This is a genomic window from Arthrobacter sp. zg-Y1116, assembly GCF_024385485.1.
In the GTDB taxonomy this organism is placed as follows: domain Bacteria; phylum Actinomycetota; class Actinomycetes; order Actinomycetales; family Micrococcaceae; genus Arthrobacter_B.
The window spans coordinates 1-115,343 of record NZ_JANFLR010000001.1 but is presented as its reverse complement, the minus strand read 5'-3'; the positions used below and the strand labels follow the sequence as shown (position 1 = coordinate 115,343).

102 protein-coding genes and 3 tRNA genes (1 of these 105 running past the window's edge) are annotated in these 115,343 nt (G+C 66.4%); 65 read left to right on the top strand and 40 right to left on the bottom strand.

Annotated elements, in window-relative coordinates:
- Positions 1–514 carry the final stretch of an HNH endonuclease signature motif containing protein gene (locus NNX34_RS00525; RefSeq protein ID WP_255764651.1) on the top strand. It extends 1,235 nt beyond the left edge of the window, so 514 of the gene's 1,749 nt are visible here — the last part of the coding sequence; its start codon lies beyond the left edge, outside the window; it ends in the stop codon at positions 512–514.
- 155 nt (positions 515–669) lie between these two features.
- Here the strand turns inward: NNX34_RS00525 and NNX34_RS00520 are convergent, their stop codons facing one another.
- The 3 genes from NNX34_RS00520 to NNX34_RS00510 are packed head-to-tail and all read right to left on the bottom strand — an operon-like array spanning position 670 to position 3,564.
- Positions 670–2,187 carry an FAD-dependent oxidoreductase gene (locus NNX34_RS00520; RefSeq protein ID WP_255764650.1) on the bottom strand — a complete coding sequence of 506 codons (1,518 nt, stop codon included), beginning with the start codon at positions 2,185–2,187 and terminating at the stop codon, positions 670–672.
- Positions 2,184–3,053, bottom strand: coding sequence for an FAD:protein FMN transferase (locus NNX34_RS00515; protein ID WP_255764649.1), 870 nt, complete (start codon positions 3,051–3,053; stop codon positions 2,184–2,186). The genes NNX34_RS00520 and NNX34_RS00515 overlap by 4 nt, the downstream gene beginning before the upstream one ends.
- 10 nt (positions 3,054–3,063) lie before the next feature.
- Positions 3,064–3,564, bottom strand: a complete 501-nt coding sequence (locus NNX34_RS00510) for a hypothetical protein (RefSeq protein ID WP_255764648.1) — start codon at positions 3,562–3,564, stop codon at positions 3,064–3,066.
- A gap of 187 nt (positions 3,565–3,751) precedes the next feature.
- Between NNX34_RS00510 and argS the strand changes: the two genes are divergently transcribed.
- From argS to NNX34_RS00465, 9 genes are all read left to right on the top strand, one after another.
- Positions 3,752–5,401, top strand: a complete 1,650-nt coding sequence (gene argS / locus NNX34_RS00505) for an arginine--tRNA ligase (protein WP_255764647.1) — start codon at positions 3,752–3,754, stop codon at positions 5,399–5,401.
- A gap of 3 nt (positions 5,402–5,404) precedes the next feature.
- Positions 5,405–6,829: a diaminopimelate decarboxylase gene (gene lysA, locus NNX34_RS00500; RefSeq protein WP_255764646.1), complete on the top strand. Its 1,425-nt coding sequence runs from the start codon at positions 5,405–5,407 to the stop codon at positions 6,827–6,829.
- A gap of 24 nt (positions 6,830–6,853) precedes the next feature.
- Complete coding sequence (locus NNX34_RS00495; RefSeq protein ID WP_255764645.1) at positions 6,854–8,149, top strand: homoserine dehydrogenase; 1,296 nt, start codon at positions 6,854–6,856, stop codon at positions 8,147–8,149.
- A 3-nt stretch (positions 8,150–8,152) separates the two neighbouring features.
- Positions 8,153–9,280 carry a threonine synthase gene (thrC, locus tag NNX34_RS00490; RefSeq protein WP_255764644.1) on the top strand — a complete coding sequence of 376 codons (1,128 nt, stop codon included), beginning with the start codon at positions 8,153–8,155 and terminating at the stop codon, positions 9,278–9,280.
- A 9-nt stretch (positions 9,281–9,289) separates the two neighbouring features.
- Positions 9,290–10,282 carry a homoserine kinase gene (thrB, locus tag NNX34_RS00485; RefSeq protein ID WP_255764643.1) on the top strand — a complete coding sequence of 331 codons (993 nt, stop codon included), beginning with the start codon at positions 9,290–9,292 and terminating at the stop codon, positions 10,280–10,282.
- Between the two features lie 394 nt (positions 10,283–10,676).
- Entirely contained in the window at positions 10,677–12,935 is a 2,259-nt protein-coding gene (rho, locus tag NNX34_RS00480) for a transcription termination factor Rho (RefSeq protein WP_255764642.1), read from the top strand.
- A gap of 144 nt (positions 12,936–13,079) precedes the next feature.
- A complete protein-coding gene (gene prfA, locus NNX34_RS00475) occupies positions 13,080–14,159 on the top strand; it encodes a peptide chain release factor 1 (protein ID WP_229949524.1) in 1,080 nt (359 codons plus the stop codon).
- Entirely contained in the window at positions 14,146–15,066 is a 921-nt protein-coding gene (prmC, locus tag NNX34_RS00470; protein WP_255764641.1) for a peptide chain release factor N(5)-glutamine methyltransferase, read from the top strand. Before prfA ends, prmC begins: the two co-directional genes overlap by 14 nt.
- Complete coding sequence (locus NNX34_RS00465; protein WP_255764640.1) at positions 15,063–15,779, top strand: L-threonylcarbamoyladenylate synthase; 717 nt, start codon at positions 15,063–15,065, stop codon at positions 15,777–15,779. The genes prmC and NNX34_RS00465 overlap by 4 nt, the downstream gene beginning before the upstream one ends.
- Here the strand turns inward: NNX34_RS00465 and NNX34_RS00460 are convergent.
- Genes NNX34_RS00460 through NNX34_RS00450 form a run of 3 tightly spaced genes read right to left on the bottom strand, consistent with a single transcriptional unit; the run spans position 15,776 to position 18,640 of the window.
- Positions 15,776–16,750, bottom strand: a complete 975-nt coding sequence (locus NNX34_RS00460; protein ID WP_255764639.1) for an NAD(P)-dependent oxidoreductase — start codon at positions 16,748–16,750, stop codon at positions 15,776–15,778. The two genes, NNX34_RS00465 and NNX34_RS00460, sit on opposite strands and share 4 nt — an antisense overlap.
- On the bottom strand, positions 16,747–17,739 hold the full coding sequence (locus NNX34_RS00455; protein ID WP_255764638.1) for a glycosyltransferase: 993 nt from the start codon (positions 17,737–17,739) through the stop codon (positions 16,747–16,749). The genes NNX34_RS00460 and NNX34_RS00455 overlap by 4 nt, the downstream gene beginning before the upstream one ends.
- A 1-nt stretch (position 17,740) precedes the next feature.
- Positions 17,741–18,640, bottom strand: a complete 900-nt coding sequence (locus NNX34_RS00450) for a glycosyltransferase (protein ID WP_255764637.1) — start codon at positions 18,638–18,640, stop codon at positions 17,741–17,743.
- Between the two features lie 157 nt (positions 18,641–18,797).
- On the opposite strand from NNX34_RS00450, the gene NNX34_RS00445 reads away from it, so the two are divergent.
- The 14 genes from NNX34_RS00445 to murA all read left to right on the top strand — a co-directional run bounded on the left by NNX34_RS00445 (position 18,798) and on the right by murA (position 31,568).
- A complete protein-coding gene (locus NNX34_RS00445; protein ID WP_255764636.1) occupies positions 18,798–20,729 on the top strand; it encodes a nucleoside-diphosphate sugar epimerase/dehydratase in 1,932 nt (643 codons plus the stop codon).
- A complete protein-coding gene (locus NNX34_RS00440; protein WP_255764635.1) occupies positions 20,729–21,724 on the top strand; it encodes a glycosyltransferase family 4 protein in 996 nt (331 codons plus the stop codon). Before NNX34_RS00445 ends, NNX34_RS00440 begins: the two co-directional genes overlap by 1 nt.
- A gap of 123 nt (positions 21,725–21,847) precedes the next feature.
- Positions 21,848–22,330, top strand: a complete 483-nt coding sequence (locus NNX34_RS00435) for a hypothetical protein (protein ID WP_255764634.1) — start codon at positions 21,848–21,850, stop codon at positions 22,328–22,330.
- Complete coding sequence (locus NNX34_RS00430) at positions 22,323–22,598, top strand: AtpZ/AtpI family protein (protein ID WP_255764633.1); 276 nt, start codon at positions 22,323–22,325, stop codon at positions 22,596–22,598. The genes NNX34_RS00435 and NNX34_RS00430 overlap by 8 nt, the downstream gene beginning before the upstream one ends.
- Positions 22,599–22,683: 85 nt before the next feature.
- Positions 22,684–23,487, top strand: coding sequence for a F0F1 ATP synthase subunit A (gene atpB, locus NNX34_RS00425; RefSeq protein ID WP_255764632.1), 804 nt, complete (start codon positions 22,684–22,686; stop codon positions 23,485–23,487).
- A gap of 72 nt (positions 23,488–23,559) precedes the next feature.
- Positions 23,560–23,781: an ATP synthase F0 subunit C gene (gene atpE, locus NNX34_RS00420; protein ID WP_227918267.1), complete on the top strand. Its 222-nt coding sequence runs from the start codon at positions 23,560–23,562 to the stop codon at positions 23,779–23,781.
- 42 nt (positions 23,782–23,823) lie between these two features.
- Positions 23,824–24,372, top strand: coding sequence for a F0F1 ATP synthase subunit B (locus NNX34_RS00415; protein WP_229949507.1), 549 nt, complete (start codon positions 23,824–23,826; stop codon positions 24,370–24,372).
- On the top strand, positions 24,372–25,187 hold the full coding sequence (locus NNX34_RS00410; RefSeq protein ID WP_255764631.1) for a F0F1 ATP synthase subunit delta: 816 nt from the start codon (positions 24,372–24,374) through the stop codon (positions 25,185–25,187). Before NNX34_RS00415 ends, NNX34_RS00410 begins: the two co-directional genes overlap by 1 nt.
- A gap of 100 nt (positions 25,188–25,287) precedes the next feature.
- On the top strand, positions 25,288–26,925 hold the full coding sequence (gene atpA, locus NNX34_RS00405; protein WP_255764630.1) for a F0F1 ATP synthase subunit alpha: 1,638 nt from the start codon (positions 25,288–25,290) through the stop codon (positions 26,923–26,925).
- 99 nt (positions 26,926–27,024) lie between these two features.
- Complete coding sequence (locus NNX34_RS00400; protein ID WP_255764629.1) at positions 27,025–27,918, top strand: F0F1 ATP synthase subunit gamma; 894 nt, start codon at positions 27,025–27,027, stop codon at positions 27,916–27,918.
- A gap of 77 nt (positions 27,919–27,995) precedes the next feature.
- Entirely contained in the window at positions 27,996–29,459 is a 1,464-nt protein-coding gene (gene atpD / locus NNX34_RS00395) for a F0F1 ATP synthase subunit beta (RefSeq protein WP_255764627.1), read from the top strand.
- 5 nt (positions 29,460–29,464) lie between these two features.
- Positions 29,465–29,758 (top strand): F0F1 ATP synthase subunit epsilon, encoded by a 294-nt coding sequence (locus NNX34_RS00390; RefSeq protein WP_227918261.1) that lies wholly within the window; start codon positions 29,465–29,467, stop codon positions 29,756–29,758.
- 9 nt (positions 29,759–29,767) lie between these two features.
- The gene (locus tag NNX34_RS00385) at positions 29,768–30,196 is read left to right on the top strand and encodes a DUF2550 domain-containing protein (protein ID WP_255764626.1); all 429 of its coding nucleotides are present in this window, start codon (positions 29,768–29,770) and stop codon (positions 30,194–30,196) included.
- A gap of 106 nt (positions 30,197–30,302) precedes the next feature.
- Positions 30,303–31,568 carry a UDP-N-acetylglucosamine 1-carboxyvinyltransferase gene (gene murA / locus NNX34_RS00380; protein ID WP_255764625.1) on the top strand — a complete coding sequence of 422 codons (1,266 nt, stop codon included), beginning with the start codon at positions 30,303–30,305 and terminating at the stop codon, positions 31,566–31,568.
- A 94-nt stretch (positions 31,569–31,662) separates the two neighbouring features.
- On the opposite strand, the gene NNX34_RS00375 is transcribed toward murA, so the two are convergent.
- The 3 genes from NNX34_RS00375 to nucS all read right to left on the bottom strand — a co-directional run bounded on the left by NNX34_RS00375 (position 31,663) and on the right by nucS (position 34,061).
- Positions 31,663–31,866 carry a cold-shock protein gene (locus NNX34_RS00375; RefSeq protein WP_146361532.1) on the bottom strand — a complete coding sequence of 68 codons (204 nt, stop codon included), beginning with the start codon at positions 31,864–31,866 and terminating at the stop codon, positions 31,663–31,665.
- A 232-nt stretch (positions 31,867–32,098) separates the two neighbouring features.
- Complete coding sequence (locus tag NNX34_RS00370) at positions 32,099–33,316, bottom strand: N-acetylglucosamine-6-phosphate deacetylase (RefSeq protein WP_255764624.1); 1,218 nt, start codon at positions 33,314–33,316, stop codon at positions 32,099–32,101.
- Positions 33,317–33,365: 49 nt separating this feature from the next.
- Positions 33,366–34,061 carry an endonuclease NucS gene (nucS, locus tag NNX34_RS00365; RefSeq protein ID WP_227918257.1) on the bottom strand — a complete coding sequence of 232 codons (696 nt, stop codon included), beginning with the start codon at positions 34,059–34,061 and terminating at the stop codon, positions 33,366–33,368.
- A gap of 40 nt (positions 34,062–34,101) precedes the next feature.
- Here nucS and NNX34_RS00360 point away from each other — a divergent pair, with 40 nt between their 5' ends.
- Positions 34,102–34,446 (top strand): hypothetical protein, encoded by a 345-nt coding sequence (locus NNX34_RS00360; protein ID WP_255764623.1) that lies wholly within the window; start codon positions 34,102–34,104, stop codon positions 34,444–34,446.
- Between the two features lie 4 nt (positions 34,447–34,450).
- Here the strand turns inward: NNX34_RS00360 and NNX34_RS00355 are convergent, their stop codons facing one another.
- Positions 34,451–35,797, bottom strand: a complete 1,347-nt coding sequence (locus tag NNX34_RS00355; protein ID WP_255764622.1) for an AI-2E family transporter — start codon at positions 35,795–35,797, stop codon at positions 34,451–34,453.
- Positions 35,798–36,090: 293 nt separating this feature from the next.
- Here NNX34_RS00355 and NNX34_RS00350 point away from each other — a divergent pair, with 293 nt between their 5' ends.
- The 7 genes from NNX34_RS00350 to NNX34_RS00320 all read left to right on the top strand — a co-directional run bounded on the left by NNX34_RS00350 (position 36,091) and on the right by NNX34_RS00320 (position 44,731).
- A complete protein-coding gene (locus NNX34_RS00350; protein WP_255764621.1) occupies positions 36,091–37,806 on the top strand; it encodes a hypothetical protein in 1,716 nt (571 codons plus the stop codon).
- A 52-nt stretch (positions 37,807–37,858) separates the two neighbouring features.
- The gene (locus NNX34_RS00345; RefSeq protein WP_255764620.1) at positions 37,859–38,845 is read left to right on the top strand and encodes a co-chaperone YbbN; all 987 of its coding nucleotides are present in this window, start codon (positions 37,859–37,861) and stop codon (positions 38,843–38,845) included.
- A 16-nt stretch (positions 38,846–38,861) separates the two neighbouring features.
- Positions 38,862–39,983 (top strand): NADH:flavin oxidoreductase/NADH oxidase, encoded by a 1,122-nt coding sequence (locus NNX34_RS00340; RefSeq protein WP_255764619.1) that lies wholly within the window; start codon positions 38,862–38,864, stop codon positions 39,981–39,983.
- Between the two features lie 100 nt (positions 39,984–40,083).
- On the top strand, positions 40,084–40,857 hold the full coding sequence (locus tag NNX34_RS00335; RefSeq protein WP_255764618.1) for an ABC transporter ATP-binding protein: 774 nt from the start codon (positions 40,084–40,086) through the stop codon (positions 40,855–40,857).
- Positions 40,839–42,413, top strand: a complete 1,575-nt coding sequence (locus NNX34_RS00330; RefSeq protein ID WP_255764617.1) for a transporter — start codon at positions 40,839–40,841, stop codon at positions 42,411–42,413. The genes NNX34_RS00335 and NNX34_RS00330 overlap by 19 nt, the downstream gene beginning before the upstream one ends.
- A 24-nt stretch (positions 42,414–42,437) precedes the next feature.
- On the top strand, positions 42,438–42,746 hold the full coding sequence (locus NNX34_RS00325; protein ID WP_227918249.1) for a DUF3039 domain-containing protein: 309 nt from the start codon (positions 42,438–42,440) through the stop codon (positions 42,744–42,746).
- Positions 42,747–42,934: 188 nt separating this feature from the next.
- The gene (locus NNX34_RS00320) at positions 42,935–44,731 is read left to right on the top strand and encodes a DEAD/DEAH box helicase (protein WP_255764616.1); all 1,797 of its coding nucleotides are present in this window, start codon (positions 42,935–42,937) and stop codon (positions 44,729–44,731) included.
- Positions 44,732–44,808: 77 nt separating this feature from the next.
- On the opposite strand, the gene NNX34_RS00315 is transcribed toward NNX34_RS00320, so the two are convergent.
- The gene (locus NNX34_RS00315; RefSeq protein WP_255764615.1) at positions 44,809–45,426 is read right to left on the bottom strand and encodes an isochorismatase family protein; all 618 of its coding nucleotides are present in this window, start codon (positions 45,424–45,426) and stop codon (positions 44,809–44,811) included.
- A 4-nt stretch (positions 45,427–45,430) separates the two neighbouring features.
- Entirely contained in the window at positions 45,431–46,756 is a 1,326-nt protein-coding gene (locus NNX34_RS00310; protein WP_255764614.1) for a nicotinate phosphoribosyltransferase, read from the bottom strand.
- An 86-nt stretch (positions 46,757–46,842) separates the two neighbouring features.
- On the opposite strand from NNX34_RS00310, the gene clpS reads away from it, so the two are divergent.
- From clpS to NNX34_RS00290, 4 genes are all read left to right on the top strand, one after another.
- Positions 46,843–47,151: an ATP-dependent Clp protease adapter ClpS gene (clpS, locus tag NNX34_RS00305; RefSeq protein WP_227918245.1), complete on the top strand. Its 309-nt coding sequence runs from the start codon at positions 46,843–46,845 to the stop codon at positions 47,149–47,151.
- Between the two features lie 67 nt (positions 47,152–47,218).
- Positions 47,219–47,776, top strand: a complete 558-nt coding sequence (locus NNX34_RS00300; protein WP_255764613.1) for a DUF2017 domain-containing protein — start codon at positions 47,219–47,221, stop codon at positions 47,774–47,776.
- A 94-nt stretch (positions 47,777–47,870) separates the two neighbouring features.
- A complete protein-coding gene (murI, locus tag NNX34_RS00295; protein WP_255764612.1) occupies positions 47,871–48,872 on the top strand; it encodes a glutamate racemase in 1,002 nt (333 codons plus the stop codon).
- On the top strand, positions 48,869–49,720 hold the full coding sequence (locus NNX34_RS00290) for an MBL fold metallo-hydrolase (RefSeq protein ID WP_255764611.1): 852 nt from the start codon (positions 48,869–48,871) through the stop codon (positions 49,718–49,720). The genes murI and NNX34_RS00290 overlap by 4 nt, the downstream gene beginning before the upstream one ends.
- A gap of 8 nt (positions 49,721–49,728) precedes the next feature.
- On the opposite strand, the gene NNX34_RS00285 is transcribed toward NNX34_RS00290, so the two are convergent.
- Entirely contained in the window at positions 49,729–51,141 is a 1,413-nt protein-coding gene (locus NNX34_RS00285) for a S9 family peptidase (RefSeq protein WP_255764610.1), read from the bottom strand.
- A 205-nt stretch (positions 51,142–51,346) separates the two neighbouring features.
- Here NNX34_RS00285 and rph point away from each other — a divergent pair, with 205 nt between their 5' ends.
- The 4 genes from rph (at position 51,347) to NNX34_RS00265 (ending at position 54,568) form a co-directional block, all read left to right on the top strand.
- A complete protein-coding gene (gene rph / locus NNX34_RS00280; RefSeq protein ID WP_227933194.1) occupies positions 51,347–52,120 on the top strand; it encodes a ribonuclease PH in 774 nt (257 codons plus the stop codon).
- A complete protein-coding gene (rdgB, locus tag NNX34_RS00275) occupies positions 52,121–52,765 on the top strand; it encodes an RdgB/HAM1 family non-canonical purine NTP pyrophosphatase (protein WP_255764609.1) in 645 nt (214 codons plus the stop codon).
- 95 nt (positions 52,766–52,860) lie between these two features.
- The gene (locus tag NNX34_RS00270; protein ID WP_255764608.1) at positions 52,861–53,559 is read left to right on the top strand and encodes a DedA family protein; all 699 of its coding nucleotides are present in this window, start codon (positions 52,861–52,863) and stop codon (positions 53,557–53,559) included.
- Positions 53,552–54,568 (top strand): exonuclease domain-containing protein, encoded by a 1,017-nt coding sequence (locus NNX34_RS00265; RefSeq protein ID WP_255764607.1) that lies wholly within the window; start codon positions 53,552–53,554, stop codon positions 54,566–54,568. The genes NNX34_RS00270 and NNX34_RS00265 overlap by 8 nt, the downstream gene beginning before the upstream one ends.
- Positions 54,569–54,593: 25 nt before the next feature.
- Here NNX34_RS00265 and NNX34_RS00260 read toward each other — a convergent pair whose 3' ends face one another.
- Positions 54,594–55,628, bottom strand: a complete 1,035-nt coding sequence (locus NNX34_RS00260; protein ID WP_255764606.1) for an ADP-ribosylglycohydrolase family protein — start codon at positions 55,626–55,628, stop codon at positions 54,594–54,596.
- Between the two features lie 366 nt (positions 55,629–55,994).
- Here NNX34_RS00260 and NNX34_RS00255 point away from each other — a divergent pair, with 366 nt between their 5' ends.
- The 5 genes from NNX34_RS00255 (at position 55,995) to NNX34_RS00235 (ending at position 63,084) form a co-directional block, all read left to right on the top strand.
- Positions 55,995–57,014 carry an MIP/aquaporin family protein gene (locus NNX34_RS00255; protein WP_255764605.1) on the top strand — a complete coding sequence of 340 codons (1,020 nt, stop codon included), beginning with the start codon at positions 55,995–55,997 and terminating at the stop codon, positions 57,012–57,014.
- 98 nt (positions 57,015–57,112) lie between these two features.
- Positions 57,113–58,276 carry an exonuclease SbcCD subunit D gene (locus NNX34_RS00250; RefSeq protein WP_255764604.1) on the top strand — a complete coding sequence of 388 codons (1,164 nt, stop codon included), beginning with the start codon at positions 57,113–57,115 and terminating at the stop codon, positions 58,274–58,276.
- Positions 58,273–61,332: an AAA family ATPase gene (locus NNX34_RS00245; RefSeq protein WP_255764603.1), complete on the top strand. Its 3,060-nt coding sequence runs from the start codon at positions 58,273–58,275 to the stop codon at positions 61,330–61,332. The genes NNX34_RS00250 and NNX34_RS00245 overlap by 4 nt, the downstream gene beginning before the upstream one ends.
- Before the next feature lie 130 nt (positions 61,333–61,462).
- Entirely contained in the window at positions 61,463–62,815 is a 1,353-nt protein-coding gene (locus NNX34_RS00240) for an MFS transporter (RefSeq protein WP_255764602.1), read from the top strand.
- 98 nt (positions 62,816–62,913) lie between these two features.
- On the top strand, positions 62,914–63,084 hold the full coding sequence (locus NNX34_RS00235; RefSeq protein WP_227918232.1) for a hypothetical protein: 171 nt from the start codon (positions 62,914–62,916) through the stop codon (positions 63,082–63,084).
- A 79-nt stretch (positions 63,085–63,163) separates the two neighbouring features.
- On the opposite strand, the gene NNX34_RS00230 is transcribed toward NNX34_RS00235, so the two are convergent.
- The 6 genes from NNX34_RS00230 to NNX34_RS00205 form a co-directional block, all read right to left on the bottom strand.
- Entirely contained in the window at positions 63,164–64,132 is a 969-nt protein-coding gene (locus NNX34_RS00230) for a serine/threonine-protein kinase (RefSeq protein WP_255764601.1), read from the bottom strand.
- A 155-nt stretch (positions 64,133–64,287) separates the two neighbouring features.
- Entirely contained in the window at positions 64,288–65,097 is an 810-nt protein-coding gene (locus tag NNX34_RS00225) for an alpha/beta fold hydrolase (RefSeq protein WP_255764600.1), read from the bottom strand.
- Positions 65,098–65,100: 3 nt separating this feature from the next.
- Entirely contained in the window at positions 65,101–65,430 is a 330-nt protein-coding gene (locus tag NNX34_RS00220; protein WP_227918229.1) for a biotin/lipoyl-containing protein, read from the bottom strand.
- Positions 65,423–66,388 carry an alpha-ketoacid dehydrogenase subunit beta gene (locus tag NNX34_RS00215; protein ID WP_255765686.1) on the bottom strand — a complete coding sequence of 322 codons (966 nt, stop codon included), beginning with the start codon at positions 66,386–66,388 and terminating at the stop codon, positions 65,423–65,425. Before NNX34_RS00215 ends, NNX34_RS00220 begins: the two co-directional genes overlap by 8 nt.
- Positions 66,389–66,521: 133 nt before the next feature.
- On the bottom strand, positions 66,522–67,541 hold the full coding sequence (locus NNX34_RS00210) for a thiamine pyrophosphate-dependent enzyme (protein WP_255764599.1): 1,020 nt from the start codon (positions 67,539–67,541) through the stop codon (positions 66,522–66,524).
- Positions 67,542–67,650: 109 nt separating this feature from the next.
- Positions 67,651–68,988, bottom strand: a complete 1,338-nt coding sequence (locus tag NNX34_RS00205) for an amino acid permease (RefSeq protein WP_370647202.1) — start codon at positions 68,986–68,988, stop codon at positions 67,651–67,653.
- A 282-nt stretch (positions 68,989–69,270) separates the two neighbouring features.
- Between NNX34_RS00205 and NNX34_RS00200 the strand changes: the two genes are divergently transcribed.
- The 3 genes from NNX34_RS00200 to NNX34_RS00190 all read left to right on the top strand — a co-directional run bounded on the left by NNX34_RS00200 (position 69,271) and on the right by NNX34_RS00190 (position 72,698).
- Positions 69,271–69,747, top strand: coding sequence for an Lrp/AsnC family transcriptional regulator (locus NNX34_RS00200; protein WP_255764598.1), 477 nt, complete (start codon positions 69,271–69,273; stop codon positions 69,745–69,747).
- Positions 69,748–69,831: 84 nt separating this feature from the next.
- Positions 69,832–71,235, top strand: coding sequence for a M20/M25/M40 family metallo-hydrolase (locus tag NNX34_RS00195; protein WP_255764597.1), 1,404 nt, complete (start codon positions 69,832–69,834; stop codon positions 71,233–71,235).
- A complete protein-coding gene (locus NNX34_RS00190) occupies positions 71,235–72,698 on the top strand; it encodes an MFS transporter (RefSeq protein ID WP_255764596.1) in 1,464 nt (487 codons plus the stop codon). The genes NNX34_RS00195 and NNX34_RS00190 overlap by 1 nt, the downstream gene beginning before the upstream one ends.
- Here the strand turns inward: NNX34_RS00190 and NNX34_RS00185 are convergent.
- The gene (locus NNX34_RS00185) at positions 72,695–73,150 is read right to left on the bottom strand and encodes a MarR family winged helix-turn-helix transcriptional regulator (RefSeq protein WP_255764595.1); all 456 of its coding nucleotides are present in this window, start codon (positions 73,148–73,150) and stop codon (positions 72,695–72,697) included. The genes NNX34_RS00190 and NNX34_RS00185 overlap by 4 nt on opposite strands.
- A 9-nt stretch (positions 73,151–73,159) precedes the next feature.
- Complete coding sequence (locus NNX34_RS00180; protein ID WP_255765684.1) at positions 73,160–74,284, bottom strand: LLM class flavin-dependent oxidoreductase; 1,125 nt, start codon at positions 74,282–74,284, stop codon at positions 73,160–73,162.
- 556 nt (positions 74,285–74,840) lie between these two features.
- Here NNX34_RS00180 and NNX34_RS00175 point away from each other — a divergent pair.
- On the top strand, positions 74,841–76,328 hold the full coding sequence (locus NNX34_RS00175) for an HNH endonuclease signature motif containing protein (protein ID WP_255764594.1): 1,488 nt from the start codon (positions 74,841–74,843) through the stop codon (positions 76,326–76,328).
- Between the two features lie 76 nt (positions 76,329–76,404).
- Here NNX34_RS00175 and NNX34_RS00170 read toward each other — a convergent pair whose 3' ends face one another.
- From NNX34_RS00170 to NNX34_RS00160, 3 genes are all read right to left on the bottom strand, one after another.
- Positions 76,405–79,533, bottom strand: coding sequence for an efflux RND transporter permease subunit (locus NNX34_RS00170; RefSeq protein ID WP_255764593.1), 3,129 nt, complete (start codon positions 79,531–79,533; stop codon positions 76,405–76,407).
- Between the two features lie 118 nt (positions 79,534–79,651).
- The gene (locus NNX34_RS00165; RefSeq protein ID WP_227918220.1) at positions 79,652–81,142 is read right to left on the bottom strand and encodes a malate:quinone oxidoreductase; all 1,491 of its coding nucleotides are present in this window, start codon (positions 81,140–81,142) and stop codon (positions 79,652–79,654) included.
- A gap of 104 nt (positions 81,143–81,246) precedes the next feature.
- Entirely contained in the window at positions 81,247–82,971 is a 1,725-nt protein-coding gene (locus tag NNX34_RS00160) for an ABC transporter substrate-binding protein (RefSeq protein ID WP_255764592.1), read from the bottom strand.
- 125 nt (positions 82,972–83,096) lie between these two features.
- Here NNX34_RS00160 and NNX34_RS00155 point away from each other — a divergent pair, with 125 nt between their 5' ends.
- A complete protein-coding gene (locus tag NNX34_RS00155; RefSeq protein ID WP_255764591.1) occupies positions 83,097–84,818 on the top strand; it encodes an ABC transporter ATP-binding protein in 1,722 nt (573 codons plus the stop codon).
- A gap of 2 nt (positions 84,819–84,820) precedes the next feature.
- On the top strand, positions 84,821–85,357 hold the full coding sequence (locus tag NNX34_RS00150; protein ID WP_255764590.1) for a tetratricopeptide repeat protein: 537 nt from the start codon (positions 84,821–84,823) through the stop codon (positions 85,355–85,357).
- Positions 85,358–85,490: 133 nt separating this feature from the next.
- Here NNX34_RS00150 and NNX34_RS00145 read toward each other — a convergent pair whose 3' ends face one another.
- From NNX34_RS00145 to bcp, 5 genes are all read right to left on the bottom strand, one after another.
- Positions 85,491–86,435, bottom strand: coding sequence for an ABC transporter permease (locus tag NNX34_RS00145; protein WP_370646904.1), 945 nt, complete (start codon positions 86,433–86,435; stop codon positions 85,491–85,493).
- The gene (locus NNX34_RS00140) at positions 86,432–87,436 is read right to left on the bottom strand and encodes an ABC transporter permease (RefSeq protein WP_227918216.1); all 1,005 of its coding nucleotides are present in this window, start codon (positions 87,434–87,436) and stop codon (positions 86,432–86,434) included. Before NNX34_RS00140 ends, NNX34_RS00145 begins: the two co-directional genes overlap by 4 nt.
- A 102-nt stretch (positions 87,437–87,538) precedes the next feature.
- The gene (locus NNX34_RS00135; protein WP_255764588.1) at positions 87,539–89,233 is read right to left on the bottom strand and encodes an ABC transporter substrate-binding protein; all 1,695 of its coding nucleotides are present in this window, start codon (positions 89,231–89,233) and stop codon (positions 87,539–87,541) included.
- Between the two features lie 238 nt (positions 89,234–89,471).
- Positions 89,472–89,553, bottom strand: a tRNA-Leu gene (locus NNX34_RS00130).
- Positions 89,554–89,611: 58 nt separating this feature from the next.
- Positions 89,612–90,079, bottom strand: coding sequence for a thioredoxin-dependent thiol peroxidase (gene bcp / locus NNX34_RS00125; protein WP_227918214.1), 468 nt, complete (start codon positions 90,077–90,079; stop codon positions 89,612–89,614).
- A gap of 151 nt (positions 90,080–90,230) precedes the next feature.
- Here bcp and NNX34_RS00120 point away from each other — a divergent pair, with 151 nt between their 5' ends.
- From NNX34_RS00120 to NNX34_RS00110, 3 genes are all read left to right on the top strand, one after another.
- Positions 90,231–90,764: a MarR family winged helix-turn-helix transcriptional regulator gene (locus NNX34_RS00120; RefSeq protein ID WP_255764587.1), complete on the top strand. Its 534-nt coding sequence runs from the start codon at positions 90,231–90,233 to the stop codon at positions 90,762–90,764.
- Positions 90,765–90,873: 109 nt separating this feature from the next.
- Positions 90,874–92,046 carry an RtcB family protein gene (locus tag NNX34_RS00115; RefSeq protein ID WP_255764586.1) on the top strand — a complete coding sequence of 391 codons (1,173 nt, stop codon included), beginning with the start codon at positions 90,874–90,876 and terminating at the stop codon, positions 92,044–92,046.
- Between the two features lie 46 nt (positions 92,047–92,092).
- Positions 92,093–92,887: a GNAT family N-acetyltransferase gene (locus NNX34_RS00110; RefSeq protein ID WP_255764585.1), complete on the top strand. Its 795-nt coding sequence runs from the start codon at positions 92,093–92,095 to the stop codon at positions 92,885–92,887.
- A 126-nt stretch (positions 92,888–93,013) separates the two neighbouring features.
- On the opposite strand, the gene NNX34_RS00105 is transcribed toward NNX34_RS00110, so the two are convergent.
- The 3 genes from NNX34_RS00105 to NNX34_RS00095 all read right to left on the bottom strand — a co-directional run bounded on the left by NNX34_RS00105 (position 93,014) and on the right by NNX34_RS00095 (position 93,785).
- Positions 93,014–93,089, bottom strand: a tRNA-Lys gene (locus NNX34_RS00105).
- Between the two features lie 180 nt (positions 93,090–93,269).
- Positions 93,270–93,345: transfer RNA gene (locus NNX34_RS00100), tRNA-Lys, on the bottom strand.
- A gap of 116 nt (positions 93,346–93,461) precedes the next feature.
- Entirely contained in the window at positions 93,462–93,785 is a 324-nt protein-coding gene (locus NNX34_RS00095; protein ID WP_255764584.1) for a hypothetical protein, read from the bottom strand.
- 94 nt (positions 93,786–93,879) lie between these two features.
- On the opposite strand from NNX34_RS00095, the gene NNX34_RS00090 reads away from it, so the two are divergent.
- Positions 93,880–94,845 (top strand): 2-hydroxyacid dehydrogenase, encoded by a 966-nt coding sequence (locus tag NNX34_RS00090; protein ID WP_255764583.1) that lies wholly within the window; start codon positions 93,880–93,882, stop codon positions 94,843–94,845.
- A 16-nt stretch (positions 94,846–94,861) separates the two neighbouring features.
- Here the strand turns inward: NNX34_RS00090 and NNX34_RS00085 are convergent, their stop codons facing one another.
- A complete protein-coding gene (locus NNX34_RS00085; RefSeq protein ID WP_255764582.1) occupies positions 94,862–95,347 on the bottom strand; it encodes a hypothetical protein in 486 nt (161 codons plus the stop codon).
- 149 nt (positions 95,348–95,496) lie between these two features.
- Here NNX34_RS00085 and ilvD point away from each other — a divergent pair, with 149 nt between their 5' ends.
- From ilvD to metG, 7 genes are all read left to right on the top strand, one after another.
- Positions 95,497–97,200, top strand: coding sequence for a dihydroxy-acid dehydratase (gene ilvD, locus NNX34_RS00080; protein ID WP_255764581.1), 1,704 nt, complete (start codon positions 95,497–95,499; stop codon positions 97,198–97,200).
- A gap of 491 nt (positions 97,201–97,691) precedes the next feature.
- Positions 97,692–99,599, top strand: a complete 1,908-nt coding sequence (locus NNX34_RS00075; protein ID WP_255764580.1) for an acetolactate synthase large subunit — start codon at positions 97,692–97,694, stop codon at positions 99,597–99,599.
- 3 nt (positions 99,600–99,602) lie between these two features.
- Positions 99,603–100,115 (top strand): acetolactate synthase small subunit, encoded by a 513-nt coding sequence (gene ilvN / locus NNX34_RS00070; RefSeq protein ID WP_227918205.1) that lies wholly within the window; start codon positions 99,603–99,605, stop codon positions 100,113–100,115.
- Between the two features lie 48 nt (positions 100,116–100,163).
- Positions 100,164–101,189, top strand: coding sequence for a ketol-acid reductoisomerase (gene ilvC / locus NNX34_RS00065; protein WP_255764579.1), 1,026 nt, complete (start codon positions 100,164–100,166; stop codon positions 101,187–101,189).
- A 173-nt stretch (positions 101,190–101,362) separates the two neighbouring features.
- Complete coding sequence (serA, locus tag NNX34_RS00060) at positions 101,363–102,958, top strand: phosphoglycerate dehydrogenase (protein WP_255764578.1); 1,596 nt, start codon at positions 101,363–101,365, stop codon at positions 102,956–102,958.
- A gap of 86 nt (positions 102,959–103,044) precedes the next feature.
- Positions 103,045–103,779: a hypothetical protein gene (locus tag NNX34_RS00055; RefSeq protein WP_255764577.1), complete on the top strand. Its 735-nt coding sequence runs from the start codon at positions 103,045–103,047 to the stop codon at positions 103,777–103,779.
- A gap of 9 nt (positions 103,780–103,788) precedes the next feature.
- Positions 103,789–105,354, top strand: coding sequence for a methionine--tRNA ligase (gene metG, locus NNX34_RS00050; RefSeq protein WP_255764576.1), 1,566 nt, complete (start codon positions 103,789–103,791; stop codon positions 105,352–105,354).
- Between the two features lie 54 nt (positions 105,355–105,408).
- On the opposite strand, the gene NNX34_RS00045 is transcribed toward metG, so the two are convergent.
- From NNX34_RS00045 to NNX34_RS00020, 6 genes are all read right to left on the bottom strand, one after another.
- Positions 105,409–105,921, bottom strand: a complete 513-nt coding sequence (locus tag NNX34_RS00045) for a hypothetical protein (RefSeq protein ID WP_255764575.1) — start codon at positions 105,919–105,921, stop codon at positions 105,409–105,411.
- Between the two features lie 111 nt (positions 105,922–106,032).
- Positions 106,033–108,534: an ABC transporter permease gene (locus NNX34_RS00040; protein WP_255764574.1), complete on the bottom strand. Its 2,502-nt coding sequence runs from the start codon at positions 108,532–108,534 to the stop codon at positions 106,033–106,035.
- 2 nt (positions 108,535–108,536) lie between these two features.
- On the bottom strand, positions 108,537–109,307 hold the full coding sequence (locus tag NNX34_RS00035; RefSeq protein ID WP_255764573.1) for an ABC transporter ATP-binding protein: 771 nt from the start codon (positions 109,305–109,307) through the stop codon (positions 108,537–108,539).
- A gap of 67 nt (positions 109,308–109,374) precedes the next feature.
- Entirely contained in the window at positions 109,375–109,689 is a 315-nt protein-coding gene (locus NNX34_RS00030) for an MmcQ/YjbR family DNA-binding protein (RefSeq protein WP_255764572.1), read from the bottom strand.
- A 4-nt stretch (positions 109,690–109,693) separates the two neighbouring features.
- The gene (locus NNX34_RS00025) at positions 109,694–110,416 is read right to left on the bottom strand and encodes a response regulator transcription factor (RefSeq protein WP_255764571.1); all 723 of its coding nucleotides are present in this window, start codon (positions 110,414–110,416) and stop codon (positions 109,694–109,696) included.
- A 5-nt stretch (positions 110,417–110,421) separates the two neighbouring features.
- Positions 110,422–111,612, bottom strand: coding sequence for a sensor histidine kinase (locus NNX34_RS00020; RefSeq protein WP_255764570.1), 1,191 nt, complete (start codon positions 111,610–111,612; stop codon positions 110,422–110,424).
- A 146-nt stretch (positions 111,613–111,758) separates the two neighbouring features.
- Here NNX34_RS00020 and NNX34_RS00015 point away from each other — a divergent pair, with 146 nt between their 5' ends.
- The 3 genes from NNX34_RS00015 to NNX34_RS00005 all read left to right on the top strand — a co-directional run bounded on the left by NNX34_RS00015 (position 111,759) and on the right by NNX34_RS00005 (position 114,787).
- On the top strand, positions 111,759–112,823 hold the full coding sequence (locus tag NNX34_RS00015; RefSeq protein WP_255764569.1) for a 3-isopropylmalate dehydrogenase: 1,065 nt from the start codon (positions 111,759–111,761) through the stop codon (positions 112,821–112,823).
- Positions 112,824–112,884: 61 nt separating this feature from the next.
- Positions 112,885–113,991 (top strand): branched-chain amino acid aminotransferase, encoded by a 1,107-nt coding sequence (locus NNX34_RS00010; protein WP_255764568.1) that lies wholly within the window; start codon positions 112,885–112,887, stop codon positions 113,989–113,991.
- Between the two features lie 7 nt (positions 113,992–113,998).
- Positions 113,999–114,787 (top strand): MBL fold metallo-hydrolase, encoded by a 789-nt coding sequence (locus tag NNX34_RS00005; protein ID WP_370646903.1) that lies wholly within the window; start codon positions 113,999–114,001, stop codon positions 114,785–114,787.
- The last annotated feature ends 556 nt before the right edge of the window (positions 114,788–115,343 follow it).

Below are 115,343 nucleotides of genomic sequence, written 5' to 3'. Positions count from 1 at the left end.
AGAAGCCCGCCGACTGGCCCGCAACGCCGCAGGCTGGACCGGACTGGCCCAAAATCCGCACACCGGAGAGATCCTGGGCGTAGGAAGGCGCAGGAAAGTCCCGGCCGGGCTCCGACGCTGGCTCCGCGCAAGGGACGGAACCTGCAGGTTCCCCGGCTGTCGGGTCAGCACCGCAAACGCGGACATCGACCACACCATCGACTGGGCTCACGGCGGCCCCACAGACCACGGGAACCTGGAACACCTCTGCCGCCGGCACCACCGGTTCAAGACCTTGGGTTTCTGGAAGGCCTGCCAGCCAACACCCGGGGTGATCGAGTGGACCTCGCCGACCGGCCGGATTTATCGGACCGAGCCGTTTCTGGAACTCGGACCCCCGGACACGGCATCTTCGCGGAAAGACCCGCGACAGGAACATGGCCAGGCCGATCACAGGCAGACGGAGCATATGCAGAAGGATCACGCGCGAACGAACCCCGAGCAGAAGGAACCGGAACAGGCGCCTCCGTTCTGAGCGGCCCGCTCAGGAGAATCGCGGAACCCCGGGCAGCAGGGGTGCAAGCCCGGACTTGCGTCTGGAGGAGCCTGCTTCCAGCGGGCCTGCCGTCTTCCCGGGTCCGCTTTAGGGAGTCTCAGAGCTTTAGGGAGTCCCGGAACTGGAACGGATCCTTAGTAGCCGAGGAACGGGTCGGTATGGATCCGCCTGCCGCCGGCACCGCGGACGGCCTTGCGGGCAGCAGCCACCGCCTGCGGCGAACCCGAAACATAGATCATCCGAGCAGCCAGGTCGGGAACCTCCCCACGCAGGACCGCAGCATCGGGAAGCCTCGGACCCAACCAGGTCCAGCCCGGGATCGCCGGATCCGACGGCGTGCAGACCAGCACCCGAACCCCCAGTTCCTGCAGCTCCCCGGCATAGGCAAGCTCGTCAACAGAGGATGCCGCGTAGACCAGCACAATGTCCCGGTCCTCGCCGCGGACCTGCCGCAGCTGGCTGATGAAAGGAGTGATGCCGATACCCGAAGCGATCATCAGCACCGGTGTCCGTGCGTCCCGCGGCAAGAGGAAGTCACCGGCAACGGTTGTGGCGGTCAGCTCCGCTCCGGGGCGCATCTTCAACAGAGCGGTCTTAAAAGTGCTGCCCGGTTCGGCCACGCGCAGCCCCACCGCCACCGTGCCGGGTTCCGACGGGGCAGTAGTGATGCTGAAAATACGCCGTGACCCCCGCGAGTCCGGCTCAAAATGCGGCACGGCAAGCTCCACGTACTGGCCGGCACGGAAGCGGACAGGACGTGCCGGCTCGAACACCAGCTCACGGGACGTAGGGGTCAGCTCCCGGGTTTCACGCAGCCGCAGCCGGACAGCTCCGCGCTGGCCCATCACGAACGCAAGGACGTTCCCGACCAGGAGCGCCAGCTCCGGGGACATCATCACCGGACCAAAGGACAGCGGCACGGCGAAGAGAACCCCAACGACGACGGCCTCCGCCAGGCGCTGGGCGCGCAGCGGCGGCAGGGTCAGCGGTTCGGTGAGCATAAAGCCGGCCAGGAACACCAGCGGATAGCTTCCGACGATGGTGGCCAGGGCGTAGGGGACGGACTCACCGCCGGCGAGGAAGCGGGCCAGGACAACAACCCCGGCAGTAAGGGCGAAAACCCCGGCCATTGGCAGCAGACGGTTCCGGTACAGGACCAGGACGGCGGCCGGAAGGACAGCGATCAGCATGCCCGGAGTCGCCACCCACCAGACAGCACCGCCCAGCCCGGTCACCGCCACCGCAAACGCCCCCGCCGCAGCCGGGTTGAAGATGTGCCGCCGCCGGAACACCAGGAGATATTTGGAAGCCGTCGCCACTGCTCCGGCAAGGGCCACGCAACCCAGCTGCGCGCCGTCGGTGCTGGGCCAGAAGAGGAAAAACAGGAGCAGGCCGGTGATCAGCGAGGAGTCGGTCTGCGGACGGGTGCGAAGCAGCAGCCCGGCCACACGGCTGGTGACCAGGGTGGAGGCCACCGCCGTCACCGCCGTCGCCCCCAGCTCTGCCGGCGTGTAGAAAAGCACCCCGGCGAAGGAAAGGACAAAGGACCAGGCAGCAATTGCCAGCAGCACCCAGACGGTGAACCGGTACATGGTCCAGCGCCCGAGGAAGGTGTTCAGGGTGCGGGGAGCGGCGGGGGCGGAAACGCTCATGGGAATAGGACTCCAGCCATTGCAGGGGAATAGTCGGCCCGGCCGTCGGTGAACATCCGGACATAGTCAAAGGTGAACGCACCGGCCAGCTCCTGCGGCTCGGCGAAGAACAGGGCGGTGGCCAGGCCGTCCGCCGTCATGGCGTCCGCGGCCAGCACCCAGGTGGCCGCCACGGTATCCACCGGGAAACCGGTGCGGGCGTCGAGCACGTGGTGCAGACCGTCTCCCCACTGCCGGCGGTTGACGGCCGAGGCGCACAATGCACGGTCCGAGAGGGTCAGCACCCCGATGGCCCGCTTCGCGTCATACGGATGCTCCAACGCAATCCGCAGGGGAGCGGCGCCGGCATGGCGAAGGTCCGAACCGGCGTCCACCACGTATTCCCGGTGACCTGCGGTTTCCAGGACCCCGCTGACCAGGTCCACCAGCTGGCCCTTTCCGGCGGCACCGATATCGAAGGTCACCGGCACGGCAGTGGTCATCAGGGTTCCCCGGCCGTCGGTGGTCCAGGACACGGTCTCCGTCCAAGCCGCTGCGGGAGCGGGTGGTCCGGAAGGCAGGAAGCTGTATCCGGCGTCGTACCCCAACACCTCCAGCGAGCGCCCCACCAGCGGGTTAACCGCGCCACGGGTGATCTGCTGCAGCGAATCGAAGAGCCGCAGCAGCGGTGCGGCCGAAGCGGGCAGGGCAAAGCTGCCCGCAGCCTCGGCCATCCGCGCAACCGTGGAATCGGAGCGGAAGCGCGAATAGGTGCGGTCATAACGGTCGACCACGTCCGCGACAGCAGCCCGGGTGGCGGAATCCAAAGGCGCGGCAGTGGAGAGGGACCACTGCGTGCCGATCGCCTCGAACCCCAGGGTATGCACGGGTGCTGTCCTAGGAGGCAGCTTCGGACCGGATGGCGTCCAGGGCGCGGTTGAAGCCCTCGCTGGTCAGCGAGGATCCGGCCACCTTGTCCACGTCCAGCTCGTCGAGGTTCCTGCCGACTACCTGCTCCTTCACATTGGAAGTGAATTCACGCTGGTACTGCTTGGACGTCGGGTTCTTCTGCGAGGTCTCCACCTCCAGCTCCGTCACCACGCTGCCCTCGAGCCGCAGCGTCACGTCCACGTCCTCGGAAGTGCCCGACGGCGGGATGTAGCTTCCGGTGCCGGAGTACTCGCCGTCGGCGTAGCTGCCCGAACCGGCTGCAGCGTCGGGGGAGGATGCTGCGGAAGACTCGGGGGAGGAAGCAGGGGAGGAAGCAGGGGAAGATGCGGGGGACTTCGCCGGGGCCTCGCCGGCGTCGACGGTTTCCTCGCCCGCGGCACAGCCGGCGGCAGACAGCAGGGACAGGCCGGCGGCGGCACACAGCAGGGACTTGCTCGCTCGGTTCACGGTTCTCCTTGGAATGGGGCGCTTTGATCCCGGACGGCACACACGACAGGCACACGCGTGGAAACCGGCCCGGGGCTCAACGGTTCCCTTTCATTACATCGCATCATTGGTGCCGGTGCCGGATCCGCACAGCGTAAGGCCTGTCATACAAAACGGGACCCGTGCTGCACCCGGCTATGCTTAACCGGTGACTCCTGAAGAACTTTCCTCCGCCGTAACTGCCTGCCTCCAAGACGCCATCGATGCCGGTGACTTCAGCGTCGAGCTGCCGGGGGAGGTGCGCGTGGAGCGTCCGAAGAACCGGGACCACGGTGACTGGGCCACCAACATCGCCCTGCAGCTCTCCAAGCAGGCCGGTATGAACCCCCGCCAGTTCGCCGAGATCCTCAAGGGCCGGCTGGAAAAGATTGCCGGTGTTGCGAAGGTCGACATTGCCGGTCCAGGCTTCCTGAATATCACCCTCGACGCCGGTGCCGCCGGAGAACTCGTCAAGACAATCGTTGACGCCGGACCGGCCTACGGCACCTCGGAAATCCTCAAGGGCACCCGGATCAACCTGGAGTTCGTCTCCGCCAACCCCACCGGCCCCATCCACCTGGGCGGCACCCGCTGGGCCGCCGTCGGCGATGCCCTGGCCCGGGTCTTCCAGTCCCAGGGCGCGGAGGTCACCCGCGAGTACTACTTCAATGACCACGGCGCGCAGATTGACCGCTTCGCCCGCTCCCTGCTCGCCTCCGCCAAGGGCGAACCCGCGCCGGAGGACGGTTACGCCGGCGAATACATCGTGGACATTGCCAACCGCGTGCTGGCCGCAGAGCCGAACATCACCGAGCTGCCCGACGCCGAGGCGCAGGAACGTTTCCGCGCCGTGGGCGTGGACTTCATGTTCGGCGACATCAAGGAATCCCTGCACAACTTCGGCGTGGACTTCGATGTGTTCTTCCACGAGGATTCGCTGCACGAAAACGGCCAGGTTGCCAAGCTGCTGGAGCAGCTCAAGGGCTCCGAGAACCTGTACGAGAAGGACGGCGCCTGGTGGCTGAACTCCACCGCGTTCGGCGACGACAAGGACCGCGTGGTCATCAAGTCGGACGGCAACGCCGCCTACATTGCCGGTGACATTGCCTACATCCACAACAAGCGCGAGCGCGGCTTCGACCTGAACGTCTACATGCTGGGTGCGGACCACCACGGCTACGTAGCGCGACTGAAGGCTGCCGCAGCCGCCCTGGGCCACGACCCGGAGTGCGTCGAGGTACTCATCGGCCAGATGGTGAACCTCGTCAAGGACGGCAAGCCCGTGCGCATGTCCAAGCGCGCCGGCACCGTGGTCACCCTTGAGGACCTGGTCGACGCCGTAGGCGTGGATGCCGCCCGCTACACGCTGGCCCGCTTCTCCGCCGATTCCAACATCGACGTTGACCTGGACCTGCTGACCAAGCGCAGCAACGAGAACCCCGTGTTCTACGTCCAGTACGCCCACGCCCGCACCCATGCCCTGGCACGCAACGCCGAGGCTGCCGGCGTCGACGATTCCGCATTTGACGCGTCGCTGCTGACCCACCCCACCGAGAGCGCACTGCTGGCCGCGCTGGGGCAGTACCCCGGCGTCGTCGCGCAGGCCAGTGCCTTCCGCGAACCGCACCGCGTGGCCCGCCACCTCGAGGTCATTGCCGGCACCTACCACCGCTGGTACGACGCCTGCCGCATTGCACCGCAGGGCGACGAGGAAATCACCGACACCAACCGCACCCGCCTGTGGCTGAACCTTGCCGCACGCCAGGTCCTGGCCAACGGCCTGGGCCTGTTGGGAGTCTCCGCACCCGAACGGATGTAATTCATGACTGCTTCACCCCTGGCTCCCGCATGGCTGAGCCACCCGGAAGACAACAACGCCCTCCGCCCGCAGATGTGGGCGCAGGACGTGGTGCGCGGCGACAGCGGTGAGCTGGAGATCTCCGGCATCCCCGTCTCCCGGATCGCCGAGGAATTCGGCACCCCCGTGTTCGTGATGTCGGAAGCGGATTTCCGTGCCCGTGCCCGGGACTTCAAGGACTCCTTCGACGCTGCGTTCGCGGGGCTCTGCGGGGGAGTGGATGTCTACTACGCCGGCAAATCCTTCCTCTGCACCGAGGTGGCCCGCTGGGTCTCCTCCGAGGGGCTGCGCCTGGACACCTGCTCCGGCGGTGAGCTGGCCGTGGCCCGGCGTGCGGGGCTCCACGGCAGCCAGCTCGGACTGCACGGCAACAACAAGTCCCTGGCCGAGCTGACCCGTGCCCTGGACATGGAGCTGGGCCGGATTGTGGTGGACAGCCTGGGCGAGCTGGAAATGCTCGGGAACCTGGCCGCCTCCCGCGGTGAACGCGCCAACGTCATGCTGCGCCTGACCCCCGGCGTGCATGCCTCCACGCACGAGTTCATTGCCACCGCCCACGAGGACCAGAAGTTCGGCCTGTCCATGGTGGCGGACCCGGAGCTGGACGGGATGTCCCCGGCCATGGCCGGCGTGGAAACCGCGCTCAAGCACGACGGCGTGAACCTGGTGGGCGTGCACTGCCACATTGGTTCGCAGATCTTTGAATCCGCCGGGTTTGAACTCGCCGCCCGCCGGCTGCTCGGTTTCCTCGCCGAGGTGAAGCAGGGCTACGGCGTCGAACTGGCCGAACTGGATCTGGGCGGCGGCTACGGCATCGCCTACACGGAGGCAGACGCCCCGCGTCCGCCGGCCGAGATCGCCAACGCGATGGCCGCCGTCGTCGGCAGCACCTGCACCGAGCTGGGACTGGCGGTTCCCCGGATCTCCATCGAGCCCGGACGCGCCATCGTGGGCCCGACCACCTTCACGCTCTACCGGGCAGGCACCACCAAGACGGTCCGGGTGGACACGCCCGACGGCGGCACCTCGCCGCGGCGGTATGTTTCCGTGGACGGCGGGATGAGCGACAACGCCCGGCCCGTGCTCTACGGGGCGGACTACTCCGCCGTGCTGGCTTCGCGGACCTCCGAAGATGACGCGGTTATTTCGCGCGTGGTTGGCAAACACTGCGAAAGCGGCGACATAGTGGTGAGGGACGCCTACCTGCCCGGCGACGTCACAGCGTCGGACCTGCTTGCCGTTCCGGGCACCGGCGCCTACTGCTGGGTCCTGTCCAGCAACTACAACTACCTGACCCGGCCGCCCGTGGTGGCCGTGCGGGACGGCGCCGCGCGGCTGATAGTCCGCGGCGAAACCGAAGACGACCTGCTGGCCCGGGACGTTTCCTAATTCTTAGAGGAGTTGGCACAACATATGAAGACCCTGAAAGTAGCCCTGCTGGGGTGCGGAAACGTGGGTTCGCAGGTTGCCCGGATCCTCATTGACGACGCCGCGGACCTCACCTCACGCCTCGGCGCGCGGCTGGAGCTCTCCGGCATTGCAGTGCGCAACGTCGATGCTCCCCGCGACGTGGATCTGCCTGCGGAACTGTTCACCACTGATGCCGGGACCCTGGTCCGCGGCGCGGACATTGTCATTGAGCTGATGGGCGGCATCGAGCCGGCCCGCACCCTGATCCTGCAGGCGCTGGAGTCCGGCGCCGCCGTCGTGACCGGCAACAAGGCCCTGCTCGCCGCAGACGGCGCCGCCCTCTACGAGAAGGCCGACGCCGCCGGTGTCCAGCTCTCCTATGAGGCCGCCGTAGCCGGGGCCATCCCGATCCTCCGCCCCATCCGGGACAGCCTCTCCGGAGACCGGATCACCAAGGTCATGGGCATCGTCAACGGCACCACCAACTACATCCTCGATGCCATGGATTCCACCGGAGCCCAGTTCGCAGATGCCCTGGGCGAGGCCCAGCGGCTTGGCTACGCCGAGGCGGATCCCACCGCAGATGTGGAGGGGCACGACGCCGCCGCGAAGGGCGCCATCCTCGCCTCGCTGGCCTTCCACACCGGTTTCGACCTCTCCGCCGTTTCCTGCGAAGGCATCAGCTCGGTGACGGCTGAGGACATCAGCGCCGCCAAGGAAGCCGGGTTCGTCATCAAGCTGCTCGCCATCGCCGAGAAGTTTACGGACACGGACGGCACCGAAGGCGTCAGCGTACGCGTGCACCCCACCCTGCTGCCCCGCCTGCATCCGCTGGCCGCCGTGCACGGCGCGTTCAACGCCGTGTTCGTCGAAGCGGAAAACGCCGGTGAACTGATGTTCTACGGCCAGGGCGCCGGCGGTGCGCCCACCGCGTCCGCCGTGATGGGCGACGTCGTCACCGCCGCCCGCAGGCTCGTCCTGGGCGGTCCCGTTCCCGCCGGCCGTCCGAGCGGCTCGCTGCCGGCGCTGCCGCTGGCAAAGGTCACCACCAGCTACTCGATCGGCTTGGAAGTGGCCGATCAGCCCGGCGTCCTGGCCGCCGTCGCCCGGGTGTTCTCCGAGCACGGTGTCTCCATCGAAACCATGCGCCAGACCATCCACGGTGAAGGGGCCAGCGCCGAGCTGCGCTTCGTCACGCACCGTGCTTCCGAGGCCGCCCTCGCGGCCACCGTCGAGGCCATCAAGGGCCTGGACGTCATCAAGAACGTCAAATCCGTCCTGCGGGTAGAAGGAGTCTGAGCCGTGGCTCACCAATGGCGCGGCGTTATCCGCGAATACGCCGACCGTCTTCCGGTCACCGAGAGCACCGAGGTCATTACCCTCGGCGAGGGCGGTACGCCGCTGGTCCGCGCGAAGGCGCTGTCCGAACTGACCGGCTCGGAGGTGTACCTCAAGGTCGAAGGCATGAACCCCACCGGGTCCTTCAAGGACCGCGGAATGACCATGGCCATGACCGCAGCCGTGGAATCCGGCGCCAAGGCAGTGGTGTGCGCGTCGACCGGCAACACCAGCGCATCGGCCGCCGCCTATGCGACGCAGGCGGGCATTACCTGCGCCGTGCTGGTGCCGGACGGCAAGATCTCCATGGGCAAGCTCAGCCAGGCCATTGCGCACGGCGCCCAGCTGCTCCAGGTCCGCGGCAATTTCGACAACTGCCTGGAGGTGGCCCGCAAGCTTGCCGAGGCCTACCCGGTGTTCCTGGTGAACTCCGTGAATCCGGCGCGCATTGAGGGCCAGAAAACCGCGTCCTTCGAAGTGGTGGACTACCTCGGCGATGCCCCCGACTACCACCTGCTGCCCGTCGGCAATGCCGGAAACATCACCGCCTACTGGAAGGGCTACTCCGAATACGCGAAGCCCTGGACCAACGTGGCCGGCGAGGAACTGGCGCCGGTGGCCACCAAGACGCCGCACATGTGGGGCTTCCAGGCCGAAGGCGCCTCGCCCCTGGTGAAGGGACATCCGATCACCGATCCGGACACCATTGCCACCGCCATCCGGATCGGCAACCCGGCCTCCTGGGACCAGGCGATTGCCGCCCGCGACGAATCCGGCGGCCTGATCGAAGCCGTTACGGACACCGAAATCCTCGACGCGCACCGCTGGCTGTCTTCCCGCGAAGGCGTGTTCGTGGAACCGGCCTCCGCCGCCGGTGTGGCCGGGCTGCTCAAGAAGCATGCCGCAGGGGAAGTTCCCGCCGGCAAGACCATCGTCATTACGGTCACCGGACACGGCTTGAAGGACCCGCAGTGGGCACTGCGCACCGCCGACGGATCCGACGTCGAACCCACCAAGGTGGACTTCGACGTTGTGAGCGTGGCGGCAGCGCTGGGCCTGGAAGCGGCACAGCCCGCCGGATCCGGCAAGTAGGGCTGAAGCATGCAGGTGGATCTGCCCGGCGGGCCGCGCTCCGTTTCCCGCACCGGTTCCCGAACCCTGGCGCCGGGGCAGGACGTGACCGTGACCGTGCCCGCAACGAGCGCCAACCTGGGCCCGGGGTTCGACTCCCTGGGGCTGGCGCTCACGCTGTATGACACGGTGCGGGTGCGCACCTCCGCGGAGGAAGGCGTTTTCGTCGAGGTTGCGGGGGAGGGTGCCGGAAACGTTCCCCTGGACTCCTCCCACCTGGTGGTCCGCACCCTGCTGTCCACCCTGGCTGCCGCCGGATACAGCGCCCGGGGGCTTCATTTGAGCGCAGAGAACGCTATTCCGCACGGCCGCGGACTGGGCTCTTCGGCGTCGGCTATTGTGTCCGGCGTCCTGGCCGCGAATTCCCTGCTGCCGGCCGAATCCCGGCTCGATGCCGCAGGCCTGCTGCACAGTTGCTCGGCGCTGGAGGGCCACCCGGACAATGTTGCTCCCGCACTCGTCGGCGACCTCGCGATTTCCTGGGAGGACGACGGTGTTTTCCGCTCCGTTCGGGCCTCGGTCCATCCCGATGTGGTTCCCGTAGTCGCCGTACCGGCCGTGGAACTCTCCACCGAGAGTGCCCGCGGCCTGCTGCCGGCCACCGTGGCCCACCGGACCGCAGCGGCCAACGCGGGCCGTGCCGCGCTGTTGATCCACGCCCTGACCGTGGATCCGTCGCTGCTGCTCGAGGGAACGCAGGACGCGCTGCACCAGGAGTTCCGGGCTCCCGCGATGCTGCCCAGTGCCCGGCTGCTGCAGTCACTGCGCTCAGCGGGATTCGCCGCCGTGATTTCCGGTGCCGGTCCCACAGTGATGTGCCTTGCCGACGGCGAGGAGGCCGCCCTGGAAGCGGAGCAGGCAATGACCAAACATTTGCAGGCAGCGGAATACGGCGAAAATTGGCGTGTTCTGCGGCTTGGTGTCGAGCGAGATGGTGCTAGAGTGGAAGGGCACCAGCGGTAATTTTTCCGTCCTGTGCTCCCGCAGGTAGCCGTCCATTTCGGGCCGCCCCGGGCTTTAGTTGAAAACACTTTGCCGCCGTCAGGTGTGATTGCACCCGTCCTGCGGTGATTTCCGTTGATTCAAATGCCCACCCGCGGAGGCACAGTCTCCGGTGCAGCCTTCAAAGGAACCGCCAAGAAGCGGCGTGTCCCGCTTGAATGCCGCGTGTTCGGCAGCGAAGCTGACCAGACTCTGCGTGGATTCTTCTTTACAAAAGGCACCCAGCAGATTCGCCTTTCTCCGGCCATCGGGCCGGTAGTAGGCGAACCCTGACCCAATGTCTGATTTTGGGACCAGGGCCAATCACCGCGGCCGGCATTGCGCCGGACCGCCCGACGAGGGGGAAGGATCCTTCGTGACAGATACCACTAGCCTGACTGCAGGCGTGGATTCAGCATCCGCCGGTTCAACCGGCGAGAACGCATCAAAGAGCGCCGGCCTTGCAGGCCTTAAGCTCGCGCAGCTCCAGGCGCTTGCCGGCCAGCTCGGCATCACCGGGGGTTCCCGCATGCGTAAGGGAGATCTGGTTACGGCCATCTCCAACCACCAGCGCGGCGGCGCAGTAGCCGACCGGCCGGTCCGCGGTTCCCGCGGCGAGGCCGGCGACGACGCAGCCAAGGGTGCTTCGGCGCCCGAGAAGGCGGCAGCAGCACCCGCGGAGCAGTCCGCAGAGGCCGAGACGACCCGCCCGACGCGTACCCGTAACCGCAACCGGCGTGCAGCCAGTGACGGCGTCGTCACTTCCGCCCCCGCGGAAACTGCACCGGCCGAGGCACCGGCACCCGCCGCCTCGCCGGAAGCAGAAGCGGCTCCGGCACGGAACCGCGAGGCACGCGAAGACAACGGACGCGAAGAGGGCCAGCGCGAGCGCGGCAACCGCCGCAGCCGCAACCGCCGCAGCGATTCCAACGAGTCCAACGGAACCGTCAGCAACGCTTCCGCCGAGGCACCTGCAGAGGACGCTTCCAGCAACGGCGCTTCCAGCAACGGCGCTGCCAACAAGGATGCTGCCAACAGCAACGGCGCTGCCAACAACAACGGCGCTGAGGCCCGGACCCAGGGCGACGACGAGCGCGGCGAACGCCGTGAGCGCCGTGACCGCAACCGTTCGGACCGCGACAACAACCGTGACAACGGTGGCAACCGCGAGGGCAACCGCGACCGCGACAACAACCGTGACCGCGACAATAACCGCGACAACGGTGGCAACCGCGAGAACAACCGCGACCGCGACAACAACCGCGACAACGGTGGCAACCGCGAGAACAACCGCGACCGCGACAACAACCGCGACGACAGTGACGAGAACGGGCGCGGGCGTAACCGCCGCAACCGGAACCGCAACGAGCGCAATGACCGCAATGACCGCGGCGACCGGAACGATCGTTTCCGCGACCGCAACGAGCGCCGCCGCAACCGCAACCAGAACCCTGAGGTCGACGACGTCGAGGTCACTGAAGACGACGTCCTGCTGCCCGTGGCCGGCATCCTCGACGTCCTGGAGAACTACGCATTCGTACGGACCTCCGGTTACCTGCCGGGCCCGAACGATGTCTACGTTTCCCTCGCCCAGGTGAAGAAGTACAACCTGCGCAAGGGCGACGCCGTCGTCGGCGCCATCCGCGCCCCGCGTGAAGGCGAAAACCAGGGCGGAAACCAGCGCCAGAAGTTCAACGCACTGGTCCGCCTCACGTCCGTCAACGGCAAGCAGGCCGAGGACAACAAGGACCGCGTGGAGTTCTCCAAGCTGGTCCCGCTGTACCCCTCCGAGCGTCTGCGCCTGGAAACCAATGCCAAGGTGATCGGCCCGCGTGTCATCGACCTCGTGGCTCCGATCGGCAAGGGCCAGCGCGGCCTCATCGTTTCCCCGCCGAAGGCCGGAAAGACGCTGATCCTGCAGGCAATTGCCAACGCAATCACGATCAACAATCCTGAGGTCCACCTCATGATGGTCCTCGTGGACGAGCGTCCCGAAGAAGTCACGGACATGCAGCGCACGGTCAAGGGCGAGGTCATTGCCTCCACCTTCGACCGCCCCGCCGATGACCACACCACTGTTGCCGAACTCGCCATCGAGCGCGCCAAGCGCCTGGTGGAAATGGGCAACGACGTCGTGGTGCTGCTTGACTCCATGACCCGCCTGGGACGTGCCTACAACCTGGCCGCTCCGGCGTCGGGCCGTATCCTCTCCGGCGGTGTGGATTCGTCCGCACTGTACCCGCCCAAGCGTTTCTTCGGTGCTGCCCGCAACATCGAAAACGGCGGCTCGCTGACCATCCTGGCCACGGCCCTGGTGGAGACCGGGTCCAAGATGGACGAGGTCATCTTCGAGGAATTCAAGGGCACCGGCAACATGGAGCTGCGCCTGTCCCGCAACCTTGCGGACAAGCGCATCTTCCCGGCCGTGGATGTCAACGCGTCGGGTACCCGCCGCGAAGAGAACCTGCTCTCCCCGGATGAAGTCAAGATCATGTGGAAGCTGCGCCGGGTCCTGTCCGGACTGGACACCCAGCAGGCGCTGGAACTGCTCACCGGCAAGATCCGGGAGACGCAGTCCAACGTCGAGTTCCTGATGCAGGTCCAGCAGACCACCCTGGGCACCAAGGACAACTAGCTGCCTTACGAGCCGCTCATGCCCCCTCCCGCTGCACGCGGGCAGGGGGCCTGGGCGGCTCGTTCGTTAACGCCCGGGGACCGACGGGCGCGCGAACCGATAAACTTCCATGTGGGAAACCCAGCTGAAAGAGGAATCTAGAACATGTTTGAGTCCATACAGGGCCTGTTGGATGAGCACGCTGAACTCCAGCTGCGCCTGTCCGACCCGGCAGTGCACGCGGACCAGGGCCTGGCCCGCCGGCTGGGACGGCGCTACGCCGAACTCAGCCGGATTGTGGATGCCTACAACCGTTGGCACGGACTTGAGGATGACCTGGCCGCCGCCGCCGAAATGGCGGATGAGGACCCGGAATTCGCCGCCGAGGTACCCGTGCTTAAGGAGCAGCTGGAGGACGCGCAGGAGAAGCTGCGCCGCCTGCTGATTCCGAGGGACCCCAATGACGGACGCGACGTCATCATCGAGGTCAAGGGCGGCGAAGGCGGCGACGAAGCCGCCCTGTTCGCCGGCGACCTGCTGCGCATGTACACCCGCTACGCCGAGCACCGCGGCTGGCGTACGGAAATCATCTCGGCCACCGAGTCGGACCTGGGCGGCTACAAGGACGTTGCCATGGCCATCAAGGGCAACTCCAACGATCCGGCCGAAGGCGTTTACGCACGCCTGAAGTATGAAGGCGGCGTGCACCGCGTGCAGCGCGTTCCCGTCACGGAGTCCCAGGGCCGGATCCACACTTCGGCTGCCGGCGTCCTGGTGCTGCCCGAAGTGGACGAGCCGGAAGAAGTCGCGATCAGCCAGAACGACCTGAAGATCGACGTCTACCGCTCCTCCGGTCCCGGCGGACAGTCGGTGAACACCACCGACTCGGCCGTGCGCATCACCCACCTGCCCACCGGCATTGTGGTGGCCATGCAGAACGAAAAGTCGCAGCTGCAGAACCGCGAAGCAGCCATGCGCGTGCTGCGCTCACGTATCCTCGCGCACGAGCAGGAAAAGATCGACGCCGCGAACTCGGACATCCGGAAGTCGCAGATCCGGACCATGGACCGCTCGGAGCGGATCCGGACGTACAACTACCCGGAAAACCGGATCGTGGACCACCGCACCGGCTACAAGGCCTACAACCTGGACACCGTGCTGAACGGCGAGCTTGAGGCAGTGGTGCAGGCAGCCATTGAAATGGATGAGCAGGCACGGCTGGACGCCATCGGTGACGAAAGCTAATAGCCCCACCGGTTCCGCGACCGGTGCCGGCGGCACCCTGGCCGACGCGCTGCGCCGTGCGACGGCGGAACTCGCCGCCGCCGGAGTACCGTCACCGCGGGTGGACGCCGAGCTGCTCGCCGCGCACCTGCTGGGCGAAAGCCCCGGACGGATCCGGGCGCTGGCCTTCACCGACGTGCCGGCACCCCGGGGATACGCCGCACTGGTGTCCGAACGGGCCGCCCGGGTGCCGTTGCAGCACCTGACGGGAAAGGCCCATTTCCGGTACCTGGAACTGGCCGTCGGCCCCGGAGTCTTCGTGCCGCGGCCGGAAACCGAAACGGTGGCGCAGCTGGCGATCGATGCTGCGCGCCGGGCCGGCTCGGCCAAGGTCGTGGACCTCGGCACCGGCTCCGGCGCCATCGCGGCTGCGGTGGCCTCGGAGGTTCCCGCAGCCGAAGTGCATGCCGTGGAGCTGAGCCCCCTCGCCTTCGCCTGGGCGGAACGGAACCTGGCTCCGCTGGGCGTCCACCTGGTCCTGGAAGACCTGCGGACCGCCCTGGCCGGCCACGAAGCCAGCTTCGACGTGGTGGTGTCCAACCCTCCGTACATCCCTGCCGAAGCCGTCCCGAACGAGCCGGAAGCCGCCGAGCATGATCCGGCCATGGCGCTGTACGGCGGGGGAGCGGACGGCCTGGAACTGCCGATGGCCGCAGCACGGACCGCGGCGCGGCTGCTTGCCGGAGGCGGCTACTTCGTGATGGAACATGCCGAAGTGCAGGCGCCGGCCATCGCCCGGCTGCTGGCCGGCGATCCGGCCTGGACCGATGTCCAATCCCACCGGGACCTCAATGACCGCCCGCGGGCGACGTCGGCTGTCCGACGCTCCGCATCGGTGGCATCCACTAGTGAAAGAATATTGCCGTGAGCACCAGTTATGACTGCAGTAACCCCGAAGAACTCAGTGAGGGCCTGGCGGCAGCCCAGCGCGCCATAGCCGCCAAATCCTGCGTGGTGCTTCCCACCGACACCGTGTACGGAATCGGTGCCGACGCTTTCTCCCCGCAGGGAGTGGCTACGCTGCTCGCGGCCAAGGGACGCGGCCGGAGCATGCCCCCGCCCGTGCTGATCCCGCGCCTGGAGACCATGGACGGCCTGGCCACGGACATTTCCGAAGACGCCCGCAGCCTGGCACGTACGTTCTGGCCGGGCGGGTTGACACTGATCTTCCACGCCCAGCCGTCCCTGAGCTGGGACCTGGGCGACACCATGGGAACCGTGGCGCTGCGGATGCCCGACGACAGCGTGGCCTTGGACCTGCTGGCCGCCACCGGGCCGCTGGCTGTGTCCTCGGCCAACCGCACGGGATCCCCGGCCGGACAGACCGCGGCGCAGGCACGCGAACAACTGGGCGAATCCGTGGAGGTCTATCTGGAAGCCGGACACCGTCCGGTGGCCGGCAGCGACGGAGTGCCGTCCACCATTGTGGACGCCACCAGCGAGCCGATGCGGGTGGTGCGCAGCGGTGCGATCAGCACCGCCGCCCTGCGCGAAGTGGTTCCGGGAATCCTGGATCTGGGTGAAGAACCCGCAGCGGGCGGCACTGCGCCCTCCCTGGCCAAAGACCAGAAACCGGTTTAGTTCCGGGAGGCTGCCAGGACCTCGCGGACGCGGGGTTCCGGGACGTTGCCCGTGGCCTCGGCCCAGCCGGGCTCCTGGCGCTGCCCGAACCACATCATCTCCACGCGGCGCAGTGCTCCGTGCAGCCGCTCCCCGGCCAGCGAGGAGACCGCATAGCCGGACCGCAGCGCGAGACGGCAGGCCCAGACCGGCAGATGCGCCGGCCGCCGGCCGCCTGCTGCTTCAAGCACGGAGGACACCGATGCCTGTTCCCAGGGCTGCAGCACCACTGCAGGAACCGGGCCCGTGTGGGAGCCTACCCGCAGGACGAAGTCGACCAGGGAATCTACTGAACTTACCGGGCTGGGTGCGGTTCCGGGCCCGGCAACGGATGCCAGTGGCGAGGCCGCGAGCCGGCTTAGCTTAGCTGTGGTCGCCCGGCCCGGTCCCTGGACCGAGGTGGCGCGGACCGTGGCAACGCTGCAGGACCCGCCGTGCCGGGCGGAAAGGACCTGTTCGCCGAGTGCCTTGGAACGGGAGTAGGCCGAAAACGGTTCCACATGCGGGCTTTCGTCCAGGAACGGACGGTGCCCCTGCACCGCGGCGCTGCTCAGGTGTACGAACCGGCGGACACCGGCGGCGTCAGCGGCATCGGCGACCAACGCAGGCAGCAGCGAGTTCGCACCCCGGAGCTCGGGGGAGTCCGCGGCTCCCGGCGTCGCCAGTCCGGCAGCATTCACCACGACGTCGACCCCCGCGAAGGCGTCGGCCAGCCGGCGGCGTTCCGTGTCCAGCACTGCGGCCTCCGCAAGCAAACCCGCTACGTCCGAAGCATCGGTACGCAGCCGGGGAGCGGAAACGGCCCGGACCTCGACCCCGCGTGCAGCCAGTGCGGAGCGGACGGCCGAACCGATGAAGCCGGTGCCGCCGAGGACCGCCCACACCGAGGGTGTGCCGGAGGAAGGGACGGGTTCGGGAGAAGGAGTGCTCAAACCTGCTGCTTTCGTGTTTCCGGTGATGGCTGCCCGGGCGCGGACAGCGGGGCCATCGGGGACCAGGACCGGTCCCGGAGGATGCGTCGGGCACCGCGCCAGCCGGCCCAGAGGCGCCCGGCGCCCCGCAGCGAATGCTCCACGGCAACCAGCCTGAGCAGTTCCTTCCCTGCGGTCAGGAAGGTCCCCAGGGCGAATCCGAACCGGTGATACCGGCCGTGGACCTGGAGGTACCGGGCGGTATGGCCGCGGTTGCGCATGGCAGTGAAGCGGCCAAGGTCGCTGGAATCGTTGAGGTGGCGGATGCCGAGGTCGATCTGTCTCTGCACCCGGACCTTGCGGAGCACGAAATCGTTGACGTAGGCCACCGGCCGGTCCAGGGAGGCGAGCCAGCCGTAAACCACATCGTCGCCGTTGATGAAGTAGCGGGCATCCGGCAGGCCTATCCGGCGCACCTGGCCGGCGCTGATCAGCATTCCCTCGAAGCAGCCCACATTGGTGTCGAAGACGGGGGAGTCGCGGAAAACGTTGCCCGGCACCGGCAGGTGCACGCCCAGGAACGGGACGAATCGGTGCTGCCAGAAGAACGGTTCCCCGCCGGCGTCGAACCGCCGGCCGTGGATGCAGTCGTAGGTCCCGGTCCACTTGCTCAGCGCAGCCACGGCACCCGGGAGGACCTCGACGTCGTCGTCCATCAGCCACAGCCACTGCGCGCCGGAGTCCAGGGCGGCCTCGACACCGGCTGCGAACCCGCCGGCCCCGCCGGTGTTGGTCTCCAGCCGCAGGACGGACAGCGGGACGGGGAAGCCGGCACGGGCTGCTTCCAGGACCCGGGGCGTCTCATCGGTGCTGGCATTGTCCACCACGACAACCGCCGCAGGTGCGGGGTCGAGCCTTTTGATGCTCTCCAGCAGGCCGGTGAGGTAGCCGGAGCGGTTGAACGTCGTGATGACGATCGTCAGCGGGGCCGGTTCCTGGACGACGTCCACGTTAGAACCCGAAGTCCGACGGCGGCCCGAAGCGGCGACCGCCCATGCCGGCCGCGTAGGCGCGCAGCCAGTTGGCGAAACCGCGGGGATCCCGGGTCCTGGCGAAGTGGATGGGGTAGCCCACGGCATCGGCCACGAAGGACTTCACCCTTGTGTAGCGGCGGGTAAGGTAGCCCCGGTTGCGGTAGAAGTAGAACTGCTTGAACGGCGTCTCGGGGACCAGGACGTGCATCCGGTCGCCCAGGACGGGCTGCACTTCGGCCCAGGCCGCCGGGTGCGTCAGGGCCACCGTGGTGACGGTGCCGAAGTCGATGCCCGCCCGACGCAGCCGGATCATGAAGTCCGTCTCGTCGCCGCGGATAAACAGGCGAAGGTCCGGCAGTCCCACCCGGTAGAAGACGTCGGCGCGGATCAGGGCGCCGTTGAAGAAGTGCCCCACATTGGGCAGGAACCCGCGGGCGGCAACTTCGGCCCGGTCATGGGTCAGCTTCCCGTCGAGGCGGAAATGGAAGGACAGCGTGTCCGGCGCCCCCGGGGCAACCACGAGCGGCAGGACGACGTCGAGGCCGCGTTCCTTCGCTGCAGCCAACAGGGTGGCGACGCATTCGGGATCTTCGGGATGGGCGTCGTCGTCCATGATCCAGATCCATTCGGCGCCGGAGGCCATGGCTGAAAGGATGGCGAGCGAAAAACCGCCGGCTCCGCCCAGGTTGGTGTTTGACCGGATGTAATTAACCGGCGCCGCTGAAGCTTCGGCGATCTCCGAAACCGGGGTCTTGCCGGAGTCCACGAGGGCCACGGACGTGATGTTGCCGCTCTGCGCGGCCAGTGCCTCCAGGAGGATCTTCACATCGTCCGGACGGTCGAAGGTCACTGCTGCTACGGCCACGGAGTCCGGCAAGATGGTCCTTTCAGGCAACCCGGGGGATCGGCCAAGACCGAAACCGGAGAGGGTGTGCAGTTAGTATGCTGAATAGATTCCAGTCTATTACACCGGATTCTTCCGCCAGCTCTTCGCATCACCGAGAAGAAAGCCGGGTACCTACCCGTTGAGGACCATGAGGCAAAAACCTACGGACAACAGTCACCTTCCCAGGGAGGAAAAGCCCGTCCTGTGGCTCTGGTCGCAGTATGTGCTGGACTCCCTGGCCTGGATCGTGTCCATCGGCCTCGCGCTGGTGCTCCGCTACGAACTCACTGTCGAGCAGATCAACCCGGGCGGACTGGCCGTCTTCTGCGGCGTCGCCGTCCTGACCCAGCTGATAGTCGGCTATTCGTTTGCCCTCTACCGCGGCCGCTACAGCTTCGGCAGTTTCCACGAGATGCGGCTGCTGGCGGTGGTGACGCTCATTGTCTCCGCCATCCTGGTCCTCGCAAGCGCCTTGTTCGGCCTCGTGATCGATATCCCGCGCAGCACCGGAATGATCGCCTTCCCCTTTGCCTGCCTGTTCATGGCGGCAATCAGGTACGTCAAGCGGATGTACGTGGAGAGCAAGGCCCGGCCGGGGGAAGAAGCCCAGCGTGCCCTTGTGTACGGCGCGGGATTCCTGGGCGGTTCCCTGGTGTCACGGATGATGAAGGACCCGGAGTCGCCGTACTACCCGGTTGGCCTGGTCGACGACGACCCGTCCAAGAAGCACCTGAGGCTGGCCACTGTTCCGGTGCTCGGCAAACTCGTAGACCTTCCCGAACTGGTGCAGCGGACCCGCGCCACGGTGCTGGTGGTGGCCATCGCCGATGTGGAAGCGAAGCAGGTCCGTGAGATTTCCGATCTCGCCGAAGGCCTGGACCTGCGCGTCCTGGTGCTTCCGCCGCTCAAGGACATGCTCTCGAAGGGCGACGGCGCCGGCCTGGGCGACTTCCGCGACGTGGCGGTCGAAGACCTCATCGGGCGCCGGCCGGTCGACATCCATGTGGACGAAGTTGCCGGCTACCTGTCCGGGAAGAAGGTCCTCGTTACGGGAGCCGGCGGTTCCATCGGCTCCGAACTCTGCCGCCAGATCACCGCCTTCAATCCCGGCGAACTGATCATGGTGGACCGGGACGAGACCGGCCTGCAGCTGACCCAGCTCTCCATCACCGGCCGCGGCCTGCTGGACGGCCCGGATACGGTCCTGGCGGACATCCGCGACCCCGAAGCGCTGGAGCGCATCTTCCGCGAACGCCGCCCCGACGTCGTTTTCCACGCCGCCGCCCTGAAGCATGTCTCCCTCCTGGAGCAGTACCCGCAGGAAGCCTGGAAGACCAATATCATCGGCACCGCCAACGTGCTGGCTGCGGCCCGCAAAGCGAACGTGCGCCATTTCGTGAACATCTCCACCGACAAGGCGGCGAACCCCACCACGGTCCTCGGCCATTCCAAGCGCGTAGCCGAAAAACTGACGGCCTGGATGGCGCGCGCCACCGGGGAGCGGTACGTCTCCGTGCGGTTCGGCAACGTGATCGGCAGCCGGGGCTCCATGTTGCCGCTGTTCAGCGAACAGATCCGGCAGGGCGGACCCGTCACCGTGACCGACCCGGAGGTGACCCGCTTCTTCATGACGATCCCAGAGGCCTGCCAGCTGGTGATCCAGGCCGGCGCGATCGGCCGCGGGGGAGAGGTGATGATCCTGGACATGGGCGAGCCCGTGAAGATCCTGGACGTCGCCCGCCGCATGATCGCGATGTCCGGCAAGGACATCGAAATTGTCTTCACCGGGCTGCGCCAGGGCGAAAAGCTGCACGAGATCCTCGTCGGCACCGGGGAAGAGGATTCCCGTCCCCTGCATCCGAAGATCTCCCACGCTGCGGTTGCCGTGCTGGATCCCGATGAGCTGGACCTGGCTGACTGGCTGCGGCGCTGCGGGATCGAACCCGGGAGCGTGCCGACGGACGGGGCAGCAACCGATGCCGGCGAGATAGTGCGCATTCCGGGTGCCCGCCATCCCGGCGCCCCGGGTGACGCCGCAAATGAGCCCGGAGAACCCTACAGCGAACGGCGGACCGGCTGATGCTGCTGGTGCTGTGCGCCGCTGCGGCTTTCCTGGCGAGCCTGCTGCTGCCCTTCCTTTTTATCCCCCTGCTGCGCCGGCTGGGTGTCCTCGACGTCCCCAATGAGCGGTCCTCGCACACCAAGGCAGTCATCCGCGGGGTGGGTGCAACCACTGCCGCCGGCGTCCTGGCCGGCCTCCTGCTGGCGCTGCTGACAGGGCTGGTGGCCGTTGACCGTTCGGTGCTTGCCATTCTGATCGCCGTGATCGGCGCGGCATCGCTGCTGGGCTGGATCGAGGACTGGCGCGGCGTCTCCGTCCGGACCCGGGCGGCCACCCAGCTCGCCATCGGCCTGCTTGGAACGGCCGGACTGGCATGGACCATGGAGCAAAGCTGGTGGTGGGTTCCCGTGGGCGGCCTTGCAATAGCGGCCTACATCAACGTCGCCAACTTCATGGACGGCATCAACGGAATCTCCGGGCTGCATGGACTGGTGGTGGGTACCCTGTACTCCATCAGCGGCGTGCTGTCGGACCACGTCTGGCTGACTGTTACGGGAGCAGTGGTGGCCGCGGCTTTTGCCGCCTTCCTGCCCTGGAACCTCGGCAGGGGGCAGGTTTTCCTGGGCGACGTCGGCAGTTACCTGCTCGGGTCATCCATCGCCGGTGTTGCAGTAGCTGCCTTCCTCGCAGGCGTGTATGTGGAATACCTGCTGTTTCCGATCCTCGTCTATTTGGCCGACACCTTCTCCACGCTGCTGCGCCGCATGGGCCGGGGGGAGCGGTGGTACACGGCACACCGCCAGCACGCCTACCAGCGGCTGACCGACGCAGGACTGAGCCACGTACAAGTGTCGCTGATCGTCACCGGCTGTACCGTAGCCGTCGGCGTCACCGGGCTGCTCACTGCGGGTGCGGGTGCCGGCGCGACGGCTGCCGGGGTCCTCTTCGCCGTCGCAGTGCTGGCTTTCTACCTGGCCTCGCCGCGCCTGTTCGCCCGGCGCATGGTGGCCTGATCCGCGGCTGCGCGGGCCCTGCCAGAGGCGTCTTCTATGTACTGTAGAATTCAAGGGTCGCGGTAGCCCGGCACCCACGAAGCGTCCGGCTCCAAAAAACCAGCAAGGAAGACTGCCTCCACCATGAGATCCGCAGATGGTTCCCGCCCCGGCGGGTTCCTGACCCCCTCGGGGCCAACGAAGGCCCCCTGGTTGGCGATTCTCGGGAAGGCCCTTGCCGTGACCGGCGCCGCCGCCGTCCTGGCCGCAGTCGTGGCTGCTCTCACGGCGGATCTGTCTGCAGCGGCGAGCTCCCTTCTGGGGTGGTTCGTTATTGCCGCATTCTTCGGAATCAGCCTCCTGGTCGGCCACGTCGTCGGACGCAGCAATCCCTCCGGAGCCATCGGAATGTTTGTCGTTACCTATGCCATAAAGGTTGTCGGTTTCGCCGTCATTCTTTTCGGACTGGGAACTCCTGATTGGCTGCACCGTGAATGGTTTGCCCTGACCGCAGTCGGCGCAGTGGTCCTCTGGCAGGCGGCGGAAATCCGCGCCTTTTCGACGACCCGTCACCTGATTTACAACGATGCTGACGATTCCAGTCCCCAAGGAGGCGCAAATGCCTAAAAAACAGCCCTCCACCGGCCCGGGTGCTTTCGAGCCGCCTGCCGCCGGCCGCCGCGCAACCGTGCAGTATCTGCTTGCGGGAATCATCGCCCTGGGTTTGATAGGGTGGAGCCTGGATAGTCTCCTGGGAACTCGCTGGATTTTACCGGCCGGTATCGTCCTGGGTGCGGTCTGCGGCTACTATGTCGCCTTCGCACACAGGCGCACCTTGGGTGCGGACCGACCCGTCACGGGCGGAAAACAGCCGGATACGGATAAATCGAATTGATTTCACAAAACCGAACTAATGGGCGCACATCATGCGTGCCCACCAATGATATGCCCAACGATGGACACAGCAGAGAGGAAACGCGTTGATCGCGCTTGCGCTTCCCGCCTCCAATGACGAGGGATTCGTCGCACCTACCCTCGAAGACATGCACCTCCCTGAGATCCTTCCCTGGGGCGCCGAAAGCGGTGAAGGATTCGGAAAGCAGATGCTGCTTATCCTTATCTCCGTCATCCTTATCGGGTGGTTCTTCGTAGCCGCAGCCCGCAAGGGCCAGATGGTCCCGGGCCGGCTGCAGTTCCTGGGCGAATGGAGCTATAACTTCGTCCGCAACTCGATCGGCCGGGACATCATCGGTGAAAAGGACTTCCGGTCCTTCACTCCGCTGCTGTTCGCGCTGTTCTTCTTCATCCTGATCAACAACCTGTGGGGCACCATCCCGCTGGCCCAGCTGCCGACCACGTCGCACGTGGGCACGGCCTATGCACTGGCCGCGATTGTCTACTTCACGTGGATCATTGTCGGCATCCGGAAGCACGGCCTGGGTTACTTCAAGTTCGCCACCGTCCCGTCCGGCGTGCCGATGGCCATCCTGCCCCTCGTGGTGCTGATCGAAATCATCTCCACCTTCCTGGTCCGTCCGATCACGCACAGCCTGCGACTCTTCGCAACCATGCTGTCGGGCCACCTCATCATCATGCTTGCCGGCAGCGGAACCGCGTTCCTGCTGCTCGAGGCTGAAGGACTGTTGAAGCCGCTGGGTGCGCTCACCCTGGTAGGCGGCGTCGCCATGTTCCTGTTCGAAGTTTTGATCCAGGTCCTGCAGGCCTACGTCTTTACCCTGCTGACCGCGATCTACATCCAAGGCTCCCTGGCCGAGGAACACTAAACCTCCCCTCACCGGGGAACCCCCTGAACCATGCAACCTGCCCAACGGGCATCTTGAAAGGAACAAAACCAAATGACTGGTGTTTTGGATATCGAAGGCAACATCAACCTCGTCGGCTACGGCCTGTCCGCTATCGGCGGCGCCATCGGCGTGGGCCTGGTCTTCGCGGCCTACATCAACGGCGTTGCCCGCCAGCCGGAAGCCCAGCGCGTCCTGCAGCCCATCGCCTTCCTGGGCCTGGCTCTGACCGAAGCACTGGCTATCCTTGGTCTGGTTTTCGCGTTCGTTCTCTAACGTCAGCGCGTATTTCCAACCAAGTAGATAGGACGGATTGAAATGAACGAGGCACTAATCCTCGCCGCCGAAGAAGGCGCGAATCCTCTGATCCCAAACATCTGGGAGATCCTCGTAACACTGCTTGGCTTCGCCGTGCTGATGTACATCGTCGTCAAGTTCGTCGTCCCGATGTTCGAGAAGACGTATGCAGAGCGTACCGAGGCCATCGAAGGCGGACTCAAGAAGGCCGAAGCCGCACAGGCTGAAGCCAGCGCGGCCCTGGATGAATACAAGCAGCAGCTCATCGACGCCCGTACCGAGGCCAACCGGATCCGCGAAGAAGCACGCGCCGAAGGCGCCCAGATCCTCGCTGACCTGAAGGCCAAGGCAGGCGCCGAATCCGCCCGCATCATGGAACAGTCCCACGTCGCCATCGAAGCGGAACGCCAGGCAGCTGTCGTTTCCCTCCGCAGCGAAGTGGGCACGCTCGCCACCGAGCTGGCCGGCAAGATTGTCGGCGAGTCCCTCGCAGACGATGCGCGTGCCGCCCGTGTGGTTGACCGCTTCCTTGACGACCTGGAAACCCAGAACGCAGGTGCGGTTAAGTAATGGCAGGTATATCGAGCGAGTCACTGGCCGCGGCGCAGGAGAAGCTGGAAGCCAAGCTTCCCGGCGCAACCCTGTCCCTGGCCGAGGAACTCTTTGGAATTCTGGGCCTGCTGGACAGCGATGCTGGCCTGCTGCGTGCCCTGACGGATCCGGCTCGTGAAGCCTCGGCCAAGGCAGCCCTGGTCTCCAAGCTGGTCGGCGGCAAGGTTTCGGCCGACGCCGAGCAGCTGGCTGCTTCTCTGGTGGAGTCCCGGTGGCGCACAGCGCGTGACCTGGGCGATGCCCTGGAAACCCTGGGTGCAACCGTTGTTTCAGCTGTAGCGGAAAACAAGGGTCCCGGCCTGGCCGGCCTTGAAGCCCTGGAAAACGATTTGTTCCGCTTCAACCAGGCCGTTGCAGCCAACCACGAGGTGCAGCGTGCGCTGCAGGAACCGCAGGCATCGGCCTCGGCCAAGGCCACGCTGGCACAGAAGCTCGTGCCGGGCATGGGAGCCGAAGCCAAGGTGCTGGTCACGCAGGCAGTAACCGCCCCGCGCGGACTGCGTCCGGCAGCACTGGTAGCGCGCTTCGCGGAACTGGTAGCCGGCCGCCAGCAGCGGTGGATTGCAGAAGTGCAGTCCAGCCGTCCGCTGACGCAGGAACAGCAAAAGCGTCTGCAGTCCTCTCTCAACGGACTGTATGGCCGCGAGCTGAAGATCAACGTCAATGTGGACCCGGCGATTCTCGGCGGCATTCGTGTCACAGTGGGGGATGAAGTAGTTGATTCCACCGTTACGACGCGCCTGACTGAACTTCGCCGAAAGCTCGCTGTCTAGTCACCTTGACGGCCCTAAACGGCCTTCAGAACATTTGAGAACCAATCACGGTCATCGGCTGTTAAGCGATGATCACAACATAGGAGAGCAGGGACTGCAGATGGCCGAATTGACCATCAACGCCGACGACGTCCGTAATGCGTTGAATGAATTCGCGGCGTCCTACGAACCCGGAAACGCAGAGCGCGTTGAAGTTGGCCGCGTAACAACCGCCAGCGACGGCATTGCCCGTGTGGAGGGCCTGCCCTCCGTTATGGCGAATGAGCTGCTTCGGTTTGAGGACGGCACGCTGGGCCTCGCCCAGAACCTTGACACCCGTGAAATCGGTGTCGTTGTACTTGGCGATTTCGCCGGTATCGAAGAAGGCCAGGAAGTCCACCGCACCGGTGAAGTCCTGTCCGTACCCGTAGGCGACGCCTTCCTGGGCCGCGTTGTCGACCCGCTGGGCGAGCCGATGGATGACATGGGCCCGATCGCCGCTGAGGCACGCCGTGCACTGGAACTCCAGGCGCCGGGCGTTACCCAGCGCAAGTCGGTCCACGAGCCGCTTCAGACCGGCCTCAAGGCAATCGACGCCATGATCCCGATCGGCCGCGGCCAGCGCCAGCTGATCATCGGTGACCGCAAGACGGGTAAGACCGCCATTGCCGTTGACACCATCCTGAACCAGAAGGCCAACTGGGATTCCGGTGACGTCCAGAAGCAGGTTCGCTGCATCTACGTAGCCATCGGCCAGAAGGCTTCCACGATCGCTGAAATCAAGCGGACGCTGGAAGACAAGGGCGCCATGGAGTACACCACGATCGTGGCCTCCCCGGCATCCGACCCCGCCGGCTTCAAATACCTGGCACCGTACGCCGGCTCGGCCATCGGCCAGCACTGGATGTACGGCGGCAAGCACGTCCTGATCATCTTTGATGATCTGTCGAAGCAGGCTGAAGCCTACCGCGCCGTGTCGCTGCTGCTGCGCCGTCCGCCGGGACGCGAAGCCTACCCCGGCGACGTCTTCTACTTGCACTCCCGCCTGCTGGAGCGTTGCGCCAAGCTCTCCGACGAGCTCGGTGCCGGCTCGATGACCGGCCTGCCGATCATCGAAACCAAGGCAAATGACGTCTCGGCCTACATCCCGACCAACGTTATTTCCATCACCGACGGACAGATCTTCCTCCAGTCGGACCTCTTCAACGCCAACCAGCGCCCCGCCGTCGACGTCGGTATCTCCGTCTCGCGCGTCGGTGGTGCTGCACAGCAGAAGGCCATGAAGAAGGTCTCCGGTACGTTGAAGCTGGAACTGGCCCAGTACCGCGACATGCAGGCATTCGCCATGTTTGCCTCGGACCTGGATGCGGCTTCCCGCCAGCAGCTGACCCGCGGTGCACGCCTGATGGAACTGCTCAAGCAGGGCCAGTACGCCCCGTACCCGGTGGAAGACCAGGTTGTCTCCATCTGGATGGGCACCAACGGCTACCTGGATGACGTCCCCGTTGAGGACGTCCGCCGCTTCGAGTCCGAGTTCCTGGAACACGTACGCCACTCCTCGTCCGTCATGACCGTCCTGGCCGAGACGAACAAGCTCGAGGATTCCACGGTTGATGAGATGAAGAGCCTCATCACCAAGTTCAAGCAGGGTTTCTTCGGCGAAGGTGACGACCGCATGGTCGCCGCCGGCAACGAAGCTACCTCGGCCTTGGACGAGGATGCCGTAGACCAGGAAAAGATCGTCAAGCAGAAGCGCTAGCGGTTTTGGAGTTCCGCTGCCGGGCCGTGTGCCCGGCAGCGGAACCCATGGCCATTGCCTTAGCCCCTGGCTTCAACGCCAGGAACTGAAAGGAAGAGTATGGGAGCCCAAATTCGGGTCTACCGCCAGAAGATCGCGTCGACAACGTCGATGCAGAAGATCTTCAAGGCGATGGAGCTGATTGCTGCCTCTCGCATTGGAAAGGCGCGCACCCGTGTGGCTGCGTCACTGCCTTACTCCAATGCGATCACCCGTGCCGTTTCTGCTGTGGCATCCCAGTCGGAGATCGATCATCCGCTGACCACCGAACCGGAGCAGATCCGGCGCGCAGCCGTGGTCATCATGACCTCCGACCGCGGTCTTGCCGGATCGTACTCCGCCGGTGTCCTCAAGCAGGGCGAAGCACTCAATGAATTGCTCCGTGACGAGGGCAAGGAAGTTAAGACCTACCTTGTTGGACGCAAGGCGCAGGCGTACTACGAATTCCGGAACCGTTCAGTGGAACGGGTCTGGACCGGCGGTACCGACGCACCCGAGTTCGAAACAGCCCGAGAAATCGGCAAGGCACTCCTCGATGACTTCAACACGGCCTACGAAGACGGCGGCGTGGACGAAATCCACATCGTCTACACGCGCTTCAAGTCCATGGTTATTCAGGAACCTGCGGTCATCCGACTGCTGCCGCTGGAGGTAGTGGAGGAAGAAGCCCAGTCTGACGCTGAGTTCCTGCCTCTCTACGAATACGAGCCCGAGCCGGAAAAGGTCCTGGACGCACTGCTGCCGCGCTACATCGAGTCGCGCATCTTCGCAGCCATGCTCCAGGCCGCCGCTTCCGAGCTTGCTGCCCGCCAGCGCGCCATGAAGGCCGCAGGGGACAACGCCACGGACCTGATCAAGAAGTACACGCGACTTCGCAACAACGCCCGTCAGGCCGAAATCACCCAGGAACTTTCCGAGATCGTAGCCGGTGCGGACGCGCTCAGCGCCTCTTAGCCTGCCCCGCTCGAAGATAAGTTCCAACGCATAAAAAACTTAGTCCACACGCCATCTAACTGAGTGAAGTGAGAGAGATGACTGCCCAAACTGTCGAGCACGGATCTGATTCCGTAGCCTCGGGTGCCACCGGCCGTATCGCCCGTGTCATCGGCCCGGTTGTCGACGTCGAATTCCCGGCTGACGCAATCCCCACCATCTACAACGCACTGACCACCGAGCTGACGCTCGACGGCCAGACCCGCACCATCACGTTCGAGACCTCCCAGCACCTGGGTGACAACCTCGTCCGTGCCATCTCCCTGCAGGCCACCGACGGCCTGGTCCGCGGAGCTGCCGTTTACGACACGGGTGCTCCCATCTCCGTGCCGGTAGGCGACGGCGTCAAGGGCCACATCTTCAACGTCCTGGGCGAGCCCCTCGACGTCACCGAAGACCAGCTGGAGATCACCGAGCGCTGGCCGATCCACCGTTCGGCTCCGAACTTCGCTGACCTTGAGGGCTCCACCGAGATGCTGGAAACCGGCATCAAGGTGATCGACCTTCTCACCCCGTACATCAAGGGCGGCAAGATCGGCCTGTTCGGCGGTGCCGGTGTCGGCAAGACCGTGCTGATCCAGGAAATGATCACCCGTGTTGCCCGCAACTTCGGCGGTACCTCGGTATTCGCCGGCGTCGGCGAGCGTACCCGTGAAGGCAACGACCTCTGGGTTGAAATGGAAGAGGCGAACGTCCTGAAGGACACCGCCCTTGTATTCGGCCAGATGGATGAGCCGCCGGGAACGCGCCTCCGCGTGGCACTGTCGGCTCTGACCATGGCGGAATACTTCCGCGATGTGCAGAACCAGGACGTGCTGCTCTTCATCGACAACATCTTCCGCTTCACGCAGGCAGGCTCCGAGGTTTCCACCCTTCTCGGCCGCATGCCTTCCGCTGTGGGCTACCAGCCGAACCTGGCTGACGAGATGGGTCTGCTGCAGGAGCGCATCACGTCCACCAAGGGCCACTCGATCACGTCCATGCAGGCCATTTACGTGCCTGCAGATGACTACACCGACCCGGCCCCGGCAACCACGTTCGCCCACCTGGACGCGACCACGGAACTTTCCCGTGAAATCGCTTCCCGTGGCCTGTACCCGGCCGTGGATCCGCTGACCTCGACGTCGCGTATCCTCGACCCGCAGTACGTGGGCCAGGAGCACTACGACACGGCCATCCGCGTCAAGCAGATCCTCCAGAAGAACAAGGAACTGCAGGACATCATCGCCATCCTCGGCATCGACGAGCTCGGCGAAGAGGACAAGATTGTCGTGTCGCGTGCACGCCGCATCCAGCAGTTCCTCTCCCAGAACACCTACACCGCCAAGCAGTTCACCGGCGTTGAGGGTTCGACGGTTTCCATCAAGGACACCATCGAAGGCTTCCGGGCCATCTGCGACGGCGACGTTGACCACATTGCCGAGCAGGCGTTCTTCAACGTCGGCGGCATGGATGACGTTGAGCGTCAGTGGGCGAAGATCCAAGAGCAGACCGGGAAGTGAGCCCCATGGCGGACGCTGCTGAACTCGAAGTTGAGATTGTTGCTGCCGACCACTTCGTGTGGTCGGGAGCGGCAAAGATGGTCAAGGCCCGCACCAGCGACGGCGAGATCGGGATCCTTCCCGGGCACTCACCGGTGCTGGCCATCCTGGCAGAGGGCGGACTGGCCATCGAACCGGTGTCCGGTTCCCGCATTGAGGTAAGCGTTGACGGAGGATTCTTCTCCGTGGACAACAACCGGGTGGTCATCGTGGCCGACAATGCCAAGGTGACCAACGAAGCAACCGCCGGGACCCGCTGACTCCTTCCGATGGACAGCTCCTATGTGTTCATTGCGTTGGCCGCCCTCTTTGGGCTGCTTGTCCTTGCAGTAGTGCTCTTCGGGGTGCGCCGCAGCCAGCTGCGGCGCGCCCTGGGGACCTTCGATGCCTCCATCTGCCTTCCCCCTGCGGGGTGGCGGATGGGGGTTTGCCGTTATACGGACACCCATCTGGAATGGCTGCGCCTGGTCTCGCTGAGTCCGCGTCCGCCGTACCGTTTCCTGCGCAGTTCACTGGAAATGGCCGGCTGGCGGGAGCCCACTGAAGCCGAGCGTGCCCGTATCCAGCCCGGCGCCGTCGTCGTCAGCTTGAACTACCAGGGCAGTACCATCCTGGTGGCCATGAAGTACGAGGCCTATACGGGCCTGTCTTCATGGGTGGAAGCCGGCCCCGTGGTCGGCATCGGTACCTGGCGCTAGGCGCCGGGCCGGACAGTAAACAAGCTCTGCTTAGAAGGCACAGGGAATTCCCCCTGTGCCTTTTTTGCTGCCCTTTGGAGCCTGCCCCGGCCCCTACTATGGAGTAATGGAAGACGTCATTGTTGTTACCGGCCCGTCCACCCTTCGCGGAGCCGTTACTGTCCCGGGTGCCAAGAACAGCGTCCTGAAGCTGATGGCGGCAACGCTGCTTGCGCAGGGCCGGTCCGTTATCACGAATGTCCCCAACATCCAGGATGTCTGGATCATGGCGGAGCTGCTGCGCCGGCTGGGATGTTCGGTGGATTACGACGTCGACGCCGCCTCGGTGGCCGTGGACGTCCCGCAGGAGCTGGGCCACCAGGCGGACTATGACCTCGTCCGCGCCATGCGGGCCTCCATCTCCGTGCTGGGACCGCTGGTGGCCCGTTGCCGGCGGGCAGAGGTGGCGCTGCCGGGCGGAGACGCCATCGGCTCCCGCGGCCTGGACATGCACCGCGCCGGACTGGAACTTATGGGCGCCGAGATCGGCATCGATCACGGGTACCTGGTTGCCTCCGTCCCGGAAGGCCTGCACGGAGCGGACCATATCCTGGACTTTCCCTCCGTGGGCGCCACCGAAAACCTCATGATGGCCGCCACTCTGGCCCGCGGACGCACGGTGATCGATAACGCCGCACGGGAGCCGGAAATCACCGACATTGCCCGCATGCTCAACAGCATGGGGGCCCAGATCAGCGGCGTGGGCACCAACACGCTCATCATCGACGGGGTCCGGGAACTGCACCCGGTGGAACACCGTGTGGTGCCGGACCGGATTGTCGCCGGCACCTGGGCCTTCGCGGCAGCGATCACCGGCGGCGAGATCGAGGTGCGCTCGGCGGATGCATCAGCCCTGGCAGTGGTACTGGACAAACTCACCCAGGCGGGCTGCGAAGTCAGCACGGGGGAGGACGGCTTCACGGTGAAGGGACCGGCCCGCCCGGAGCCCATCAACGTGTCCACCCTGCCGTATCCCGGATTCCCCACCGATCTGCAGCCCTTCGTGGTGGCCCTCAACGCCGTCGCGAACGGTTCGGGCATGGTCACCGAGAATGTTTTCGAGGCCCGCTGGGGCTTCACGTCCGAACTGGCGCGGCTCGGAGCCGTGGTCCGGCTCGACGGACACCACGCCCTGATCCAGGGTGTCGAGCTGCTGTCCGGCGCACCGGTGGTGGCCAATGACATCCGGGCCGGCGCTGCCCTTGTCATAGCAGGCCTGGCTGCCGACGGAACCACGGAAGTGCGGGGCGTGGACCATATTGACCGCGGGTATGAAAGATTCATGGAGAATCTGCGGAGCCTTGGTGCGAACGTAGTCCGCCGCCGCGGGTAAGTAAGCGGTGGGTAAATAAACCAATGGAAAACAAGGAAAGCCCCCGGCATGTGCCGGGGGCTTTCCTTGTTTCCCTGCGGAAAAGTGTTAAACCCTAGAGGGCGGTAACGCCGGTGGCCTGGGGGCCCTTGGCGCCCTGGCCGATCTCGAAGGAAACACGCTGGTTTTCGTCGAGGGTCTTGAATCCGTTGGTCTGGATTTCGGAGTAGTGGACGAAGACATCGCCGTCTGAGTCGTCCGGAGTGATGAAGCCGAAGCCCTTTTCGGCGTTAAACCATTTGACGGTACCCTGAGCCATTTGTTTCTCCTCATAATGTGGAACTTACCTGCACGGTCCGTGCCGGATATGTTACTGAAGCAAGAAAGCCCAAGTTCTTGCCGTTCAGCAGTTCCTTGAGGAGCTTCTCACTCGCAACGGTCTTGCGAGCATGAAAAAACACCTACACAAAGACTTGGTAACAGCGTGGCATAACCGAAATGCCTGGTCAATGCTCAAAACGAAATATTTAGAACTTTTTTCGGGTGCTTTTTTACCGCGGCAGCCACGTTCCGCAGCGCAGGACCGCGTGCAGCTCCAGGTCCGCTGAAACCACCAGGGCATCGGCCCGCAGGCCGCGGCGCAGGGCACCGACTTCATCGGCGAGCCGAAGCACGTCCGCGGGCACCGCAGTGGCCGCGCCCACCGCGTCCGCGAGCGGCACACCGGCAGCGACAGCCGTGCGTACGCACTGGAGCAGGGTGGCCGTGCCGCCGGCCAGCGTGCCGCCGGGCAGGCGGGCCGTCCCGTTCTCCACCACGACGTCGGCAGGCCCCAACCGGTAGGTACCGTCGCCCAGGCCGGTGGCCGCCATGGAGTCACTGACGAGGGCTACGTTGGCGCCTCCTGCGAGCTCGAAGACGGTGCGTACCAGCGCGGGGTCCAGATGCGCCCCGTCGGCGATCAGCTCCACCACAGCCGCTCCGCTGCGTGCGGCCCGCAGGCTCGCGGCAACGGCGCCGGGGGAGCGGTGGTGCAGCGGGTCCATGCCGTTGAACAGGTGAGTCACTGTGGGCCGGGGAGCATAGCCTCCGAAGCCGGCCTCTTCCATTTCGTCCCGGGCGGACTCCAGCGACTCGGCAGCAACGGGGTCCGCAGCGGCGGTATGCCCCAGCGACGGCGTCACGCCGTGCAGGACCAGACGGTCCACCAGGTCATCCGCTCCGGGCAGTTCAGGCGCATAGGTCATGGTGACCAGTTCGCTGTCCGCGGCTGCAAGCAGCTCATCCACGAAGCCGGGGTCCGGCGGGACCAGGAACTTCGGGTCCTGCGCACCGCAGCGCTCCCGTGCCAGGAACGGCCCTTCGGCATGGATTCCGGCAATGAGCCCTTCCCTCGCAAGGGCGGCGAGCCGGGCGGCGGCAGCGAGCATGTCCTGGCGGGACGCGGAAGCCGTGCTGGCGAGCAGCGTGGTGGTTCCCGCCGAATGCAGGAAGGCGGCTGCCCGCCGGATTCCCTCGGCGTCGGAGGTGGTGAAATCGCTTCCCGCAGCGCCATGGCAGTGCAGGTCCACGAGTCCGGGAAGGATGAGCGAACCGGCCGGCAGGTGCGCGGGCTCCGGCCACCCGGCGTCGTCAAAACCGCCGGCCGGGCCGGCGTAGGTGATCCGGTCCCCGACAAACGCGAGTGCGCCGTCGGGAACCAGCTCGTCCGGAGTCAGCAGGCTGCCTCGGAGGTAGCCGCGGTCCCGGCTGCGCGCTGTGGGGTTCATGCACCGATTCTAGGCATGTTGCCCGGCGGCCGGGAGCGGGGCGGGGGACTCAGAAGAGGCGGGAATCCCTGTCATCCACGCCGCGCATCGCGTCGTAGTCGAGCGTCAGGCAGGTGATCCCGCGGTCCTCGGCCAGCACGCGGGCCTGGGGCTTGATCTGCTGCGCGGCGAAAATGCCGCGGACCGGAGCCAGCAGCGGGTCCCGGTTGAGCAGTTCCAGGTAGCGGGTCAGCTGCTCCACGCCGTCGATGTCTCCGCGGCGCTTCAACTCCACGGCCACGGTGGCGCCCGTGGCGTCGCGCGCCAGGATGTCCACGGGGCCGATGGCCGTCATGTATTCGCGGCGGATCAGCGTGTGGCCTTCGCCCAACCGGTTGATCTGTTCGGCCAGCAGGCGCTGCAGGTCCGCTTCCACGCCGTCCTTGATGAGGCCGGGGTCGGTCCCGAGGTCATGGGAGACATCGGAGAACCGCTCGTGGATGCTGATGATCAGGCGGTCGTCGGTCTTCGCGCTTTGGACGTTCCAGACTTCGGTGACGCCGGCTTCGGCGTCCGTCTCGTCCGGTTCCACGCTGCGCATGGTGGCCGGAGGGCTCATCCAGTTCAGCGGTTTGTAGGATCCGCCGTCGGAATGGATCAGGACGGAACCGTCGGCCTTCACCATGAGCAGCCTTACGGCCAGGGGCAGATGGGCACGGAGGCGGCCGACGTAGTCAACGGAGCAGCGGGCTATTACTAAACGCACAGTTGCACTTTACCGGCTCATCTGCGGCAAAATGACTTCTATGCCCCGTTCGAACCATCCCCGCCGCACGCCTGCCGCCGGCAGCGCAGCCGGCCGGAACGCCCGCCGCAAGTGGGCGTCCACCCCGCCGGAGGGGGATTTGGAACGCACGCGTGCCGGTATTCCACGCCGTGAAAGCGGTCCCGACGGCGAATGGTCGGTGCGGCAGATCACGGCCGGCAACGCCGCAAAGGACTACCGGTGCCCCGGCTGCGGGCAGGTCATCCCGCCCGGAACCGCGCACCTGGTGGTGTGGCAGGAAGACTCGCTGCTGGGCCGCCAGACCGCCGTCGAGGGCCGCCGGCACTGGCACAACCACTGCTGGCGGATCCGCCGCAGGTACTGACGGGCTATTGCCGGTCCTGCCGGGCGATGAAGACTTCCTTGAGCAGCAGCAGGGTGGCGGCCGCCGTCGGGATGGCTATCAGTGCCCCCAGCACGCCGAGCAGGCTGCCGCCGGCAATCACGGCGATGACGGCGACGGCGCCGGGCACTGCCACGGCCCGCTGCATCACGCGCGGGGAGACAAAATACGCCTCGAACTGCAGGTAGGCCATGTAGAGGATGGCGAAGACCACAGCCGTCTGCCAGCCCTCGGTCAGGGCCACCAGGGAGACCAGCACCAGCGCTATGGGCGGGCCCACCAGCGGGATGAAGGCCAGCAGCGCCACCAGGAAGGCCAGCAGCACCGAGAACGGCACGCCGGTGATGGTCATCACGATGAAGGCGTAGGTGGCGTCCAGCAATGCGACCAGGCCCTGGCCGATCACGTAGTTGCCGACGCTGCCGGTGATTTCCTCTGAGAGGGCCTCCACCCGGCGGCGGCGGCTGCGCGGGGCAAGCCGGTAGGCCCACTTCTTCATCGACGGCAGCGAAGCCAGGAAGTAGAGGGTCAGGACCAGGATGATCAGGGCACCGAACAGGCCATTGGCAATTACCGTGCCCACGCTGAGGACCCCGCCGAAAATGCCGCCCACGGCGGAGCTGTTGGAGAAGAAGCTGCCGACTTCCTGCTCGATGCGGTCACGGATCTGGAACTGCTTGTCGATGTTGACGAAGAAATCCGAGGCAAGGAAGTTGTTGATGTAGCCCGGAGCCTTGGCGATGATTTCCGTCGACTGGCTGACGATGGTGGGGATCAGCGTCGCAAAGAAGGCCGTGACGACGCCGGCGAGCACCAGCACGGTGAGGGCGATGCCTGCGGGGCGGGGGATCCGCCGCGCGGCCAGCCAGCGGACCACCGGATCCAGTCCCAGGGCAATGAACAGGGCAGCGCCGATCCAGACCAGCAGCTCGCCGACATTGGTGATGACGAAGAACAGCAGCAGGGCCAGGCCAACGCCGACCGTGAGCATAAAACCAAAGTAGATGGGGTGGGCGCGCAGGCTCCCGCCCTCCGGGTCATGCCCCTGTCCGCCGCCGCTGACGCTGAGCCGTTCATCGGGAAGCCGCACGTCGTCGTCGACCGTAATCTCCGGACCGGCTGCGTCCTCGGGCGGGAATTCGAAGCGCGGCCGCGGCCGGGCACCGGGAACGCCGTGGCGCAGGCTGTAGCGCACTCGGTCCGCAGCCGTGGAAAGGAATCCGGGCAGAGGGGTGCGGGGCGTATTTCCGCCGGAGGCATTCCCGCCCGCCGGTTTTTTGTCCGCAGGGCCGGGGAGCGGCGCGTGGACGGGCACGTCCTCGTTTTCGCTCATTTCGCGCGTTTCTCCTCTGCCTGGTCGGGCTGCTGATACGAACCGAAACCTTACCAGCCGACGCGCCGCCGAAACCGCTTTTCCCCTTAGGCACATGCGGCGGTTACCGCTCCGGGCCATCGCCCGAATGGGTGCTCTGATGGGATTTCGTTACCATTGGGTTATCAAGTGCCAGGACATCAATGACCAGCTGCGAATTAGCCGCCGCATTCCGGAGCCCGCGTTGGGGCCTGCCGGCCCGGAAAATCCGCCGCCCTGCCATGTCATTTGCCCAGACTGAAGATAGGTAAGTTGTGCGAAACAAATTTGCAGTTCCGCTGATCGTCCTTGGGGTGCTGCTGATGCTGATAGGCATTGGCCAGCGCACGTTCTGGGCGCCCCCCGAGACCCAGTCGGTTTCCATGGACGCCGAGGGCGCCGAGGATGCCGTGGTCACCTTGCTGGAACCGGAACTGCTGGCCGAATACTCCGACGGCGTGGACATCACCGTCCGTTCGGATGCTCCCTTCACACTGGCGGTCGGCCGGGCCAACGATGTCCAGGCATGGGTGGCAGACGCCGCCGCCGCCCGGCTCAGCCCGGGAGAGGACAGCTCGTCCCTGGCCGTCGGCACCGACAAGACCGGGAAGACCGCCCCGAATCCTGCCGGTTCCGATCTCTGGGTCATTGAAGAGTCCGGCGAAGGCGAACTGTCCCACGACTGGAAAGCGCCGGGCGAAGGCGACTGGCGGATCCTGCTCGCCACGGACGGCACCGCTCCCGCACCCACCGACGTGACCCTGACCTGGGAGAACGACGCCACCCGCCCGTTCGCCGTGCCGTTGATCGTCATCGGTGCCCTGCTCGCCGTCCTGGGCCTGGCCCTTGCCTTCCTGCGCAGCGGCTCCGACGGTCCGCGGCGCAGCGGCCGCCGCAGCGCCGGTCCGGACAGCGCCGGTCGGGACAGCGGGGCAGCTGACAAGCAGCCCAGCGTCTCGGGTACGACGTCGGCCTTCACCGCCGCCGCCCCCCGCCCCCGCCGCCGCCGTCGTCCGGCCTACCTGGCCGCTGCTGCCGCCGCCGTACTGGCAGCGGGCTCTGCCCCCGCAGCGGCACTGGCCGGCGAATCCGCCGCCGGAAGCCAGCCGGTAATCGTGGACTCCCAGCTGACCCGCATCCTGGATTCCGTGGCCGGCACGGTTGAGGCGGGCGACGCGGCCAAGGATGCGTCGATGCTGACGCCGCGCGTCGGCGGGGCTGCCTACGCCATGCGTGCAGCGAACTACGCCGTGGCTGCGAAGTCCGCCGACCATGAAGCCCCGGTGCCGGTGGCCGCCGAAACGCTGCGGACCCAGTCAATCGGCACCGCCGCAGACTGGCCGCGCACCGTCGTCGCCGTGACCCAGGGCGAGGGGAACCCGGTGCCCCAGGCGCTGCTCCTGGTCCAGGACTCGGCCAGGGACAATTACAAGCTGGTTTCCGCTGTCCAGATGCTGCCCGCCAGCACCTTCCCGCAGCCGCCCGCCGCCACCGACGGCTCGGCCCAGATTCCCGCCGACTCGGACAACGGGCTGGCCATGTCGCCGCAGGGCGCCGTCGCTGCGCTGGCCGACTCCCTGACTAATCCCGAGGGCGAGAAGAAGGAAACCTTCGGCGCCAACCGCTTCAGCGAGGACGTGGTCAAGTTCCAGCAGCAGGTGCAGAGCGACCCGAAGAATGAGTTCGCCACCAACACGTTCCTGCATGCCGCGGATCCGAAGGAAACCTACGCACTGCGGACCGCCGACGGCGGGGCCATCGTGTTCGGCTACCTGTCCAACACGTTCTCCAGCACGCCCAAGGAAGCCGGCGACTCGGTCAACCTTGAAGGTACCGTCTACCAGGCACTGACCGGCGAGACGAACACCGACAAGGGCATCGACGTCACCCACGGCGAAGCCGTAATGCTCTACGTTCCGGCTTCCGGCGGCACCGGCCAGGCCCTGGTAGTGGGTGCAGCGCAGGAACTGCTGTCCGCCAACCTCAAGTAGGCGGAAGCGCGGGGCTTGCCGGTGGACGGGCACGGCGTAATAAGGTGAAGAAATGAGCACACCGAACCATCGCCCGTCCCCGGCTGCCCCCTCCTCCATGAACCTGCGGGGTGCAGTTGACCTCTCCGCACTCAAGGCACGTTCCACGGCCCCGGCGGCACCCGCGGCCCCGGCAGCCCCGGGTGGAGCCGCTCCGGGTGGCGCCGCCCCCGGAACCGCTCCGGCGCCGTCACCGTTCGTGGTGCAGGTCTCGGAACAGACCTTCCCCCAGATTGTCCAGCTTTCCGCCGAAGTTCCGGTGGTCATTGACCTGTATTCGGATGCGAGCCCCGACTCGCAGCAGGTGTCCGCAATCCTGGCGTCCATCGCCGTGGAACAGAACGGGCGGATGCTGCTGGCCCGGGTGGACGCGGCAGCCTACCCGCAGATTGCGCAGGCCTTCTCCGCCGTCGCCGTTCCCACCGTGGCCGCGGTGATCAAGGGCCAGCCGGTGCCGCTCCTGGACCGGCTGATGCCGGAGGACCAGATCCGCGCCCTGGTCGGCGAGCTGATGCAGGTGGCCGCCGCCAACGGCGTCAACGGGACCCTCGAAGGCGGTACCCAGGAAGAGGCGCCGGAAGCGCCGCTGTCTCCGCTCCACCAGGAAGCCTTTGACGCCATCAATGCCGAGGACTACGACGCCGCGGCTGCCGCCTACCGCCGTGCCCTTGCCGAGCAGCCGGCCGACGCGGATGCGAAAGCGGGCCTTGCCCAGGTGGAACTCATGGCCCGGCTGCGTGATGCCGATGCGGAGGCCGTCCGCCGGGCAGGCGCCGAAGAGCCCGACAACGTCCAGGCGCAGCTGGCCGTCGCGGACCTGGACATTGCCGGCGGGCACGTCGAGGACGCCTTCCGCCGGATTACCGGCCTGATCGGCAGGGTGCGCGGCGAAGACCGCGAAACCGCCAGGCTGCGGCTGCTGGACCTGTTCGAAGTGGTCGGCATCGCCGATCCCCGGGTCACCAAGGCCCGTTCTGCCCTCGCCCGGGCACTGTTCTAGGCGGCGCGGCTTTTCCATGGAGACGTCATCCCTATTTGACCCCGTCACCCTGCGCGGATTGGAGCTGGCCCACCGCGGATGGGTAGCCGCAATGTGCCAGTACTCCGCGGACTCCGTAGATCCCGCGGATCCCGCCAACGCGCCCGGCGTACCCAATGACTGGCACCTGATGCATCTGGGGTCCTTCGCCGCCGGCGGCGCGGCCCTGATCATCACCGAGGCCGCGGCAGTCCAGCCGGAAGGACGGATCAGCCCGCAGGACGCCGGGATCTGGAACGAGGAGCAGGCCGCCGGCTGGCAGCGCATCACGGATTTTGTCCACCGGCACGGCGCCGTCCAGGCGCGTATCGGCATCCAGCTGGCCCATGCCGGACGCAAGGCCTCCACCTATGCTCCGTTCGCCCCCGGGACCGGCAGTGTGCCGCTGTCCGACGGCGGCTGGCAGACCGTCGGCCCGACGGCGGACCCGTTCGGCAGCTACGCAGCTCCTGCCGCGCTGGATGAAGCGGGTATCCGGCAGGTCATCCGGGACTTCGCCGACGCGGCTGTCCGCTCGGTTGACGCGGGCTTCGACACCATCGAGATCCACGGCGCACACGGCTACCTGCTGCACCAGTTCCTCAGCCCGCTGGTCAATACCCGCACCGATGCGTGGGGCGGGGACGAGGCGGGACGGAACCGGCTGACCCTTGAGGTCATCGACGCGGTACGCGCTGTCATCCCCGATTCCATGCCGCTCCTGCTGCGGATCTCCGCCACGGACTGGATGCCCGGGGGAGTGGACGCCCGGTCCTCGGTGGTCCTGGCACGAGCTGCGCGGGAACGCGGAGTGGACCTGGTGGACGTTTCCACCGGCGGAGCCGTTCCCGGGGCCGTGATCCCCGTGGCACCGAATTACCAGGTGGAGTACGCCGAAGCGGTCCGGCACGGCGCAGGCGTGCCTACCGCCGCCGTCGGGCTCATCGATTCCGGTGCGCAGGCGGAGGAAATCCTGCAGGCCGGTGCCGCGGACGCGGTCCTCATAGCCCGTGCCGCCCTGCGGGATCCGCACTGGTGGATGCGCGCAGCGGCCGAACTGGACGCCAAGCTGCCCTGGGTGCCGCAGTACGAGCGCGCCGCACGCCGCGGGATGTTCTAGCGACGGGGTAGTCCCCGCGACGGATGCCCCGGCCCCAAGGGTCGCTGAATTGGTCCTTTGGGCCGAGGACGTCCCGGCGCCGGGTGGATAGGCTGGGCCCATGACATCACTACCGGATTCCGTCCCGGCGCTGTCCATGCGGGGACTCGCCAAGCGCTTCGGTTCCAAGACGGCCGTCAACGGCATCACCTTGGATGTGCCGCAGGGCTCGTTCTACGGGCTGGTGGGGCCCAACGGGGCCGGCAAGACCACCCTGCTGTCCCTGGCCACCGGGCTGCTGCGTCCGGACGCGGGCTCCGCCTGGGTGCACGGCACCGATGTGTGGGCCCGCCCCCTCGAGGCCAAGCGGCTGATGGGGATCCTGCCGGACGGCGTCCGCCTTTTCGACCGGCTGACCGGTGAGCAGCTGGTGACGTACGCGGGACTGCTGCGCGGTATGGACCGGGAGACGGTCCGGGTGCGCACCAAGGACCTCCTGGCCGCCATGGACCTCAGTGCTGACGCAGGCAAGCTCGTGGTGGATTACTCCGCGGGTATGACGAAGAAAGTAGCCCTGGCGTCCGCCTTGATCCATGCCCCGCGCCTGCTGGTCCTCGACGAACCGTTCGAGGCGGTGGACCCGGTCTCTGCGGCCAATATCCGCGACATTCTCGCCGGGTATGTTTCCTCCGGGGGAACCGTGATTGTCTCCAGCCATGTGATGGACCTCGTCCAGCGGATGTGTGACCACGTCGCAGTGGTTGCCGGCGGCAACCTGCTGGCCGCAGGAACGGTGGACGAGGTCCGCGGCGGCGCGACGCTGGAGGACCGCTTTGTGTCGCTGGTCGGCGGCCGGACCCACTCGGAGGGGCTGGAATGGTTGCGCACCTTCTGAGGCTGAAGCTGCTGCTGCTGCGCAACTCTTTGAAGCGCAGTCCCTGGCAGCTGGTCGGGATCATACTCGGTGCGCTCTATGCGCTGGGTTTCCTGGCCGTGCTGATCGCGGCTCTGTTTATCGTGGGGGATGATCCGGCGGCGGCCCGAACAGCGGTCATCCTCGCCGGAGCCGCAGCGGTTGCGGGCTGGGCCCTGATCCCGGTGGTGTTTTCCGGCCTGGACCTGACCCTGGATCCGGCCCGGTTCACCACCTACGCCGTTCCCACCCCGCAGCTGCTGACCGGCCTGGCCGCGGGCGGGCTGATCGGTATTCCCGGGGCCACCATGCTGCTTGCCGTACTCGCGCAGGCGGCGAGCTGGTACCGCTTTCCGGGGGCGCTGGCCGCAGCACTGGTGCTTTCCGTGGTGGCGGTCTTCACCTGCCTGATCGCCGCACGCGTTACCGTGGCCGCAGCAGTCTCCCTGACCGGATCCCGCAGGTTCCGCGACTTTACGGGGCTGCTGCTGGTCATCCCGTTGGTGCTGCTGGGGCCCATCATTGCCGGTGCAGCCGAAGGGATCCGGGCCGGCGCAGAGTTCCTTCCGGGCCTGGCCGACGTGCTCGCGTGGACGCCGTTGGGCGCCGTCTGGTCGGTACCCGGCGACATTGCCCTCGGCCATTACGGTGCGGCGGGTGCCAAGGCCCTTATCGCTGTGGCTTTCCTGGCGGTATTGGTCCTGGCCTGGAAAGCCCTGCTGCTGCGGGCGCTGGTCAGCCCGCCGCAGTCTGCAGCCGGCCGGAAGAGCGCCGGGCTCGGGCTCTTCTCGCGTTTCCCGGCCACTCCCACCGGAGCGGTGGCAGCGCGGGCATTGATCTACTGGCTGCGCGACCCCCGCTACAGCGCTTCACTGCTGATTGTCCCGCTGCTGGTTGTGGTCCTGCTGTTCGCGGGAAACAACGCCGGCGCGGAGGCGGGGCTGATGGTACCGCTGACGCTGGGGCCGCTGGTGGCTTTTATGCTGGGCTTCTCCATCAGCGCGGACGTCTCCTATGACAACACGGCGTTCGCCCTGCATCTGGCCACCGGTGTGTCCGGGCGGGCGGACCGCGCCGGCCGGGCACTGGCCTGCGCAGTGGTAAGCGTGCCGGCCGTGCTCGCCGCAGCCGTCCTGCCGGCGGCCCTGACCGGGCACGCGGACCTCATAGCCCCCGTACTGGGGGTTTCCCTGGCGGCGCTGATGGTCGGGCTGGGAGTCTCCAGCGCGGTGTCCGCGCGCTACACCTACAACGTGCCGCTGCCCGGGGAAAACGCATTCAAGACCCCGCCCGGTTCCACCGGCCGGGCCCTGCTGGTCCAGGGCGCCTTCAGCCTCGTGACCTTCGCGCTGCTGGTGCCCGTGCTCGTTCCGGGCGTGCTCGCCGTCGTGCTCGAAAGCACTCTCTGGGGCGTTGTGACCCTGCTCGCGGGGCTGCTGCTGGGTGCGGCGGTCCTGATTCTCGGGATCCGGCTGGGCGGACGGTGGCTGGACGCGCGCGGGCCGGAACTGCTGCAGCAGGTCTCCGTCAACAAATAGTCGGCGGGTACTAAGATGGAACGCATGAGCCTGCCTCCCGATCCTTTCGAAAACGATCCCCGCCGCCTGGATGACAACGGTACGTCCACGGCCACCATCGAGCGCGAAGAACTGCGCGAAGAGCTGGAACCCGGCGACAGCGAGCGCTTTGCCCACTATGTGCGCAAGGAAAAGATCATGGAATCGGCGCTTTCGGGCGAGCCGGTGATTGCTCTCTGCGGCAAGGTGTGGACGCCCGGCCGGGATCCCCAGAAGTTCCCCGTCTGCCCCACCTGCAAGGAAATCTACGAGGGCCTGCGTCCCGAAGGTGACAACCCCAAGGGCAAGAAGTAGTTCGTCCTCTCCGGCCGGTTTTCTGCTCGCTCCGTTTCCCAGCCTTCCTCCGCGAAGGCAGTTAGTCCTGATGTCTGCATGACCTATGTGTTTACGCCTGCGCCCGCGCGCAGTCGCTCAGCGCTGCGCCCGTCCGGTGCCCGCACGGCAACAACCAATCGAGCAATGAGAAAGGTTGCGTTTCCCGCGTGAGTTCCGAAACCCTGTTCGGCGCCGGTGCGTCCCTGCCACCCGCCTACCCCGGGCGCGCCGCCTGGGGCACCGCCCCGAAGCTGCGTCAGTGGCAGGCAGAGGCCCTCGAGAAGTACTTCGCATCCAATGCCAGCGATTTCCTGGCCGTTGCCACCCCGGGCGCCGGTAAAACCACCTTCGCCCTGCGTGTGGCCAACGAACTGGTGGAGCGTGGGATCGTCAACCGCATCACCGTTGTCGCCCCGACGGACCACCTGAAACGGCAGTGGGCCGACGCCGCCGCGAAGGTGGGCCTGGCCATCGACCCGAACTTCAAGAACGCCGACGGGCGGCACGGGCACGGGTTCATCGGCGTGGCCGTCACCTACGCGCAGGTGGCATCCAAGCCGATGCTGCACCGTGCCAAGACCGAGGCCGCCCGCACCCTGGTGATCCTGGACGAGATCCACCACGGCGGTGACGCCCTCTCCTGGGGCGACGGCATCCGCGAAGCGTTTGAGCCGGCCGTCAAGCGGCTTTCCCTGACGGGTACGCCGTTCCGCTCGGATACCGCCGCCATCCCGTTCGTGGAGTACGTCGAGGACCGGGACGGCATCCGCCGGTCCAAGGCGGACTACACCTACGGCTACGGACAGGCGCTGAAGGACCATGTGGTCCGCCCGGTGATGTTCATGGCCTATTCGGGGCAGATGCGCTGGCGGACCAGTGCCGGCGACGAGATGGCGGCGTCGCTTGGCGAAGCCGCGGTGACCAAGGACATCACGGCGCAGGCCTGGCGCACCGCCCTGAATCCCACCGGCGAGTGGATTCCCGCCGTGCTGGCCGCAGCGGACCGCCGCCTCACGGAGGTCCGCCGGTCCGTGCCCGATGCCGGCGGGCTGGTGATCGCCACCGACCACGACGACGCCCGTGCGTACGCCGGCTGGCTGAAGAAGATCATGGGCGAATCACCTACGGTCATCCTGTCCGACGATGCCAAGGCATCGGAGAAGATCGAGGAATTCTCCGCCGGCACCCAGCGCTGGATGGTAGCCGTGCGGATGGTGTCTGAAGGCGTGGACGTGCCGCGCCTCGCCGTCGGCGTCTACGCCACCTCCACCGCAACCCCGCTGTTCTTCGCGCAGGCCGTGGGGCGTTTCGTGCGTGCCCGCAAGCGCGGCGAGACGGCGTCGGTGTTCCTGCCCTCCGTGCCGAACCTGATGGCACTGGCCAACCAGATGGAAGTCGAACGCGACCACGCGCTGGACCGTCCGGACAACCATCTGGAGGAGGAGGGCTTCGGCCTCGAGGACAGCCTGATGGAGGCGGCAAACCGCGAGGAAAAGGCCTCCGGCGAGCTGACCAAGCAGAAGTTCGAGGCCCTCGAATCGCAGGCGTCCTTTGACCGGGTCCTGTTCGACGGCGGCGAGTTCGGAACCGGCGGTGCGCTGGGCAGCGAGGAGGAACAGGATTTCCTCGGCATTCCGGGCCTCCTGGACGCGGACCAGATGAGCACGTTGCTGCGCCAGCGCCAGCACGAGCAGCTTTCCCGCAGGGGCCGCCGTTCCGGTGCCGCAGCCGAGGAAGTGCCGGCTGAAGCCCCCGAAGTGGTGGATCACCGCCGGCTGACCGAACTGCGGGGCGAGCTGGCGAAGAACGTTTCTGCCTGGTCCGCCCGCTCCGGCATGCCCCACGGCGTGGTGCACAGCGAGCTGCGCCGGATCTGCGGCGGACCGCCCGTGGCCCAGGCCAACGAGGAACAGCTCAACAAGCGGCTGAAGAAGCTGCAGGACTGGTTCATCGGCCGCAAGTAGCGGCCCCAGGGAAATGACCCCAGGGAACGGCAGAGGGCCGGTCGCAGCAGCGGCCGGCCCTCTGTCCTGCGCCCTTGCTAGAGGTCGATGATCTCCACGCCGGCGTCTTCGAGTTCGGCCCAGGCCGCGAGCGTGGTCTCGCGCTTGATGCCGCGGCACAGTTCCGGGATCACCGCGGTGGTGTAGCCGGCAGCGATGGCGTCCAGGGCAGTGGCGCGTACGCAGTAGTCAGCGGCAAGGCCGAGCACCACCACCTCGTCCACGTCGTTGTCCCGCAGCCAGTCGTCGAGGCTCAGCGTCTCGGCGGCTGTCTCCGGCTCGGCTTCCGGCTCCCCGAGGGGAACTTCAACGTCCGGCGCCAGGACGCCCTCAAAACCGGAATACGCCGCTTCGTACTGGCCCTTGCGGAAGAAGGCATCCACCAGTTCGGTGTCCAGGTCCGGGTGCGGCTGGGCGCCGGGGGTGCCGGCGACGCAGTGCGGAGGCCAGGAGTCCGCGAAGTCCGGGGTATCCGAGAAATGCGCACCGGGATCGATGTGCCAGTCCTGGGTGGCGGCGACCAGATCGTACCGGCCGGCGGAGGTTTCCACGTAGTCGGTGATTTCCCCCGCGAGGTCGGCCCCGCCGGCCACAGCCAGCGAGCCGCCTTCACAGAAGTCGTTCTGCACGTCGACGATTATCAGGGCGCGGGCCATTTGCTTACTCCTCGTATTCGGTGGGGATAACCGGCTCGCCGCGCTGCAGGCGGTTCACCGAGGTTGGCAGTTCGGCAAGGGACGCAGCGTGCTGCTTGGCAGCACGCGTCACCGCCTCCGGTCCGGTCCAGCCGGGCTGGACAACGCCGTCGGCCACGAACTGGTGCAGCAGCGTACGGTCGTTGCCGTCGTCCGCCGGTGCGTGGCCGATGCCGATCACCTCGGCGGTTGCCGTGCCGTGTTCGTCGAGCCGGCGCAGTGCGTACTTGCGCCCGCCGAGCGAGACCTTGTTTTTCGCGGCCTTGGCAACGGAGACGAACTCGTGGTCGTCTCCCTCGCGGCTGACCAGCTTGTAGACCATGCCGGCAGTGGGAGCCCCGGAGCCGGTGACCAGGGAGGTGCCGACGCCGTAGGCATCCACGGGAGCCGAGGCCAGGGCTGCAATCGCAAACTCGTCCAGGTCGGACGTGACCATGATGCGCGTCTTGGTGTTGCCCAGCTCGTTGAGCAGGTCCCGGACCCAGCGCGCCTGCGCCACGAGGTCGCCGGAATCCAGCCGCACGCCGCCCAGCGACGGTCCGGCAACTTCCACCGCGGTGCGGACCCCCCGCTCGACGTCGTACGTGTCCACCAGGAGGGAGGTGCCCATACCCAGCGATGCTGTCTGCGCGGTGAAGGCTTCCTTTTCGGAATCGTGCAGCAGGGTGAAGGAATGCGCGGCGGTGCCCACGGTTTTCAGGCCGTAGCGCAGGCCGGCCTCGAGGTTGGAAGTGCTGTCGAAGCCGGCGATCACTGCCGCGCGGGCCGCGGCAACGGCCGCTTCCTCATGGGTGCGGCGCGAACCCATTTCGATGCACGGGCGTCCGTCGGCAGCGGAGGTCATGCGGGAAGCCGCGGAGGCAATGGCACTGTCGTGGTTGAGCATGGACAGGATCATCGTTTCGAGGATGCAGGCTTCGCCGAAGGTGGATTCAACGATCAGCAGGGGGGACTGCGGGAAGTACGCCTCGCCCTCGGCGTAGCCGTAGATGTTGCCGGAGAACCGGAAGTCCGCGAGCCACGCCAGCGTGCGTTCGTCCACCACGTTGGTCCTGGCCAGGAAGTCCAGCTGCGGTTGGTCGAAGCGGAAGTTTTCCAGGGCTTCGAGAATGCGGCCCGTTCCCGCCGCGATGCCGTAGCGGCGGCCTTCCGGCAGCCGCCGGGCAAAGACTTCGAACACGGACCGGCGGGAAGCCGTACCCGAGTGGAGGGCGGCCTGGAGCATGGTGAGCTCGTAGTGGTCCGTATAGAGGGCTGAATTCGGGGTGTGCCGGACGGCGGGACTGTTCACAGGCAAAACTCTAACCCGCGGATCCCCATTGAGCAGAAGGCTGCACTGCGGAGGTTCGCAGCCGATTCCTCACTACAATTGGACCTATGGCTACCAGCACCGCGACCGGAACGGACACCCTGACACGTGAAGAGACGGATACCCTCACGTCTTCGGATGTTCCCTGGGTCGTGATTGTCTGGAACGACCCGGTTAACCTGATGAGTTATGTCAGTTACGTCTTCCAGAGCTATTTCGGCTATTCGGAGGCCAAGTCCCACCGCCTCATGCTGGAGGTCCACCAGGCCGGGAAGTCCGTAGTGGCCACCGGATCCCGGGAATCCGCAGAACGCGATACCCTCGCCATGCATTCCTACGGGCTGTGGGCCACCTTCCAGAAGGCGGACGCGGCCTAGCACCGTCTGGCACCGCCTACACCGCCTACACCGCAGAACCCAGTACGCCGAACAGAAACGGATATTCGTGGCCACCGGCTTCAAGCTCACCCGTAAGGGCATTACCGCAAACCTGGAACCGGGGGAGCGGGACCTGCTGCGCAAGCTCTTCTCCGATGTGCAGGCCTTGCTGGAACCTGACACTGCCGCGGACGCCGATCCGCTCGCGGCCATGGTCGGCATCGACCCGTCGGCGGCCGTTCCGGATGACTCGGCCCTGCTGCGGCTCCTCCCCGCCGGCACCACGGGGAACGACGACGACGCCCTCGAGTTCCGGCGGTTTACGGAACGGTCGCTGCGCGAATCAAAACAAAGCGCCCTGCGCGCCGCCGCGCTGCAGCTGGAGGCGGCTCCGCTGCGCCTGGACACCGAGCAGGCGCAGCTCTTTGCTCGCGCCTTGAACGATGTCCGGCTGGTGCTTGCCGACCGCCTGGGCCTGGAAGATGACGAAGACGCCGAGCGGCTGCATGACATCACCGATCCGTCCAAGGCCGAGGATCTGGACGGCTACCTTGCGCTGGTGTACAACTTCGTCACATGGCTGCAGGAGACACTCATGCAGGCGCTGCTCGACTCCCTGCGCTGACACGAAATCGGCTGTGTCCGCAGCCGGTTTTGTGAGCAACGGCACGGTCCGGTGAATGTGCCCGTGCGCGGGGGAGGACTATGGTCGTTACATTATGAGTTCGAACCCGGCCAGCTCCTCCACCCATCCACTGGGCACGTCCGTGCACGAAGCAATCCGGGTCAAGGACCCGGACGCCCCGATCGGCATCTTTGACTCCGGTGTCGGCGGCCTGACAGTGGCGCGCGCCGTCCTGGACCAGCTGCCCAACGAAGCCGTTATGTACGTGGGGGATACCGCCAACGGACCCTACGGACCCCTGCCGATCGCCGAAGTCCGGGCCAAAGCGCTGGGCGTAATGGACGAACTGGTGGATTCCGGCGTCAAGCTCCTGGTGATTGCCTGCAACTCCGCCTCCGCCGCCGTCCTGCGTGACGCCCGCGAGCGTTACACGCACCGGTACGGCATCCCCGTCATCGAGGTCATCCAGCCGGCGGTCCGCCGCGCAGTGGCTGCTACCCGGACCGGACGGATCGGCGTCATCGGCACGGCTGCCACTGTTGGTTCGCGGGCCTACGACGACACCTTTGCCGCGGCCCCGCACCTGCAGGTGTCTTCGGTGGCCTGCCCGGCGTTCGTGGAGTTCGTCGAAGCCGGCATCACGTCAGGCCCCGATGTGCTGGCCACGGCGGAGGAATACCTGGCTCCGCTGAAGGCCCGGGACGTGGACACCCTGGTCCTTGGCTGTACCCACTACCCACTGCTCACCGGCGTGATTTCCTATGTGATGGGCGACGGCGTCACGCTCGTTTCCAGTGCCGAGGAGACCGCGAAGGATGTCTACCGCGCCCTGATCTCGCACGGGATCGAACGGCGCTCGCAGACCCCGCCGCAGCACACCTTCGTTGCCACCGGAGACTCTGCCTCCTTCGAGCTGCTTGCCCGGCGTTTCCTCGGCCCCGAGGTGCTCAGCGTGCAGCAGGTGGAACATGTGGCCGCGCATTACCCCACCGGCAGCATGGCGCGGGTCACCCCGCAGATGATTGCCGCAGCCCGGGCTGACGCCCCTGAACGCACGGAGGCGCACAGCGGCGGCTCCAGGAACGGCACGGTATGAAACTGACCATTGTGGGCTGCAGCGGATCCTTCCCCGGCCCGGCCTCGCCGGCGTCGTGCTACCTCGTGACCGCCAACGACGGCGTCCGCGACTGGCGGATCCTGCTGGACCTCGGCAACGGATCGCTGGGTGCGCTGCAGCGCTACATGGACCTGCGGGACATTGACGCCGTCCTGCTGACCCACCTGCATCCGGACCACTGCATGGATCTGTGCGGCCTCCACGTCGCCGTGCACTGGGACCCCTCCGGCTGGAACCGGGACCGGATCAAGGTCTGGGGGCCGGCGGCAACGGCGGACCGGATGGCCACGGCCTACGGGCTGGAGCTGGACCCGGGCATGCACGAGGATTTCGAGTTCTCCAACTGGACCGCCGGCAGCGCAGTGCAGATCGGGCCGTTCACCGTGACCCCGTACCCGGTGCGGCACCCGGCCGAAGAGGCCTACGCCCTGCGCGTGGAAGCCCGCACCCTGGACGCCGACGGCGAGCCCGCGCTCCGGACCCTGGCGTATTCCGGGGATACCGATTCCTGCCCCGGGCTGGAAGATGCCGCCCGGGACACCGATGTCTTCCTCTGTGAAGCTGCGTTCCACGAGGGCCGGGATGACGCCATCGAAGGGGTGCATCTGACCGGGCGCCGCGCCGGAGCAGCGGCCACCGCAGCGCAGGCCCGGCGCCTGCTCCTCACGCACCTGCCGGTCTGGAACGACGCCAGCGTCAGCGTCTCGGAAGCACGCGAAACCTACAGCGGGGACCTCGCCGTCGCCGTGGCCGGTGTCTCCTACGACGTCGGCAGCCCGTTCAGTGCACCCCTCGCTGTGCAGGGCGGGGTCCATCCGGCGGGGTAGGCCCGCCGTCAGCGGCCCCTTCCATGCCCGTGTCCATGCCCGTGCCCGTGTCCGTGACCGGAGCCCGGGTCCTGCGGGTAGTCCCGGTCGTTGACAAACTCTTCGGGACGGTACCTGATGAAGTCCGCTTCCCCCAGTCCCAGTGATTCGGCTGCCCGGTCAAGCTGCCGGGGCTCGGCCAGGTTCCCCCAGCGGCCAGTGTCAAGGCGCTCGTCCATCGCCAGCACCGCGCCGACCCGCTCCGCGTCCGTGAAGGTGCAGTGCCCGGTCCGTTCGACGTAGGACTGGCGCAGCAGCGCACCGGTGCCGGCTTCCCGAACCGTCTGCGCGTACTCCTCCATGTACTCCACCGGTGCCAGGATGTCGGCCAGGGTATGCATGGTCAGCACCGGCATGAGGAGGTCCCCGTGCGGGGTCGAGGTGCGGTCCATCCACTCCAGGGCTTCCGGATCCGGTGCGGTGTCCGCGGTGGAGGTGAGGGTATGCAGGTCCCGGCGCAGGTCCAGGCCGGCACTGCGGTACAGCGCCTTGACCTGCTGCCGCTGCGCCGAGTCACGCAGCAGGGAGCCGTAATCCACTCCTTGGTTCCAGCCGCTGTCACCGTCCGCGGCGTTGACTATCGAGGCACGCGAGCCGACCACAAACGGGATTGTCTGCAGCAGCCAGTTGTACTGCGCTTCCTGCTGTGCGGCGTAATCCTTCCGGTCCGGTTCCGTGTCCCCGCTGAACCAGGTTGGTGTGTTCATCAGGGCCGCCGCCAATGCCAGCCGGGCCCGGCCCTCCGGCGTCGCCTGTGCCTGCTGCAGCGCACCCATCAGGGCATTGATGGTGACATCGGCTTCCTCGGCGGTGCGGAATCCGGTCAACTGCAGGTCCGCTCCGGGCAGGAGCAGTTCGGCGAGTGCGTGGAGGCCGTCCAACTGGTAATTGTTCAGGTTGATTCCGCCGCCGAGCAGTCCGCAGGTGCTCACCGCTCCGTCCACGCCGCTGTCCGGGGTTTCGGCGATGAGGCTGCTGACCAGGCCGCCCATCGAGGTGCCGAAGGCGATGGTCCGGACAGGTTCGCCCGCCGCAGCGGAGAAGGCGGCCAGGGTGCCCAGCTGGTCCTCGACCGCTGTTCCAAGGGCCCAGCCGGTGGCTGCATAGGACGAGGAAGCGACCGCGAATCCCCGGGCGGTCAGTGCCTGGGCGGTGGATTCGAAACCCGGGTCCCGGGCCGGGTTGTCGGGTCCGGGGCGGAAGCCGTGACTGTAGAGCACCAGCTTGCCGTTCCAGTCCTGCGGCAGCTGTGCCGCCCACGTTGCTCCGCCGGGAAGCGTCCCCCCGAGCTCCGTGACGGCGGGTTCTGCCGCGGTTGCCGTTGCCGGGGCGGTTGCCAGGGCCAGCGAAACGGCAACCCCCAAAGATGAAAGTCTGCGCATGTGCGTGCCGATCCTTTCTGCGTCATTGCAGGGGTCGTTCCCCCAGACCCTCCCGGTGTGCGGGACGGGCGGGAAGGGGGCCGACGGTACGGCGCCACCCTAGGAGCGGGGCAGCGCGAGAGAAAGGGTAGGGACGCATACTGCCCGGCCCGTCTGCCCGGCCCGTCCGCCCGGCACGCGACGGCCCGGCCGATAGACTGGGCCTATGACAACCGCCGCAAACAGCCCTGTTTCCACCTCTTCCTCCACCGTCGTCCGCTCCGATGGCCGCACTCCCGACCAGCTGCGGAGCATCACCATTACGCGCGGCTGGTCGAAGCAGGCCGAAGGTTCGGCGCTGATCGAGTTCGGCAATACCCGGGTGCTGTGCACGGCGTCGCTGACCCCCGGCGTTCCGCGCTGGCTCAAGGGCGAGGGCAAGGGCTGGGTCACCGCCGAATACGCGATGCTCCCGCGGGCCACCAACACCCGCAACGACCGCGAATCGGTCAAGGGGAAGCTGGGCGGGCGCACGCACGAGATCTCCCGGCTGATCGGCCGCTCGCTGCGGTCCATCATCGACACCAAGGCCCTGGGCGAGAACACGATTGTCCTGGACTGCGACGTCCTGCAGGCCGACGGCGGCACCCGCACCGCCGCCATCACGGGCGCCTATGTGGCCCTCGCCGACGCCGTGGCCTGGGCCAAGGAAAACAAGCTCATTGCCCGCAACGCTTCACCGCTGCTGGACACCGTGGCGGCCATCAGCGTGGGCATCATCGACGGGGTCCCGATGCTGGACCTGCCGTACGTCGAAGATGTCCGGGCCGAAACCGACATGAACGTGGTGGTCACCGGCTCGGGCAAGTTCGTCGAGGTGCAGGGCACCGCGGAAGGTGCTCCGTTCGACCGCGCCGAACTTGACGCCCTCCTCGACCTGGCCCTGGCAGGTACCGCAGAACTGGCCGTCATCCAGCGGCAGACCCTGGGCCTGGCCTAAATGCCGCAGCCGACAGCGCGCCTGGTCCTGGCCACCCGCAACCCGGGCAAGCTGCGTGAGCTGCGGGAACTGCTCCGCGGGCAGGTGCCCGGCCTCGACGTCGACACGCAGGTGATCGATGCCGCCGCGGCCGGAGTGCCCGATGTCGCCGAAACCGGTGTGACCTTTGAACAGAACGCGCTGCTCAAGGCCCATGCGGTAGCGGCAGCCACCGGCCTGCCGGCCGTCGCGGACGATTCCGGGCTGGCCGTAGACGTCCTGGGCGGGGCGCCCGGGATTTTTTCGGCGCGCTGGTCCGGCCGGCACGGCGACGACGCGGCGAACCTCGAACTGCTCCTGGCCCAGCTGGGTGACATTTCCGCCGAGCACCGCGGGGCTGCGTTCGTCTGCGCTGCTGCCCTGGCACTGCCCAACGGCGGCGAGACCGTGGAACGCGGCGAACTGCGCGGAACACTGCAGGACTCGCCGCGGGGAGCGGGCGGGTTCGGCTACGACCCGATCCTGCAGCCGGCCGGACTGGACCGCACCTGCGCCGAACTGAGCAGTGCGGAAAAGAACGCCATCAGCCACCGCGGCCAGGCCTTCCGCGCCCTGCTGCCGGCCCTGGTTGCCGCCTTGGACGAGGGGTCCCCGGGGATTTCCTGATCTGCTTCCCGGGTGTGCGATGTGTCCCAAACACGCCCGGGAATGCGACCCGGATTCTTCCCTGTCAGGGGGCCTAGGGCAGAATTGAGCCCGAGATGACTATTACACAAGCCGTTACCCCAGCCACCTCCGTCCCCGCCGAAGCCTCCGGCGACCCCTCCGCCCTCGGGGGTGTGGCGGACTGGGCGGTCGGCATGATGGAAACCATCGGCGCTCCCGGCGCCGGGCTGGCCATCGCCCTGGAAAACCTCTTCCCCCCGCTGCCGAGCGAAATCATCCTGCCGCTGGCCGGCTTCACCGCCAGCCAGGGCAACTTCTCCATCGCCGCCGCATTGTTCTGGACCACGCTGGGGTCCGTCGTCGGCGCCCTGGCACTCTATGGCCTCGGCGCGTGGCTGGGCCGGAACCGGATGCGCAGGCTGGTCGCGAAGGTGCCGCTGGTGGACCTGGAGGACGTGGACAAAGTCGAGGCCTGGTTCGGGCGGCACGGGAACAAGGCCGTGTTCTTCGGCCGGATGATCCCGCTGTTCCGCAGCCTCATCTCGATCCCTGCCGGCATCGAACGGATGCACCTGCTGACCTTCACGGCCCTGACCACTGCAGGCAGCCTGATCTGGAACGCAATCTTCATCGCGGCCGGTTACTACTTGGGTGAAAGCTGGCACATCGTCGAAGAGTACGCCGGCGTTTTCCAGAAGATCGTCATCGTGGCGGTAATTGCCGCGGCGGTTTGGTTCGTGGTTTCCAAGGTGCGTAGCTCCCGGCGGAAGCAGGCGGCCCGCGGCAATGCCTGAGGCAGGGCTCAGTTTTACCGCAATAGATTTTGAAACAGCCAACGGCTTCCGCGGCTCGCCATGTTCCGTGGGCCTGGTCCGGGTCCGCGGGGGACAGGTTGTCGAGGAAGCGTCCTGGCTGATGCGGCCTCCGGAGGGGCACGACTACTTTGATCCGCGCAACGTGCGGATCCACGGCATTGAACCCGGGATGGTGGCAGGAGCTCCCCGGTTCGGTGAACTCTTTCCGGAGATCGGCGCCTTCATCGGCGATGACCTGCTGGTGGCGCACAATGCCGCCTTTGACCTGGGCGTGATCCGTTCCGCACTGGAGGTCTCCGAGCTGGCGGGGCCGGCGTATGACTACACCTGCACAGTGGTCCATTCGCGGCGCACCTACCAGCTGCCGTCGCATTCGCTGCCCTTTGCCGCGGAAGCTGCCGGAGTGCCCCTGCTGAACCACCACGACGCCACCGAGGACGCACGCGCCTGCGCCGGGATCATGGTGGATATTGCCCGCCGCAGCGGCGCCCGGTCGATGACGGAGTTTTTCCTGCGCGACGGCCGGCCTGCGTCCCATCTACCGGCCTACGTGCCGGGGCAGCACCCGCTCTCCAAGGCCACGAGGGATGCCCTGGCCCGTGGGACCGGCACTCCGGCTGCGGCAGCCAGCGGGTGGCAGGGCTGGCCGTCAGAGGGTGACAATCCGCCGCCTAATCCGCTGGCGGACCCGGCGCATCCCCTGTTCGGCCAGACTGTTGTGTTCACCGGCAACCTGGGCATGGCCCGGCAGACCGCGAAGGACCGGGCCGCAGAGGTCGGCGCCCGTACGGCCAGCAACGTCACCCGCGCCACCAGTGTGCTGGTGGTCGGGGACGGTTTTGAGCCCGGGGACCTGCGCAGCGGGCGCCTGACCGGCAAGGCACGGCGGGTGCTGGACCTGCACGAGCGGGGCCAGCGCATCGAAGTCCTGTCGGAAGCCGAATTCCTGCAGACCCTCGGCGGCATTTGGCCGCGGGCATCGCAGTAGCGGGACCAGCGGCCGGCAGATTCTCCTAGGGTGCGACCGTGGCCGCGATGAACCCCGAGGCCAGTTTCTCAATAACCCCGCGTTCCTTCAGCGCTTCCAAGCCGGTTTCCGGAAGGGTGCCGTACCGGGTCCCCAGCAGGCTTCCCGTCACGACGGCGGCCGGCGCGCCGCCTGCCGTTGCCGCGTCCCGGATGGCAGCTGCTGTTGCCGCACTGAGGTCCCCGTCTTCCACGGCAGCGTCCGCTGCGTCTTCCACGGCCTGCGCGGCGTGCAGTCCGATCGCCAGGGCTTCTTCCGCCGTGGGCGTCCCGCCCGGGGCGCCGGTGCCTGCTGCACCCGCCCCGCCGTCGTCGGCAAGTACCGCCTGCAGCCGGTCCGCGAGCTCCGGAACTCCGTTGGCCCGGGCTTGGGCCAGCGACTCCATTGCCGCGCTGCGGAGCGTTGCCCCCGGCGCCAGCAGACCGTGCACCATCGACGCGAAGACTGCTGCGCTGTGCCGGGCCGAAGGATGTCCGTGCGTCAGCGAGGCAGCGTCAAGGGCCAGCTTGTAGACCGTTTCGGTCCCGACGTAGGGGAGCAGCCCGAACGGGGCAGAGCGCACCAGCGCGGCAGGAGTGTCGACGCCGGTGTTGAGCGGGCGCTGCCGGGTACCCATTTCCCCGGTGGAGAGCGCCTGCAGGACGTCGGGGTCCAGGTCTGCGGCCTGCTCGGTTCCGGCCGGCTGCAGCAGCGGCTCCGCGTCGATGGGGCGGGGCAGCGGCGACGGACCGTTTTCGGGAAGCGGCAGCCCCCGGCCGCGCATCCAGCGGAGATAGGCCAGCCAGATGCACGCCGTCTCGTCCGCTCCCACTCCCTGATTTGCCCATTCAATGGCCTCCAGCAGCCCGTCGAGGGAATACAGGGCCAGCTGTGTGTCCGCCGTGATCGAGGTGCCGGAGGAATCCCCGGCGGCATGGCCGGCGGCATCGCCCAGTGCGCCGCCGAGCAGGCAGCCCCGGATCTTCGGCGACAGGGCAGCGGAGGAAAGGAAGGCAGGAGCGGAAGCGGGTTCGGGGATCACTCCTCCAGCATAATGCCGGGTTCGGCGGGGATCCGGGCCCGGGCCGGGCCGCACAGCATCCCACTGTGTGGGGCGGGAGCGCCCTGGTGTGACCTCACCGGCAACACCGGCAACACCGGCACCATCGGGTGGGACCCTGTGGCGCCGGGAGTGCAGGGCCCGGTGCCGCCGGAACCACGCCCGGTTGGCGTACAGGGCAAATTCAGGAAGTTAACAGGCTGCGCTGACACGGTGGGGTAGTTTGTAGTGAGTCCGCGCATGTCCCCGCCGTACCGTTCGGTGCAGGCCATGCCGAGTACCGCTTCTGTTTTGTACCGGCAGCCGTGAATCCGGTGCCGCCACCCACACGTTAGGAATCCTTCTTCCATGTCATCTGAGTCCTTACCACTCAGCGGAGCCCGGGCCGCAGCGCCCGCCCGCACTGCGGCGCCTGCAAACGGTGGCTACAACTACGGGTTTGTCGGACGGACGGTAGCCGAGGCCATCGGTTCGTTCCTGCTTCTCTTCGTCGGCATCGGGATTGCCATCTTCGGCAACACCGCCGGCGGCGGCATTGGCTCGCCGCTGGCCTTCGGCCTGGCCCTTGCCGGTGCAATGGTGGCTTTCGGCTACATTTCCGGCGGCCACTTCAACCCCGCAATCACGCTCGGCAGCGCAGTGGCCGGCCGCACGGCCTGGAAGTTCGTCCTGCCGTACATCGTGGCCCAGCTGGTCGGCGCCATACTCGGTGTTGCGATCCTGTGGGTGGTCATCACCGGCCACGACCAGATCGGTGAGCAGGCCCGTCAGTTCCTGACCGGCACGGCCAACGGTTACGACGAGCACTCGACGAACCTCTTCCCGCTTCCCAGCGCGCTGCTGATGGAGGTTGTTGCCGGTGCCCTGCTGACCGCCGTCTTCCTCGGCGCAGCGTCCCGCAAGGCAGGCACGGGCTCCCGCAAGTCCCTCGCCGTGTCAGGTGCCTTCGCCGTCGGCGTGACCTATGCCGTCCTGCTGACCGTCCTTGTTCCCGTCACCAACGGCGGCATCAACCCGGCCCGTTCCACCGCCGTCGCAATCTTCTCCGAAGGCTGGGCACTGGAGCAGGTGTGGCTCTTCTGGGCTGCACCCTTGCTCGGCGCAGTGATTGCCGGCCTGATTTTCCGCAGCGTGGACATGACCATCGACGCCCACCGCAGCCCGGCGGACTCCTTCCTGGAGGAGGACACGCTTGCTGGGGATGACACCGAAACCGTCAAGCCGGCCACGCTGGCCAAGCCGGCAGCAGCCAAGCCGGCAGCCGGCAGCACGAAGCCGGTTGTTGACGAGGAAGCCCGCGGCTTCTTCGACAAGCCGGCCGACGGCACCTCCCGTCCGGAGGACGGCACGCCGGGCAACCGCGCCTAGGACCTAAGGCACTAAAAAGCAGGACCCCCCGGGGGCAGCGGCACACGCCGCTGCCCCCGATCCGTTAACTGTCGGAGCCGGGCTGTAGTTTTTAAGACATGCGTTTACTGCACACTTCAGACTGGCACCTGGGCCGATCCTTCCACGGCGTGGGAATGCTCGATGCCCAGGCGGACTTCATCGACCGCCTCGTGGACACTGTCCGGGAACAGCGGGTGGATGCCGTGCTGATCGCGGGAGACGTATATGACCGGGCGCTTCCGGCGGTGGACACCGTGCGCCTGCTGGATTCGGCGCTGGAGCGCATCACGGGTGCCGGCGCGGTGGTGGTGCTGTCCAGCGGCAACCACGATTCCGCCGCCCGGCTGGGTTTTGGCAGCGCACTCTTCGAGCGGGCCGGCGTGCACCTGCGTACGCGGTATGAAGACATTGCCCGCCCCGTGCTGCTGCCCGCCGAGGGCAGGCCGGTGGCCGTCTACGGCATCCCGTACCTGGAGCCCCGCCTCGCCGCCGGGGAGCTGGGCGTTGAGGTCCCGAACCACTTCTCCGTCACCGAGGCGGCCGTACGGCGCATCCGCGAGGACATCCTTGCCCGCGAACAGGCCGGGGCGCCCGTCGCATCCGTGGTGATGGCCCATACGTTCGCCAGCGGCGGCATCAGCAGCGACAGCGAACGCGACCTGGCGGTGGGCGGGCTTGGTGCCGTCCCACTGGATCTCTTCGGCGAGTTCTCCTACACGGCCCTGGGACACCTGCACGGCCGGCAGCAGCTGAGCCCCGCGGTCCGTTACAGCGGCTCACCGCTCCCGTATTCCTTCTCCGAGGCACGGCAGGCCAAGGGCGGATGGCTGCTGGAGTTCGACGGCGACGGCCTCGCTTCCGTAGAGGCCGTCACCTGGCCGGCCCGGCGCCGGCTGGCGGTGCTGCGCGGCAAGCTCGACGATCTCCTGGCGGATCCGGATCTTGCCGAGGCCCAGGATGCCTACTGCCAGGTCACCCTGACAGACAGCCAGCGGCCCGCCAGGGCCATGGAACTGCTCCGCACCCGCTTCCCGGACACCCTCGTCCTGGCTTTCGATCCGGAGGGCGGCGCCCGGGGACCGGACCAGACGTACAGCCAGCGGCTGGCGAAGGCGACTGACGATCTCGACATCTGCTGCGGCTTCCTTGAGCACGTCCGCTCGCGCAGCGCAGCCGATGAGGAAAAGGACCTCTTCATCGAAATCCTGGGCAAGGTCCGCGAAGCAGAGGCAGCACAGTGAGAATCCACCGCTTGGAAATGCAGGCCTTCGGCCCCTTCGCAGACCGGCAGGTTATCGACTTCGACGAGCTGGGCGCCCACGGGCTCTTCCTGTTGAACGGACCTACGGGTGCGGGGAAAACCAGCGTGCTCGACGCGATCTGCTTCGCCCTCTACGGCACCGTCCCAGGTGCCCGCCAGCAGGGACGCCGGCTGCGCAGCGACCACGCTGCCCAGGACACGGCCCCCGAAGTGGTCTGCGAGTTCAGTTCCGGTGTCCGCCGCTTCGAAGTTGTCCGGAGCCCGCAGTGGGAGCGTCCGGCCAAGCGGGCGGGCGGGAAGAGCACCGTCACCGAGCAGGCCAAGACACTGCTGAGCGAATTCGTTGACGGTGCGTGGGTCCAGAAGTCGTCCCGCAACGACGAAGCTTCAGCGGAAATCACCGAGCTGCTCGGGATGAACCGGGAGCAGTTCACCCGCGTGGTAATGCTGCCCCAGGGGGATTTTGCGGCCTTCCTGCGCGCCGATGCGGCCTCGCGCGAGCAGCTGCTGCAGCAGCTCTTCGGCACCTCCCGGTTTGAAGACATAGAACGCCGGCTCAAGGCCGAGCTTGTCGAAGCCACCGACCGCTTTGACAAGGCGCAGGAGCAGTCCGAACACGTGCTGCGTCGTGCACGTGACGAAATCCGGCGCTACCGCGGCGAACTGGCAGAAGGCAGCGGAGCGGATGACGACGGTGTCGAGGCCGAGGGCGGGGAAACGGAGCTCGAACAGTTCCAGGCGGAGCTCGACTCCCGAAGCGCCGCGGCCCGCAAGGAACTCGCGGAGCTGATGACGGCACGGGAAAGCGCCGAGAAGCACCTGCAGGAATTCGAGCACCGCCGTGCCCGCGGCATTGCCCTGCAGCAGCTGATCCGGGACGAAGCGGAACATGCCCGGTCCGAAGCGGAGATTGAGCCGCAGCGGGCCGCGCTTGCGACCCACGCGGCCGCCTCCCTGCTGGCAGGCAGCGTACGGGCCGCGGAAGCCGCTGCCCGGCGTGCAGAAAACCGCCGCACCGAAGCGGCCGGCGCCCTGCAGGCGCTGGCCGAGCATGTGCTGGCCCCTGGCTACGGTGTGTCGGCGGCCGCCGGGACCACGCTGCCGGACGGTGTGGAGGCACGCGTCGGTGCGGACCTCGCAGCCGTACGCGCGGCGTTGGAAGACGAAGAACGCAACGTGGCCCTGCTCGCCCGTGCCGGAGCGGAGCAGGACGCTGCAGAAGCCCACCGGGCGCAGGCCGTCGACGCCGACGCCTCGCTGGACTCCCTGCGGGCGGAAGAGACGGAACTGGCCGCTGAAGCCGCGGCGCTGGGACGGCTGGCGGAAGGGGAACCGCGGGCAGAAACCGCCCTGGCCGCCGCCGAAGAACTGGTCGCGACCATCAGCGGCTATGCCGCCGCCAACGAGCGCGCAGCAGCGACCGCGACGGCGGCTGCCGACGCCCGGCAGGAGTATCAGGATCTGCGGCAGCAGTGGCAGGATCTGCTGCAGGCACGCCTGGACCAGGCAGCGGCGGAGCTGGCACAGGAACTCGCAGACGGCGCGCCGTGCCCGGTATGCGGGGGACTCGAGCACCCGCGCCCGGCGGCGCTGCCCGACGGCGAGGCTCCGGTCACCCGCGAAGCCGAGCAGGCAGCCAAGGCACGCGCGGGCAAGGCCGAAGCGGCCTACGAAGAAGCCCGGCGCTTGGCCGGTACCGCTGCCGAGGAAACCGCAGCCCTTCGCGCCCGCGGCGGTGCGGGGGATGCCGCCGCCGCACAGGAACAGCTCGATGCGGCCCGCGCAGAGTTGGAGAAAGCCCGCGGCGCCGTCCGGTCGCTGGCCGAAGCAGACCGGCGCCTGACGGCAATCGCTGCGGAACTGGCGACCGCCGAGGCTGCCCGTTCCGAGGCCCTTATTGCTGCTGCACAGGCGGATTCGCGTGCCGCCGCAGCCCGTGAACAGGCAGCGGAACTGTCCGCGCGCATCCGCGAGGCCCGCCAGGGCTTCCCGAGCATCAGCGAACGCGTCCAGTCCCTGACGCTGTTCGCGGAGCTTGCCGCCGCCGCCCGCGAGGCGGCAGGCGCGGCTGCCGCGGCCGAAGACGAGTCGGGCCGGGTCAGCGCTGAACTGGATGCCGCCCTGGCCGGAACAGCCTTTGCCTCGGCGGCCGAGGTTGAGGCTGCCTTGCTCGACGCCGCCATCGCAGACGCCTACGCCTTGGCAGTTTCGAACTGGGAAGAGCAGGGCCGCAGGCTGCTGCTGCGGCGGGAATCCCAGGCAGCGGCCGGACCGGACGACGCCGCGGGGGAGCCGCTGGCCGTACCGGACGAGGAAGACGTGGCAGAGGCGGCAGAGGCGGCCGCGGCTGCACGGAAGGAACAGGAAGAGGCCGCCCTGCTCGTCCGCCTGCTGGAAGGCTCCGCCGGGCGGCTCGCTGAATACTCCACTGAGCTGGAGGCATCGCTTAAACGCACCGCGCCCCTTCGCGCCCGGCGGGACCTGCTGCAGTCGGTGGCGGATACTGCCCGGGGCGGCGGCGAAAACCAGTACAAGATGACCCTGAGTACCTACGTCCTGGCCGCCCGGCTGGAGCAGGTGGCAGCGGCCGCCACGGAACGGCTGGCTGCCATGACCGGAGGCCGGTACGCGCTGGTACACAGCGATTCCAAGTCCGGCAACCGCAAGGCCGGCCTCGGCCTGCACGTCACCGACGAGTGGACCGGCCAGCACCGGGATACTTCCACCCTTTCCGGCGGCGAAAGCTTCATGGCCTCCCTGGCCCTTGCCCTGGGGCTGGCCGACGTGGTCCAGCAGGAAGCAGGGGGCGTGAACATTGAAACCCTGTTCGTGGATGAAGGGTTCGGCAGCCTCGACGAGCAGTCCCTGGAGCAGGTCATGGACGCGCTGGAAGGGCTGCGCGACGGCGGCCGGGTGGTCGGGCTTGTCAGCCACGTGGCGGAAATGAAACAACGGATCCCGGCGCAGCTCCAGATCCTCAAGGGCCGCAACGGTTCCTCGGTCCGTTACAGCGCCGGCGAGGCCCTGATCCACTGACGTTCCCGTCGATTTGGGGGTCTTTGGTTAGGTCCACCGGCTCGGCATGGGTAAAATTGGACCCGTTACACGGGTTGTGCGCACCGGGAGGGGGGACGGTGCGCGGTTCGACGTATCTGGATACCGCACCATGACCCAAGACACCTCCACCCCCACTCAGGCACCAAGCCCTGACTCCAACCCTGACTCTGCCCCTGCCGACCCGGTGAAAACCCCGTCCGCAGGCGGCCGCTACCAAGTCATCTTCGCCCTGGCGGGCAAGTCGTTCTTCCCCATCGCCTTCCTCGCACGGCTTCCCCTGGCCATGCTCACCGTCGGCGCACTCACCCTGATCACAGAGGTTTCCGGCTCCTACGCACTCGGCGGCCTCGCCGCTGGCGGCGTCGGCGTCGGGTCCGCAGTGGGTGCTCCGCTGCTGGGGTATCTGGCGGACCGGATCGGACAGCGGCCGGTCCTCCTCGGCACCGCCGTCCTGAACCCCGTGGCCATCGGCTTGTTCCTGCTGTCCGCTGCGCTCCTGGATCCGGCCGACGCGCCGTTCTGGATGCTTGCGGCAGCATTGTTCATGGGTGCTTCCTGCCCGCAGGTCGGGCCCATGGCACGCGTCCGCTGGATGGCCATGACCGCCCGCCGTCCGCAGGGCCGCGAGATGGACACCGCCCTTGCCTACGAAGGAACCGCGGATGAACTGACCTTCGTGCTCGGCCCGGCCCTCGTCGGCCTGCTCGCCGCCGCCGTCGCCCCTTGGCTGCCGCTTGTGCTGGCAGCAGTGCTGACGGCCACGATGGTGACCGCCTTTGCCGTGCACCACACGGTGGAGCACGTTGTCCCCACCTCGCGCCGCCCGAAGATTTCCCGCAAGGGAGCGACGCCGGCAGGAAGCCGACCGGATCCGGAAACACCGGCCCCGCGGGAACGTCCGCAGTGGCTGCTCATCATGGTTCCGGTGCTCGGCATGGTCGCCATGGGATCGTTCTTCGGTTCCACCCAGACCAGCCTCACGGCGTTCGCCGGCAGCTTCGACATGGCCACTTCCGCCGGCCTCATCTACGCGGCCATGGCTTTGAGTTCCGCCGTTGCCGCCCTGTCCGTGGCCTTCTGGCCCGAGCGCTTCGGCACCGCGGGCCGCTGGGTCCTGTGCGCCGCGGCGATGCTGGTGTTTACCCTGCTGCTGTTCCTGCCCTCGAGCATCGGCATGATGCTGGTTGTGCTGCTGATTCTGGGTCTTCCCGTGGGACCGACCATGGTCAGCATTTTCGGCATCGGCGCCATCGTGGCCCCGCGCGAACTGATGGGTACCGTAATGACCCTGCTGGCCAGCGGCGTCGTCACCGGCCAGGCGCTGGGTTCATCCGTGGCCGGAGGGCTGGCGGATTCCTTCGGTTACAGCCACGCCTTCATTGTTCCGACCGCTTCGGCCGCAGCGCTCCTGCTGCTGAGCCTGGTCGCTGTCCGCGCAGCCAGCAAACGCTCGGCCGCCTGACCAGGGCAGCCGCCCGATCCGTCCGCAGGTGTTGGCCGGGCCACAGTTGGCCTAGTATCGAATAAGTAGGCCAGCGAGCACCACAAAGGAGAAACACCATGGGAAATACCGAAAAGGAAGCCGGCCAGGGGGATCAGTCGAAGACGGGTTCGCAGGGCGGACCCGAAGGCACCATCCCCCAGAGCGAGGACGGTATTTCGGCTGCGAGCACCGAGGAAGCCTCGAACTTCGAGCCCGAAGAGGATGAAGCGGCCGGCGACGGCAAGTAGCCTCTTCCGCCCCTCGACGAAAAACGGATCGGTCCAGCAGGACCGATCCGTTTTTTATGTCTTCTCCGGCCCGTCCGGCCTAGCCCAGACTGGGGGCGTGCTGCGGCGGCGCCGGAATATAGATGTTGCCCGTGGTGACGCCGCCCGTTGCGGATTCACCGGTGTCCGGATCGCTGAGCGCGGAGTCCGGCGAAGGAACGGTCGACGGTCCATCCAGCACCATGGCTTCAGAGGCCAGGGAACGAAGCGCCACTGCCACTTCGTGGGCCTCGGGGCGTGCGTCCACCAGGCGGGACGTCATGGCCCGCAGGATGCCCGTCCAATCCGGCCCCACCCACTCGGGGATCTCGGGGTCACGGAGCAGGCGTGCCACGGCTGCTTCCACAATCGGTCCGGGGAAGGCCTTTTCCCCGGTCAGGCACTCCAGGAGCACCAGGCCCAGCGAGTAGACATCTGTCCGCGGGTCCACGGCAGCCCCCTGCGCCTGTTCCGGGCTCAGGTAGTTCGCAGTTCCGATGGTTGCGCCGTTGGCGGTGGCAACGGTGGCTTCGACCATCCGGGCAATGCCGAAGTCAGTGAGCCTCGGGTAGAGGCGGGTGTCCATGTCTTCCTGGGGGAAAAGCAGGATGTTCGCAGGCTTTACGTCGCGGTGGATCACTCCGTTGCTGTGCACGTAGTTCAGCGCATCGGCCAGATCGGCACCCAGCGCCGCCGTTGCGGAGGAGGAGAGGGGACCTTCCTTGAGCAGGCCCCGCAGGTCCGGTCCGTCCACCAGCTCCATCACGAGGAAGCTGGAGCTGCGGCCCTCGTCGTCAACGTTGACGCCGGCGTCCAGCAGGGTGACCAAGCCGGGGTGGTTCAGGGTTGCCAGCAGCTGCATTTCGATCTGCTGGCGGCGGGTTTCGTCATCCTCGCGGAACCCGGCGTTGAAAAGCTTGACGGCCACTTCCCGGCCAAGGTTTTCGTCGACCCCGCGGTAGACAGCGGCAGCGCCGCCGGACCCGATGAGTTCGGTGGTGCGGTAACGGTGCCCCAGGAGTACATCCACGGGTGTCCTCCCTTGAGGGTCAAAGATGAAAGCAGGGAATCTCGCCTGGCATTAATCAGTAGGCTGATCAATGTCAGGCGAGTCCACTAGCCTTTTCATCTTAGCGTGCACCCGGAAATGTTGGCGGATAACGAGCCGTCGTGACCAAGCTGTTATTAGCCCGCCAGGAATTCCACCGCAGCATTCTTGAATGCCCGCGAAGTCACGGCGTTGGTGTGGGTGCGGGCGGGAAGCGAGAGCATCCCGGCCTGCCCGCTCAGGGCGGCCAGTTCGGGCGCCGTCGCCGCGAGGTCATCGCGTTCCCCGGCGACAAGGAGCAGCGGCATGGACGGAACCGCCGCTGCGGGGGAGAAGGGTTCCTCCTTGATGGCCTCGATCATCCGGAACAGCGCGGCCAGGCGGTTCTGCGGAACCAGCTGGGCCATGCGCAGCAGTTCGGCGGTGCGGGGATCCGCCACGGGCGCCCCGCCCGCCGCTGCTTCGCGGGCGGCATCGAGGTCGAAGTCCGCCAGCGGGTCACCGCTTCCCGGCCCTCCGAGCACCATGCGGTGCACGAGTTCGGGCTGGGTGGCTCCGAATTCCCAGGCGAGGCGGGAACCGAGGGAGTACCCCACCACGTCCAGGCCGCTGGCCGGGTCGCCGTCGGCCAGCGGGGAAACGCCTGCGTCCTGGAGTACCTGCAGCAGGTCCGCGCGGATGCGGCTGGGGCGGTAGGAATCCAGGTCCTCCGGTGCGGCGCTGCCGCCGTGGCCGGGCAGGTCCACGGTAATGATCCGGCGTCCCGCGGCGGTCAGCGCGGTGATCCATCCGGAGTCATGCCAGTTCAGCTGCGCGCTGGAGGCAAAGCCGTGCAGCAGGAGTACGGGACGCAGCGCCGTCGTGCCCCCGGCATCTTCGGCAGGGTCGATACTCTCCACCGAAAGGCGGGGGTCGGTGCCTTCCACCAGGGAGCCGTAATCCGCCACTGCCTAGTCCTCGTCCAGCGCGGCGGTCAGTCGGACCCGGCGGCGCGCCGGAGCTTCCTGCGGCACCGTACCCACGATGCCGGCGGTGTTGTCCGGAACCTCGAAGACAATAAGCGGTTCGCCGACGTTGATCGTTTCACCCGGCTCGCCGTAGGTGCGCGCAACGCGTCCGGCCTGCGGGGAGGGCAGCTCCACCGCCGATTTGGTGGTTTCCACCTCGACCAGCGGCTGGTTGCGTTCCACCTGGTCGCCCACGGACACCAGCCACTCCAGCACGGTGGCCTCGATCAGGCCTTCGCCGAGGTCGGGAAGGGGGAAGGGGATTTCAGCCACGCCGGTACTCCAATACTCGCTGGATCCCGAACAGGATGCGGTCGATGTTCGGGATGTATTCGTCTTCAAGGTCGCCTGAGGGATACGGTACGTCGAATCCCGTGACCCGCCCAACCGGAGCGCGCAGGGTATCGAAGCAGCGCTCGGTGATCAGGGCGGCCACTTCGGCGCCGAGGCCCGAGGTCAGCGGCGCTTCATGGACGACGACGGCGCGCCGGGTCCGGGCGACGGAGGCGGCCAGCCCCTCGGCGTCGATCGGCTTCAGCCACCGCAGGTCCAGGACCTCCACCTCGATGCCGTCCTCGGCTGCCAGCTCGGCCACGGAGAGGCAGCGGGCCACCATGGCGCCCCACGCCACCAGCGTGACGTGCTTGCCCGGACGGACCACCTTGGCGCCCTCCAGGGGGCCGGCGTCGTCCAGGAATACGTCGCCCTTCTGCCAGTAGCGGGACTTCGGTTCCATGAAGATCACCGGGTCCGGTACGGCTACGGCGTGCTTCAGCAGGTGGTAGGCCTCGTGCGGGCTGGAAGGGGAAACCACCTTCAATCCCGGAACGTGGGCGAAGAGCGCCTCCAGCGACTCGCCGTGGTGTTCGGGGGCGCGGATGCCGCCGAAACTGGGGACCCGCAGGGTCACCGGCATGGGCATCGTGCCCCGGCTGCGGTAGTTCATCCGGGCCAGCTGGGTGACGATCTGGTTTACCGCCGGATACGCGAAGCCGTCGAACTGCACCTCGGGGATTGGGTGGAACCCGGCCATGGCCAGCCCCACGGACATGCCCAGGATGCCCGATTCCGCCAGCGGAGTATCGAAAACGCGGTCCTGACCGAAGCGCTTCTGCAGGCCGTCGGTGATGCGGAAGACTCCGCCGAGCCGTCCCACGTCCTCGCCCAGGACCACGGCTTTGGGATCCTCGGCCAGGGTTTCCGCCAGGGCCCGGTTCAGGGCCGCCTGCATCGAGAGGTTTTCCACCCGGCCGTCGCCGTCCTCCGGGGACGGGGCCAGGGGAGACTGCTCCTGCGCGGCGGTCTGCTCCGTGTTCCGGGCAGCGGCTTCCAGGTCGGAGGACGCCACGGCGTCGCTGAGCTGCTCAGACATGTTCGGATTCCTCCCGCCAGGCGCGGGCCTGGGCTTTGAGTGCTTCGGTGGGCTCGGCAAAAACGAAGTCGAACATTTCCCGTCCGGGACGGGGGCCGAGCGCCATGACTCCCTCGCGGACGGTGTCCGCATGGGTCTTGGCGTCCTGCAGCGCGGCGTCCAGGAAGTCGGCGTCCGCCAGGCCTTCCGCCAGGAGCCGGTCCGCCAGCAGCTGGACCGGATCCACGCCTTCGTCGCGCCGTTCCTCGGCCAGGCTCCGGTACCTGCCGGGATCGTCGCTGGTGGAGTGCGGGCCGCGGCGGTAGGTCATGGCCTCGATCAGTACCGGACCGTGTCCGGCCCTGGCGTGAGCGGCGGCCTCGCGGGTGGCGAGGACGACGGCGGCGGCGTCGTTGCCGTCCACGGTGATGGCCTTCATTCCGTATCCGGCGGCACGGGCGGCGACGGTTCCGCCGGCCACCTGGGCCTCGGTGGGCAGCGAAATGGCCCAGCCGTTGTTCTGGACGAAGAAAATGACCGGAGCCTTCAGGACCCCTGCGAAGTTCATTGCTTCATGGATGTCGCCCTGGGAGCTGGCGCCGTCGCCGAAGTAGGTCAGTGCCACGCCGGGGTCGCCGGCGAGGGTCTGGCCGTGTGCCCAGCCCACGGCGTGCAGCACGGATCCGCCGACCACTGCCTGGATCGGCGCAAGCCGGGTCTGCACCGGGTTGTAGAGGCCGCCGTGCCAGCTGGCCTTGTGGGTGGACATATAGGCGGTCATATCCACGCCCATGGTGAGCGCCACGCCCATTTCCCGGTACGTGGGGAAAACGAAGTCATGCTTGGGATCCATGGCGAAGGCGCTGCCCACCTGGGCGGCTTCCTGGCCCAGTTCCGGGGCGTATCCGGGGATGATGCCCTGGCGCTGCCAGGCGATCGCGGCGAGGTCCAGCTGCCGGACGGCGGTGACCAGGCGGTACAGCTCCCGGAGTTCCTCCGCCGGCAGGGCCGCAGGTTGCAGATTATTGTCCATGGTCCGCAATTTAGTGCTTCACGCCACAGTGAGCAAACAGCGCCCCGAACATGACGCAGTCTGTACAAATGTAGCGTTCAGCCGCCGGATGTGCTTGGCAGTTTGCCTATCAGGCCTGGTCGGCTCGGTCCCCGGGTGCGGTGCGGGCCTTGGCAGCGCTGCGCCGTTCGAAGGACCAGGCCAGCAGGACCAGCACGGTGCTGAGGGCCGCCGTCGCCAGCAGCTGGATCCGCACATCGGGGTCGAAGAAGCCCAGGACCACGATTCCCGCGAGCAGTGCCAGCGCAAAGTAGGAGAGCCAGGGGAAGGCCCACATCTTGAACGTGAGTTCGACGCCGGCCGCTTCCGCCCGACGCCGCAGGATGATCTGGGAAACGATGGAGATGCCCCAGACCACCAGGCAGGTGGAACCGACGGTGTTGAGCAGGATCATCAGCACGGTGTCGGGGTAGAGGTAGTTCAGCACCACGGCAACGAAGCCGAAGACCACGGACGCCAGCACCGCCCGGCGGGGCACTCCGCCGGAGCCGAGGCGGCCCAGGGCGGCCGGAGCCCGGCCGCGCTCGCCCAGGGAGTAGATCATCCGGGATGCGCCGTACAGGTTCGCATTCATGGCGGACAGCAGTGCGATGACGATGACGACCGCCATGACCGTGTCCGCACCGGGGACCTTCGCTGCATGCAGGACGGCCACGAACGGACCGGTGCTCAGCGCTTCACTGTCCCAGGGCAGTACGGTGACCATCACCAGCACCGAACCGATGTAGAAGACCAGGATCCGCCAGATCACCGAGTTGATCGCTCCGGCAATATTCTTGGACGGTTCCTCTGTGTCCGCTGCGGCGATGGTGATGATCTCGGTGCCGCCGAAAGCGAAGACCACCAGCAGCAGTCCCGAGGCCACCCCGGTCAGGCCGTTGGGCATGAAGCCGCCGTTGTCGAAGAGGTTGGAGGTGCCCGGCGACGGGACGCCGGGAAGCAGTCCGGCCACGAAGGCGACGCCGACCGCCAGGAAGATGATGATTGCGGCAACCTTCAGGATGGCAAACCAGTACTCGAATTCGCCCAGGCTGGCAGCTCCGGCCAGATTGACGGCGGTAAACACGATGATGAAGGCCAGGGCCAGCATCCACTGCTCGATGCCGGGGACCATGGAGGCGACGATGGCCGCAGCGGCCGTTGCCTCCGCGGCTATGACGATCACGATCTGGAACCACCACATCCACCCGACCGTGGTGCCCGCCGTGCGCCCCAGGGCTTTCTCGGCATATACGGAAAACGCACCGCTGCTGGGGTCGGCCGCCGCCATCTCGCCCATCATGCGCATGATCAGAATCACCATGGTTCCGGCGATCAGGAAGGAGATCAGCACTGCCGGGCCGGCCGCTGCGATGCCTTCGCCGGACCCTACGAAAAGGCCGGTGCCGATGGCACTGCCGAGGCTCATCAGGACAAGGTGCCTCGGCTGCATCTTCCGCGCGGAGGATGGTTCCCCGGCCGGAAGCGCAGTGTCAGTGCTGGACGGGCGGGCGGAACTGGGCATAACGGGAGAGGCCTTAGAACGAACGGATTGGCTGCCGGTGCGTGCCGTCCGCGGGCAGGGATGCCGCTGCAGGACTGTACACCGGATTCCATCTTAAGGCCGGTTTGTGTGTCGTCGGTTCCGGCAGTCGACCGTGCTGCCTTTACAATTTGTACACTGCCTGTGCTTAGTCCCGGAAAGGACCCCATGCCCACCGACGCGCTGGACGCCCGTATCGTCACCCTGTTTACCGACAACCCGCGGATGTCGGTACTGGAGGCCTCGCGCCGGCTCGCCGTTGCCCGGGCCACGGTCCAGGCCCGCCTGGACCGGATGCAGGAGACCGGTGTGATCGCCGGCTGGGGTCCGCGGATCGACGCTGAGGCCCTGGGGTACGACGTCGTCGCCTACTGCTCGCTCACCATCCGCCAGGACACCGGCCATGACGCAGTGGTTGCGGCGCTGTCCCGGATTCCGGAAATCCAGGAGGTGCATACCGTCTCGGGGGAGAGCGACCTGCTGGCCCGGGTGGCGGCGCGGTCCAATTCTGATCTGCAGCGGGTGATCGACGCGATCGTTGCCACCAACACGGTCCTGCGGACCTCCTCCGTGATTGTGCTGAACACGCATTTCGAAGGGCGGATGCTGCCCCTGTTGCATGCGGCAGCAACTCCGGAGGCCTGAGACTCACCGCGTGGTTACCGCCTGGTAACTTAATCTTCCGCGCACTGGACTGTGATGCATGCCACAGCCGCTACACTCGCTCCCATGCCCAGCTCTCCCACGGCGCTATCCGCCGTTGCACTAGGCCGCGCGGCCGCTCCGAAGCTCGCCCGGCTCCTCACGTACCGCACCGTTTCCTCCCGGGTGCCCGGGGAAATGGAGCCGGACCAGTTCGAGGCCTTTATCGCAGCACTGCCGGAACTCTTTCCCCTTGTTTCCGCCGGCCTGCAGTTGGAACGGGTCAACGGGTTCGGGCTCCTGTACCGCTGGCCCGGGACGGCCTCGCCCGACGGCGCGTCCGGAGACGGCGCGGCGGTTGATGGCGCGGACGGCAGGGGTCCCGCGGTGCTGATGGCCCACTACGACGTGGTCCCGGTGGAGGACCCGTCGCGGTGGGATTACCCGCCGTTTGCCGGCACGGTCACGGAAACCTCCATCGAAGGCCGCGGGGCCCTCGATGACAAGGGGGCGCTGGCAGCCGTGCTGGAAGCGGCTGAACAGCTGCTCGCCGAGGGGTTCGCGCCCGCAGGGGACATCTACTTCTCCTTCGGCAACAACGAGGAAACCGCCGGCGATACGGCCGCTGCTGCCGCTGCCCTGCTCGCGGAACGCGGTATCCGTCCCTGGCTGGTGCTGGATGAAGGGGGAGCGGTGGCCTCGGGTGCGTTCCCGTTCGTGTCTGCGCCGCTCGCCGTCGTCGGCGTCTCCGAAAAGGGCATCCTCGACGTCGAATTGGCGGTGGAGGACACCGGCGGGCATGCGTCCACGCCGAACCGGATGGGTGCAACGGCGCGCCTGGCCCGCGCCGTCGTCCGCCTGGACCGCCGTCCTTTCCCGGCGTCCCTTCCGGATGTCAGCGTGGAAATGGTCCAGCGGCTCTCCGGCTCGGCGCCGCTGCCGCTCCGTCCGGTGCTGGGCAATGCCAGGCACCTGCGCGGTGCGCTCACCCGGGTGTTCGGGCTGCTCGGCGGGGAGCCCAACGCCATGACCCGCACCACCGTGGCCGTGACCCAGCTGCGGGGAAGCAAGGGATCCAATGTCCTGGCCACGCGCGCCACGGCCAATGCCAATGTCCGGGTGGCCGTGGGCGAGACGGTGGCGTCCACTGTGTCGCGGCTGCGGTCGATCATCCGGGACCCCAAGGTGAGCCTGCGCGTGGTGGAGGGCAATGAGCCCTCGCCGGTCTCCGCGACGGACAACGCCCAGTTCGCCCTGCTGGAGGAAACCATCCGGACCTGCTTCCCGGACGCCGTTCCGGTGCCGTACATCATGCTTGGCGGGACCGATTCGCGGCGTTTCACCTCCATCTGTGATGCGGTGTACCGCTTTGCCCCGTTCCGGATGAGCGCCGCGGACCGGGCCAGCATCCACGCCTACAACGAACGGCTGGGCATCGAGACGTTCGGCGAGGGCATTACGTTCTACAAGGCCCTGATGGGTGCGCTCTGATGTCCGCGCCGTCCCTGCCCGGGCTGCGCATGATCGGCCCCCTCGTCGGGTTCCTGGTGCTGGTGGAAATCACCAGCGGCATCCTGCAGGGCTACTACACGCCGCTGCTCACCGACATTGCCCGCCACCTGGGGATCGACGACGGCGACGTCAACTGGTTTGAATCCGCCCAGCTGATGCTTAGTGCCCTGGCCGTGCCGATCCTGGCCAAACTGGGGGACATCTACGGGCACAAACGCATCCTGCTGGTCTCCACGGTCCTGACGGCGGCGGCCTCCTGGGGAGTCGCCGTGGCCCCGGATTTCTGGACGTTCCTGGCCGCGTGGTCGCTCCAGGGCTTCTACGTGGTCTGGCTGCCGATGGAGATCGCCCTGATTTTCAGCCGGGTGCGCCACACCCCCAACCGGGCCGTGCTCACCCGCAAGGCGGCAGGCCTGCTGGTCGGCGCACTGGAGCTGGGGGTGATCGGCGGAGCCCTGCTGGGCGGGGTGCTGGTGGAGCACCTCCCGCTCTGGCTCACGCTGTGCGCGCCCGCCGCCGCGGTGACGCTGTGTATCTTTGCCGTGCATTTCGGGGTGCCGGAATCCAGCTCCCTGGACGGCGGCACGGTGGACCGCACGGGCTTCGTACTGCTGGCGGTCGGGCTGCTCCTGCTTACCTCCGGGCTGACCTTCCTGCGGATCAACGGTCCGGAGACCTGGTGGGTGTGGGCCGTCCTGGCTGCCGGTGTCGCCGCGTTCATTCCTTTTGTCCGGTACGAGCTCGGGCAGAAGGATCCGCTGGTGGATTTCCGGATGCTGCGCAGCCCGTCCATGTGGCCGGTCCAGCTGACCGCGGGGTTGTTCGGCATTTCGGTGCTCGGCGCCCAGGCGCCCATGTCCACGTTCGCCCGCACCGATCCCGCGCTGTACGGCTACGGCCTGGGGCTGGCGGCCTCGCAGGTGTCCATCATCATCGGGACCTACGTCTTCGCCCTGCTCGCCGGTGCGCTGCTCTTCCCTTTGGCGGCCCGGCGGACCACGCCGAGGAACACCTTGGTGGGTGCCTCGCTCCTGGTCGGTGTCGGGTACGGGCTCTTCCTGCCTTTCCATGACACCCTGCCGCAGGCCCTGATGAACATGGTGGTCGCCGGGCTGGGTTCCGGGGCGTTGGTGGCCGCGCTTCCCTCGGCTGCTGCCGCGGCGGCGCCGTTGAACCGAACCGGCATGGCAACCGGGCTGACCAACACCACCAAGACCATCGGCGGGTCCTTCGCCTCGGCGGTCTTCGGAATTGCACTGGCCGGCGCAGCCGCGGACGCCCTTTCGAGCGGAGCGGCCGACGCCGGGACGGTGGCACCGCTGCAGGGCTACCTGACGGTCTGGGCGGTGTGTTCGGTGACTGCGTTTATCGCGGCAGCACTCCTGCTGATGGTGCCCCGACTGGCGTTCGCCGATCCGCCGCTGACTGAGGCGGCCGCCTAGTCCTCCAGGCTCGCCAGGACCTTGTCCGTCAGTTCCTTCAGGCGTGCCAGCTCAGTGTTGTCCAGGGCCGGCGTCAGGAGTTCATGGATTCCACGTACATGGATGCGGCCCAGGCGCCGTTGGACTGCCCACCCCTCCTCGGTCAGCGAGAGCTCGACGCCGCGCTGGTCCTGTTTTGCCGACCGGCGCTGCACCAGGCCCCGGGCTTCAAGCCGGTCCACCATCCGGCTCAGGCTGGGCTGGCTGATGAGCAGGTGCTCGTTGAGCTCGTTGAGCCGTATCCAGCCGCCGGGGCAACGCGTCAGGTTGAACAGGACGTCGTACTCCCGCATGGTGAGCTCCCGGAATTCCGGATCCCGCTGCAGGCGCCGCATAACGCCGACCTGGACACGGAACAATGATTCCCACGCTTCGGCTGCCTGTTTCGCCGTGACGTCGTTTGTTGAATGCATTGTCCCAGCCTACTGAACCGCAGGGGACGTCGATGCAGATGACGGGGCGGGCTCCGCGTCCGCCTTCCGGGCGGCAACCCGTGCGGCGTGGGTGGGTCCTTCGGGGACGTCGTCCGGGCGGCGGGAATCGAATTCCCTTCGCAGTTCCGGCAGCACGTATTCGCCGAAGAGGTCCAGCTGCTCCAGCACCGTCTTAAGCGGCAGTCCTGCATGGTCGATCAGGAACAGCTGGCGCTGGTAATCGCCGAAGTACTCCTGGAAGCTCAACGTCTTCTCCAGCACCTCCTGCGGGCTGCCCACCGTCAGCGGGGTCTGGGCGGTGAAGTCCTCCATGGACGGCCCGTGGCCGTAGACCGGGGCGTTGTCAAAGTACGGGCGGAACTCGTTGACGGCGTCCTGGGAGTTCTTCCGCATGAAGAACTGTCCGCCCAGTCCCACAATGGCCTGGTCGGCGCGGCCGTGGCCGTAGTGTTCGTAGCGCTCGCGGTACAGGCCGATCAGCTGCATGTAGTGCTCCTTCGGCCAGAAGATGTTGTTGGCGAAGAAACCGTCTCCGAAGTACGCGGCAATTTCGGCGACCTGCGGCGTGCGGATGGAGCCGTGCCAGACGAAGGGGGCGACGCCGTCGAGCGGGCGGGGCGTGGCTGTGAAGTTGTGCAGCGGAGTACGGAACTTGCCCTGCCAGTTCACGGTGTCGTTATCCCACAGCTGGCGCAGCAGGTTGTAGTTCTCAACGGTCAGTTCCACCGAGTCCTGGGGATCCTTGCCGAACCACGGATAGACAGGCGCGGTGTTGCCGCGGCCAAGGACCAGGTCCACTCTGCCGTCGGCGAGGTGCTGGAGCATGGCGAAGTCTTCCGCGATCTTCACCGGGTCATTGGTGGTGATCAGCGTGGTGGTGGTGGAGAGGATGATCCGCTCGGTCTGTGCGGCAATGTAGCCCAGCAGAGTGGTGGGGGAGCTGGCATAGAACGGCGGATTGTGGTGCTCGCCGGTGGCGTAGACATCCATGCCGATCTCTTCGACCTTGCGGGCAATGGCCACGGCGGCCTTGATCCGCTCCGCTTCGGTCGGGATGCGCCCGGTGACGGGGTCCCGGGTGATGTCGCTGACGCTGAAGACGCCGATCTGCATGGTTGCCTCCGGAAGTTCGAGTGTTCCTAAAAGTATATGCATATGCATACATCTTCCCTAACCGTTACCTGCTCCGGTTCATTCCCGGGTTCGGTGGGTGGGTGCTGAGGTGGGGTGGGGTGCCGGGAGGTGGTGCCGGGGGGCGCCGGGGTCCCGTGCAGGTTCGATTGGTGCCGTGGGGACTCGACAATCGTGCTTGGCCACCTCCTCGGCGGACCCGGATTTCGGGTAGGTAGTCGAGGCGAAAAGACGGGTAATCCAGTTTCCTGAAGGGGCTGTTTCAGGCCTCTTTTCGACCCTGGAATGTCAGTGCCGGATGAAATCCTGAGGTATGGATCAGCTCGGAAATACCGAACCGACAACTGAAGAGCCAGGCATGGAGCAGCCGCCGACAAGGCCGGCTGGTGACGCGGAGGCACCCTGCTCTCCCGTAACTCTGGCGGTGTTTCGCGCGGCGCTGGCAGTGACTGTCGGTGACGGCGGGGGCGGAGGTGGTGCCACGCCTGTCGAAAGTCCTGCTGATGCTTACCCGGACGGTTTCACCGGGACGCTTGCGTTGCAGAATCTTGAAGCCTTTGACGAAGCCACGGTCGGTGAGGCCTTGGTCCGGGTGGAGCATCTGATTTCCTGGGGGCAGGCGCAGCGGGCCCACCTGTTGAACCGCATGGAGGAGATCTTCCGGGACAAGTTCTTCGACCCGTCGGAGCGGGATAAACCCGGGATCGCTTTCAGCCTCGCAGCGGCCGAATGCGCCGCCATCCTGAATGTTCCGCAGGTGACCGGTCAACGGCTGCTGAGCGAGGCCGGGCAGCTGTGCGACACCCATACGGCGACCCTGGCCGGGCTGGAAGAGGGACGGTTCTCGTACCAGCATGCGCAGGTGGTCCTGGAGCAGTGCCAGAACATTCCCGCCTCGAAACTGCCAAGGTTCGAGGCCGACCTACTGGCAGCAGCTCCGGGTCAGACGCGGGCGCAGTTCTCCGCCAAGGCCCGGCGGCTGCGCGAAAAGACGTTCCCGGAGACCGTAAGCAAGCGGCACCTGACCGCTTTCGAACAGCGCAAGGTCACCCTGGACCGGGAAGAAGACGGCATGTCCTGCCTCTCGGCTCATCTGCGTGCGGCGGAAGCGCAGCAGATCTATACCGCTCTCAGCACTGCGGCGCGGGGTGAGCAGGCGGGAGGAGATTCCCGGACCACGGACCAGCTGCGTGCCGACATCCTGGCGCAGCTGCTGATGGGCGGCAGCCGGAGACATTTGCCCGGCACCCCGGAAGAGGCCGCAACCCGAGACGCGTCCGGAAACAACGGCAGGGCCGGGCATACCGGCGACGACACTCACAGAACCAGACAGAACGGGGGAAGCATTGGTGTTGACGGCGTCCAGGAGAACACCGGCGGCCTGGAAGACAGCCCCGATGCGAAGGCCAGACCGGACGTGGGGTCCGGGTCGGATGAGGGAATCGTCCCTCGGGCGGAAATCATGGTCCTGATCAACGCAGAGACCCTCTTCGGAGCCGACGACCAGCCGGCAGAACTGCTCGGCTACGGGCCCATCAGCGCCGAAGAAGCCCGCCGACTGGCCCGCAACGCCGCAGGCTGGACCGGGCTGGCCCAAAATCCGCACACCGGAGAGATCCTGGGCGTGGGTCGGCGCAGGAAAGTCCCTGCCGGGCTTCGCCGCTGGCTCCGGGCACGGGACGGAACCTGCCGGTTTCCCGGCTGCCGGGTCAGCACCGCAAACGCGGACATCGACCACACCATCGACTGGGCTCGAGGCGGTCCCACGGACCACGGGAACCTTGAACACCTCTGCCGCCGGCACCACCGGTTCAAGACCTTGGGTTACTGGAAAGCGTGCCAGCCCGTGCCCGGGGTGATCGAGTGGACCTCGCCGACGGGGCGCGTCTATCGCACAGAGCCGTTCCTGGAACTCGGACCCCCGCATCCGGCCTCAAATCGGGCTGAGGATCCTGTGCAGGAATCGGGTCCAGTGCTGGAATCATCCAATCCAGTACAGGAATCGGAGACAGCGCCGCCGTTCTGAGCTTGACCGCCAGATCGCCAGACCGCCAGAAACCGTCAGATCGCCAGACCACCAGACCGCCGACGCGCCTGCTCGCCTAGGCGCGAGCCCCGGCCTCGCTCACCGGCTTCTGTTCCTTCCGCTCCTGCCGCTTCTCCCGGGATCCTTCCACCAGACGGTAGAGCACAGGCACCAGGATCAGGGTCAGTGCAGTTGAGGAAATCAGTCCGCCGATCACCACAATGGCCAGCGGGCGGGAGATGAAGCCTCCCTCACCCGTAACACCCAGGGCCATCGGCGTCAGCGCAAAGACGGTGGCCAGAGCGGTCATGAGGATCGGGCGCAGGCGCTGGCGGGCGCCGCGGAAGATGGCATCCTCCACGTTCATGCCCGGTTCATTGCCCCGAGGCTGCCGGTACTGGTTAATCAGGTCCATCAGCACAATCGCGTTGGTAACCACAATGCCCACCAGCATCAACATGCCCACCAAGGACGGAAGTCCCAGCGGAACCCCGGTCAGGAGCAGCAGCAGAACGGCACCGGTGGCCGCGAACGGAATGGAGACCAGCAGGATCAGCGGCTGCAGCAGGGATTTGAAGGTCGCCACCATGATCACGTAGACGATGGCAATGGCTGCAAGCAGGGCCAGGCCCAGCTGCGTAAAGGATTCGTTCTGCTGGGTGGCAGCACCGCTGAGCTCGGCCGTGACGCTGGTCGGAAGGTCGACTTCCGCCAGCCGTGACTGGACTTCGGTGATGGTGGCACCAAGGTTGTCGCCGTCGGGAGAGACGGAGACGACGGCGGTGCGTTCGCCGCCGGAGGAGGAGACCGACGTCGGCACCTCCACCTCTTCGACCGTGGCCAGCGCGCTCAACGGCACGGAGCCGGAACCGGCCGGCACGGAAATGCCGTTCAACTGCTCCAAGGACGTGATGGGGGTGCCTTCACCGATGAGCACCGGCAGGTCATCGGTGCCCAAACGGACCGTCCCGGCCGGCAGCGGGCTGATCGTGGAGGCGACCAGCCCGGCGATCTGCTGCTCGTTCAGGCCGGCAGCAACAGCCTTGCCCCGGTCGATGCTGACCTGCACCACCGGCTGGGACGATGAGAGGTTGCTGCTCGCCTCGGCGACGCCGGGCAGGTCGGACATCGCCTCAACGATGGCGTCGCTGGCCGGCTGCAGCTCCGACGGGTCACCGGCGGACAGGGAAATATCCACTGTGTTGGACGTGCCGAAACCGCCGCCGGTACTTCCGAGGGTGACCTCTCCGGCGTCGTCGGCGTCCTCAAGGGCGGACCGAACGGTATCCCGCAGGGCCACCTGGTCCACCCCTTCCTCGGTGATGACGGTGAAGTTCGCAACCGAGGAGCCCCCGCCGGTAAACGCCGCCAGCCCGGAGGTGGAAGTGCCCATGGTGACCTGGACATCCTTGACGCCCTCGATGTCACCCAGGATCTGTTCCACCTCTCCGGCAGCCTCGGACGTGCGTTCCAAGGAGGTGCCCGCCGGCAGCTCCTGCCGCACGCTGAAGGTGTTCTGCCCCGTATCGCCCAGGAGGTTGGTGGGCAGCAGCGGGGTCAAAGCGGCCGTCGCCACCAGGATGATCAGCCCGGCGGTAACCGTGTAGACCGGATGGCGCTGGGTGGTGCGCAGGATCGGCAGGTAACCGCGCTGCAGGAAGGTCCGGGACTCCCGTTCTTCCGCTTCGGCACGGTACGCGGCCGGATCGGCCACCGGAGGGGTGGACTTGAGGAACCAGTACGCGAGCACCGGCACAATCGTCAGGGAGACCAGCAGCGAAGCCAGCAGCGCCAGGGACGTGGTGACAGCGAAGGGGCGGAACAGTTCGCCGGCGAGCCCGCCGACAAAGGCGATGGGCGCAAATACCGCCACGGTGGTGAGGGTCGACGCCGTGACGGCACCGGCAACCTCGCGGACGGCAGTGAGGATGGCAGAACGTTTATCCTCGCCGTAGCCCAGATGGCGCTTGATGTTTTCGATCACCACGATGGAGTCATCCACCACCCGGCCGATCGCGATGGTCAGCGCACCGAGGGTGAGGATGTTCAGGGAGTAGCCGAAGGCCAGCAGCCCGATGAAGGTCACCAGCAGGGAGAGCGGAATGGAAACCGCGGTGACCAGCGTGGAGCGAATGGATAGCAGGAAGACCAGGATCACCAGCACGGCAAAGCCAAGGCCGAGCAGCCCCTCGGTGGTGAGATCGGAGATGGATGTTTCGATGAACGGTGCCTGGTCGAAGATCACCGTAAAGACGGCGCCGTTGCCCAGTTCATCCTGAAGGGAAGGCAACAGGTCCATGACCTCGTGGGAGATGCCCACTGTGTCACCGGCCGGCGTCTTGGTGATGGATACGGCCAGGGTGGCCTCGCCGTTGGTGCGCGTGATCGAGCTGGCCTCGTCCTCGGTGACGTCCACCGAGGCCACGTCGCCGATGGTGACCGGAGTGCTGCCGGGCGACGATTCCGTGGACTCGACCGGCAATGCGGAAATCTTCTCGAGGCTGTCCAGCGGGGCGCCGACCTGGATGGACAAGGTCCGGCCGTCTTCCTGGACCGTTCCGGCCGGCAGGAGGGCACCGCTGTTTTCCAGTGCCTCCACGATGGCTGCCGGGGTGACCCCGGAGGCGGCAAGCGCGGCGTTGTCAGGCAGGATGGCTACGTGGCGGGTGGCACCGCCGGTGACCTCCGCGGTACGCACGCCCTCGATCTTCTGCAGGCGGGGAACGGTCAGGCGCTGCAGGTCGGCGTTGAGCTCCGCGAGCGGCTCGTCGGAGGACACGGCAAGGTAGACAATCGGGAAGTCGCTGATGCTTCCGGCCAGCGACTGCGGATTCACGTCTTCGGGAAGCAGCTGCCGGGAGTTCGAAATGGCCCGGTCCACCTGGCCGCGTGCGCGGTCCAGATCGGTGCCGTAGGCAAAGGTAAGGCTGATGGTGGAGATGCCGGAGCGGGAAGTGGCCGTGGACGACTCGAGCCCTTCCACTGCAGTGAGCGCACCTTCCAGCGGCTCGCTGACCTGGGCATCAACCACATCGGGGGAGGCCCCCGGCAAAGCGGTGATCACGCTGATCTGCGGGAACTCCAGTGACGGGATCAGTTCCTGTTTCAGGGAGGTCATGGAAATGACTCCGAAAACAGCCACGAAAACCGTTATCAGGGCAATAAGCGCCCGGTTGGAGAGGGACAGCTTGGCCAAACGGTCCATGATCCTGCCTTAGGAAGGGCGAACTGGAGTTGGGCGACGCGGCTGTGCCGGCGTCGTAAATCGCTGTGCGGCGCAGGTCCTCCCGGAAGGGGAACCTGCGCCGCGGATAAAACTGGTGCTAGGAAAGTCCCAGGACCTTGTTGGTGTCGGCTTCAATCTCTGCCGCCAACTGCTCGTTCTCATTGAGCTTTACGCCGTAGCCCGGGATCATTTCCTTGATCTTCGGCTCCCAGCCGTCGAACTGGCGGGGGAAGGCGCGCTTGAGCAGGTTGATCATGATGGGCGGTGCCGTGGAAGCGCCGGGTGAAGCACCCAGCAGGGCTCCGATGGAGCCGTCGGCAGCAGTGATGAGTTCGGTGCCGAACTGCAGCACACCGCCCTTCTTCGGATCCTTCTTGATCACCTGCACGCGCTGGCCTGCCGTGATGAGGTCCCAGCCCTCGGTCTTCGCCGAAGGCATGAATTCCTGGAGTGCCTGCGTCTTGCCTTCGCGGGTCTTCATCACCTCGGTGACGAGGTACTTGACCAGGCTCATGTTGTCCTTGGCTACACCCAGCATGGGCACCAGGTTGGACGGCCGGACCGAAAGGGGCAGGTCCAGGTAGGAACCGGTCTTCAGGAACTTGGGGGAGAAGCCGCCGTACGGGCCGAACAGCAGCGAACGCTTCCCGTTCACGAAGCGGGTGTCCAGGTGGGGCACGGACATGGGCGGGGCGCCGACCGAGGCCTGGCCGTACACCTTGGCGTTGTGCCGGGAAATGATCGAATCGTCCGTGGAGCGCAGGAACTGGCCGGAGACCGGGAAGCCGCCGAAGCCCTTGCCCTCGGGGATGCCGGATGCCTGGAGCAGGTGCAGGGCCCCGCCGCCGCCGCCGATGAAGACGAAGCGGGCGGAGACGGTGCGGGTGGTGCCGCTGGCACGGTCCTTGACCTTCACATCCCAGCCGCCGGTGGAAGAGCGGGACACGTTGCCGACCTCGTGGCCGAAGTGCAGGTTCACGCCGTTGGCGCCGAGGTAGTTGGTCAGTTCGCGGGTCAGTGCACCGAAGTCGACGTCGGTGCCTCCGGCGACGCGCGAGGCAGCGACGCGCTGTGACGGGTCGCGGCCTTCCATGATCAGGGGTGCCCATTCAGCCAGTTTGGCCGGGTCCTCGGAGAACTCCATGGTCTTGAACAGGGGCTGTGCGCTCAGCGACTCGTAGCGGCGGCGCAGGTACTCGGAATGCGCGTCACCCCAGACGAAGCTCATGTGCGGCAGCGGGTTGATGAAGTTGTTGGAGATGTGGCCTGCAGACACCAGATGCGACCAGAACTGCCGGGAAACCTGGAACTGCTCGTTGATGCCCACCGCCTTCGCCGGGTCAACGGAGCCGTCGGCAGCGGCCGGGCTGTAGTTCAGTTCGCAGAGCGCGGCGTGGCCGGTTCCCGCGTTGTTCCAGGGATCGGAGCTTTCCAGCCCCGCCCGGTCAAGGCGCTCGTAGAGGGAAATGTCCCAATCGGGCTGGAGTTGCTTCAGGAACGCACCAAGGGTGGCGCTCATGATGCCGCCGCCGATCAGCAGTACATCAGTTTTCGTTGCGGAATTATCCGCCGGGCTATTAGCAGTCAACTTGTTCTCCAGTCGCGTGGGCGCTAGCCCTAGAAGCGTATCCCCGACCACATGCCTTCCTAAAATTATCGCTGCACGTAGCCCTTCCGCGGGAGGGGCCGGACTCAGCGATCGGCGAGCGTTATCCGGTTGAACACTTCGTGGAGGACGGGGCTGGTGGGATAGCCGGCCACGCGGGGAGACAGCGCGAGGGCGGAAATCGGGAAGGCGAGGGGAACCGCCGGCACGCGTTCGGCAATCCGGTCGGTAATGGCCCGGTAGGCGTCGGTCTGTTCCTGGCCTTCCACGAGGCTCCGCGCTTTTGCGATGCCGCTGAAAACCTCGGGATCGTTATAGGAAAATTCGTCGGTATACCGGCCAAACAGGGTTCCGACAAAGTTGTCCCCGGCCTCGTAGGTCCCGGCAAGCCCCAGCAGGTGGAAGGCCCGGTCCTCCTTGCCCTGGACCTTCTCCAGATAGCCCTCGGACCAGTCCACGGGGACCGGACGGATGTTGAAGCCGGCTGCGGTGAGCTGGCTGCTGAGCCTGGCATAGACGCGTTCCGGGGCGGGCAGGTAGCTGCGGGTGACGCGGCGGGGGTAGTAGAAGGGCAGCTCGCGCCCGTCGTAGCCGGCTTCCGTGAGCAGCTCACGGGCCTTGTCGACGTCGTACCCATAGCCGGCAACGGTGTCGGAGGTCAGGCCCAGCTTCTGCGGAAGGAACTGGTTGGCGGTCTTGGTGCCGTTGAGGAACAGGCCGTCCAACACTGCGGGCTTGTCGATGGCATGGGCGACCGCCCGGCGGATCAGTACGTTGTCCATCCCGGGGAAATTAGAGTTGATACCCAGATAGAGGATGGAATACGGATCCCGCTGCTGGATCTGCAGGCCGTTGCGGGCCAGGTCGCCGACGTCGTTGACGGTCACCAGGTCATAGCCGTCCACCTCGCCCTTTTTCAGCGCCCGCAGCCGGCCCTCGGGGCTGGAAAGAGTCTTGAACACAACCGTGCCGATCTGTCCGGCTTCGCCCCAGTAGTCCGGGTACGCTGCCAGCTCTACGGTGTCCTCGTTCCAGCTGACGAACCGGAACGGCCCGGTGCCCACCGGATGTGCGCCGTAGGCCGAGATGTTCCGGCCATTGCGTTCCTGGGTGAGGGCATCGGCCGTGGCGTCAGCCAGGGCCTTCGGGGAAGACATGGCGAACGCCGGAGCGGCCAGGGCGGGAATGAAGCTGTCGAGCGGCTCGGTAAGCTCCACCCGCACCGTGAACTCGTCCTCCACTACGCATTCGCGGTAGACCGCGGTCTTCGGGGAGTCCGAGAACCCCCGGAAGACGGATCTGTACATGAGGGAGTCGTTGCGCACGGATTCCGGCAGCGTGTACCAGCGTTCGAAGTTCCTGCGCACGGCTTCTGCGTTGAAGGGCTCGCCGTCGTGGAACGTGACGTCGCGCCGCAGGTCAAACGTGTACGTCCTGCGGTCCTCGGACTTGGTCCAGCTCTTTGCCAGCAGGGGAATCGGTGCCGAGGTCAGGGCGTCAACTCCTACCAGGCCTTCCAAGACCTGCCGGGTCACCCGGTAGGACTCGGTATCCGCAGCAAGCGCGGGATCCAACGTGACCGGGCGGGCCGCCGTCGCAAAGGTGAACCGCTCATTGGGGCCCGCCGGACCGGTTGCCGTGGGTGTGGGAGTGGGGGAGGGAGAATCAGCTTCGGCAGTGCAGCCGGCGAGCATAAACGCCGCAGCCACCGCGCCGGCACGGATGACGGAGCGTCGGGAAAGGGCGGGAGCGCCGGATCCGGTGCCTGGATCTTTGGCAGGGCCGGATTTAGCGGTGCCGGATTTGGTCACGGTAATACTCCTCCGGGACGCTCCATCCCTCATTTTTCAGTGATTCTTCATTCTAAATGATTAAAAACCGGTAAACCGCTGTGAGACACGCGTCACAAGGGGCGCGAGTGGGGCAGGATGGGGAAATGACTGATTTGAGCACTGATTCGCCCCTGCTCGAGGTGAGCAACCTCGCGGTTAATTTCCGGACCATGGACGGAGAAGTTCCCGCTGTGCGCAACGCCGGTTTCTCCCTCCCGGCAGGCAAGACGCTGGCCATCGTGGGGGAGTCCGGGTCCGGGAAATCCACTACCGCAATGGCCGTCATCGGGCTGCTGCCCGGTAACGGCACCGTGGCTTCGGGCAGCATCCGCTTCGACGGCCAGGAACTGGTGGGCCTTCCGGAATCCAAGATGCGGGCAATCCGCGGGCGTTCCATCGGCCTGGTGCCGCAGGACCCGATGTCCAACCTCAATCCGGTCACCAAGATCGGCACCCAGGTTGCCGAAACCCTGCTGGTGCACGGGATGGCCACGTCCAAGGACGTGGACCGGAAGGTAGTGGAGGTCCTGACCGCGGCCGGGCTGCCCAACGCCGCGGAGCGCGCTAAGCAGTACCCCCATGAATTCTCGGGAGGCATGCGCCAGCGTGCCCTGATTGCCATTGGCCTGGCCTGCCGTCCCCGGCTGCTGATTGCCGACGAACCCACCAGCGCCCTGGACGTCACCGTCCAGCGGACCATCCTGGACCAGATCGATCGGATGACGGAGGAACTGGGTTCTTCCGTCCTGCTGATTACCCATGACCTGGGACTGGCAGCCGAGCGTGCCTCCGAACTGGTGGTTATGCACCGCGGCGAGGTCGTGGAAACGGGTCCCGCCCGCCAGCTCCTGGAGGACCCGCAGCACCCGTACACCCAGGCCCTGGTCCGTGCAGCTCCCAGTGTGGCAGCCGTGCGGCTGAGCCCGGGTGCCTTTGCCGGACATATCGGTTCCAAGAGCGGGGCCGCTGCCGCGACGTCGGCGGCCGGTGAACTGGCTGCGGAACCCGCGGGCGCCGGCACCGCACCGGACAACATTGTGGAATTCCGTGACCTGACCAAGGTGTTCAAGATCCGCGGCCGCTCCGATGATTTCTATGCCGCCAAGAACGTCACCCTGGACATTCCCCGCGGCCGCACCGTAGCCATTGTGGGGGAGTCCGGTTCGGGCAAAACCACCACGGCGCGGATGCTCTTGAAACTGATTGAACCCACCAGCGGAACCATGACCTTCGACGGCATGGACGTTGCCACCCTGGACAAGGTCCAGCTGCGTGAATTCCGGCAGCGCGTGCAGCCGATCTTCCAGGACCCGTACTCCTCCCTGGACCCGATGTACACCATTGAGCGGATCCTGGAAGAGCCGCTGAAAACCTACCGGCGCGGCGACAAGGCAGAGCGTCAGCGCCGCGTGCGGGAACTGATGGAGCAGGTGGCGCTGCCTCTTGAGATGCTGCACCGCTACCCTGCCGAGCTCTCGGGCGGGCAGCGGCAGCGCGTGGCCATTGCGCGTGCGCTGGCGCTCAAGCCCGAACTGATTGTCTGCGACGAGCCGGTCTCGGCACTGGACGTCCTGGTACAGGCGCAGATCCTCCAGCTGCTGGGGGACCTGCAGCGCGAGTTCGGCCTCAGCTACCTCTTCATTTCCCACGACCTGGCGGTTGTCCGGTTGATCTCCGACTATGTGTGCGTGATGAAGGACGGGGAGCTGGTGGAGGCCGCCACCTCCGAGGAGGTCTTCTCCAATCCCCGCCACCCCTACACGCGAAAACTCCTGGCCTCGATTCCCGGCAATGAGCTCAACATCGACGGCGAGCTGGCTTCCTGACCATGGCTGAAACGCCGGCGGGTTCCGCAGCGGACCTGGAAGCAGAGCTGCGGCAGCTGTTCGCAGCCCGGAACCGGGAGGACATGGCCCCCACCATCGCGGCGCTGCTGGATGTCCGGGACCGCTATCCGGACAATGCCCGCGTCCGCTATGAAGTGGGCGGCGCCTATGACACGGCAGGGGAAGAGGCAACGGCTGCCGGATACTACGAACAGGCGCTGGCGCTGGGCCTGGAAGGCGATGTGCTGCGGCGCTGCTATCTGCAGTACGGCAGCACCCTGCGGCTGCTCGGGCGCTCGGAGGAATCGCTGGCGGTCTTCGCCCGCGCCCGGCAGAGCTTTCCCGGATCAGTGTCGCTGGGGGTCTTCGAGGCCCTGACCCTGCATGCCGCGGGCAAGGCGAACGCGGCGCTCGCCGGTCTCCTGGTCCTGCTCGCGGAGAATGTTTCCTCGGAAGACCTGGAACGGTATCTCCCGGCGCTGCACGGCAACGCGGCTTACCTCGCTTCGCTCGACGGCGGGGCCGGCCACCGCGCCTGAACCCGTACCCGGCCAACCAAGCCGGACAACGAAGCCGAACAACCAAGCCGGCCAACGAAGCCGGTCAACGAAGAAGGGCCCTCCAAACGGAGGGCCCTTCTTCGTTGACCGGAGGCATTGCCGTCCGCGCTGGTTACTTTCGCCGTGTCTTGGGGTCCAAGGCCTCACGGAGGGACTCGCCCAGCAGGGTGAAGCCAAGCGCGGTGATGGCAATGCAGATACCGGGGAGGAAGGCCAGCTGCGGTGCCACGGCCAGTTCGGCCTGTGCGTAGGTAAGCATCCGGCCCCACTCGGCGGTCTGCGGCAGGCCGCCGCCGAGGCCCAGGAAGGCCAGCGCGGCGGCGTCGATGACCGCTGTCGCCAGGGTGAGGGTGGCCTGCACGATCAGCGGACCCATGCTGTTGGGCAGCAGGTGGCTCATGGTGATGGTCCGCCGGCTTAGCCCCAGGGTCTGCGCAGACAGGATGTAGTCGGCGCTGCGCTGGGAGATCATTGACGACCGCAGGAGCCGGGCGAAGATAGGTACCTGTGAGACACCGATGGCAATCATGATTGCCAGGGAACTTTGGCCCAGGAGGGCGGCAATGCTCACGGCGAGCAGCAGGTTCGGTACGGAGAGCAGGATGTCGACAAAGCGCATGATCACGCTGTCCACCCAGCCGCCCAGGCCGCCGGCGATGACCCCGAGCAGCACTCCGCCGGCCAGGCCCAGCGCCGTGGACACTACGCCGATGATCAGCGACGCGCGGGCACCCCAGATCAGCTTGGAGAGGACATCGCCGCCGAAACGGTCCAGGCCCAGGGGATAACCGTCAATGTCTCCCGGTCCGGGGATGTTCGTGGGGGTGATCTCCGTACGGCCGGGGAGGTCGTCGCCGCCAAAGGGGGCAAGCAGCGGGGCGAGGATGGCCACCAATATGAACAGCCCCACGATGACGGCGCCGGCGACGGCGGCAGGGTTGCGGCGCAGGCGGCGGAAAGCGTCTTTCCACATCCCGCTTCCGGTGGCGGGCTTGGCGGTGGGAGCACCGTCGGGAAGGATGGACCCGCCGGCTGCGGGGGGCAGAGTAGTACTCACTGGACACGCACCCTTGGATCGATGAAGCCGTAGGACACGTCAACCAGCAGGTTGATCAGCGAATACGCCACGGCAATGAAGACAATGAATCCCTGCAGGACGGGATAGTCGAGGGCGAAGATCGCGTCCCTCAGGAACCTGCCGATACCGCTGAACGCGAAGACGGTCTCGGTCAGCACTGCGCCGGAGATCAGCAGGCCGGTCTGCAGGCCGATGGTGGTGGTTACCGGCAGCATGGCGTTGCGCAGCACAAAACGGCCGCGGATGGTCTTCTCCATCAATCCTTTGGCGCGGGCCGTGCGGACATAGTCGGCGCCCTGGACCTCCAGGACCGATGCCCTGGTAATGCGCACGATGATCGCCAGCGGAATGGTCCCGAGGGCGATGGCGGGAAGCACCAGATGCATGACGGCGTCCCAGGACGCGTCCCATTCCCGGGTGAGCAGACCGTCCAAAACGTAGAAGTCGGTAACATGCGTGGCATCGATGCGCGGATCCTGGCGCCCGTCGGTGGGGAACCAGCCCAGTTGGATGGCCAGCACCCATTTGAGGATGAAGGCGAGGAAGAACACCGGGACGGTGATGCCGATCAGGGACAGGACCACCGAGGAGTGGTCCCAGAAACGTCCGTAGTGGCGGGCGGCCAGATAACCCAGCGGGATGCCGATGCCGATCGCGAAGATAAGCGCCACGACCGCCAGCTCCACGGTGGCGGGAAAGCGGGTGGCGAATTCCTCCAGCACCGGGCGCCCGGTGACGATTGAGGTACCGAAGTCGCCCTTAAGCAGCTTTCCGACATAGGTGAAGTACTGCTCGATCAGCGGGCGGTCAAAGCCGTAGGCCTTGTTGATGTTGGCGATGGCTTCGGGGGAGGCCTTGTCACCGAGCAGGGCGGTGGCCGGACCGCCGGGCAGGTTGCGGACCCACAGGAACAGCAGGATCGAAAGGCCGATCAGGGTGGGGATCAGCATAAGAAGGCGTTTGCCGATGACTCGTAGCACGAGTGTCCTTTCCCAGCCGTGGGGCTGGAGGATCTGGGGAGGAAAAGTCGAGGCGCGTAGGAGGCCGGGGACCCCGCGGGGTCCCCGGCCTCCGCTTAGGTGTTACTTGGAGAGCTTGATTTCGCTGAAGACTTCGTCGTTCACCGGGCTGGCCGGGTAGGACTCGACCCGCTCGGAGAAGGCGAGCGACGGCGCCGGGTGTGCCAGCGGGATGGCCGGCACGAACTGGGCGATGTCCTCATTGATCTGCTCGTAGAGCGGAGTCTGCTCCTCGAGGGTGGAAACCTGGCGTGCCTCTTCCAGCGCGCTGAAGATCTCCGGGTTGTTGAAGCCGAACTCGGGCTTCTCCTGGCCGAAGAACACGCCTACGAAGTTGTCCGTGTCGTTGTAGTCGCCGGTCCAGCCCAGCAGGTGCAGGCCGTGATCGGAGCCTGCCTGCACGCGGTCGAGGTAGTCCGGGGACCACTTGTCCGACTGGGGGGTGACCGTGATGCCGACTTCGGCCAGCTGCGCGCTCAGGTTGGTGAAGACCTGCTCAGGCGTCGGCATGTACGGCCGGGAGACGCCGGTGGGGTAGTTGAACTGCACGGTGAAACCGTCCGGGTAGCCGGCTTCGGCCAGCAGGGACTTGGCCTTTGCCGGGTCGTATTCGTACGTGGTGACGTCTTCGTTGTAGCCGTTGACGACGTCGGGGATGAACTGGGTGGCCACCTTGGTGCCCTCGGGCAGGGTCTGGCTGACCAGTGCTTCCTTGTCGATGGCGTGCGCAATGGCCTGGCGGACCTTGGGGTCGGCCAGCTCGGGCACCTGCTGGTTGATGCCCAGGTACAGGATGGTGAACGGATCGCGCGGGATCACCTTGAAGCCGGCGTCGGCCAGTGCCTCGGTGTCGGCGGGGGCCACGAGGTCGTAGCCGTCAATGTCGCCGGACTCCAGCGACTGGCGGCGGGCCTGCGGATCGTCGATGACGCGGAAGATGATGTCGGTGACCTGGGCGTCGTCGCCGCCCCAGTAATCCTCGTTCAGGGACAGTGTGAGCTGGTTGCCCACGTCCCAGCCGTCGAACTTGTAGGGACCGGTGCCGGTGGGGTGTTCCTTGGCGTATTCGGTCAGCTCGGGGGCTTCGGCCGTGCCCGAGGAGTTGTTGGCGCCGAATTCCTCCAGGGCGGCCGGGCTCTGCATGCTGAAGGCAGGCAGCGAGAGCGCGGCAACAAAGCCGGCGAAGGGCTTGTTCAGCGTAATCACGGCTTCGGCATCCGAGGTCGCTTCGCAGGACTTGTAGGTTGCCTCTTCGGGTGTGTCCGAGAAGCCCTTGAACAGCATGCCGTAGTAGTAGGCCTGGCTTTCGGCCTGCTGGATGCCGGTGAAGTTGTACCAGCGGTCAAAGTTGGCGCAGACCGCTTCGGCATTGAAATCGGTGCCGTCGTGGAACTTGACGCCCTCTTCGAGGTCGAACGTGTAGGTCATGCCGTCTTCCGAAGCCTCCCACGACTTCGCCAGCAGCGGGGCCGGGTCCGCGGTGCCGGGTTCGACGCCGACAAGGCCTTCGAAGATCTGGCGGCTGACGCGGAAGGACTCGCCGTCGGACGCGAAGGCGGGGTCCAGGGATTTGGGATCGGATGAAGCGGCGAAAACGAAGGTGCCGTCGACGTCACTGGAGCCGCCGTCGGCCCCTTCCTCGCGGTTGCTTTGGGCGCAGCCCGAAAGCACAAGCGCGCTCAGGGCGAGGCCGGCGGTAAGGGCGGACGCGCGCTTCTTCGCGGACCGGCCTTTCCGGACACTGTCTGCTGAAAACATGTTTTGGGTACTCCTCAAGGGCGGATGAACGCTATGCGAGTGCTGCCTGCGGCCGGAAAGCCGGCCCGGATGCGTCTGTTGGACGCACACGTATGGACAGAGCCTAATGCGGAAGTGTTTCTGTTACGTGACATTCGTCACCGTCGGCGTGGTCACGATTCGGCAACGCCAAGGCCGCGGGCGATGAGCCCGGGCATGAAAAAAGCCCCGGTCCGAAGACCGGGGCTTTGATATCCGGTGCGCGAGGAGGGACTTGAACCCACACGTCCGAAGACACTGGAACCTAAATCCAGCGCGTCTACCAATTCCGCCACTCGCGCCGATTTCCCCTGCCTGCTGTATTGCGCAGCCGGGAAACCGGTCTTAGTCTACCCGAGGTTAGTCGAGCCCCAGGTCACGCCGGAGCTTGGCAACATGCCCGGTCGCCTTCACGTTGTACTGGGCGAGGGCAACCTTGCCTTCAGGGTTCACCACCACGGTGGACCTGATCAGCCCTTCGTAGGTGCGGCCGTAGTTCTTCTTCTCGCCCCATGCTCCGTAGGCTTCGGCCACGGCGTGGTCGGCGTCGGAGAGCAGCGGAAAGTTCAGGTTTTCGGATGCCGCGAACTTCTCCAGCTTCTCCACCGGATCGGGGGAGACACCCAGGACGGTGTAGCCGGCGCCCTTGAGGCTGTTCAGGTTGTCGCGGAAGTCGCAGGCCTCCTTCGTGCAGCCGGGCGTGGCCGCGGCCGGATAGAAGTAGACGATGGTGCTGCTGCCGTGCAGGTCCGCCAATGACACGGTTGTCCCATCGGCGGCGGGAAGCGCGAATTCCGGTGCGGTTTCATCCGGGCTCAGACGGGGCATTAGGTCTCTCCTTGGTGTCGATTTCGCCGTTGGTGCGTCATAACGCGACATTTCCAACGTGCGGTGGCTATCCTAGACTGTGGATCGGGGCGTAATCAGCAAACTGACTGTTTGCGGACGGATCCGTCGCCGAGAGGAAGAGTTTTATTTTATGCCGGATATGGAGCGCTGGCCCACCGGGCGCCTGCTATCTACAGCTGCACGCCTAGTAGAGCATGCCTGGAACGAGCGGTTGGTCAGCATCGGCCTGACCCACGCAGGCGTTATCGCGTTGGGTGTTCTTGACTCCCAGGGGCCAATGACGCAGGCACGCCTGGCACAGCTTGTGCGGGTTCAGGCCCAGACGATGGGCAAGACCCTCGCCCGCCTGGAGACCCACGGACACGTTAGCCGTGTGCGCAATGACCTCGACAAGCGCAGCCACATGGTGACGATCACCGAGCAGGGCAAGGAAGCACTCCACGAAGCGCAGAACATCGAGCGCACGCTCCTCGACGGCGGAGAGCTGCTGTCAGAGGCACTGCGCACCCAGCTGCGGAAGGTCATCAGCGAGTTGGGAAGCCCGCGGTGGCAGGTCGCCGTCGACGTCCCCGGACTTCCGGTCCCGCCCGAAAGCGGTTTGGTGATCCTGCCGGAAAGTGCGGACGCCACGGAGGCTGCGGAAGCCCCGGCGGACCGCCGCTGACCGCCGGAGCGGGACCGAAAACGTACGAAGAGGCACATCCGCTGGATGTGCCTCTTCTTTCGTTTGGCCGTTAGCCTCAGTGGTAAGCACGCTGACGAAAGGGCTGCCCGTGGAGCATAAGGTCAACGCGAAGTACACCAACTTCGCGAGCGTCATTGATGACGCCACCCTGGAGCAAAACACCAGGACGGCCCGGATGCCGTTCATCTATCCGCACCTGGCCTCCATGCCGGACGCGCACCTGGGGAAGGGTGCAGCTGTCGGATCCGTGATCCCCACCCTGGGGGCAATCATCCCTGCGGCGGTGGGCGTCGATATCGGCTGCGGAATGATTGCCGTCCGCACCCGGCTCTTTGCCGCGGACATTGCGGGCCTGAACCGCCGGGTTCTCCGCGAAGCGATAGAACATGCCATTCCGCTCTCAGCCGGCAACAACAACCGCAGCCTCACCGATTCGGCGCGTCTCCGGGTCGAGGAACTGGCCGACGACGCCGCTGCCGCCGGCTTTGACCCCGCGTCCTACCTCAGCGGCTGGCGGCTCCAGCTGGGCACCCTGGGCTCGGGGAACCACTTCATCGAAGTGTCCCTGGATGAAGAGGACGCGATCTGGCTGTTCCTGCATTCGGGCTCGCGCGGTGTCGGGAACAAGATCGCGCAGCAGCACATCTGGTCGGCACAGAACTACTGCGGCAAGCGCTCCATCGACCTGCCGGACCGGGACCTGGCGTACCTGGAGGAGGGGACCGAGGAGTTCGACCGGTACATTGCGGAACTGATGTGGGCCCAGAAGTTCGCCCTGCTGAGCCGTGAGGAAATGATGGACCGGGTCGTGGGATGCTTCAGTGCCTGGACGGGGGAGGCCGTGCAGGAACGGCAGCGGATCAACTGCCACCACAACTACACCGAGGTTGAGCACCACTACGGCAGGGACGTCTGGCTCTCGCGGAAGGGCGCCATCGACGCTTCGCCGGGACGTCCGGGGCTGATCCCGGGATCCATGGGCACGGCGTCGTACGTGGTGGAAGGCAAGGGCTACGCGCCGTCGCTGAACTCCGCACCGCACGGCGCAGGCAGGGAGTATTCCCGGACGAAAGCGCGCAGGACCTTCAGCCAGGAGCAGCTGCGGAAGGCAATGAAGGGGATCGAGTTCCGCGACACCCCCGTTTTCATTGACGAGATCCCGGCGGCGTACAAGGACATCGACGCCGTGATGGCGGACGCGAAGGATCTGGTCACGGTGAAGCACGTGCTGCGGCAGATCGTGAACGTCAAGGGAAACTAAGCCCCGAATCCAGTGCAACGGGCCCGCAACGGTAGGGTATGGACCCATGACCAGACCCGCAGAGCTCCTTGCCGCCTATGACCGCCAGTTGCGCACCGATGCGGAAACTCCCGGCGCAGTCGCCGTGGAACGGCTGGGACCCCTGCGCCTGGTGACGTTCGACGGCGGCCGGGGCTTCATCACCTACGCCGACCTGGACGGGGCGGATGCCGAGACCATTGCCGGCTGGGTAGCCGGTGCCCTCGCGTATTACCGGAGCGATCCGCAGATCCGGAAGGTGGAGTGGAAGACCCGGAGCCATGACCGGGCACCCGGACTCCACGAATCACTGCTGCGCAACGGGTTCGAACCGGACGAACCCGAATCCATCATGATCGGGCGCGCGGCGGACCTGGCGGTGGATGTCCCGGTTCCCGAAGGGGTTGCCCTCCGCCGCGTCACGGAAGAGCAGGATATCCGCGCCATGAGTGCCATGGCGGACGGTGTATTCGGTGATCCGGTCTCCATTGCAACGGCGGACTCCCTCCTGCGCCGGTTGTCCCGCGGCGACGGGATGGAACTCTGGGTGGCGGAAAGCGGCGGCACGATCGTCAGCGCCGGCCGCCTGGAACCGGTTGCCGGCACGGAGTTCGCAGGCATCTGGGGCGGTGCAACGCTGGCGCCCTGGCGCGGCCGGGGTATCTACCGCGCACTTACCGCAGCCCGTGCCCGGTCCGCGCTGGCAGCGGGCAAGACCCTGATCCACAGCGATTCCACGGAGTACTCCCGCCCGATCCTGGAGCGCTCCGGCTTCCTGAAGGTGTCCGCCACAACGCCGTATCTCTGGCGTGCGGAGGCGTAGCTGCAGGAGCCGGAGCGCTGGCCGCTGGCGCCGGCGGCCGCGGAGCTGTTCGCGGATGAGTTCCCGGCGGCAAAACGAAAAAACCCCGTCCGACAGGCGCAATGCCTGGTCAGACGGGGTTTTCACTGGTGCACCCCCCGGGACTTGAACCCGGAACCCATTGATTAAGAGTCAATTGCTCTGCCAATTGAGCTAGAGGTGCGCACTTTGTTGGAAGGAAGACCTTCGCCGTGAGGCGCGGTTCGTTCTCCGCAACGACATGAAACATTACCACGTGTCGGCAGGCTCCACGAAATCCGGCCTGCATGCCCGGAGCCGCTGCCCGCCAGGGCAACAAAAAACCCCGCCCGGCCAGGCGAAGAGCCTGATCGGACGGGGTAATTGGTGCACCCCCCGGGACTTGAACCCGGAACCCATTGATTAAGAGTCAATTGCTCTGCCAATTGAGCTAGAGGTGCGTATTCGAGGTGATGGAAACCAGCGGATTTTCTCCGTGGTCGGCATCAGCAACGACATGAAACACTACCAGCAGTTCCGCCGGAGAACGAAATTCCGGCAGCTTTTGTGTCCCGTCTCACGTTGCATTCCGTTCCGGCGTACCGCCTGGATGGGGGAGGACCACCAATTCGCCCGGATTACCGTCCCAGTCGCCGCTGCTGTCCACCACCCAGGTCCGTGCGGGGAGGTTCGACGCCGGGTCCCCGGTGGTCACTGTCGTAACGGCGTCGCCGGGGACCGGGGTAACCGGAAGGTCAGGGTCCGGCACACCGGAAGTGTCGATCCCCGCAGCGGTCCGCACGGCACCGTGGGCCAGCATCCGCTCAGCTGTCCGGGCTGCCCAGACAACCGCAACGGACCCAACCCCCAGGGCTGTGAAGAGAAAGGATTTCCGGGCCACGGCGGCCTCCTTCGATCGGCGGAAGGCACGTTTTTCACGTTACGGCCGGCGCCTGCCGCTGTCCATAGTCGAGGACCCGGTTACGCTGGCTGGCATGGCCGACACTGAATCCCGCAATGTTCCGGTGCGCACCCTAACCGTGCCCACGCCCGAACTTCTGGAAGCCCTGCAGCCCCTGCCCGACGGCATGAAGGCAGCCGTCTGGGACCTGGCCGGTGAGCCCGAGGGGGTGGCGTATCCGGACATCGATGCAGTGGTGCTTCCCTACGCTAACGGATCAGACTACGGAGATGCGCTGGACCGGGTGCCGAACCTGCTGCTCCTGCAGGCGCAGTCGACGGGCTATGACGGGCTGCCCGAGCTGGTCGGTGAGGGGACGGGCATCGCCAGTGCCGCCGGCGTCCATGCGGCCGCCACGGCCGAGATGGCCCTTACCCTGATCCTGTCCGCGCAGCGGGGAATCGACAACGCGCTGAGCGCCCAGCATGAGGGCCGGTGGGAATCGATCCGGTATCCGGGGCTGGCGGACCGCCGCGTGCTCCTCGTGGGGGTCGGCGGAATCGGCCGGGAGATTGCCGCGCGGCTGCACCCGTTCGACGTCGAGCTGACCCGGGTGGGCAGCACGGCGCGGACGGATGACGACGGCGCCGTGCACGGTACGGACGAACTCACCGATCTGGCGGCCCGGGCCGAGATCCTGGTGGTCATCACACCCTTGAACGAGCAGACCCGCCACCTCATCGACGCCAACGTACTCGCCGCCCTGCCGGACGGGGCGCTGGTGGTCAACGTTGCCCGCGGCGCCGTGGTGGACAGCGAAGCCCTCACCAAGGAAGTGGTGTCCGGACGGCTGCGCGCGGCTCTGGACGTCTTCGATCCGGAGCCCCTGCCGGCAGAGCATCCGCTGCGGCAGGCATCCGGGGCGATTATTACCCCGCACTGGGGCGGAAACACCGCAGCCTTCGAACCCCGGATCAAGGCCCTGCTGCGCGAACAGGTGCAGCGGCTGGCAGCAGGAAAAGAACCGCTGAACCTCGTCCGCCCCGGCCCGTGGGGGTAGGCGAACCGCCTGCGCCCTAGGCCAGTTCCAGGTAGGAGTCCACGAAGGAACGGAAATCTTCCCAGTCGGCGGACTGCTCCAGCAGCCGCTCGCCCGCTGAAGCCGTGGCCGGCAGGGTGGCCTGCGCTTCCACGGCAAACTGGAAGACGCGGCCGGTGCTTGTGCCCACCTCGTACGCGTCCGTGTCCAGCTCGTCGGTGTGGCTCAGATTGGTGGTGTTCACGGAAGTGGGTACTTCCAGCCCGGCGAGGGTATCGACGTCGAACGGAGCAAACACAACCTCGGCCGGACGCCACCGGTAGCCCAGCACGTAAAAACCGGTTTCACCGTCGAGGCCCGGCGTGGCCAGCACCAGGTTGTAGTCACCGTAATTGGGAATCTGGGATTCGAAGACGCGGCGCAGCACCCGCTTCAGCTGGTTGCTGGCGGGGTTTCCCAGGTCTGCAGTGTCCGTCTCCGCAGTATGTACGCCCGGATCCGTGGATCCTGTATCCGATGTCATACCCCCAGTCTATGAACACCGTCCCCCTATTCGGGAAGCCCGTGCCGTCCCTGCCTCTGATCTTCATCTGCTGTTCACAGGCCGTAACAACAGACGCGAATGTCCGTCACAGAGACCATCCCGGCAGGCTTAAGTCCTACGATCTACCCATGAGCGTGGACAACACACCGGACATCAAACCCCGCAGCCGAGTCGTTACGGACGGCATACACGCCGCCCCTGCCCGCGGCATGTTCCGTGCCGTAGGCATGGGCGACGACGACTTCGCGAAGCCGCAGATCGGCGTCGCCAGTTCCTGGAACGAGATCACTCCCTGCAACCTATCCCTGAACCGCCTCGCCACCGGCGCCAAAGAAGGCATCCACGCAGGCGGCGGCTTCCCCATGCAGTTCGGCACCATTTCTGTCTCGGACGGCATTTCCATGGGCCACGAGGGCATGCACTTTTCCCTGGTTTCCCGCGAAGTCATAGCGGACTCGGTGGAAACGGTGATGATGGCCGAGCGCCTGGACGGCTCCGTGCTGCTTGCCGGCTGCGACAAGTCCCTGCCCGGCATGCTGATGGCGGCAGCGCGCCTGGACCTCTCCAGCGTCTTCCTCTATGCCGGTTCGATCATGCCCGGCTTCGCCAAGATGGAGGACGGCAGCGAGCGGGAAGTCACCCTGATCGACGCCTTCGAAGCCGTGGGTGCCTGCGCCGCGGGCAAGATGAGCCTGAAGGACCTCGACTCGATTGAACGGGCCATCTGCCCGGGTGAAGGTGCCTGCGGCGGGATGTACACCGCCAACACCATGGCCTGCATCGGCGAGGCCCTGGGCATGTCCCTGCCCGGTTCGGCCGCGCCGCCCTCCGCGGACCGGCGCCGCGACGAGTTTGCCCGCAAATCCGGCGAGGCAGTGGTCAACCTGCTGCGCAAGGGCATCACCGCCCGCGACATCATGACCAAGAAGGCCTTCGAAAACGCCATCGCCGTCACCATGGCCTTCGGCGGCTCCACCAACGCCGTGCTGCACCTGCTGGCCATCGCCCGCGAGGCCGAAGTGGACCTCACCCTCGAGGATTTCAACCGCATCGGCGACACCATCCCGCACCTCGGCGACCTGAAGCCGTTCGGCCGGTACGTGATGTTCGACGTCGACAAGATCGGCGGCGTGCCCGTGATCATGAAGGCACTGCTCGACGCCGGCCTGATCCACGGCGACTGCCTCACGGTCACCGGCAAGACCGTGGCGGAGAACCTCGCGGCCATCAACCCGCCGGATCCGGACGGGAAGGTCCTGCGTGCCATGGACAACCCCATCCACAAGACCGGCGGCATCACCGTCCTGAAGGGGTCCATGGCTCCGGAAGGCGCTGTGGTGAAGAGCGCAGGGTTCGACGCCGACGTCTTCGAAGGCACCGCACGGGTCTTCGAGCGTGAACAGGGCGCCCTGGACGCCCTGGACGCCGGCGAGATCTCTGCCGGCGACGTTGTGGTCATCCGCTACGAGGGCCCCAAGGGCGGACCGGGCATGCGCGAAATGCTCGCCATTACCGGCGCCATCAAGGGTGCCGGCCTGGGCAAGGATGTCCTGCTGCTGACGGATGGCCGCTTTTCCGGCGGCACCACGGGCCTGTGTATCGGCCACGTTGCACCCGAAGCGGTCGACGGCGGTCCCATTGCTTTCGTGAAGGACGGCGACCGGATCCGGGTGGACATTGCCGCCCGCAGTTTTGACCTGCTGGTGGACCCGGACGAGCTCGAAGCCCGCAAGGTCGGCTGGCAGCCGCTGCCGCACAAGTTCACCAAGGGTGTACTGGCCAAGTACGCCAAGATGGTGAACTCCGCGTCCACCGGGGCGTACTGCGGGTGATAAGGCTTCCCCAAGGGCACCCGCTGGCGCGGATGCCCTTGGGGCCCCTCAGGCCTTTGCAGCCTTATTAAGCCCTGCCCGGCTGATAAGGCTTCCCCAAGGGCACCCGCTGGCGCGGATGCCCTTGGGGCCCCTCAGGCCTTTGCAGCCTTATTAAGCCCTGCCGCCTCCCGTGGGCAGGTCCCAAAAGCCGAGACGCACGTCCAGATAGTGAGACGGACGTCTCATAAGATTGACACCCCCGTAGGGGAACGCAAGACTGAACGGTATGCAGATCGTACCCGTCGTCCTTATCAAGCGCGTGGCGTAACAGCCCGACTTGTCTAAGACGTCACGCGCGAACCCCTACGGAGCCAACAGGCACGAGGGGTTTTTTTATTGGCATCGTCAGTTTTGGCTTCGCTGAACACAGAAGCCGTACCGGGCACAACCCGGGCCGGCCGTCGCATGACCGCATTGACCATGGATTAGCATCCGCAAAGGAAGTTCCGATGAGTAAGGGATCGCCAATCAGCCCTTCGCTGATGGCCTCGAAGGCAAATGCCGCTGCACGCGCGGCAGCAGCCAAGACCAAAGACGTAGCCAGTTCCGTGTCTGCGCATCCGGAAGCCGCGGATGAGCGCATCCAGGGGCCCAACAACACCGTTCCGCCCACCGAGATGACCGGCTCGCAGGCCATCGTCCGTTCGCTTGAGGAACTCGGCGTCGACGAAGTCTTCGGACTGCCCGGCGGCGCCATCCTGCCCACTTATGACCCGCTCATGGATTCCACCAAGATCCGGCACATCCTGGTCCGGCACGAGCAGGGCGCAGGCCATGCAGCCGAAGGCTACGCCATGGTGACCGGACGGGCCGGCGTCTGCATTGTGACCTCCGGACCCGGGGCCACCAACCTCGTCACCGCCATTGCCGACGCCCACATGGACTCCGTGCCGATGGTCGCCATCACCGGACAGGTCTCCAGCGCGTTCATCGGCTCCGATGCCTTCCAGGAAGCCGACATCGTGGGCATCACGATGCCCATCACCAAGCACTCCTATCTGGTGACCGATGCCGCCGACATCCCCCGGGTGCTGGCCGAGGCCTTCCATATTGCGACGTCGGGCCGTCCCGGTCCGGTCCTCGTCGACATTGCCAAGGACGCGCAGCAGGCGAAGACCACCTTCTCCTGGCCGCCGAAGATCGATCTGCAGGGCTACCGCACCGTGGTCCGCGGACATTCCAAGCAGGTGCGCGAGGCTGCCCGCCTGATTGCCGCCTCGCAGCGGCCCGTGTTCTACGTGGGCGGCGGCGTGCTCAAGGCCAACGCCTCGGCGGAGCTGCTCGAACTGGCCGAACTGGTGGGCGCCCCGGTGGTCACCACGCTGATGGCCCGCGGCGTTTTCCCCGACTCGCACGAACTGCATGTCGGCATGCCCGGGATGCACGGTGCGGTTTCCGCCGTGACCGCCCTGCAGCAGTCGGACCTGCTGATCACCCTCGGCGCCCGTTTCGATGACCGGGTCACCGGGGTGCTGAGCTCCTTCGCACCCGGCGCCAAAGTCATCCACGCGGACATCGACCCGGCGGAGATCTCCAAGAACCGTCCGGCGGATGTACCGATTGTGGGCTCGGTGAAGGAAATCATCCCCGAACTGGCCGACGCCGTGCGCGGACAATTCGAAACCGCGAAACCCGACATCTCGGCCTGGTGGGCCGTGCTGAACCGGCTGCGTGAAACCTACCCGATCGGTTACGCCACGCCCGAAGACGGACTGATTGCCCCGCAGAAGGTCATCGAACGCATCGGTGCGATGACCGGCCCCGAAGGCGTCTACGTGGCCGGCGTGGGCCAGCACCAGATGTGGTCCGCACAGTTCATCAAGTACGAGCGCCCCCGGGCCTGGCTGAACTCCGGCGGACTGGGCACCATGGGTTATTCGGTGCCTGCGGCCATGGGCGCGAAGGTGGGCGCACCGGACCGGGTGGTCTGGGCCATCGACGGCGACGGCTGCTTCCAGATGACCAACCAGGAACTGGCCACCTGCCTGATCAACAACATTCCGATCAAGGTCGCCATCATCAACAACTCCTCGCTGGGCATGGTCCGGCAGTGGCAGACGCTCTTCTACGAGTCCCGCTACTCCAACACGGACCTCAACACCGGGCATGACACCGTGCGGATCCCGGACTTCGTCAAGCTGGCCGAGGCGTACGGCTGCGTAGGCCTGCGCTGCGAACGCGACGAGGATATCGACGCGACCATCGCGCAGGCGCTGGAGATCAATGACCGCCCCGTGGTGATCGACTTCGTGGTCAGCCGCGACTCCATGGTGTGGCCGATGGTTCCCACCGGTGTCAGCAACGACCTGATCCAGATTGCCCGCAACATGACTCCCACCTGGGAAGAGGAGGACTAGGAAATGGCCCGCCACACCCTTTCCGTGCTGGTAGAAGACGTTCCCGGCGTGCTGACCCGGGTCGCCTCGCTGTTTGCCCGCCGGGCATTCAACATCAATTCCCTGGCTGTGGGCCCCTCGGAGGTGCCGGGCATGTCCCGCATCACCGTAGTGGTCGACGCCGAGGGTGACCTGCTCGAGCAGGTCACTAAACAGCTGAACAAGCTCATCAACGTCATCAAGATTGTCGAGCTGGTTCCGGATTCTTCCGTGCAGCGGGACCACATCCTGGTCAAGGTCCGCGCGGATGCCGCAACCCGGCTGCAGGTAACCCAGGCAGCCGAGCTGTTCCGCGCCTCGATAGTGGATGTCTCCACCGACTCGCTCATCGTCGAGGCAACAGGCACCGCCGACAAGCTCAACGCACTGCTCTCGGTGCTTGAGCCCTTCGGCATCCGCGAAATAGTCCAATCCGGAACCCTGGCCGTTGCCCGCGGCTCAAAATCCATGAGCGACCGCGCGCTGCGCAGCGCCTGAGTTCCCCCACAGACCCTTGTCCTTAGAAACCAGTAGGAGATAACCAAAGTGACTGACATGTATTACGACGACGACGCAGACCTGTCGATCATCCAGGGCCGTACCGTCGCCGTCATCGGCTACGGAAGCCAGGGCCACGCCCATGCCCTCAGCCTGCGCGACTCCGGCGTGGACGTCCGCGTGGGCCTCAAGGAAGGCTCCGCCTCGCGTGCCAAGGCAGAGGCCGAGGGCCTGCGCGTGCTGAACGTGGCGGACGCCGTCGCCGAAGCGGACCTGATCATGGTGCTTACCCCTGACCAGGTGCAGCGTTTCGTCTACGCCGAGGACATCGCCCCGAACCTGCAGGCCGGCGACGCCCTGTTCTTCGGCCACGGCTTCAACATCCGCTACGGTTACATCCAGCCGCCGGCCGACGTCGACGTCGCGCTCGTGGCTCCCAAGGGCCCGGGCCACATTGTGCGGCGCGAATTCGAAGCCGGCCGCGGCGTCCCGGACCTGATCGCCGTCGAGCAGAACCCCTCCGGTACCGCCAAGGAACTGGCCCTGTCCTACGCCAAGGCCATCGGCGGCACCCGCGCCGGCGTCATCGAAACCACCTTCACCGAAGAAACCGAAACCGATCTGTTCGGCGAGCAGGCGGTACTCTGCGGCGGCGCCTCGCAGCTGATCCAGTACGGCTTCGAAACCCTGACGGAGGCCGGCTACCAGCCGGAGGTCGCGTACTTCGAGGTGCTGCACGAGCTGAAGCTGATCGTGGACCTGATGGTCGAAGGCGGCATCGCCAAGCAGCGCTGGAGCGTCTCGGACACCGCCGAATACGGCGACTATGTCTCCGGACCGCGCGTCATTGACGAGAGCGTGAAGGAAAACATGAAGGCCGTCCTCGCGGACATCCAGAACGGTGCCTTCGCCAAGCGCTTCATCGATGACCAGGATGCCGGTGCCCCGGAGTTCAAGGAGCTGCGCAGGAAGGGCGAGGAGCACTCCATCGAAGCCACCGGCCGCGACCTGCGCAAGCTCTTCTCCTGGATCAAGAATGAAGACGATTACACCGAGGGTTCGGTAGCCCGCTAGCCGGACCGTAATCTCCGGCGCCGATTCGCCCTGCGCCCGCACCTGCGCGATAAGCTCGAAAGGCAAGCCGAATCGGCAAGGAGGCCGGACCCCTCGGGTCCGGCCTCCTGCACGAAATGCCCCAACACAATCTTCCAGTGCAAAGAAATCTTCCAAGTGTAAAGAGGTCATCGGTGTCTGCCACCAAACCAGTCGTACTCCTTGCGGAGGAACTCTCGCCCGCCACCGTCGAGGCCCTGGGCCCCGACTTCGACATCCGCACCACCGACGGCGCCGACCGCTCCCAGCTCCTGGCCGCGATTGCCGACGTCGACGCCATCCTCGTGCGGTCCGCCACGCAGGTGGACGCCGAAGCGATCGCCGCCGCCAGGAACCTCAAGGTTATTGCCCGGGCCGGCGTGGGCCTGGACAACGTGGATATCAAGGCCGCCACGCAGGCCGGCGTGATGGTGGTCAACGCGCCGACGTCGAACATCATCTCCGCGGCGGAACTGACGGTGGGGCACATCGTGTCCCTGGCCCGGAACATCCCGCAGGCCAGCGCCGCCCTGAAGAACGGCGAATGGAAGCGCTCCAAGTACAGCGGCACCGAACTGTTCGAAAAGAAGATCGGCATCATCGGCCTGGGCCGCATCGGCGCCCTGGTGGCCGCACGCATGCAGGGCTTCGGCACCGAGATCCTCGCCTATGACCCGTATGTCACCTCCGCCCGCGCCGCCCAGCTGAATGTCCGGCTGGTGTCCCTCGACGAGCTGCTCGCCGAGTCCGACTTCGTCACCATCCACATGCCCAAGACCCCGGAAACGGTGGGCATGCTCGGCGCCGAGGCGTTCGAGAAGATGAAGGACACCGCCTACGTAGTGAATGTGGCCCGCGGCGGACTCGTGGACGAAGCAGCCCTGTACGAGGCGCTGCAGGCCGGAAAGATCGCCGGCGCAGGCGTCGACGTGTTCGTCAAGGAACCCAGCACCGACCTGCCCTTCTTCGCCCTGGACAACGTGGTGGTCACCCCGCACCTGGGCGCCTCCACCGCCGAAGCCCAGGAAAAGGCCGGCATCTCGGTGGCGAAGTCCGTCCGCCTGGCGCTGGCCGGGGAACTGGTGCCCGACGCCGTGAACGTGGCCGGCGGCGTTATTGCCGAGGACGTCCGGCCGGGCATCCCGCTGATCGAAAAGCTGGGCCGGATCTTCACCGCCCTGGCCTCGGATTCCGTGACCGCCATCGACATTGAAGTAGCCGGAGAAATTGCCGCCCTCGATGTGAAGGCACTGGAACTGGCGGCGTTGAAGGGGATCTTCACGGACATCGTGTCCGAGCAGGTCTCCTATGTGAATGCTCCGGTCCTCGCCGAGCAGCGCGGCATCGAGGTCCGGCTGCTGACCACCCCGGACGTGGATGACTACCGCAACCTGCTGACCATCCGCGGCGCCCTGTCCGACGGGACGCGGCTTGAGGTCTCCGGCACCCTTACGGGTCCGAAGCAGATCCAGAAGCTCGTGGGCGTGAACGGGTACGACCTGGAAATCCCCATCAGCGAGCACCTCATTGTGCTGATCTACCAGGACCGTCCCGGCGTCATCGGCGCCCTGGGCCGGGTCCTGGGCGAAAAGGAAATCAATATTGCCGGCATGCAGGTGGCCCGCAACTCCGAGGGCGGCCAGGCACTGTCCCTGCTCACCGTGGATTCCTCCGTGCCGCAGGACGTGCTGGAGGCGCTGAAGCTCGAAATCGGTGCCACCGTGGCCCGCGAGGTGGACCTGCAGGACTAGCAGCACGCCCGCTGTCCGGAGGGCAGCGCCAGTATCGCCGGAAGGCCGGTCCCGAACAGGGCCGGCCTTCCCGCTATGCTGGGGCCATGTCACAGCCCCCGGCGGAGCAGGCCATGCCGGCGCACGAACGGCCCTGGACGGCGGGCGCCCTGCTGCTGGTGGGCATCGGCTCCTATGCCGCCGTCTTCCTTAACACGCAGGTCCTTTGGGGCTGGGACGATCAAGGCGCGGTTGTCCTGGTCAACCGGATGGTTTTCGCCCTGGCAGTGGTCCTGACCGGGCTGACGGTTTTTGCGCCGGCCCGGCCGCCCGCCGTCGGAATCCGGCTGGCGGTTTATCTGGCTCCGCTGAGCCTGCTGCTGTGGCTGGTCCCGGCGCAGTCCAGTTTTATGGAATTGCTGGTCGCGCTGCTGCCGCCCTGGGCTTTGTTGACCGCGCTCTACGGGGTCCGGGGTGGGCTTCCGACGGGATGGAGATTCGTCCTGGCCTATCTTGGAACAGGTGCGGCCGGCTGTTTGCTGATCGCCACGGTGTGGGTCAACGAATTGGTGTGGATTATGCCCGTACTGCCCCTGATGCTGCTGCTTCGGCCCAGCTACCGGCAACGCAGGCTCAGGGTGGCGGTGGAGATTTTCCTGGCGGTGCTGCTGGCGGCGTGTATCGGGGCCGAGTTCGTCCTCCTGCCGCAGGGGGACTCCTGGTTGCCTTACCGCAGCATCGTGGGAACGGCGTGCACCATCAGCCTTTTTTACACCGCCGTCCTGCTGGGCATCGCCCGCCGTACCGGCACCGAAGCGACAAGTCCCGCTAAAACAGGGTAATTTTCTTATGTGACTTCTTCCGATTCCAAGACCCCGTTCTACATCACCACGGCCATCTCCTACCCGAACGGCGAGCCCCACATCGGGCACGCCTACGAACACATCGCCACGGACGCCATGGCCCGCTTCAAGCGCCTCGACGGCTACGACGTGTTCTTTATGACGGGCACGGACGAGCACGGCCTGAAGATGCAGCAGTCCGCGGATAAGGAAGGCGTTACCGCCAAGGAACTCGCGGACCGCAACTCCGCCGCCTTCAAACAGATGGAAGCGGACATGGGCACCTCCTATGACCGCTTCATCCGCACCACCGACGCCGACCATTACGCCGCAGCGCAGGCCATCTGGAAGCGGATGGAGGAGAACGGCGACATCTACCTCTCCAAGTACTCCGGCTGGTACTCCGTCCGGGACGAGGCCTACTACACCGAGGACGAGACTGAAGTCCGCGAGGACGGTGTGCGCTACTCCAAGGAGACCGACACCGAGGTGACCTGGACGGAAGAAGAAAGTTACTTCTTCCGCCTCTCCGCCTACCAGGACCGGTTGCTGGCCCTGTACGAATCCCAGCCGGACTTCGCAGCCCCGCGCTCGCGGTTCAACGAAGTCATCAGCTTCGTCAAGGGCGGCCTGGAGGATCTTTCCATCTCCCGCACCACGTTCAACTGGGGCGTGCCCGTGCCGGGCAACCCGGACCACGTGATGTACGTGTGGGTGGACGCGTTGACCAACTACCTCACCGGCGTCGGCTTCCCGGATACGGAAAGCGAAGCGTTCAAGAAGTACTGGCCGGCCGATGTGCACGTGATCGGCAAGGACATCTCCCGCTTCCACGCCATCTTCTGGCCGGCGTTCCTGATGTCCGCCAAGCTGGAGCTGCCTCGGCGGATCATGATCCACGGCTTCCTGCACAACAAGGGCGTCAAGATGTCCAAGTCGCTGGGCAACGTGGTGGCTCCGAAGGCCTGGGCCGAGCAGTACGGCTTGGATTCCGTGCGGTTCTTCCTGCTGCGCGAGGTGCCCTTCGGTGCGGACGGCTCCTACAACCACGACGCCGTCGTCGGGCGGATGAATTCCGACCTCGCCAACAACCTTGGCAACCTTGCCCAGCGCTCACTGTCCATGGTGGCCAAGAACTGCGGCGCAGCGGTGCCGCAGCCCGGAGCGTTCACCCCCGAGGACACTGCGCTGCTGGAAGCGGCCGGGAACCTGCTGCAGATCTCCCGCGAGGCCTACGAGGTCCAGGATTTCCACGGGGCACTGGAAGCCACATGGAAGGTCCTCGGCGACACCAACGCCTACTTCGCCGACCAGGCACCGTGGGTGCTGCGGAAGACCGACGTCGAGCGCATGAACACCGTGCTCTACGTGACGCTGGAGGTGCTGCGCATTGTGGCCATCCTGATCCAGCCGGTGATGCCGGAAAGTGCGTCGAAGCTGCTCACTGTCCTGGGCCAGGACGACGACGCCGCCCGGCAGTTCAGTGCGATCGGCGCGCCGCTGGTGCCGGGTACCCAACTGCCGGCTCCGACCCCCATCTTCCCGAAGTACGAGGAACCGGCCGAACAGGCCTAAGACATAAAAACACCCCCGGCAGGTTGCCGGGGGTGTTTTTGGATCCTGGGCAGGTCAGATGGATTCGGCGGAGCCGAGGAACCGCTGCGCGGCGGTGCGTTCCATCACGCCGGCCACGTCTTCCTGCTGACGTCGGGCGGTTTCGGTGAGTTCCTGCAGCCGCGCCGTGTTGAACCGGTGATCCGTGGCGGAAAGCACCAGCAGGGTCCGCCACAGGGATTCCTTCATCCGCACCAGGGACTGCAGGGATTCCAGTTCCAGCTGCCCCGTGGCGCCGCCGCCGGTGCTGAGCGGATTCAGCGGACCCAGCTTGCCCGCTGCAGCCCCCACCATGGCCGCAGCCGCCTTCACCTTGCTGCGCGAATAGCCCAGCGCATGGATCAGGGATTCCAGCTCGTCGCGTTCATCGGCGATCTCTTCCGCGAGCCGGGCGAAGGTTTCCTCATAGGGGGATCCTTCCCAGGTGCGCTGCGCGGCTGTGAAAAGGCGGACGCCCGTTTCCGCCCCGACCAGATGGTCGTCCAGGTAGGCGGCCAGCGATTCGTGTTCCGTCTGTGACTGCTGCATGTGCTCTCCTCACGTCGTCCGGATGCATCTCGTCGTGCCGGCTGAAATCAGCCTGCTTAGTAATTCATCCTGTTCAGTATCCTTGCAGATCCGCGGCCGGACCGCGAGGAGCTAGTCCGCGGCCAGCCCGGCCACGGGGGAGAGCCGGGCCGCACGCCGGGCGGGAAGCACCGACGCAGCCAGTCCCGCCAGGAGCGCCACGGCCAGGACGGCGAGCAGCTGCAGCCAGGGCAGCGACAGAGCCACAGTGGTGAAGGAACCCAGCGCGGATTCCGCTCCCAACCAGCCGTACAGTGAGCCCAGGATGCTGCCCATCAGGGCAGCCACACCGGCAATCAGCACGGCCTCCAGGGCAAGCATGCCGCGCAGCTGTCCGCGGGTCAGGCCCAATGCGCGCAGCAGCGAGGACTCACGGGTGCGTTCCAGGACGGACAGGGAGAGGGTGTTTGCCACACCCACCAGGGCAATCACCACTGCCACTCCCAGCAGCCCGGTGACCACCATCAGCAGGACGTTGATGATCTGTTCAAAAGCCCCCCGCTCAATGGCCGAGCCCGAGACGGCGTAGTCCTCCACGTCCACCGCCGCGGCAAGGTCGGTGCGCAGGTCCATCAGCTCGTTGGTGTTCAGGCCGTCCGCCACGGTCAGCCACAGCTGCGGCTGCACAGGATAGGTATCCGCTTCCGCCGCCGGCAGACCGCCGAGGGTTTCGGCAGTCTCGCTGCTGATCAGCGGCTGCAGCTGGCTGCTGTCCGAGACCACCACCTTCAGTTCGACGCTCTTGGCCGCTCCTTGAACCGTAAGGGTTTTCTCCGTGGTTCCCTGCGGCATCAGGATGACGCCTGACTCCAGTACCAGGGTGGAATCCTGCAGCACCTTCGCGGCGTCGGCAGGGTCCAGGGCATAGACACCGTACGGTCCGTACTCCGTCTCGGTCATGCCGGCCGGAGGCACCAGTACCGCTTCCTGCACACCCTTCACGGCACGGGCCGCGTCCTCGTCGGTGGAGGTGAACGGCGAGTCGTCGATGGGACCGCTGATGCTGACATCAACCGGGTATTCCGCCGCCAGCACACCGTCCAGGGAGGTTCGGACGGTCGCAGCGCCGGTCATCATCATGGTCACCAGGGTGACGCCGATCAGCAGGGCGGAGGAAGTGGCGGAGGTGCGCTGGGGGTTGCGGACGGCGTTGAGGGCCGCCAGCTTGCCCGGCACACCCAACGGCGCCGCGATCCTGCCGACGGTGCGCACCAGGGACGGAACAAACAACGTGGCGCACATCAGCACGCCCACGAAGCTGAGCATCCCGCCGGGCAAGGCAATGAGCAGGTTCCCTTTTACCGCGCCGACGGCCAGCAGTGCGGCGCCGACCGCCAGCAGTACCAACCCGAGGCCCAGGCGGACACGTCCACGTCGAGTTCCTGCACGGACGTCGTCCGCCGGACGCAGGGCTGCCAGAGGTGCAACGGTCGTGGCGGCGCGTGCCGGAACCAGCGAGGCCAGGACTGTCAGCGCGATGCCGACACCCAGCCCGGCGACAACGGCCAGGGGGGAGACCGACAGCGTTGCGAAGCCGCTCTCCGGGATGTTCTTCAGGTAGGCGATAATGCCGCCAACGAGTGCAATGGCTGCGAGGACTCCGGCAACTGACGCCACGATGCCAACGATCAGTGCTTCCACGATGACGGAGCGGCGGATCTGCGAGCGGGCGGCGCCAATGCACCGGAGGAGGGCGAGTTCCCGCGTGCGCTGGGCCACCAGCACCGAGAAGGTATTGGAGACCACCAGGGCACAGACCAGCAGGGCCACGGCAGCGAAGGCCAGCAGGATGGTGGTGAGGATGTCCTCCCCTCCGGTGAAGGAGGCAACCACAGCGTCCGTCTGTTCCTGCGCGGTGCGGACGTACACACCCTCCAGGCCGCTGATGTCCTGCTGCAGTGCTGCACGGACGTCCTCCACTGAGGCGCCGTCGGCCAGTGCCACCTGGATGCTGGTGAAACCGGACCCGGGCTCACCGAACTCAGCCGCCGTGGCAGAGGTTGAATACAGCTGCGGGGTTCCCATGAGCTGCGGGTCCTTGGACGCGGACACCAGGGCAGTGACCGTGAGCTCGGCCGTTTGTTGCTCACCTGTGGGGTCATCGATAAAGGCGGTGAGGGGTAGCACCGACCCCTCGGTCAGCTCCTGGCGCTCGGCGGTGTCCTTGTCCACGGCTACTTCGTTGTCGGCGACCGGGAGCGTTCCCTGGAGTACGTCCACGGGGAAGAGGTCCGCGTGCTCCGAGGTGTTGCCCAGCTGGGCGACGTTCAGGTCCTTGCCGAAGGCGACGTAGGTCTGCCGGGCCGCGTAGATACCCTCCACGCCGGGGGTCTCCCGGACCAGGGCGGCGGTGTCTTCATCCAATACGGCCGCGTCCGCACTGTACATATCGCTGGTGACGAGCAGATCGGCGTTCCGGTACGCCTCGCCGACGCTCTGCGTCAGCGAGGCCTTGGACGAGGAATTGATGATGAGGGTGGCGGTGAGGAAGCCGACGGCAATCAGCACCGCCAGGGAAACGGCGATGAACCGCCGGGCATTCAGGCGCACCTGCGCCAGGGCTACCTGCAGCATGCTTATGCCCCCAGCTGGGTGAGGGCGGCGAGCACGGACTCGGGGGTCGGCTGCGCCAGTTCCCCGACCAGCTCGCCGTCGTTCATCAGGACCACGCGGTCAGCGTAGGAAGCGGCCACGGGGTCGTGCGTGACCATGATGATGCTCTGGCCGAACTCCTTGGTGGAGCGGCGAAGGAGCGAGAGTACTTCGGCACCGGACTTGGAATCCAGGTTGCCGGTGGGTTCGTCGCCGAAGAGTACATGCGGGCGGGTCAGGAGGGCCCGGGCCACGGCCACGCGCTGCTGCTGCCCGCCGGAAAGCTCGTGGGGGCGGTGCCGAAGCCGGTCCCGCAGGCCGAGGGTTTCGGTGATGAAGTCCAGCCATTCACGGTCCACGGTGCCGTTGGCCAGGGAGACCGGCAACGTGATGTTCTGCTCCGCGGTCAGTGTGGGCACCAGGTTGAAGGACTGGAACACGAATCCCACGCTGTCGCGGCGCAGGCGGGTGAGATCGGCGTCCTTCAGACCGGTGATTTCGGTGCCGCCTACCCAGATACGGCCCGAGTCTGAAGTGTCCAGGCCCGCGAGGCAGTGCATCAGTGTGGATTTGCCGGAGCCGGAGGGGCCCATGATGGCGGTGAACGTACCGGTTTCGAAACTGACGTCCACGTCCTTCAGGGCGTGGACGCGGGTGTCGCCGGTTCCGTAGGTCTTGTTCAGGAGCTGTGCGGCGGCGGCCAGACGCGGTTTTCCGGCGCCGGCCGCAGGGGAATGCTGTGCAAGTGATGTCATACCGCCACAGTATTGCCGAGGCGGATGCGGTTACATCGGAGGGCAGGAGGTCATTTTTCTCAGCGTCTCATACCGTGGGTGGAAGGGGGCCGGCCAGCCGGTAGGACTCGCGGAGCAGCTCGGACAGCTCATCCGGAGGCAGATGCTCCAGCCGGGCCAGGAGGAGCAAGGGGGACCGGTTGTGGTGCGGCGTCCAATAGAACAGGTCCGGCTGCAGCGCCGCCAGCGCCTCGCGTTCGGCGCTCTTCACGGTCAGGACACCGTCCTCCCACATCCGGGCCATCAGGGTACGGGCGAACCAGGCCGGCTGCTTCCAGCTAAGGCGCTCCGTCACGCCCGGGAGGGAGAGACAGATGGAGCGAACGTCGTCGACCGTGACCATCCCCCTAGGGTGCGACAATCCCCGTCTCGTAGGCAATGACCACGGCCTGTACCCGGTCCCGGGCCTCCAGCTTGGCCAGGATATGCCCCACGTGGGTCTTCACGGTCGCTTCGGACAGGTACAGCTTCGCGGCGATTTCCGGATTGGACAGGCCCTGCGCAATCAGGGTGAACACCTCGTGTTCGCGCGGGGTCAGGGAGGCGACGGCGTCGGCATGCCGGCTGCCCGGCGCACCGGCCGTGCGCAGCAGGGGAGCGACGTGGTTGAGGAGGCGGCGCGTAGTAGACGGTGCAATGACGGCGTCCCCGCGGTACACGGTCCGGATGGCCTCCAGGAGTTCCTCGGGCGGTGCGTCCTTCAGGAGGAATCCGCTGGCTCCGGCCTGGATGGCGGTGAGCGCGTATTCATCCAGGTCGAAGGTGGTCAGGACTACGACCTTGGGTTTGCTGCCGGTGTCGCCGTCCAGAATCCGGGAGGTGGCTTCGATGCCGTCCATCCCGGGCATACGGACGTCCATCAGTACGACGTCGGCGGACACGGCTGCCAGCGCGGCCAGCGCCTCCCGCCCGTTACCGGCTTCGGCAACAACCTTGAGGTCGGGCTGGGAATTGATCAGCATCCGGAACCCGCCGCGCACCAGCTGCTGGTCATCAACGAGGAGTACCCGGATGGGGGCTGCGGGCTCGGTGGACGGGTCGGACGCTGCAGTCCAGGGGGAATCCGGCACTGTGGCTAGGCCTCCGTGTAGGGAATGAATGCTTCAATGCGGAATCCTCCGCCGGCCGCAGGGGCGGCCTTCAACGTTCCATCGTAGAGGGACAGCCGCTCTGCCATGCCCTTGATGCCCTGCCCGGCGCCGTCGTCGTGCAGGGCCGACGCCGCGCCCAGCCCGTCGTCGTGGACATCCAGTTCCAGTCCGGCAGGGGTCCACCGCAGGGCCACGTCGGCACGCGCCCGCGGGCCGGCGTGCTTGAGCACGTTGGTGAGCGACTCCTGGATCACCCGATAAGCGGTAAGCTCCGCCCCCGGCGGCAAGGCGCGCCGCGGCGTACCGGTAACGCTGAAGGCGGCTTCCAGCCCGCCCCGTTGAACGGACTCCAGCAGTTCGTCGATGTCGGCGAGGGAAGGGAGGGGACGGGTAGAGGCGGCTTCGTCGCCGCGCAGTACGCCAAGCAGTCGGCGCATCTCCCGCAGGGAACTTCGGCCGGTCTCTGCAATGACGCCCAGCGTCTTCGGCGCGATGTCCGGGTCCTCGGCGCTCGCATACCGGGCGCCGTCGGCCTGGGTGATGATCACTGACAGTGAGTGCGCCACGATGTCGTGCATTTCGCGGGCGATGTGGCTGCGTTCATCGGCGGCGGCGAGTTCACGTTCCTGTTGGCGTTCCACTTCGAGCCGATGCGCGCGGTCCTGGAGGGCCTGCACGGCCAGGCGACGGGTGCGGGTCAGGTCGCCGAACGTCCATGCCACCAGGACCACCGCTTCGACGGCGACGAGGTCGATGACGGCGATGACGGAAATGCCCTCCCCGGCGATGTCGGGGAAGATATACCGGATCAGGAAGAGTGCCCCGCCGATGGCGGCCAGGGCCAGCCCGGCAATGCTCGCCCAGCGCGGGGCGAAGGCAGCCAGGGAATACACAGTGACCAGCACGAAGATGTCTGCCGGCAGGCCGGTGACCGGGACCAGGAAAAGCTGGAGGACACAGGCGGCGGCTTGGACGGCGGCTGCCGCTACCGGGCGGCTGCGGCGCCAGGCCAGGCTCATGCAAATGGCCGCGGACAGGACGAACTCGACGTTTTGTCCTCCTCCCGCCAGCAGGAAGGGGACGGCGAAGATGAGCGTGGCAGCGATTGCCTGCCAGAAGTTCACTTTCCCGGAGTTCGCCTGCAGCCAGGCATAGAGTCGTCGGTGCACGAGCATGGAAACCAACTTTAGGGGTGTTCGGGCGTCCGCGCGTCATACTGCGGGTTGAACTCCCGGAGGTGATGTCCCGGAGGTCCGTCCCGGGTGTCCACGATGCGGGACGGGTTGCCCGGTATCTGGACCGGTTTCCTAGGATGGGCAGCATGAGCGAAGACACACCCCGAACCATTTCCCTGGCCGTCATCCCCGGCGACGGGATTGGCCCCGAAGTCACCGCCGAAGCAGTGAAGGTGCTGCTGGCGGTAACCGGCGGCAGCCCCGTCCGGTTTGAGCTGACGGAATACCCGCTGGGAGCGGAGCACTGGCTGGAAACCGGCGAGACGCTTCCGGAGCACACGCTGGAAGCGCTCAAGGGGCACGATGCCATCCTGTTCGGTGCCGTGGGTGCCGCACCGGGGGACACGCTCGTCCCGTCGGGCCTGATAGAGCGCGAACTGCTGCTGAAGCTGCGGTTCAGCCTGGACCACTACGTCAACCTGCGGCCGTCCCGCCTGTACCCGGGTGTGCACAGCCCGCTTTCTGCTCCGGGCAACGTGGACTTCGTTGTGGTGCGCGAAGGTACCGAGGGACCGTACGCCGGCAACGGGGGAGTGCTGCGGGAGGGCACCCCGCAGGAAATCGCCACCGAGGTATCCCTGAACACCGCGTACGGCGTGGAACGGGTAGTGCGCGACGCCTTCCGCCGGGCCGCTGCCCGGCCGCGCCGCCACCTGACCCTGGTCCACAAGCACAACGTGCTGGTGAATGCGGGCAGGCTCTGGAAGCGCACCGTGGAGAAGGTAGCCGCCGAGTTCCCGGAGGTGACACATGACTACCTGCACGTGGATGCCGCAACGATCTTTATGGTGAGCGATCCGTCACGCTTCGACGTGATTGTCACCGACAACCTGTTCGGTGACATCATCACGGACCTCGCAGCGGCGATCACCGGCGGGATCGGCCTGGCGGCCTCCGGAAACATCAACATGGACCGGACCTTCCCCTCCATGTTCGAGCCGGTCCACGGCTCCGCTCCCGATATTGCCGGGCAGCAAAAGGCCGACCCCACCGCAGCCATTCTTTCTGCCGCGCTCCTGCTGCAGCATCTGGGCTTCCACGAAGAAGCGGCCAGAGTGGAACGGGCAGTGGAGAAAGACCTCGCCGGCAGGGACGGAACGCGGCGTTCCACCGCTGAGGTCGGCGATGCCATTGCCACCGCAGTGTCATAAGCTCGTGCATAGCCAATAAGCAGTCGTAGAACGGGCTTTTGCCGTTCACAGTGGAGGAATCATGACCGTCAGTGCACTGGAGTTTTCCCAGGAGCTTTCCAGCAATCCCAAGCTCGCCGCCGAGCGTGCAGCCATCCTGGCAAACCCCGGGTTCGGCGACTACTTCACGGATCACACCGCCGTCATTGACTGGAAGGCGGGGGAGTCCGGCGAGCAGGAGTGGCAGAACGCTCGGATTGAGCCCTACGGTCCCATCTCCATTGATCCTGCCGCCGGCGTGCTGCACTACGGCCAGGAGATTTTCGAGGGCCTGAAGGTCTACCGCCATGCCGACGGTTCAGTGGTGAGCTTCCGTCCGGAGGCCAATGCCGCCCGCCTGAACCTTTCCGCCCGCCGGCTTGCCCTGCCCGAACTGCCCGAGGAACTGTTCCTGGAGTCCATCCGCCAGCTGGTGGCACTGGACCAGGACTGGATCCCCGACGGAGACGGCGCCGCGCTGTACCTGCGTCCCTTCATGATCGCCACGGAGGCCTTCCTTGGCGTTCGCCCGGCCCGTGAAGTCTCCTACCGGGTCATCGCCTCCCCGGCCGGAAACTACTTCGGCGGGGAATTGAAGCCTGTATCCATCTGGCTCTCCTCCAAGTACGCCCGCGCAGGCCGCGGCGGCACCGGGGAAGCCAAGTGCGGCGGTAACTACGCGGCGTCGCTCATTGCCCAGATGGAAGGCGAAGCGAACGGCTGCAAGCAGGTGCTGTTCCTGGACGAATTCAATGACAACGCCGTTGAAGAACTGGGCGGCATGAACGTCTTCTTCGTCTTCAAGGACGGCCGTCTGGTCACGCCGGCCCTGTCCGGCACCATCCTGCACGGCATTACCCGCTCGTCCGTGCTGCAGCTGGGCCGCGACCGCGGCATGGACGTCCAGGAACGCAAGATCACCCTGGACGAATGGCGCGAGGGCATTGCCTCCGGCGAGATCACCGAGGTGTTCGCCTGCGGTACGGCTGCCGTCATTACCCCGATCGGCCAGCTGAAGTCCGAGGACGAGGTCATTGGCTCCGCCGACTCCAAGCCCGGCGAGGTCACCATGTCCATCCGCGAGCAGCTGCTCGGCATCCAGACCGGCACCGTGGAGGATACCCACGGCTGGCTGACCCGCCTGGCCTAGGACAAACATGCCAATGCTTCCGGAATCCGGAGTGGTCCGCAGCAGTGACCTGACCCGCGTAAGGCTGGCGCCGAACCCGGGTCCCATGTCGCTGGACGGCACCAACAGCTACATTGTGGCTGCCCCCGGATCCGGAAGCACGGTGGTGGTGGACCCGGGCCCCCGGGACGAGCAGCACCTGCAGGCCCTGGCGGATGCCGGAACCGTGGAGCTGGTGCTCATCACCCACCGGCATTCCGACCACACGGAGGCCAGCCGGCGGTTCGCCGAACTGACCGGCGCTCCGGTGCGGGCCTTCGATCCCGCTTTCTGTGTGTCGGGCAAACCACTGGCGGCTGATGAAGAGATCTCCGCTGCAGGTGTGGACATCCGGGTCCTTGCGGCTCCGGGCCACACGTCCGATTCGGTGTGCTTCTGGCTTCCCGACGACGGCGCCAACGGTTCCGTCCTGACGGGGGACACCATCCTGGGGCGGGGTACTACCGTGCTGGACTATCCGGACGGAAACCTCGGCGATTACCTGGACACACTGGATATGCTCTCCAACCTTGGACCGGCCATGGTCCTTCCCGGACACGGACCGGTCCAGGCGGACCTTAGTTCCCTGGTCCTGACCTACCGCGACCACCGAGAAGAGAGGTTGGAACAGATCCGGGCAGCCCTGGCACAAGCCGGGCCGGACGCCGGCGCGGGGGAGATCGCTGACTTGGTCTACTCCGATGTGCCGGCGAACGTCCGCCGGGCGGCGGAACTTTCGGTGGCCGCGCAGCTCGCCTATCTGCGGAACGGCAGCTGACGAAGGAGATTCCGGCCCGGAGCTGTCCGCGCGGGTGTGACGAGGAAAACCGGCTGCGGGCTTGCATGGGGGCAGCGGGACAGTCCTAAAATGGAAACATCGGTTGCAGGGCAGGGCAGGGCAGGGGACGGAAAACTGTTCCCGGGCCCAGTGCGACAGGTCACTTCGATCCGGTTTGCAAGGACCGGAAGCGATGTGTAGAGTTACATGAGTCGCCGCGGCCGGGACGCTGGAAAAGCGCCCGAGCATGGCGGCCAAACCCCAACAAAAAACAGAGTCCAACCAGTGCGCGCCCTTCGCGGGGCCGGTGGAAAAGACTCCGTTGGATGCTGGGTCCGGAACGGCGGAAAACGCCTTTCACGGGTTCCCGACAAGGGAAACCGCGAATTGCAAATAACGCCGGAATGGAATAAGATATAAAAACATTGCAGCGAAGGAGAAAAGGAAAACATTGTTTTCCCGAGTATTTTCGGATTGCGTCTGTTGTTTGAGAACTCAATAGTGTGCCAAGTTTATTGATACCAATTTATTTTGATTGGTTGAACAGGCCGTTTCC

Coding starts and splice junctions, on each gene's coding strand:
- thrB (WP_255764643.1), top strand. CDS start 9,290: ATGCAGGTGGATCTGCCCGGCGGGCCGCGCTCCGTTTCCCGCACCGGT.
- NNX34_RS00385 (WP_255764626.1), top strand. CDS start 29,768: ATGGACAGCTCCTATGTGTTCATTGCGTTGGCCGCCCTCTTTGGGCTG.
- NNX34_RS00430 (WP_255764633.1), top strand. CDS start 22,323: ATGCCTAAAAAACAGCCCTCCACCGGCCCGGGTGCTTTCGAGCCGCCT.
- atpD (WP_255764627.1), top strand. CDS start 27,996: ATGACTGCCCAAACTGTCGAGCACGGATCTGATTCCGTAGCCTCGGGT.
- NNX34_RS00040 (WP_255764574.1), bottom strand. CDS start 108,534: ATGCTGCAGGTAGCCCTGGCGCAGGTGCGCCTGAATGCCCGGCGGTTC.
- murA (WP_255764625.1), top strand. CDS start 30,303: ATGGAAGACGTCATTGTTGTTACCGGCCCGTCCACCCTTCGCGGAGCC.
- lysA (WP_255764646.1), top strand. CDS start 5,405: ATGACTGCTTCACCCCTGGCTCCCGCATGGCTGAGCCACCCGGAAGAC.
- NNX34_RS00345 (WP_255764620.1), top strand. CDS start 37,859: ATGAGCACACCGAACCATCGCCCGTCCCCGGCTGCCCCCTCCTCCATG.
- NNX34_RS00315 (WP_255764615.1), bottom strand. CDS start 45,426: ATGGCCCGCGCCCTGATAATCGTCGACGTGCAGAACGACTTCTGTGAA.
- NNX34_RS00180 (WP_255765684.1), bottom strand. CDS start 74,284: ATGCAGATCGGCGTCTTCAGCGTCAGCGACATCACCCGGGACCCCGTC.
- NNX34_RS00055 (WP_255764577.1), top strand. CDS start 103,045: ATGTCACAGCCCCCGGCGGAGCAGGCCATGCCGGCGCACGAACGGCCC.
- NNX34_RS00135 (WP_255764588.1), bottom strand. CDS start 89,233: ATGTTTTCAGCAGACAGTGTCCGGAAAGGCCGGTCCGCGAAGAAGCGC.
- NNX34_RS00210 (WP_255764599.1), bottom strand. CDS start 67,541: ATGGACAATAATCTGCAACCTGCGGCCCTGCCGGCGGAGGAACTCCGG.
- NNX34_RS00170 (WP_255764593.1), bottom strand. CDS start 79,533: ATGGACCGTTTGGCCAAGCTGTCCCTCTCCAACCGGGCGCTTATTGCC.
- NNX34_RS00495 (WP_255764645.1), top strand. CDS start 6,854: ATGAAGACCCTGAAAGTAGCCCTGCTGGGGTGCGGAAACGTGGGTTCG.
- NNX34_RS00265 (WP_255764607.1), top strand. CDS start 53,552: ATGCCTGAGGCAGGGCTCAGTTTTACCGCAATAGATTTTGAAACAGCC.
- NNX34_RS00110 (WP_255764585.1), top strand. CDS start 92,093: ATGACCAGACCCGCAGAGCTCCTTGCCGCCTATGACCGCCAGTTGCGC.
- NNX34_RS00090 (WP_255764583.1), top strand. CDS start 93,880: ATGGCCGACACTGAATCCCGCAATGTTCCGGTGCGCACCCTAACCGTG.
- NNX34_RS00355 (WP_255764622.1), bottom strand. CDS start 35,797: ATGAGCGAAAACGAGGACGTGCCCGTCCACGCGCCGCTCCCCGGCCCT.
- NNX34_RS00235 (WP_227918232.1), top strand. CDS start 62,914: ATGGGAAATACCGAAAAGGAAGCCGGCCAGGGGGATCAGTCGAAGACG.
- NNX34_RS00390 (WP_227918261.1), top strand. CDS start 29,465: ATGGCGGACGCTGCTGAACTCGAAGTTGAGATTGTTGCTGCCGACCAC.
- NNX34_RS00325 (WP_227918249.1), top strand. CDS start 42,438: ATGAGCCTGCCTCCCGATCCTTTCGAAAACGATCCCCGCCGCCTGGAT.
- NNX34_RS00085 (WP_255764582.1), bottom strand. CDS start 95,347: ATGACATCGGATACAGGATCCACGGATCCGGGCGTACATACTGCGGAG.
- NNX34_RS00520 (WP_255764650.1), bottom strand. CDS start 2,187: ATGAGCGTTTCCGCCCCCGCCGCTCCCCGCACCCTGAACACCTTCCTC.
- NNX34_RS00190 (WP_255764596.1), top strand. CDS start 71,235: ATGTCCGCGCCGTCCCTGCCCGGGCTGCGCATGATCGGCCCCCTCGTC.
- NNX34_RS00250 (WP_255764604.1), top strand. CDS start 57,113: ATGCGTTTACTGCACACTTCAGACTGGCACCTGGGCCGATCCTTCCAC.
- NNX34_RS00255 (WP_255764605.1), top strand. CDS start 55,995: ATGTCATCTGAGTCCTTACCACTCAGCGGAGCCCGGGCCGCAGCGCCC.
- NNX34_RS00030 (WP_255764572.1), bottom strand. CDS start 109,689: ATGGTCACGGTCGACGACGTTCGCTCCATCTGTCTCTCCCTCCCGGGC.
- NNX34_RS00185 (WP_255764595.1), bottom strand. CDS start 73,150: ATGCATTCAACAAACGACGTCACGGCGAAACAGGCAGCCGAAGCGTGG.
- NNX34_RS00200 (WP_255764598.1), top strand. CDS start 69,271: ATGCCCACCGACGCGCTGGACGCCCGTATCGTCACCCTGTTTACCGAC.
- NNX34_RS00340 (WP_255764619.1), top strand. CDS start 38,862: ATGGAGACGTCATCCCTATTTGACCCCGTCACCCTGCGCGGATTGGAG.
- NNX34_RS00120 (WP_255764587.1), top strand. CDS start 90,231: ATGCCGGATATGGAGCGCTGGCCCACCGGGCGCCTGCTATCTACAGCT.
- rph (WP_227933194.1), top strand. CDS start 51,347: ATGACAACCGCCGCAAACAGCCCTGTTTCCACCTCTTCCTCCACCGTC.
- NNX34_RS00240 (WP_255764602.1), top strand. CDS start 61,463: ATGACCCAAGACACCTCCACCCCCACTCAGGCACCAAGCCCTGACTCC.
- NNX34_RS00270 (WP_255764608.1), top strand. CDS start 52,861: ATGACTATTACACAAGCCGTTACCCCAGCCACCTCCGTCCCCGCCGAA.
- rdgB (WP_255764609.1), top strand. CDS start 52,121: ATGCCGCAGCCGACAGCGCGCCTGGTCCTGGCCACCCGCAACCCGGGC.
- atpE (WP_227918267.1), top strand. CDS start 23,560: ATGACTGGTGTTTTGGATATCGAAGGCAACATCAACCTCGTCGGCTAC.
- NNX34_RS00020 (WP_255764570.1), bottom strand. CDS start 111,612: ATGCTCGTGCACCGACGACTCTATGCCTGGCTGCAGGCGAACTCCGGG.
- prfA (WP_229949524.1), top strand. CDS start 13,080: ATGTTTGAGTCCATACAGGGCCTGTTGGATGAGCACGCTGAACTCCAG.
- NNX34_RS00290 (WP_255764611.1), top strand. CDS start 48,869: ATGAAACTGACCATTGTGGGCTGCAGCGGATCCTTCCCCGGCCCGGCC.
- NNX34_RS00435 (WP_255764634.1), top strand. CDS start 21,848: ATGAGATCCGCAGATGGTTCCCGCCCCGGCGGGTTCCTGACCCCCTCG.
- NNX34_RS00330 (WP_255764617.1), top strand. CDS start 40,839: ATGGTTGCGCACCTTCTGAGGCTGAAGCTGCTGCTGCTGCGCAACTCT.
- NNX34_RS00415 (WP_229949507.1), top strand. CDS start 23,824: ATGAACGAGGCACTAATCCTCGCCGCCGAAGAAGGCGCGAATCCTCTG.
- NNX34_RS00375 (WP_146361532.1), bottom strand. CDS start 31,866: ATGGCTCAGGGTACCGTCAAATGGTTTAACGCCGAAAAGGGCTTCGGC.
- NNX34_RS00035 (WP_255764573.1), bottom strand. CDS start 109,307: ATGACATCACTTGCACAGCATTCCCCTGCGGCCGGCGCCGGAAAACCG.
- NNX34_RS00215 (WP_255765686.1), bottom strand. CDS start 66,388: ATGCAGGCGGCCCTGAACCGGGCCCTGGCGGAAACCCTGGCCGAGGAT.
- NNX34_RS00010 (WP_255764568.1), top strand. CDS start 112,885: ATGACCGTCAGTGCACTGGAGTTTTCCCAGGAGCTTTCCAGCAATCCC.
- NNX34_RS00150 (WP_255764590.1), top strand. CDS start 84,821: ATGGCTGAAACGCCGGCGGGTTCCGCAGCGGACCTGGAAGCAGAGCTG.
- NNX34_RS00075 (WP_255764580.1), top strand. CDS start 97,692: ATGAGTAAGGGATCGCCAATCAGCCCTTCGCTGATGGCCTCGAAGGCA.
- NNX34_RS00205 (WP_370647202.1), bottom strand. CDS start 68,988: ATGAGCCTCGGCAGTGCCATCGGCACCGGCCTTTTCGTAGGGTCCGGC.
- NNX34_RS00400 (WP_255764629.1), top strand. CDS start 27,025: ATGGGAGCCCAAATTCGGGTCTACCGCCAGAAGATCGCGTCGACAACG.
- NNX34_RS00360 (WP_255764623.1), top strand. CDS start 34,102: ATGCCCCGTTCGAACCATCCCCGCCGCACGCCTGCCGCCGGCAGCGCA.
- clpS (WP_227918245.1), top strand. CDS start 46,843: ATGGCTACCAGCACCGCGACCGGAACGGACACCCTGACACGTGAAGAG.
- NNX34_RS00410 (WP_255764631.1), top strand. CDS start 24,372: ATGGCAGGTATATCGAGCGAGTCACTGGCCGCGGCGCAGGAGAAGCTG.
- atpA (WP_255764630.1), top strand. CDS start 25,288: ATGGCCGAATTGACCATCAACGCCGACGACGTCCGTAATGCGTTGAAT.
- ilvD (WP_255764581.1), top strand. CDS start 95,497: ATGAGCGTGGACAACACACCGGACATCAAACCCCGCAGCCGAGTCGTT.
- NNX34_RS00440 (WP_255764635.1), top strand. CDS start 20,729: ATGCTGCTGGTGCTGTGCGCCGCTGCGGCTTTCCTGGCGAGCCTGCTG.
- murI (WP_255764612.1), top strand. CDS start 47,871: ATGAGTTCGAACCCGGCCAGCTCCTCCACCCATCCACTGGGCACGTCC.
- NNX34_RS00005 (WP_370646903.1), top strand. CDS start 113,999: ATGCCAATGCTTCCGGAATCCGGAGTGGTCCGCAGCAGTGACCTGACC.
- NNX34_RS00155 (WP_255764591.1), top strand. CDS start 83,097: ATGACTGATTTGAGCACTGATTCGCCCCTGCTCGAGGTGAGCAACCTC.
- NNX34_RS00015 (WP_255764569.1), top strand. CDS start 111,759: ATGAGCGAAGACACACCCCGAACCATTTCCCTGGCCGTCATCCCCGGC.
- ilvN (WP_227918205.1), top strand. CDS start 99,603: ATGGCCCGCCACACCCTTTCCGTGCTGGTAGAAGACGTTCCCGGCGTG.
- NNX34_RS00370 (WP_255764624.1), bottom strand. CDS start 33,316: ATGAACCCCACAGCGCGCAGCCGGGACCGCGGCTACCTCCGAGGCAGC.
- NNX34_RS00285 (WP_255764610.1), bottom strand. CDS start 51,141: ATGCGCAGACTTTCATCTTTGGGGGTTGCCGTTTCGCTGGCCCTGGCA.
- NNX34_RS00045 (WP_255764575.1), bottom strand. CDS start 105,921: ATGCAGCAGTCACAGACGGAACACGAATCGCTGGCCGCCTACCTGGAC.
- bcp (WP_227918214.1), bottom strand. CDS start 90,079: ATGCCCCGTCTGAGCCCGGATGAAACCGCACCGGAATTCGCGCTTCCC.
- NNX34_RS00195 (WP_255764597.1), top strand. CDS start 69,832: ATGCCCAGCTCTCCCACGGCGCTATCCGCCGTTGCACTAGGCCGCGCG.
- NNX34_RS00335 (WP_255764618.1), top strand. CDS start 40,084: ATGACATCACTACCGGATTCCGTCCCGGCGCTGTCCATGCGGGGACTC.
- NNX34_RS00445 (WP_255764636.1), top strand. CDS start 18,798: ATGAGGCAAAAACCTACGGACAACAGTCACCTTCCCAGGGAGGAAAAG.